At 61.4% G+C, this 81,145-nt stretch carries 72 protein-coding genes and 3 pseudogenes; 45 read left to right on the forward strand and 30 right to left on the reverse strand.

The features are described 5' to 3' along the window. The first annotated feature begins 435 nt into the window (after window positions 1-435). Entirely contained in the window at window positions 436-1,158 is a 723-nt protein-coding gene (locus JQ611_RS31145; RefSeq protein WP_212467590.1) for a DNA-3-methyladenine glycosylase I, read from the forward strand. An 88-nt stretch (window positions 1,159-1,246) separates the two neighbouring features. Continuing rightward, entirely contained in the window at window positions 1,247-1,504 is a 258-nt protein-coding gene (locus tag JQ611_RS31150) for a DUF3551 domain-containing protein (protein WP_212467591.1), read from the forward strand. Window positions 1,505-1,523: 19 nt separating this feature from the next. Here JQ611_RS31150 and JQ611_RS31155 read toward each other — a convergent pair whose 3' ends face one another. From JQ611_RS31155 to JQ611_RS31180, 6 genes and pseudogenes are all read right to left on the reverse strand, one after another. After that, window positions 1,524-3,875: a mechanosensitive ion channel domain-containing protein gene (locus JQ611_RS31155; protein WP_212467592.1), complete on the reverse strand. Its 2,352-nt coding sequence runs from the start codon at window positions 3,873-3,875 to the stop codon at window positions 1,524-1,526. Between the two features lie 190 nt (window positions 3,876-4,065). Continuing rightward, window positions 4,066-4,257: a hypothetical protein gene (locus tag JQ611_RS31160; protein ID WP_212390252.1), complete on the reverse strand. Its 192-nt coding sequence runs from the start codon at window positions 4,255-4,257 to the stop codon at window positions 4,066-4,068. Window positions 4,258-4,261: 4 nt separating this feature from the next. Continuing rightward, entirely contained in the window at window positions 4,262-5,431 is a 1,170-nt protein-coding gene (locus tag JQ611_RS31165; protein WP_212467593.1) for a PepSY domain-containing protein, read from the reverse strand. Window positions 5,432-5,437: 6 nt separating this feature from the next. Beyond that, window positions 5,438-7,753: a TonB-dependent siderophore receptor gene (locus JQ611_RS31170; RefSeq protein ID WP_249133598.1), complete on the reverse strand. Its 2,316-nt coding sequence runs from the start codon at window positions 7,751-7,753 to the stop codon at window positions 5,438-5,440. Between the two features lie 207 nt (window positions 7,754-7,960). Beyond that, on the reverse strand, window positions 7,961-8,893 hold the full coding sequence (locus JQ611_RS31175; RefSeq protein WP_212267944.1) for a helix-turn-helix transcriptional regulator: 933 nt from the start codon (window positions 8,891-8,893) through the stop codon (window positions 7,961-7,963). A 150-nt stretch (window positions 8,894-9,043) separates the two neighbouring features. Beyond that, window positions 9,044-9,283 (reverse strand): annotated as a pseudogene (locus tag JQ611_RS31180) (ABC transporter substrate-binding protein); the annotation flags it as partial. A 72-nt stretch (window positions 9,284-9,355) separates the two neighbouring features. Here JQ611_RS31180 and JQ611_RS31185 point away from each other — a divergent pair. The 3 genes from JQ611_RS31185 to JQ611_RS31195 are packed head-to-tail and all read left to right on the forward strand — an operon-like array spanning window position 9,356 to window position 13,347. Then, window positions 9,356-10,024, forward strand: coding sequence for a TetR/AcrR family transcriptional regulator (locus JQ611_RS31185; RefSeq protein WP_212390254.1), 669 nt, complete (start codon window positions 9,356-9,358; stop codon window positions 10,022-10,024). 15 nt (window positions 10,025-10,039) lie between these two features. Continuing rightward, the gene (locus JQ611_RS31190) at window positions 10,040-11,914 is read left to right on the forward strand and encodes an adenine deaminase (RefSeq protein ID WP_212467594.1); all 1,875 of its coding nucleotides are present in this window, start codon (window positions 10,040-10,042) and stop codon (window positions 11,912-11,914) included. 23 nt (window positions 11,915-11,937) lie between these two features. Next, a complete protein-coding gene (locus tag JQ611_RS31195) occupies window positions 11,938-13,347 on the forward strand; it encodes an NCS2 family permease (protein WP_212267936.1) in 1,410 nt (469 codons plus the stop codon). Window positions 13,348-13,386: 39 nt separating this feature from the next. Here the strand turns inward: JQ611_RS31195 and JQ611_RS31200 are convergent, their stop codons facing one another. Then, the gene (locus JQ611_RS31200; RefSeq protein WP_212390256.1) at window positions 13,387-14,025 is read right to left on the reverse strand and encodes a GntR family transcriptional regulator; all 639 of its coding nucleotides are present in this window, start codon (window positions 14,023-14,025) and stop codon (window positions 13,387-13,389) included. Between the two features lie 161 nt (window positions 14,026-14,186). On the opposite strand from JQ611_RS31200, the gene JQ611_RS31205 reads away from it, so the two are divergent. The 6 genes from JQ611_RS31205 to JQ611_RS31230 all read left to right on the forward strand — a co-directional run bounded on the left by JQ611_RS31205 (window position 14,187) and on the right by JQ611_RS31230 (window position 20,349). Continuing rightward, window positions 14,187-14,978 (forward strand): enoyl-CoA hydratase/isomerase family protein, encoded by a 792-nt coding sequence (locus JQ611_RS31205; protein ID WP_212467595.1) that lies wholly within the window; start codon window positions 14,187-14,189, stop codon window positions 14,976-14,978. Between the two features lie 32 nt (window positions 14,979-15,010). Beyond that, window positions 15,011-16,231: a CaiB/BaiF CoA-transferase family protein gene (locus JQ611_RS31210; RefSeq protein WP_212390258.1), complete on the forward strand. Its 1,221-nt coding sequence runs from the start codon at window positions 15,011-15,013 to the stop codon at window positions 16,229-16,231. A gap of 64 nt (window positions 16,232-16,295) precedes the next feature. Further along, window positions 16,296-17,300, forward strand: a complete 1,005-nt coding sequence (locus JQ611_RS31215; RefSeq protein ID WP_212467596.1) for a tripartite tricarboxylate transporter substrate binding protein — start codon at window positions 16,296-16,298, stop codon at window positions 17,298-17,300. Between the two features lie 10 nt (window positions 17,301-17,310). Further along, window positions 17,311-17,778 carry a tripartite tricarboxylate transporter TctB family protein gene (locus JQ611_RS31220; RefSeq protein ID WP_212467597.1) on the forward strand — a complete coding sequence of 156 codons (468 nt, stop codon included), beginning with the start codon at window positions 17,311-17,313 and terminating at the stop codon, window positions 17,776-17,778. A gap of 12 nt (window positions 17,779-17,790) precedes the next feature. Then, window positions 17,791-19,299, forward strand: a complete 1,509-nt coding sequence (locus JQ611_RS31225) for a tripartite tricarboxylate transporter permease (protein ID WP_212267924.1) — start codon at window positions 17,791-17,793, stop codon at window positions 19,297-19,299. A gap of 48 nt (window positions 19,300-19,347) precedes the next feature. Further along, entirely contained in the window at window positions 19,348-20,349 is a 1,002-nt protein-coding gene (locus JQ611_RS31230; RefSeq protein ID WP_212467598.1) for a 4-hydroxythreonine-4-phosphate dehydrogenase PdxA, read from the forward strand. A gap of 45 nt (window positions 20,350-20,394) precedes the next feature. On the opposite strand, the gene JQ611_RS31235 is transcribed toward JQ611_RS31230, so the two are convergent. Next, window positions 20,395-21,099 (reverse strand): GntR family transcriptional regulator, encoded by a 705-nt coding sequence (locus tag JQ611_RS31235; protein ID WP_249133607.1) that lies wholly within the window; start codon window positions 21,097-21,099, stop codon window positions 20,395-20,397. Between the two features lie 234 nt (window positions 21,100-21,333). On the opposite strand from JQ611_RS31235, the gene JQ611_RS31240 reads away from it, so the two are divergent. From JQ611_RS31240 to JQ611_RS31255, 4 genes are all read left to right on the forward strand, one after another. Continuing rightward, the gene (locus JQ611_RS31240) at window positions 21,334-22,230 is read left to right on the forward strand and encodes a VOC family protein (RefSeq protein WP_212467599.1); all 897 of its coding nucleotides are present in this window, start codon (window positions 21,334-21,336) and stop codon (window positions 22,228-22,230) included. A gap of 43 nt (window positions 22,231-22,273) precedes the next feature. Beyond that, window positions 22,274-23,860 carry a bifunctional 3-(3-hydroxy-phenyl)propionate/3-hydroxycinnamic acid hydroxylase gene (locus tag JQ611_RS31245; protein ID WP_212467600.1) on the forward strand — a complete coding sequence of 529 codons (1,587 nt, stop codon included), beginning with the start codon at window positions 22,274-22,276 and terminating at the stop codon, window positions 23,858-23,860. Between the two features lie 73 nt (window positions 23,861-23,933). Continuing rightward, on the forward strand, window positions 23,934-24,782 hold the full coding sequence (locus JQ611_RS31250) for a fumarylacetoacetate hydrolase family protein (protein WP_212467601.1): 849 nt from the start codon (window positions 23,934-23,936) through the stop codon (window positions 24,780-24,782). 91 nt (window positions 24,783-24,873) lie between these two features. Then, window positions 24,874-25,851 (forward strand): tripartite tricarboxylate transporter substrate binding protein, encoded by a 978-nt coding sequence (locus JQ611_RS31255; RefSeq protein ID WP_212267914.1) that lies wholly within the window; start codon window positions 24,874-24,876, stop codon window positions 25,849-25,851. Window positions 25,852-25,858: 7 nt separating this feature from the next. Here JQ611_RS31255 and JQ611_RS42020 read toward each other — a convergent pair. Next, window positions 25,859-26,088: pseudogene (locus tag JQ611_RS42020) on the reverse strand (IS5/IS1182 family transposase); the annotation flags it as partial. A 172-nt stretch (window positions 26,089-26,260) separates the two neighbouring features. Here JQ611_RS42020 and JQ611_RS31265 point away from each other — a divergent pair. Further along, entirely contained in the window at window positions 26,261-28,045 is a 1,785-nt protein-coding gene (locus JQ611_RS31265; RefSeq protein ID WP_249133599.1) for an adenylate/guanylate cyclase domain-containing protein, read from the forward strand. A gap of 148 nt (window positions 28,046-28,193) precedes the next feature. Here JQ611_RS31265 and JQ611_RS31270 read toward each other — a convergent pair whose 3' ends face one another. Further along, window positions 28,194-28,436 carry a hypothetical protein gene (locus tag JQ611_RS31270; RefSeq protein ID WP_212467604.1) on the reverse strand — a complete coding sequence of 81 codons (243 nt, stop codon included), beginning with the start codon at window positions 28,434-28,436 and terminating at the stop codon, window positions 28,194-28,196. Between the two features lie 149 nt (window positions 28,437-28,585). Between JQ611_RS31270 and JQ611_RS31275 the strand changes: the two genes are divergently transcribed. The 6 genes from JQ611_RS31275 to JQ611_RS31300 all read left to right on the forward strand — a co-directional run bounded on the left by JQ611_RS31275 (window position 28,586) and on the right by JQ611_RS31300 (window position 35,529). Further along, window positions 28,586-29,548, forward strand: a complete 963-nt coding sequence (locus JQ611_RS31275; RefSeq protein WP_249133600.1) for a hypothetical protein — start codon at window positions 28,586-28,588, stop codon at window positions 29,546-29,548. A gap of 269 nt (window positions 29,549-29,817) precedes the next feature. After that, entirely contained in the window at window positions 29,818-31,608 is a 1,791-nt protein-coding gene (locus JQ611_RS31280) for a peptide ABC transporter substrate-binding protein (protein WP_212467605.1), read from the forward strand. A 49-nt stretch (window positions 31,609-31,657) separates the two neighbouring features. Beyond that, window positions 31,658-32,617, forward strand: coding sequence for an ABC transporter permease (locus tag JQ611_RS31285; protein WP_212267904.1), 960 nt, complete (start codon window positions 31,658-31,660; stop codon window positions 32,615-32,617). Next, entirely contained in the window at window positions 32,583-33,524 is a 942-nt protein-coding gene (locus tag JQ611_RS31290) for an ABC transporter permease (protein ID WP_212467606.1), read from the forward strand. The genes JQ611_RS31285 and JQ611_RS31290 overlap by 35 nt, the downstream gene beginning before the upstream one ends. Then, a complete protein-coding gene (locus JQ611_RS31295; protein WP_212267900.1) occupies window positions 33,524-34,561 on the forward strand; it encodes an ABC transporter ATP-binding protein in 1,038 nt (345 codons plus the stop codon). The genes JQ611_RS31290 and JQ611_RS31295 overlap by 1 nt, the downstream gene beginning before the upstream one ends. Continuing rightward, on the forward strand, window positions 34,558-35,529 hold the full coding sequence (locus tag JQ611_RS31300) for an ABC transporter ATP-binding protein (protein WP_212267898.1): 972 nt from the start codon (window positions 34,558-34,560) through the stop codon (window positions 35,527-35,529). Before JQ611_RS31295 ends, JQ611_RS31300 begins: the two co-directional genes overlap by 4 nt. A gap of 81 nt (window positions 35,530-35,610) precedes the next feature. On the opposite strand, the gene JQ611_RS31305 is transcribed toward JQ611_RS31300, so the two are convergent. Then, window positions 35,611-36,870, reverse strand: coding sequence for an adenylate/guanylate cyclase domain-containing protein (locus JQ611_RS31305; RefSeq protein ID WP_212467607.1), 1,260 nt, complete (start codon window positions 36,868-36,870; stop codon window positions 35,611-35,613). Window positions 36,871-37,239: 369 nt separating this feature from the next. On the opposite strand from JQ611_RS31305, the gene JQ611_RS31310 reads away from it, so the two are divergent. Further along, entirely contained in the window at window positions 37,240-38,418 is a 1,179-nt protein-coding gene (locus JQ611_RS31310) for a cupin domain-containing protein (RefSeq protein ID WP_212467608.1), read from the forward strand. A gap of 18 nt (window positions 38,419-38,436) precedes the next feature. On the opposite strand, the gene JQ611_RS31315 is transcribed toward JQ611_RS31310, so the two are convergent. Genes JQ611_RS31315 through nirB form a run of 3 tightly spaced genes read right to left on the reverse strand, consistent with a single transcriptional unit; the run spans window position 38,437 to window position 43,916 of the window. Beyond that, window positions 38,437-41,097, reverse strand: coding sequence for a nitrate reductase (locus JQ611_RS31315; RefSeq protein ID WP_212467609.1), 2,661 nt, complete (start codon window positions 41,095-41,097; stop codon window positions 38,437-38,439). A gap of 12 nt (window positions 41,098-41,109) precedes the next feature. Continuing rightward, window positions 41,110-41,445 (reverse strand): nitrite reductase small subunit NirD, encoded by a 336-nt coding sequence (gene nirD, locus JQ611_RS31320; protein ID WP_212267890.1) that lies wholly within the window; start codon window positions 41,443-41,445, stop codon window positions 41,110-41,112. Window positions 41,446-41,456: 11 nt separating this feature from the next. After that, complete coding sequence (gene nirB, locus JQ611_RS31325; RefSeq protein WP_212467610.1) at window positions 41,457-43,916, reverse strand: nitrite reductase large subunit NirB; 2,460 nt, start codon at window positions 43,914-43,916, stop codon at window positions 41,457-41,459. Between the two features lie 511 nt (window positions 43,917-44,427). Here nirB and JQ611_RS31330 point away from each other — a divergent pair. Next, entirely contained in the window at window positions 44,428-45,687 is a 1,260-nt protein-coding gene (locus tag JQ611_RS31330; RefSeq protein WP_212267886.1) for a NarK/NasA family nitrate transporter, read from the forward strand. A gap of 36 nt (window positions 45,688-45,723) precedes the next feature. Beyond that, entirely contained in the window at window positions 45,724-47,427 is a 1,704-nt protein-coding gene (locus JQ611_RS42810; protein WP_312012295.1) for a protein kinase domain-containing protein, read from the forward strand. Window positions 47,428-47,442: 15 nt separating this feature from the next. Here the strand turns inward: JQ611_RS42810 and JQ611_RS31340 are convergent, their stop codons facing one another. The 4 genes from JQ611_RS31340 to JQ611_RS31355 form a co-directional block, all read right to left on the reverse strand. Further along, window positions 47,443-48,243 (reverse strand): AMP nucleosidase, encoded by an 801-nt coding sequence (locus JQ611_RS31340; RefSeq protein ID WP_212209344.1) that lies wholly within the window; start codon window positions 48,241-48,243, stop codon window positions 47,443-47,445. Window positions 48,244-48,342: 99 nt separating this feature from the next. Then, window positions 48,343-49,575: a rhodanese-like domain-containing protein gene (locus tag JQ611_RS31345; RefSeq protein WP_212467611.1), complete on the reverse strand. Its 1,233-nt coding sequence runs from the start codon at window positions 49,573-49,575 to the stop codon at window positions 48,343-48,345. Window positions 49,576-49,715: 140 nt separating this feature from the next. After that, entirely contained in the window at window positions 49,716-50,960 is a 1,245-nt protein-coding gene (locus tag JQ611_RS31350) for an FAD-binding oxidoreductase (RefSeq protein ID WP_212467612.1), read from the reverse strand. A 92-nt stretch (window positions 50,961-51,052) separates the two neighbouring features. Next, the gene (locus tag JQ611_RS31355; protein WP_212267877.1) at window positions 51,053-51,655 is read right to left on the reverse strand and encodes an isochorismatase family protein; all 603 of its coding nucleotides are present in this window, start codon (window positions 51,653-51,655) and stop codon (window positions 51,053-51,055) included. Between the two features lie 83 nt (window positions 51,656-51,738). Here JQ611_RS31355 and JQ611_RS31360 point away from each other — a divergent pair, with 83 nt between their 5' ends. Both JQ611_RS31360 and JQ611_RS31365 read left to right on the forward strand, forming a co-directional pair. Next, window positions 51,739-51,999 carry a hypothetical protein gene (locus JQ611_RS31360; RefSeq protein ID WP_212467613.1) on the forward strand — a complete coding sequence of 87 codons (261 nt, stop codon included), beginning with the start codon at window positions 51,739-51,741 and terminating at the stop codon, window positions 51,997-51,999. Beyond that, the gene (locus tag JQ611_RS31365) at window positions 51,996-53,162 is read left to right on the forward strand and encodes a S9 family peptidase (RefSeq protein ID WP_212467614.1); all 1,167 of its coding nucleotides are present in this window, start codon (window positions 51,996-51,998) and stop codon (window positions 53,160-53,162) included. Before JQ611_RS31360 ends, JQ611_RS31365 begins: the two co-directional genes overlap by 4 nt. A gap of 109 nt (window positions 53,163-53,271) precedes the next feature. On the opposite strand, the gene JQ611_RS31370 is transcribed toward JQ611_RS31365, so the two are convergent. Beyond that, window positions 53,272-54,276 (reverse strand): YafY family protein, encoded by a 1,005-nt coding sequence (locus JQ611_RS31370; RefSeq protein ID WP_212467615.1) that lies wholly within the window; start codon window positions 54,274-54,276, stop codon window positions 53,272-53,274. Between the two features lie 168 nt (window positions 54,277-54,444). Here JQ611_RS31370 and JQ611_RS31375 point away from each other — a divergent pair, with 168 nt between their 5' ends. Then, on the forward strand, window positions 54,445-54,780 hold the full coding sequence (locus tag JQ611_RS31375) for a DUF1127 domain-containing protein (protein ID WP_212267869.1): 336 nt from the start codon (window positions 54,445-54,447) through the stop codon (window positions 54,778-54,780). A gap of 183 nt (window positions 54,781-54,963) precedes the next feature. Beyond that, window positions 54,964-55,722: an SDR family oxidoreductase gene (locus JQ611_RS31380; protein ID WP_212267867.1), complete on the forward strand. Its 759-nt coding sequence runs from the start codon at window positions 54,964-54,966 to the stop codon at window positions 55,720-55,722. Between the two features lie 110 nt (window positions 55,723-55,832). On the opposite strand, the gene JQ611_RS31385 is transcribed toward JQ611_RS31380, so the two are convergent. Further along, window positions 55,833-56,186 (reverse strand): DUF2200 domain-containing protein, encoded by a 354-nt coding sequence (locus JQ611_RS31385; RefSeq protein ID WP_212267866.1) that lies wholly within the window; start codon window positions 56,184-56,186, stop codon window positions 55,833-55,835. 234 nt (window positions 56,187-56,420) lie between these two features. Here JQ611_RS31385 and JQ611_RS31390 point away from each other — a divergent pair, with 234 nt between their 5' ends. The 9 genes from JQ611_RS31390 (at window position 56,421) to JQ611_RS31430 (ending at window position 63,978) form a co-directional block, all read left to right on the forward strand. Beyond that, complete coding sequence (locus JQ611_RS31390) at window positions 56,421-56,810, forward strand: hypothetical protein (protein WP_212467616.1); 390 nt, start codon at window positions 56,421-56,423, stop codon at window positions 56,808-56,810. A 301-nt stretch (window positions 56,811-57,111) separates the two neighbouring features. After that, on the forward strand, window positions 57,112-58,395 hold the full coding sequence (locus JQ611_RS31395) for an integrase family protein (RefSeq protein ID WP_212467617.1): 1,284 nt from the start codon (window positions 57,112-57,114) through the stop codon (window positions 58,393-58,395). 14 nt (window positions 58,396-58,409) lie between these two features. Beyond that, complete coding sequence (locus JQ611_RS31400; RefSeq protein WP_212467618.1) at window positions 58,410-58,994, forward strand: hypothetical protein; 585 nt, start codon at window positions 58,410-58,412, stop codon at window positions 58,992-58,994. Between the two features lie 291 nt (window positions 58,995-59,285). Next, window positions 59,286-59,591 (forward strand): helix-turn-helix domain-containing protein, encoded by a 306-nt coding sequence (locus tag JQ611_RS31405; protein ID WP_212467619.1) that lies wholly within the window; start codon window positions 59,286-59,288, stop codon window positions 59,589-59,591. Between the two features lie 13 nt (window positions 59,592-59,604). Continuing rightward, window positions 59,605-60,015 (forward strand): hypothetical protein, encoded by a 411-nt coding sequence (locus tag JQ611_RS31410; RefSeq protein WP_212467620.1) that lies wholly within the window; start codon window positions 59,605-59,607, stop codon window positions 60,013-60,015. Beyond that, complete coding sequence (locus JQ611_RS31415) at window positions 59,981-60,673, forward strand: DUF3102 domain-containing protein (protein ID WP_212467621.1); 693 nt, start codon at window positions 59,981-59,983, stop codon at window positions 60,671-60,673. The genes JQ611_RS31410 and JQ611_RS31415 overlap by 35 nt, the downstream gene beginning before the upstream one ends. A 14-nt stretch (window positions 60,674-60,687) precedes the next feature. After that, window positions 60,688-60,990, forward strand: coding sequence for a hypothetical protein (locus tag JQ611_RS31420; protein ID WP_212467622.1), 303 nt, complete (start codon window positions 60,688-60,690; stop codon window positions 60,988-60,990). 80 nt (window positions 60,991-61,070) lie between these two features. Next, window positions 61,071-61,424 (forward strand): hypothetical protein, encoded by a 354-nt coding sequence (locus tag JQ611_RS31425; protein ID WP_212467623.1) that lies wholly within the window; start codon window positions 61,071-61,073, stop codon window positions 61,422-61,424. A gap of 226 nt (window positions 61,425-61,650) precedes the next feature. Continuing rightward, window positions 61,651-63,978: a PriCT-2 domain-containing protein gene (locus tag JQ611_RS31430; protein ID WP_212467624.1), complete on the forward strand. Its 2,328-nt coding sequence runs from the start codon at window positions 61,651-61,653 to the stop codon at window positions 63,976-63,978. 840 nt (window positions 63,979-64,818) lie between these two features. On the opposite strand, the gene JQ611_RS42040 is transcribed toward JQ611_RS31430, so the two are convergent. Continuing rightward, on the reverse strand, window positions 64,819-65,091 hold the full coding sequence (locus tag JQ611_RS42040) for a hypothetical protein (RefSeq protein ID WP_249133602.1): 273 nt from the start codon (window positions 65,089-65,091) through the stop codon (window positions 64,819-64,821). 160 nt (window positions 65,092-65,251) lie between these two features. After that, a complete protein-coding gene (locus tag JQ611_RS31440) occupies window positions 65,252-66,130 on the reverse strand; it encodes a transglutaminase family protein (protein ID WP_212467625.1) in 879 nt (292 codons plus the stop codon). A gap of 171 nt (window positions 66,131-66,301) precedes the next feature. On the opposite strand from JQ611_RS31440, the gene JQ611_RS31445 reads away from it, so the two are divergent. After that, window positions 66,302-67,135, forward strand: a complete 834-nt coding sequence (locus JQ611_RS31445) for a transglutaminase family protein (protein WP_212467636.1) — start codon at window positions 66,302-66,304, stop codon at window positions 67,133-67,135. A gap of 343 nt (window positions 67,136-67,478) precedes the next feature. Here JQ611_RS31445 and JQ611_RS31450 read toward each other — a convergent pair whose 3' ends face one another. The 3 genes from JQ611_RS31450 to JQ611_RS31455 all read right to left on the reverse strand — a co-directional run bounded on the left by JQ611_RS31450 (window position 67,479) and on the right by JQ611_RS31455 (window position 69,408). After that, window positions 67,479-68,171 carry an HAD family hydrolase gene (locus tag JQ611_RS31450; protein ID WP_249133603.1) on the reverse strand — a complete coding sequence of 231 codons (693 nt, stop codon included), beginning with the start codon at window positions 68,169-68,171 and terminating at the stop codon, window positions 67,479-67,481. Continuing rightward, window positions 68,143-68,418 carry a hypothetical protein gene (locus JQ611_RS42045; RefSeq protein WP_249133604.1) on the reverse strand — a complete coding sequence of 92 codons (276 nt, stop codon included), beginning with the start codon at window positions 68,416-68,418 and terminating at the stop codon, window positions 68,143-68,145. Before JQ611_RS42045 ends, JQ611_RS31450 begins: the two co-directional genes overlap by 29 nt. A 66-nt stretch (window positions 68,419-68,484) precedes the next feature. Next, a complete protein-coding gene (locus tag JQ611_RS31455) occupies window positions 68,485-69,408 on the reverse strand; it encodes a Ku protein (RefSeq protein WP_212467626.1) in 924 nt (307 codons plus the stop codon). 148 nt (window positions 69,409-69,556) lie between these two features. Here JQ611_RS31455 and JQ611_RS31460 point away from each other — a divergent pair, with 148 nt between their 5' ends. From JQ611_RS31460 to JQ611_RS31470, 3 genes and pseudogenes are all read left to right on the forward strand, one after another. Further along, window positions 69,557-69,952, forward strand: coding sequence for a hypothetical protein (locus JQ611_RS31460; RefSeq protein WP_212467627.1), 396 nt, complete (start codon window positions 69,557-69,559; stop codon window positions 69,950-69,952). Between the two features lie 37 nt (window positions 69,953-69,989). Next, window positions 69,990-70,439 carry a hypothetical protein gene (locus tag JQ611_RS31465; protein ID WP_212467628.1) on the forward strand — a complete coding sequence of 150 codons (450 nt, stop codon included), beginning with the start codon at window positions 69,990-69,992 and terminating at the stop codon, window positions 70,437-70,439. 2 nt (window positions 70,440-70,441) lie between these two features. Continuing rightward, window positions 70,442-71,163, forward strand: a pseudogene (locus JQ611_RS31470) (SOS response-associated peptidase). Window positions 71,164-71,175: 12 nt separating this feature from the next. On the opposite strand, the gene JQ611_RS31475 reads toward JQ611_RS31470, so the two are convergent. After that, entirely contained in the window at window positions 71,176-72,300 is a 1,125-nt protein-coding gene (locus JQ611_RS31475) for a metallophosphoesterase (RefSeq protein WP_212467638.1), read from the reverse strand. A gap of 87 nt (window positions 72,301-72,387) precedes the next feature. Then, on the reverse strand, window positions 72,388-74,454 hold the full coding sequence (locus tag JQ611_RS31480) for an exonuclease domain-containing protein (protein WP_249133606.1): 2,067 nt from the start codon (window positions 74,452-74,454) through the stop codon (window positions 72,388-72,390). Window positions 74,455-74,743: 289 nt separating this feature from the next. Here JQ611_RS31480 and dinB point away from each other — a divergent pair, with 289 nt between their 5' ends. Beyond that, window positions 74,744-75,820, forward strand: a complete 1,077-nt coding sequence (gene dinB, locus JQ611_RS31485; protein WP_212467629.1) for a DNA polymerase IV — start codon at window positions 74,744-74,746, stop codon at window positions 75,818-75,820. Window positions 75,821-75,922: 102 nt separating this feature from the next. Here the strand turns inward: dinB and JQ611_RS31490 are convergent, their stop codons facing one another. The 3 genes from JQ611_RS31490 to JQ611_RS31500 are packed head-to-tail and all read right to left on the reverse strand — an operon-like array spanning window position 75,923 to window position 79,386. Further along, entirely contained in the window at window positions 75,923-76,645 is a 723-nt protein-coding gene (locus tag JQ611_RS31490; protein WP_212467630.1) for a GntR family transcriptional regulator, read from the reverse strand. 1 nt (window position 76,646) lies between these two features. Beyond that, window positions 76,647-78,257 (reverse strand): GMC family oxidoreductase, encoded by a 1,611-nt coding sequence (locus JQ611_RS31495; protein WP_212467631.1) that lies wholly within the window; start codon window positions 78,255-78,257, stop codon window positions 76,647-76,649. Between the two features lies 1 nt (window position 78,258). Continuing rightward, window positions 78,259-79,386 (reverse strand): mandelate racemase/muconate lactonizing enzyme family protein, encoded by a 1,128-nt coding sequence (locus JQ611_RS31500; protein WP_212467632.1) that lies wholly within the window; start codon window positions 79,384-79,386, stop codon window positions 78,259-78,261. A gap of 107 nt (window positions 79,387-79,493) precedes the next feature. Between JQ611_RS31500 and JQ611_RS31505 the strand changes: the two genes are divergently transcribed. Both JQ611_RS31505 and JQ611_RS31510 read left to right on the forward strand, forming a co-directional pair. Next, complete coding sequence (locus tag JQ611_RS31505) at window positions 79,494-80,264, forward strand: ABC transporter permease (protein WP_212467633.1); 771 nt, start codon at window positions 79,494-79,496, stop codon at window positions 80,262-80,264. Continuing rightward, on the forward strand, window positions 80,261-81,085 hold the full coding sequence (locus JQ611_RS31510) for an ABC transporter ATP-binding protein (protein WP_212467634.1): 825 nt from the start codon (window positions 80,261-80,263) through the stop codon (window positions 81,083-81,085). The genes JQ611_RS31505 and JQ611_RS31510 overlap by 4 nt, the downstream gene beginning before the upstream one ends. Window positions 81,086-81,145 lie beyond the last annotated feature (60 nt).

Here is an 81,145-nt window from a genome sequence, read left to right on the forward strand (position 1 = left end):
ACACCTGCAACGGGTGCCAGGACCACACGGTTTTGCCGTACGCTTATCCACGCCGTCGTCGAGGCGTAAACCAGCGTACACCGCAACCCGTCCAACGTCCGTGACGACGGCCGACGCCCTCTGAGTGGGACGGGATGGGCAAAGATATGCACCTGATTTGCCATTCTGTAAAACAGAAATATTTTTTATTCTGGGGCTTGACACGATTTCTGTAAATACGAACTGATTTGCCCGACGGGTTGTTTTGTCGCAGTCCAACGTCATTGCCTGCGACAAACGCAAACGCGTTTGCGCAAGAGAGCGTAAGCGACGAAGCAATCCACAGTCGCTATGCCGTGCCATGGATTGCTTCGCTTCGCTCGCAATGACAGAACTTGGCTGAGTTGACCCGTCGGACGGGTGGAGCGTTGGCTCGTTCCACGATAGGATTTTCACATGACCATTCCGTTCAAGACCATCCGCGCGCGCGCCGAGAAGCGCAAGGGTGGGCCGAAGGCGCTGCAGAAGCTGTTGCCGCCGAAGCCCGAGGCGAAGGCGCTCGCCAAACTTGGCGACGATCGCATTCTCGCCGAGATGACCAAGCGGGTGTTTTCGGCCGGCTTTGCCTGGAGCGTGATCGAGAACAAATGGCCGGGCTTCGAGAAGGCGTTTCTCGGCTTCAAGCCCGGGCCGCTGACGCTGCAGGCGGATGAGTTCTGGGACGCGCTGATGAAGGACACCCGCATCGTGCGCAACGGCGCCAAGATCATGTCGGTGCGATCAAATGCGACCTTCGTGCGCGAGATCGCCAAGGAACATGGCAGCTTCGGCAAGTTTCTCGCGAACTGGCCCTCCTCCGACCAGATCGGACTACTCGACCTGCTGGCCAAGCGCGGTAGCCGGCTCGGCGGCAACACCGGCCAGATGATGCTGCGCTTTCTCGGCTTCGACGGCTTCGTCACGTCAAAGGACATGGTGGCGTGCCTGCGCGAGGCCGGCCTCGATATCGCGGAGACGGTGACGTCGAAGCGCGATCTTGCCAAGGTACAGGCGCAGTTCAACGAATGGGCCGAGAAAACCGGACTGCCTTACGTACAGCTCTCACGCATCTGTGCAATGTCGGTCGGAGAGAATTACAGTAACGAGACGCTGGTGCGGTTTCTGGGTGGCGAGGAATGAATATCTGAGGTCGGGGTTTCCCTTATCAGGACACAGGCCCTCGCACACGTGCTCGAGGTGCCGATGCGTGCAGGAAGGAACCTCTCCCATGCGCATTCCGGCTTTGACCGTCACGGCCGTCGCGGCACTTTTGACCGCAGCGCCGGCTCTCGCGCAGACCTATCATCCGGCCTACCCGATCTGCATCCAGACCTACAGCCACAATGGCAGCGCCATCATATGCCGTTTTACCTCGATGGCGCAGTGCGCCGCGACGGCATCGGGGCGCGCAGCCCAATGCATCACCAATCCATACTATGGCGTGACGCAGGCGCCTGCGGGACGGCGACCGCGCGGGGCGTATTAGGACGGCCTGATAGCCGCGATCAGCCGGCCGCGCGTCGCGGCATCGCTTCCGGCTTCGCTTCGGAAGGCTGCGGGATCTGCATCAGGATGGTTTGCCCCGTGGACGCGATTTCGATGCCGGCGTCCTGGAATTTTTGCTTCATGCGCCGGTTGAACTCACGCTGCACCGGCCAGCGGCCGCTGTCGGTGCAACGGATCTGACCGACGATCGAGACCATCGAACCGTCGACCTTGTCGACGCCCCACAATTCGAGATCGCCGCGGATCGCGTGGCGGTATTCGTCCTCGCGCCGCATTTGGGCGACGATGTCTTTCAGGATCTGACCGGCCCGGTCGGTGTCTTCCTTGTAGGACACATTGACACTGACGGACGCATTGCCGGCGCCGCGGCTCGAATTGGTGAGCGTCGTCACCGCGCTGAAGGGAACGATGTGCACCGAACCGTCGCCGGCCCGCAGCCGGATGGTGCGGATCGAGACATTCTCGACCGTCCCGGACAGGCCGGACACCGTGACGTTGTCGCCGACCTGGACGGTGTTTTCCAACAACAGAAACAGCCCGGTGATGAGGTCCTGCACCAGCTTCTGCGAACCGAAGCCGATGGCGATGCCGACGATGCCGGCGCCGGCCAAGAGCGGCGCGACGTTGACGCCGATTTCGCTGAGCGTGGTCAGGCCGACCACCGTCACGATCAGGCACAATAGCGCGGTCCGCAACATCGGCTGGAACGTGCGCAGCCGCGCCGCGCGCGCGTAATGCCCCTCGCGCGACAGCGCATTGACCTGACGATCCATCAGCGCGTTGGCGATCTCCCAGATCGCGGCGGCCGCGAGCGCCGCGATGCCGATCGTCACCACCGCGGACAGCAGACGGCTGCCGATTTGCCCGCCGTAGAACCAGACGATGGCGTCGATGCCCCATACTTCGAGCAATGCGAGGAAGCCCATGAAGCCGATGACCGAAGCGACGATCTTGCGCAGCAGCGGCAGATAGCGATTGGCGCGGGTCTCCAGACCCGGAAAGCGCTGCGACATCTCGGGGCGAATGCGGAAGCCGCGGTCGATCAGGCTCAGCACCACGATGATCGCCAATCGCGCAATCAGGATGACGGCGATGCCGCCGACGAAATACTGCAACAACAGCGAATAGCCGTTGCGGATGTGCAGCGCCCACACCGTCCAGAGCGCGAGATCGAGCGCGATTGCGGGATAGTGCCACACACCGGCAATGCGGTTGCGTATCTGGGCGGCGGCGCCCGTGCGACCGTGCGGCGCGCGAATGGCGTCGGCGATCGGGCGGCGGCATTGCAGGATGATGACGACGATAAAGAGATGCACGACCAGCATCACGAGGCGCAGCAGCGCGGCATAGCCGCCGCGGCTCAGCCCGAGCAGCAGCGCCACGTTTGCAAAGGCGATGCCGGACACGCCGACCGCGACGATGCGCCGGACCCAGATCTCGACATAGGCCGCGGTCTCGGCGCGGACCCGAAACAGGCCGTACGGCCCGGCCAGCGCCCGCGCAGCACAGATCAGCGCGCGCGACAGCGCATAGCCATTGACGACCGCCTGGATCGCAAGCCGGACCGTCGGACGATCGCCGATCTCGGTGCTCAGCAGCATGGTGGAAACGCCGACGAAGACCAATACCGGCAGCAGTTCGAGCGCGAGCCGTCCGAGCACGAACGGCAACCGGATCAGCGACTGCCAGGCCCGCGCCAGGCTGAGACGCCGCCGGTGCAACGCCGGCTCCACGGTGACGTCAGCCGCGGAGGATGGCGGATCGACCATTGCCAGCGTCTGCGCCGGCGCGCGCGCGGTTTGCGGCAGCCGCGCTTCCAACAGCGCCACCGGCCGCTTGATCAGGCGGAACACCAGCCATTCGGCGGCGAAAGCGCAGCCGAACACCAGCGCCAGTTTCCACGCGATGTCGAATATCTGGCCGTAAGCCGCGGGATCGTTGACGGTTCGCAGGAACCAATAATAGAACGCCGGAAAATGCGTCACCGACCGCACCAGATAGGTGACTTCGCGCGATATCTCGCCGACCTGTTCGGAGACCGTCAACAGCAATTGCGCGCCAAGACTATCAGCGGTGAGCGGGATGGCCGGCTTCGCTTCGGGCGCGGGCTCGGCGGCCTGCGGCGATGAAGACGCCCCCGCAATCGCACGCAGCGTGTCGATCATCTGTGCGCGCTTCTTGTCGTCCTGCAACGTCTCCAGCGCCCGCTTCGCCTGATCAGGCGTCAGCGCGCTGGCGTTGTTGGTTGCCGGGGCGGTGGCGGTCGGCGCGGTATTGGATTGGGCAAGCGCCGCGGGGCAAGCAAACAGCGCACAAGCGAGCAGGAGCGAGGGCAGAAATTTGTGCGACATCGAGGCCCCTTCTAAAATGCGCACGACGGCAAAACCGGAACCGGGTTTGCCGCCGCGCCAGCGTCATGTCGGAGAGCCCCTTTTCGCCGCCATCATGTGTCGGAAGTTTGCCATGGAGACGACTTTCTCTTGGCAATTTGTCTTAGGCAGATTTCCTGGCAGGTGCGGCGTCACACAAATGTCGCAGCAATTAATCGCGCGACGTCGCCTGTCTGCGGATGGTAAAGAAAAAATACAGCAACACCGGCAGGGACAGCGAGCTCCAGGACAGGCCGTCCCACCAGCCGTCACCGACGAGGGCCGCGACGAGGCCCACGGTGGAGAGGATGCCGATCAGGATCGGCAGCGCAAAGATTTGCCGCAGGTTGCGATGATTTCTCAAGCGATCACCGGGACAGCAAGGGCGTATCGATGGCGGACCCCTGCGCGATGGCGCGATCGACGCTGACGCCGGTCTTGCGCCGGCGCAGCCAGAGATAGACTCCGGTTCCCAACACCATGATCGTCAGCACGTCGAGCAGCGCCCAGAGAATCTTCAGCGGCATGCCGCCATAGTCGCCAAAATGCAGCGGCTGCGAAATGAACAGGGTCGTGACATACCAGGGCATGTCGCGGCTGTCGGTCAGCTTGCCGGTTTCCGCATCGATCAAGGCCGGCTTGAGCAGGCGCGAGGTCACCGGCGTGTCGCCCTTCAGGAAGACGGCATAGTGGCTCTTGCTGCTGAGAATCGTTCCGGGGAAAGACACAAAACTCGGCGTCATGCCCGGCACCGTGTCCGTCGCGACGGTGACGGCGGATTGCAGCGAGGTCAGCCTGGTGGGCGGCGCGCGATCGCGGTATTGCGATGTCATCTCGGCGAGCTGGCCGTATTGCCACATCTTCAGGACAAGGTCGGCCCAGGTGTTGATCACGCCGGTGAAGCCGACCACCAGCGTCCACATCACAAGCAGAATGCCCGCCAGATTATGGATGTCGAGCCAGCGCACGATGCGCGGACGCTGGCTGCGGTAGGTGCCGAAGTCCAGCTTCCGCATCGACGGCGCGTAGACCACGACGCCCGATATGATCGCGACGCAGAACAGGATCCCCATCAGGCCAAGGAACAGCTTGCCCGGCAGACCCGCAAACATGTCGGTGTGCAGCTTCAGCATGATGTAGGTGAAGCGCCCGGTGACATCGGGCGAATCGAGATAGGCGCCGGTATGCGAATCCATCCGGACGAAGCGGTTGTTGGTCGGGTCTGACGTGAGGGACTCGCCGACGCTGACGAACATCGCGTTGGGATCGTCGCGGTCCCAGATCAGGAAATGCGGCACCGGCATATTCTTCGGCGCATTCGCCAATGCGTTGGCCAACAGCTTGTCCAGATCGGCGAAAGGCGTGCCGGGAGTCACATCCGCCGCCTTCACCTGGCTGTGCAGGAGCTCGTCGATTTCCTCGTGAAAGATCAGCGGCAGGCCGGTGATGCACAGCAGCAGCATGAAAATCGTGCAGATGAGGCTCGTCCATTTATGGACGGCGCCCCATCTGCGAAGAGATCGTGTCGCTGGCGTCATGATCAGCTAGTTCCAGGCGTATTTCAACGTACCCAGCACCGTACGCGCCGCACCGAGGCCGCAATAGGGCATCGCCGTCAGGCAGGATGAGACATAATATTTGTTGGTGAGATTGGTCGCGTTGACCTGCGCGCTCCATCCCTTCAGGTCGCGCCGCAGATACTGGAAGTCGTAGCTGATGGCGGCGTCGTACAGGGTGTAGTCCGGGATAAAGAGCGTGTTGGCGGCATCGCCATAGCTTGCGCCGACATAGCGGGCACCACCGCCGATGCCGAGCCCGGCCAGCGGGCCGTCGTACCAGGTATATTTCGCCCACAGCGACGCCTGCCGGAGCGCGGTATTGACGAGATAATAGCCGACAAAGCCGTCGTTGCTCTTGGTCACCCGCGGATCGTAGATGTTGTAGCCTCCGACGAGCTCCAGTTCCCTCGTCACGTTGCCGCGCACCTCGAATTCAATGCCGCGCACGCGGGCTTCGCCGGTCTGGACACTGAAGTTGATATTGCCCGGATCCCTCGTCAGCACATTCTGCTGGGTCACCTCGAATACCGCGGCCGTGAGCATCAGGTTGGAGCCGACCGGCTTGAACTTGACGCCGATCTCGGCGCCCTCGCCGGTCGTCGGCTTGAACGGGCTGCCGAACTGGTCGGTGCCCGAGATCGGCACGAACGAGGTCGAATAATTGGCGTAGGGCGACAGGCCGATGTCGAACAGATAGTTCAGGCCGACGCGCCCGGTCGAGGCCCGGTCATTTTGAAGATAGGTGCCCGGCGCCGGGAAGAAACCCGTGCTGACGGTTTCCGCCTGCGCCCAGTCCTGCCGTCCCGTCATCGTCAACGTCCAGCGGTCGAGCTTGACCTGATCCTGCAGGTACAGGCCGGCCTGGTTCAACGTCGTCGCGGATTTGATGAAGGACGGCAGAGTATTCGCCGCCGGAATCGGCGCGCCATAGACCGGCGCGAATACGTCGATCGAGTTGATCATCGCGAACTTGTAGTCCGAGGTCGAGGCCTGGCGGTTATAGTCGAACCCGACGAGCACCTTGTGAAGCAGCGGACCGGTGGCGAAATCGGCCTGGACGTGATTGTCCAGCGCCACGTTCTGCGCGGCGGAGTTCAAGTAGTTGAACGAGCGCAGCACGGTTCTGGAATCGGGAAGCAGGCCTTCGGAACGGACGCCGGCCAGATCCTGCGACACGTCGAAGTAGCGAAAATTCGAGCGGAATTGCAGATTGTTGTCGAAGCGATGCTCGAAGGCGTAGCCAACCGAAAACTGTTCCAGCGTGAAACGGTCGGCGCTGGGCTCGCCGATGTAGCGGCTATAGGGAATGCGGCCAAACGGATTGGGCGCCAGCCCCGCCGCGTCGCCCGGCACATATTGCTGCCATCCCTTGTTCTGGATGTTCGAATAGTGCGAGAGGAATGTGAACGACGTGTCGTTGGTCGGCCGCCAGGTCAGGCTGGGCGCGATGAACGCCTTGTTCTCGTGCACGAAGTCTTGCTGATTGCCGGTGCTTCGCCCCAGACCGACGAGGCGGTAGAGAAATTCGCCGTTCTTGTCGATCGGCCCCGAGGTGTCGAACGCGCCCTGGAACTGATCGAACGAACCGAAGGTGCCGACGATCTCATGCTGCGGCGTCGCGGTCGGGCGCTTGCTGATCATGTTGATCAGACCACCGGGATCAGTCTGGCCGTAAAGGCCCGACGACGGCCCGCGCAGCACTTCCAGCCGCTCGAGGCCGTATGTCTCGATCTTCGGGTTGGCGAACTGCGTTCCCTGATCGATCGGCAGCCGCAGACCATCAAGATAGCGTGGCACGTCAAAACCACGGAGCTTCATGGCGTCGAAGAAGGTCGTGGCGCCATACGTATCGAGCGAGACACCTGGCGTGTAACGCAGCGCCTGGACAATGTTCTGGGCGCCTTGTGCCGCGATTTGATCCTTGGTGACGACCGAAATCGACTGCGGCGTGGTCAGAATAGGCGTGTCGGTCTTGGTGCCGCTGGCGCTTTGATTGGCGAGATAGCCGACCACGGGTCCGGTGGCGCGTTCGCCGGCGCCGCCGCGAGCACCCTGTTGCACCGGTTGCTGCTGGGCGGGAACCGCAACGCGCCGCGTCGCCGTCTGCGACCGCGCCGCGCGGCGGGAAGGCTGTGCCGGACGCGCCGCTTGCGGCTTCGGGGCATCGACGGTGACGGGTGGCAAGGTTTGGCCGGACTGCGCGTGAACCTCCCCGATCTGCATGCTCAACCCGAATACGGTTACGCAGAAGAACGCCTTCGACGCCGCGCCCCACGCCGACGGCTGTACAGAATCACGCATCAGTCTCACCCCGTTCACTATTCCCCGTTCACGAGAGACCAGATTTGATTCTTGGATGCCTTTGCGTATGCGCAAAAAACCTTTGATCGTGCGTCGACACTCTCCAAGTTCGACGTTGGAATACTCCGCCGGTCACGCATCGGTGCGGCACGGTGGCGCCGGCCGCCACGCAGGCGGCCCGGTTCCCCCTTGGGAATGTCGATGAGGTCAGGACAGTCCGTCGCGCTGGCAGCTGCTCGGCACGTAGCCAAAATGCCGCCGGAACGCCGTGGAAAAATTCGCCGGGTTGGCGTAGCCCACGGCATAGGCCGCCTCGGTGACCGACAATCCCTGATGCAGCAAGGCTTCGCGCGCCGATTTCAGCCGGCTGGTTCGAAGATATTCCGATGCGCTGACGCCATAGACCCGATGAAATTGCGCGGTGAACGAGCGGCGGCTGACACCGGCGTGCCTTGCCAGCTCGGCAATCGTCCAGGGATGCCGCAGATCGGATTCGATCAGCTCCCTGACCGCCTGCAGGCGCAAACGCTTATGGTCGGATACCAGACTGACGCCCTCGTTGCCGCGCAGGGCCAGCATGGCCCGGGCCAACATCTCGGTCGCTTGCGCCGACAGCAGCAGCTCGGCGTTCCGGCCGTCGGCCACCGGGGAAAGCATCTCCATGGCTATGGCCTTGATCCGGGGCGACGCCTTCAGCGAAGCGACGAAGACGTTTTGGTCCCTGGTGTCGAACAGTCCGATGAACTCATCCATCATTCCGAGCCGCTCCAGGGACGAGATCGGAAAGGCGACGCCGGCCGCCTGCATGTGCGCGCCGCGGGGCGCATCGCCGTCCCACAACGTCGGCTCTCTGAGCGCCATGACCACGATTGAAGCATCCGAATAGTTGATCCGGGTGGCGCCCTTGCGCGCCCGGCCGCTCCCTGCCCCCTTGAGTATCACGGAGACAAAAAGCCCTGCCTTGATGACACCTTCAGTGCGAATCCGGCTGCCCAGCACGATATTGTTGCGTTGGAAAAGGCAGCCCGGCGTCTCCAGCCATTGCGTGCGGCTGGCAAAATCTTCCACGATCGACCTGTCATTGTCATCGGGATCGACGATGCGGAACTGCTCGAAAATGTGGTCGTAGATATGCGGCATCAACGCGGTTCAGAAACGATCATGCCGACACTATGCAATCCGCGCAGAACGCCCTCAAGGCCGATAGCGCGCGTCCAGTTTAGAAGCGTTTGAAAATGGAATCGTTTTAGTCAGCTTGCGATGATCGCGCGCACAGCCGGCGCGCGTCCGTCACTCCGACTTGTCGACATTCCAGAACACCGGCGTCGCCGGGCCGTCGAGGACGCCGGACAGCGATTTGCGCCACGCAGCCGTCACGAGATACTGCCCGAGCGGGATATCGATCACCTGATCATAGACTTCGGTCTGGATCTCGGCCGCGATCTTCTTCAGCTCCTCGGGCGAGGACGTGCGCGCGAAGGCATCGCCCATCGCCTCCACCTTGTTGTTTTCCGGCCAGCCGAACCAGCCGCACACTTACGCGGCGTCAATGCCTAAAATCTGACCTTGCCGCGCCAAATCCGCTGATGTCATAGTTATGACATGAGTACAGTAAAGCGACAGAGCTCCGAATTGCGCGACGAATACGCCGCCCTGACGCGCGGGCGCATCGTTGCCGCCTTTGTCGAGTCCCTTGCGGACGGAGCCGGCGACGACGTTTCCATGGCTGATGTCGCCAAGCGCGCCAAGGTCGCCGAGCGCACCATCTACCGGCATTTCAAGACCCGCGCGGAGCTTCTCGCCGCCGCCGGCGAATGGATCGAGAACAATGTATTCGGCTACGTTCCCTTCACCTCGCCGGACGAACTGCCCGGCATCTTTCGCAAACTGTGTCGGAGTTTCGATCGGCATCCGCATCTGGCACGCGCCATCGCCCTGACCCGGGCCGGCCGCACCATGCGGGCCGACTTCCGACGCCGTCTGATCGAACATCACCGCAAGGCGATGGCGCCTTTGACGCGGCACCTGAAGCCGAAGGAGGCTCGTCAAGCCGAGGCGCTCGCGACCTATCTCAACAACGTGCTGGCGTGGAGCGCGCTGCGCGAGGACTTCGGCATGTCCAGCGCCGAGATCGCCGATGCGATCGAGTGGGCACTGACCACGCTGCTGAAGGACGTTCGCCGGCGGGACGCGGCCGCCGCACGACTGTCTTCCGACAAGGACAGTCAATCAAAGCGAAAACGGACGGCGGCCGCAAAACCACCGGCGTAGGAACAGGACAGAGCCATGGCACCCCTGAACGCGATCCCGGACGATCTGCTGATCAATGCAAGCGACGAGATTCGCATCCGTCAGGACCTGGTGCTGACGGCCCTCGGCCGCCGCCCGGCCGATCGTGCCTTGCGGGTCGGGCGCCTGCTCGACGTGCACAGCCGGAGCTGGAGCGAGGACCAGGAGATCGTCTTCAAGGGCCGCCGCATCGCCTGGGTCGGACCGGCGGGCAGCTATCCCGGTGAGGTCCGCGAACGTGTGCATCGGCCAAATCTGGCGGCCGTTCCGGGCTTCGGCGAGGTCCACAAGCACATCGAAAGCTCGCATCTGACGCCGGAATGGGAGGCAGCGCTGGTGCTGCCGCGCGGCAATACCTGGACCTGCGAAGCCAGCCACGAGTTTTCCAACGTCAACGGTGAGCGCAATCTCGAATTCTGGTTCGAGGCGCGCCGGCGCGGGTCGCCGCTGAAGATCTTTCCCCAGCCCGGATCGGCGGTGCCGCCCACCGCCTATGAGTGGGGCGGCGGCTGGTACGGCGGCAAGGAGCAGGCGCATTTCATGGGCCAGAGCCTGATGGTCACCGGGCTCGATGAAGTGATGGACTGGCCCGCGGTATGGAATCCGGACAATCCGTCCTACGCGCGGATCTGGGGCATGATCGAGGCGACCTTCGCGGCGCGCGGCGTCGTCGAAGGACATGCGGCAGGCTTGCGGGACCTACCGTCCATCAACGCCTTTGCCGCGGCCGGGCTCGCCTCCGACCATGAAGTGCAGACACCGGAGGAAACCTGGGACAAGCTGACGCGCGGCCTGTTCATCGAATTGCGCGTCTACGCGATGGCCGAGATCGTCGCGTGGCTGCTCGCGCGGGGCCTGCAGGATTGGTCGCAGATCGCGTTCACGACGGACGACCGCAGCGCCAGCCACACGCTCGAAACCGGCGCCAGCGATCACAATGCACGTCTCGCCATCGAGGCCGGCCTAGCGCCGGAAATTGCGATCCAATGCCTCACCATTAATCCGGCGCGCCACATGCGCCTCACCCCGTATGTCGGCAGCCTGTCGCCCGGCCGCTTCGGCGACGTCGTGCTGTTGTCGGATGTCGGCAAGCTCGATATCGCCGAAGTATGGGCCGACGGCGCCCAGGTGTCGGACGGCAAGCGTTACATCGGCCCGGTTCCGGAGATCAATTGGCCGGAATGGGCGACCAGGACGGTCAATATCAATCGCACGATCGAGCCGCAGGATTTCGCGCTCGCCGCCGAGCCCGGCCGCGCCACCATGAAGGCCGCCGTTATCCGGCCGTTCCACTGGCATCCTGATTTCTACACCCTCGAACTGCCGGTGCAGGGCGGCGCCGTACAGCGGGACGAGAGTCAGGCGATCACCAAATTCGCGATCGTCGACCGCTTTTCCGGCGATGGCCGCGTCTCAAAAATGTTCTGGCGCGGTTGCGGACCGCGCACGCCGGACACGGCGGTTGCCTGCTCGGTGGCGCACGACAAGCACAACATTTGGGTCGTGGGCTCCTCGGACGCCGCGATGGCCAAGGCGGTCAACGCGCTGGTCGAACTGCAGGGCGGCTGGGCTCTGGTGCGCGAGGGGGAACTCGCGGCCACCGTCCGGTTCGAGGTCGGCGGTTTGATGAGTTGCCGTCCCGCCGAAGCGCTCGATGCCGACATGCAGGCGCTCTACGCCGAGGGCCGCAAGGTGGACTGGATGTTCGAGCCGACCTACCGGCCGCGCTGGTATCCGGGATTTCCGGAGCGGCTGATGTTCGCGACCCTGACCTGCGCGCCGTGGAGTTGGGTGCTGGTCGCGCCATGCGAGCAGGCCCCGCTCGGTTTCATCAACGTGCAGACGGGCCAGCCGCATCCAGTGGTCTGGTGACGGCAACGATCGGAGGGGACACCATGAACGAGATGACACCGCCGCAACTGGCCTCCGGTCCGACCGCAGCAAATGCCGCCACTTCATCGGCTCCCGCTGCACGCTCGATCGACGGTTTCTTCCGCCTGACCGAACGCGGCACCAGCGTCGGGCGCGAGGTGATCGCCGGCGCGACCACCTTCGCGGCGATGGCCTATATCATCGCAGTGAACCCGGCTATCATGTCGGGCGCCGGAATGGACCGCGCCGATCTCGTCAGCGCCACAGCAATCGCGGCGATCTTCGGCTGCGTCATGATGGGGCTCACCGCCAATCTGCCGCTCGCGGTCGCGCCGGCGATGGGCTCGAACGTCATCTTTACCTATGTGATCGTGAAGCAGATGGGCATGCCCTGGCAGGGGGCGCTGGCCATGGTCGCGTTCACCGGCGTGCTGTTTCTGATCCTCAGCCTCTCCAAGCTTCGCGAGCGGGTCGCTAGGGACGTTCCTGAGGTGATGAAGATCGGCATCCAGGCCGCGGTCGGTACGCTGATCGTGTTCATTGCACTGCGTGGCGCCGGCTTCATCGTGCAAAATCCTTCGACCTTCATCGCCATGGGATCGTTGCGCAGCCCGGCGATGCTGCTGACGCTGGCCGGCCTGCTGTTGACCCCGGTTCTGGTGGCAAAGCGCGTTCCCGGCGCCCTCATCCTGTCGATCGCAGCCCTGACCTTGATCGGCCTTTTCGTTCCCGGCGCGAACGGCAAGATGGTGACTTCCGTGCCCTCGGCGATCCTGTCCTGGCCGCGCTGGCCGACCAGCACCTTCATGGCGCTCGATGTCGGCTATCTCTTCACCCATTTCCTGGTGGCCTTGCCGCTGCTGTTCTATTTCCTCTGCGCCGAATTCTTCTCGACGTTGGGCACATTGATCGGTGTGACGGGCGCCGCAAATCTGCGCCGGGCCGATGGGTCGATCCCCAATGCCACGGCCGCCTTCGCCACCGATGCGACGGCCACGATCGTGGGACCGCTGCTCGGCACCTCGGTGGTCACCGCCTACATCGAATCCATCACCGGCGTGCAGGCCGGCGGGCGCACCGGTCTGACATCGCTGACGGTCGCCGCTTTCTTCTGCCTCGCGCTGTTCTTCTGGCCGGTCTTCGTGATCATTCCGCCGCAGGCGACCGCGCCGGCGCTGGTGCTGGTCGGCATCCTGATGATGCAGGGTCTCGCGCGCATCGACATGATGGACCTCGGCAATGCGGCGCCGATCGTACTGACGCTGCTGGTGACGGTATTGACCAACAACCTCATCAACGGAATGGCGCTGGGAACGCTGAGCTATCTGGCGCTGGAAGTCACCATGGGCCGCAGGTTGCAGATTCCCGCGATGGTCTGGGGCCTCGGCGTGGTGTTCATTCTCTATGGGATCGTGACGGCGCAGATCATGTAAGAGAGCAGTGGTGCGGCTGCACCAGTTGGACGACAGCGATCATTCACCCTCGGCGAAGCCGGCCCGGACGACTTCCTCGCGCTTGCGCCGCAGATGGTTACGCAGAATATGGGCGAGCCCGCCGGCGTCGCGCCGCTGCAGCGCGTTCAGGATTCCTTCGTGCTCCTGGATGGCGAGCGCCCAATGCTCAGGGGACATCGGCGTGATGAACCGTGCCCGCCGTATCCTTGCGGCGATCGACTCGTAGAAGCCGGCAAGCACTGCGTTGTCGGCCGCGCGAACGATGGCCTCATGGATCAACCGGTTGCAGCGATAGTACGACAGCAGATCCTGCGCGCGATAATGCTCGACCATGTTGGCCTGCAGCTCGGCAATTTCGCGCAGTTGCGCATCGGAAATGCGCGGACATGCCAGCTCACCGGCCGCGGCCTCGAGCGCCTCGCAGACTTCAAACAGCTCCTTGACGTCCTTTCGGGTGAGCTTGGCGGCGCGAGAGCCGCGATTGGGCAGCAGCACGACAAGCCCTTCGGCCGCGAGCACCTTGAGCGCCTCGCGTAGCGGGGTCCGCGATATCGCGAACGACGCGCACAGCTCGCGCTCCGGAATGCGCGCACCCGGCGGGATTTCGCCCTCCGTCAAGACGTGCCTGAGGCGGGAAACCACCTCGTCATGCATCATATCGAGGTTCTCCTCGTCGACTCGATGGAACCATTTTGAATGCAAAAATGATCCGCACCAAGCAAATTCGACCAGAATCCTGTTGCATTTGATAGTTTTTGCATTCAAAAATGCCCTCTACAGCCAAACTGAGGTTCCATCCTGAGGGGTCTGTCAAGAATATGAATGAAAACGTCACCCCAGACACAGACCTGCTTTACGAGGTCCGCGACGGCATCGGCCGGATCATCTTCAACCGGCCGCAGGCGAGAAACTCGCTGACCTTCGGCATGTATGAGCGGCTGGCCGCGATCTGCGACGCCGCCGCCGGCGATCGCAGCCTCAAGGTGCTGATCCTGAGCGGCGCAGGCGACAAGGCTTTTGCGGCCGGCACCGACATCAACCAGTTTCGCGCGTTCAAGACTCCGCAAGACGCCATCGGCTACGAAGCCAGGATCGACCGCGTGCTGACCACGCTCGAACAATGCCGGGTGCCGACCATTGCGGCGATCAACGGCGCTTGCACCGGCGGCGGCGCCGCGATCGCCGCATGCTGCGATCTGCGCATCGGCACCGGGACCGCGAAATTCGGGTTTCCGATCGCGCGCACGCTCGGCAATTGCCTGTCGGCATCCAGTATCGGCCGGCTCTCGGGCCTGATCGGGGCAACGCGGCTCAAGGAGATCATTTTTACCGCGCGCCTGATCGAAGCCGAAGAGGCCGCCGGCATCGCCCTGCTGCATGAAGTCGTTGAGGATCTTTCCGCCCTCGAACGGCGGGCCGATGAACTGGCGCGGCTTGTCGCAGGTCACGCCCCGCTGACGCTGCGCGCAACCAAGCAGGCGCTGCTTCGCGCGCAGCCGAAGCCGGCCGAAGACGAGGACCTGATCCTGATGTGTTACCAAAGCCGGGATTTCCGCGAAGGCATGGATGCCTTCCTCAACAAGCGCCAGCCGCAATGGACTGGTGACTAAGCAACAAGAACAACAACATTGCGGGAGAAACCATGGGCCCCCTGAGTGGATTGAAGGTTGTCGATCTGACGCACGTCATGGCGGGCCCGACCTGCACGCTGATGCTCGCAGACATGGGCGCCGAGGTCATTAAAATCGAAAAGATTCCGGCCGGCGACGACACCCGCTACATGGTCCCTCCCAGGATCGGCGACGTGGCGGCCTCATTCCTTATGATGAACCGCAACAAGAAGGGCATTGCGCTCGATCTGAAGACACCGGGCGGCGCAAAGGTGCTGCGGCGCCTGATCGGATCGGCAGACGTGCTGGTTGAGAATTTCGGCCCCGGGGTGATGGATAAGCTCGGCTTCGGTTACGCCGATATCAAAAAGGCGCACCCTGCCCTGATCTACTGCTCGCTGTCCGGCTTTGGCCGCACCGGCCCGTACAAGCATCGCCGCGGCTTCGATCTGGTGGCGCAGGCGATGAGCGGCATCATGAGCTTCACCGGCGAGCGGCCCGACGGACCACCGGTCAAATGCGGCGCGCCGCTGTCCGACATCACGGCTGGAATTCTCGCGGCCATGGGCATCCTCGCCGCCTATGCCCACCGGCTCAAAACCGGCGAGGGGCAATGGGTCGAAACCTCCCTGTTCGAGGCCGCCCTCGTTCAGACCTACTGGCAGGCCGCCATCGCGATGGCCACCGGCGTGGCGCCGCAGGCGATGGGTTCGGCCCATCCGCTCAATGCGCCCTACCAGGCGTTCGAAACATCAGACAAATGGATCGTGGTCGGCGGCGCCAACCAGAAAAACTGGATGCGCACGCTCGAAGTGCTTGACGCGATCGAACTGGCGCGGGATCCGCGGTTTGCGACCGGCGCCGATCGAATGGGACATTTGAAGGAACTGGAAGCCGTGCTCACGGCGCGCTTCAAAACCAAATCCGCCGAGTATTGGCTGGCTGCGCTTGAGGAGGCCGGCGTCCCCTGCGGCCCCGTCAACGACATGCTGCAGGCCCTCGCCGACCCGCAGACGATCGCGCGCGAAATGGTGGTCGAGGTCGAGCACTCAACGCTCGGCAGCGTGAAGACGATTGGATTGCCGATCAAGTTCTCGCAGACGCCCGGCAAGGTGCGGTCGGGCGCGCCGCTCTACGGCGAGCATACCAATGCAGTCCTCGGCGCTTACGGCTTTGACGCCGACGAAATTGCAGCGCTTCACAAGGAAGGCGCGATTGCCGCGCCGGAGTTTGCAAGGGATGAAGCGGGCTGACGCAAAAGCCTGAGACGACACCAAGACCAAGAAAACAAAAATCAGAGCTACACGGGAGGACTAGATGTCTCAGAAGCCGACATTCGCTGCGATCGCCTTCGGTCTCGCCATTGGGCTCACGGGAGCGGCGAATGCCGCGTGGCAACCGGCCAAGCCGATCGAATTCATTGCAACGGCAGGCCCGGGCGGCGGCACGGACAATTTTGCGCGTGCGGTCCAGAACATCATCACCAAGTATAAGCTGGTCGAGCAGCCTATCGTCGTCGTCAACAAGGCCGGCGGCAGCGGCGCCGAGGGCTACACCTACACCAAGGCGATGGCGGGCGATCCCTACAAGGTCGTGTTCGGCACATCGAACGCGTGGAACCAGCCGATGGTCTCCAAGGTCGCCTATAACTACACCGACCTGACGCCGATTGCCGCGATGGTGCAGGACGAATTCCTGCTCTGGGTGAAGCAGGACGCGCCCTACCAGAACGTGCAGGATTTCCTCAAAGCCGTTGCCGCGAAGCCGCCGGGCGATGTCAAGATGGGCGGCGCGCAATCAAAGGACACCGACGAAACGCTCACCCGCATGATCGACAAGACGGCCAAGGTGAAATTCGTCTACATTCCCTTCAAGAGCGGCGCCGAAGCCGCGGTGCAACTGGCCGGCGGCCATATCGACGCCCACGTCAACAATCCCAGCGAAAGCATCGGACAGTGGAAGGGCAGCACGCAGCGCCCGCTATGCGCCTTCAGCCCGCAGCGCCTGCCCGACGGACCCAAGGTCACGGCAACGCAGAACTGGCACGACATCCCGACCTGCGTTGAATCCGGCCTTGCCATTCCCCAATTCCAGCAACCGCGTACAGTCTGGCTGCCGGGAAAGGTGACCGCCGATCAGGCCGCCTTCTATGTCGATCTGATGAAGAAGGTGCAGGCCACGCCGGAATGGAAGGAATATATCGAGCGGACGTCGCAAACCGACACTTTCCTGACCGGTGATGCCTTCAACAAGTTCATCAAGGAAGATATCGAACGCACCCGCAAGGTTGCCGCCGATGAAGGCTGGCTGATCTCCAACTAGAGTTCGGACGATGGTCTCTGGACGCAGTCTGGAAGCGGCGACGGCGCTCATCACCGGGGCGTTCGGCGCAGCCGTGATCGTCTCCAGCCTCGACAACGGCATCGGCTGGTCCGCCGCCGGTGTCGAGTCCGACACCTTTCCATTGATCGTCGGCCTCGTCATCCTGGCCGGCAGTTTGTTCAATCTCGTGCAGGGGTGGTTGCACGCGCGGGCCGTCATCCTCGGGCCAAGCGAGTTCAGGCGATTGGCGATCCTGTTCGTCCCGGCCGCGGTGTTTGTCGGGGTCATTCCGCTGATCGGGATGTATCCGGCCGCCGCGCTCTATGTGTTCGGAGTGCTGGCCTGGCACAGGCGCGGCTCGCTGTTGCTCGCGGCCGTCGCCGCGATCGGGGCGGCGTTGGCGCTCTATCTGATGTTCGAGCTGACGTTCCAGATCTCTTTGCCGCGCGGCGCGCTCGGCACCTTGTTCGGCTTCTAAGGGAGCGCTTCGTTGGAAAATCTCGAAGCTCTTATGCACGGCTTTGGCATCGCGCTGTCAGGCAATCATATTTTCCTGATGGTGATCGGCGTGCTGCTCGGCATTCTCGTTGGCGTGCTGCCCGGCCTCGGTGCGCCCAACGGTGTTTCGCTGCTGCTGCCGCTCACCTTCGGAATGCAGCCGGTTTCGGCCATCATCCTGCTCTCGTCGATGTACTGGGGCGCCTTGTTCGGCGGCTCGGTCACTTCAATCCTGTTCAACATTCCAGGCGAGCCATCCTCGGTCGCGACCACGTTCGACGGCTATCCCATGGCGCGCGACGGCAGGCCGACCACGGCGCTGGCGACGGCGTTCGGCTCGGCTGCCTTTGGCGCGCTCGCCGGTGTCGTTCTGATTACGCTTGCGGCGTCATGGGTCGCGCAAGTGGCGCTGGCCTTCGGGCCGCCGGAATATTTCGCGGTCTATTTTCTGGCGTTTGCGAGTTTCATCGGGATGGGCGGCTCGCCGCCGATCAAGACGCTGGTATCGCTCGCGATCGGCTTCGCCCTGGCGGCCGTCGGGATCGACACGGTCTCCGGCAGCGTGCGGCTCACCATGGGCATCGACGAGATGGTGAAGGGCGTCAGCTTCGTGGTCGCCGTCATGGGCCTGTTCGGGATCGGCGAGTTGATGATTGCCGTGGAAGAGGAATTTCACGTCAAGGCGATCTCCTCCAAGGTGGAATGGCGCGAAGTCTTCCGTACGCTCGTGGGTCTTCCGAAACATGGCTGGGCGCTGCTGCGCAGCGCGGCGATCGGCTGCTGGATGGGTATCACGCCGGGAGGCCCGACCGCCGCATCGTTCATGAGCTACGGCATCGCCAAGCGTCTTTCGCCCCGGCGCGCGAATTTCGGCAAGGGCGAGCCGGAAGGCATCGTCGCTCCGGAAGCCGCGGATCATGCCGCCGGCACCAGCGCCCTGCTTCCGATGCTGTCGCTGGGCATCCCGGGATCGGCGACCGCGGCCGTCATGATGGGCGGCCTGATGATCTGGGGACTCAATCCCGGACCGATGCTGTTCGTCGAGCAGAAGGACTTCGTCTGGGGACTGATCGCCTCGATGTATCTCGGCAACGTCGTCGCCGTGGTGCTGGTGCTGCTGACGGTACCGATCTTCGCGGCGCTGATGCGCGTGCCGTTCTTCATCATTGCGCCTGTGATCGTCATCATCTGCACCGTCGGAGCCTATTCGGTTTCCAATTCCTATCTCGACGTCATGTTGATGATGGGATTCGGTGTGCTCGGATATCTGTTCAAGAAGCTTCATTATCCGCTGGCGCCGCTGGTGCTCGCGATCGTGATTGGCGACAAGGCGGAAGACGCGTTTCGCCAATCCATGCTGATGTCGAAAGGCTCGCTCGGAATATTTTTTGCCAAACCGCTGGTGACAACGCTGATCCTGCTTGGCGCGGCCCTGCTGCTGATGCCGACAATCTGGCGAACGATCGGCCGGATGATGCCGCGGTCGGAGGTGAAGCCATGATCGTCGCACAGAACAATTTGACCCTAGATTAAGGCCCCGGAGATCCTGATGAGACCGATCATAGCGCTTGCGATGGGCGACCCCGCCGGCATCAGCCCGGAACTGACGGCCCGGCTCCTTGCTCTCGATAACGTCGTCGCCAAGGCCCGGATCGTCGTCATCGGTGACCGCCGCGTCCTCGATGATGGCGCGCGCGTTGCCGCGGTAAAGCTCGACCTGATATCCGCATCGCCCGACGCCGATCTCTCGAAGGAAGAGCGGGCCCCGGTTTTCATCGATCTCGGCCATCTCGATCCGGCATTGGTCGCGCGAAGCACCGCGACAGCCGAAGGCGGCCGGTTTGCGCTGGCGAATTATCGTCAAGCGCTGACGATGGCACGTGACGGCCGGGCCGACGCCGTTTGCTTTACGCCCTTCAACAAGAATGCCATGCGGCTTGCACATCCCGTCTATGACGACGAGATCAGCTTTTCGGCCGACGTGGTCGGATTAGACGGCCCGGCAAGCGAATTCAACGTACTGGACGGGCTTTGGAATGCCCGCGTCACGTCGCATATCCCGCTTGCGGAGGTCGCTTCGCACATCACCAGGGAACGCGTCCTGCGCGCGCTGCGGCTAACGGATGCCTCGATGCGGTCAGCCGGATTCAAGCGTCCGCGCATTGCGGTCGCCGGTCTCAACCCCCATGCCGGCGATGGCGGGAATTTCGGGCGGGAAGAGATCGACGCGATCGGTCCCGCGGTAGAAGAGGCGCGCGCTGACGGGATCGCGACCGAAGGCCCGTTTCCCGCAGATACCGTGTTCCTGCGCGCCAAAGGCGGCGCATTCGATGCGGTGCTGACGATGTATCATGACCAAGGCCAGATCGCGATGAAGCTGATGGGCTTCGATCGTGGCGTGACGCTGCTGGGCGGCTTTCCGTTTCCGATCTGTACGCCGGCCCACGGAACGGCCTATGACATCGCCGGGAAGGGAATCGCGGGGATCGGCGCCGCACATGCTGCGATCCTGCTTGCGGCGGAAATGGCGCAGAGAAAGCTGCAGGCTTGAGCTTTCAAGCACGCCAGCGGCTGGCGTCTGATCACGACGCGCGGCCTATGCGAGTTCGCCGTCGTTCTGCAATTCCGGGAATATCTTCTGATCCCTCAGGATGACTTCGGCCGTTTGATTGTAATGCGCCGTCAGCAAGGCCACGGCATCGTCCGCCTGCTTGCTCAATACGGCCGCCATGATCGCCTGATGTTCGTCGCTCACGTGCCTCGATGGAAAGGCCCTTTGGATCGACAGACGCCGATATCGGTACAGCTGGTCGGCAAGTTGTCCGCAAAATGCGATCAGTGATTGAGATCCACAATTTCCGATCAGGGTTCTGTGAAAGACGCGATGCAGTCTTTCCCACTCCGGATTGTCTTCGAAGCGTTCGGTGTTGAGCGAACGAGGCGTCCTGGCCAGACGATGCTCCGCGAGCAGCAGCAGCTCTTCCCATTGCGGCGTCGAGGCCGCCATGGATTCCCGCAGCGCAAGGCTTTCGACCCAGCACCGGGTCTTGGTCAGTTCAATCAATTCGTTCCGGCTGATGTCCGCGACGTAAAACCCGCGCTGTTCGCGGCATTCGACCAGGCCATCGGCCGCCAGGCGATTGAGCGCCTCGCGCAAAGGCGTCTGGCTGGTCTGATACGTCTCGGTCAGGAAACGCATCTGCAACTTCCGGCCTGGCTCAAGCCTCCCCGAAAGCAGGTCTTCCCTCAGCCGATCATAGACCGTGCTCGCTTGCGTGGAGGATGGCGTAACGGACGCCAAGCGAAGCGCTGATGTGGTGACCACGCCCAAACTCTCCTTTCGGTCCCCAACCCGGTGTCCGATTTCATTGTATACACTTTCTCGTATTCGTACGTAATATATAAATTACTGTTGCTAAGCGCATTTTATATAGGTTAGGAGTCTCCAAGAACCGAGGAAACGACCAGCGGGACCGAAAGCCACGCTGTTTGCGACAACGCTCAACGTTTCCCGGATTTGGGAGCACGCTACGGAATGACCCATTTTCCCGTCACGGCATTGCGCAGCGTCGAGCTCGAAACGCCTGAGATCGGCCGGTCGGAGCATTTCTACACGTCCGTCTGGGGGCTTGATCTGGTGACGCGTCACGACCGCGTCACGTATCTGCGGGCCAGCGGCACCGATCATCATGTGGTTGCCCTGCGGCAGGGCGATCGCCCTGCGCTCAGGGCTGTCACCTTCCGACTGGATTCCGATGGGGAGTTCGACTCTATCGCTGCGGCGTCACAGCAGCAGGGCGCGACGCTGCTCGATGGCCCTGTCCAAAATTCCGGTCCCGATGGCGGGACGGTCATGGCCATTCGGGCACCCGGCGGCGGCGTGCTGCGCTTTGTTTACGGAGACATGCGGCACGCCGCATCTCTTCCGTCCGCGAACCGGCCGACGAGACTGGCTCACGTCAATCTGAACGCTGGGGATGTCGACGGCTTGGCCGCGTTCTATCAGCGGGCGCTTGGCTTTCGCCTGACGGATCGCACCAAGGCCATGGCGTTCGTCCGCTGCAATGACGACCACCATGCGATCGTCATCGCCGACGCCGCCGTGAACGGACTCAATCACGTCGCCTTCATGATGCCGAACCTGGAAGCTGTGATGCGCGGCTCGGGCCGCATGATCGACGCCGGATTTCCAATCGCCTGGGGCGTCGGCCGCCACGGCCCGGGCGACAACGTCTTCGCCTATTTCATCGATCCGGTCGGGATCGTCATCGAATACACCGCCGAAGTTCTGCAGGTCGACGACAATTATGTGGTGCGCGGGCCGTCGGAATGGGTCTGGCCGTCAGGCAGGACAGATCACTGGGGCATCGCCCCTCCCAAGGCCGATCACGTCAAGGCGGCCCAGACGGCCGTGCTCTACGCCGATGCTTAACCGCCCGATCCGCTTCGCTTTAGAATCTCGACTGGAGTCCTGAGTGACGCTTTCATCAGAGCAGCACCGGAGCGATTTCCAAGTGGTCGTGGTTGGTCACGGCCCGTCGGGCGCCATCGCGGCCAGCCTGCTCGGGGACAGGAACATCCGTACCCTGGCGATCGACCGTCAGCGCGACGTCTACGACAAGCCGCGCGCGATTGCGATCGACCACGAGATCCTGCGCCTGCTGGACAATCTCGGCGCCGCGGAGCGCGTGCTGCCTTTCATCGCACCGTTTCCTGCCTCGCAGCATTTCGGCGCCAAGGGCCAGCTGATACGCCGGATCGATATGGTTCCCGAACCCTATCCGCTTGGATACACCCCCAGCATGGTGTTCACGCAGCCGCCGGTCGAGGCGGCGCTGCGCGCGCACGCGGCGGCCTATGACAGCGTCGACGTCGAACTCGGAACTGAGCTCATCGGCTTCGACCAATCGCCGGAGCGCGTGTCGCTGCAACTGCGCGACGACAAGGGAGCGACGCGTTCGGTCACCGCCGACTATATGATCGCTTGCGACGGCGCCTCGAGCGGAACACGGCAAGCGCTTGGCATCACCTTCGAAGACCTCGTATTCGATGAGCCCTGGCTTGTCGTCGATCTCCGGGTCAACGATGCCGCACTCGGCAAGCTGCCGGAGACGGCGGCGCAATTCTGCGATCCGTCGCGCCCGACGTCGTTCATCGTCGGCCCCGGCAATCATCGCCGCTTCGAGATCATGCTGCTGCCGGGTGAAGATCCCCGTGAGATGGAAGCGCCGGCACAAGTCTGGCGGCTGCTCAGCCGATGGATCGGGCCTGATGACGCCACGCTGTGGCGTGCGGCGAGCTACCGGTTTCATGCGCTCGTTGCGGAGGAGTGGCGGCGGGGCCGCATATTCCTCGCCGGCGATGCCGCGCATCAGCAGCCGCCGTTTATCGGCCAGGGCATGTGCCAGGGCATTCGCGACGTCGGAAATCTGGTCTGGAAGCTCGATCGCGTCCTGAAAGGACGATCCGGCGCCGCGCTGCTCGACACCTATGGCGAGGAGCGAAGCGAGCATGTTCGCCAACTCACCACCCGGATCAAGGCGATCGGGCATGTGATCTGCGAGCGCGATCCCGTCGCGGCCGCGGCGCGCGATATCAGCATCCTTGCCGAAGGCGGCGGGCTTCCCCGCACCTTCACCCGCCAGGAGATTGTGCCGCCGCTTCAGAAAGGACTGCTGGCGTTCCCGCTGCATCCGGCGCACGGCACGCTGTTTCCGCAGCCCTGGATCAGAACGGCAGAAGGGCGGCGTCTGCTCGACATCACTGCGGGCGCTGGATGGCGGCTTGTGCTGGACCAGCGCAACGCGCCGGATCTGACCGCTGATGTGCGGGCGCACCTGACCGGGCTTGGCATGCGACTGATCCGCGTCCGTCCTGCTGACGCGGCAGATCAGGCCGGGCACGACGCCGTCACTGAAGAAGATGGCGTTCTCGCAGCCTGGTTCGACCGCCATGGCTGCCGGGCCGCGATCATCCGGCCGGACCACTACGTCTTCGGCGTCGCCAACGACGAACGCGCACTCGGCAAGATGCTGTCAGAGCTTGCGGGACGGCTTCAATGATCCATCAGGGATTGCAGCTTGAAGGCACCAACACTCATCACCGTTACGCGGTTTCCAGAGCGAGGACATCACAATGAAATTGGCGAGTTTTACGATCGGCAACAGCCGCACCTGGGGCGTGATCGAGGGCGAGGAAGCGATTGACGTCGGCGCGCTGCTCAGGGATCGCTATCCCGATCTCAAATCGGCGATCGCCGCCGACGCATTGCCCGCGGTGCGCGACGCCATCCGCACGGCAAAGCGTTACCCCACGGCTGAGATCATTTGGCTGCCGGTCATTCCCAATCCCGACAAGATTCTCTGCATCGGCCTGAATTACGAGATGCACCGCAAGGAAACCGGACGCGCGGAAGTCGAGAACCCCACCGTGTTCGGCCGGTTTGCCAACAGCCAGACCGGGCATCTCGCCAACATCATCCGGCCAAAACTCTCGCACGATCTCGACTTCGAAGGCGAGCTCGCGATCATCATCGGAAAGCCCGGACGCCATATCGCGCGTTCTGACGCATGGAACCACATCGCCGGCTATGCCTGCTACAACGAAGGCAGCGTGCGCGATTTTCAACGCCACACGCATCAGTTTACGCCGGGCAAGAATTTTCCGGAGACCGGCGCTTTCGGCCCCTGGATGATGACGCCGGACGAACTCGGCGATGTTGCGCCGCTGCGGCTGCAGACCCGCGTCAATGGTCAGATCGTCCAGGACGCGACGATCGATCAGATGATTTTCGATATTCCGCGGCAGATCGAATACTGCTCGTCCTTTACGCGCCTCGAGCCGGGCGATGTGATCGTAACGGGGACGCCCGGCGGCGTGGGCGCCAAGCGAACCCCGCCGCTCTGGCTGAAGCCGGGCGACATTGTCGAGGTCGAAATCGATCGCCTTGGCGTGCTGCGCAATGGCGTCGCCGACGAAACCTGATCGAAGCGGGCAGCCCGCGCCGACATTTATCCGAGAGGACGCCGCCTCAAGCGATCAGAAATCGCAGGCGAATATTTCAGGGAGGATCACCATGCCAAAACTATCCCGCCGCGTGCTGTTGACCGGCATTGCGCTCTGCCTCTCGGGTCCGGCGTACGCACAATCATGGCCGCAAAGACCCGTGTCGGTCGTGGTGCCGCAGGCGGCGGGCAACAGCCCGGATGTGCTGTGTCGCATTATCGCTGACAAACTCTCGCGGGCGCTCGGACAGCAGTTCGTCGTCGAGAACCGTCCAGGCGCCGCGAACCTCGTTGGCACGCAGGCCGTCGCCCGCGCCGCCCCCGATGGATACACCTTCCTGTTTGCCACTTCGGCAGCGCTTGTCACCAACCCCTATACGTTCAAGAAGCTTCCCTACGATCCGATGAAGGATTTTGTGCCGGTCGCCATGGTGGCCCGAAGCAACCACGTCCTTCTCGTCAACCCCGAGGTGAAGGCGAAGACGCTTGCGGAATTGATCGCGCTGGAAAAGTCAGCGCCGGGATCCCTGAGCATGGCGGTCGACGGTCCGCGCAACCTCTCGGGCCTGATCGCACAATCGATCAACAAGCAGGCCGGGACCGGCTTCGTTCTGGTCCCCTACAATACGACCACGAACGCGGTGCAGGACAGCATGACGGGACGGGTCCAGGTGACTATACAAGCCGCATCGATTGCAGAATCCTTCATCGCGGCGGGCACGCTTCGACCTGTTGCCGTTGCGGGCAGCAAGCGCATCGGCTCGTTGCCGGACGTGCCGGCGATCGCGGAAACGTTGAAGAGCGTCGACCTGCAAGGCTGGTTCATGTTGATGGCGCCGGCCGGCACGCCCACCGACATCATCCAGAAGCTCAGCTCCGAGATTGCGGGCGCATTAAAGTCCCCGGAGGTGCAGGAGCGCGCCCCCGCCCTCGGCTTTGATGTCGGCATTGGTGACGCGGTGACGCCTGCAGGCGCGAAGCGGTTTCTCGATGCCGAGCATGCGTCCGCAGGCAAGGTCATCCAGGAACTCGGTATCCAACCTGAATAGCAAGTAATTAGGGCGCGGACTCATTAACGCGCAGCCAATTGCGGATTGATGCGAGCTTCATGAACGCTAAGTTGTTGGCCGCGAGTTTGTCGTATCGGGTCGCGACGCACCGACATTGCTTGATCTTGTTGAAGAACCGATCGATCAAGTTTCGTGCGCGAGGAACGGGCTGAAGCAGATCGCGTCTTTGCGATTTCGTTTCGGCGGGATGTTTGCCCAGGCTTCTTGCTGGCGGGCAGGTCGCGCCAGGGAGCACCTGAGCGCACTTCCAGGACTAACCGCCAACCGGACATGCCCGACATGCAAAAATCGACGCGATTGACCCGTTTCGGACATGGGCATAGCCGGACGCCGGCCCACAATTCTGCTATATACCCATTCAATCTTCCCCGAGCTTTGGGGGTGCGTCTTGAGCAGCGAGCACGTAGAGCGGCGGCTGGCAGCTATTCTGGCGGCGGATGTCGCGGGCTCTTGCCGCTTGATAGGGATAGACGAAGAGGGCACGCTGGCGCGACTGAAAGCGCTTAGAAGAACGATTTTCGATCCCAAAATCGCTGAGCATCACGGACGCGTCGTCAAGAATACCGGGGACGGCGCTATTGCCGAGTTCGCCAGCGTGGTCGACGCCGTCCGATGTGCCGACGAAATTCAACGCGGCATGGCCGAACAAAATATCGACGTGCCGCACGACAAGCAGATCGAACTCCGCATCGGCATTCACGTCGGCGATATTATTATCGAAGAAAACGATATCTTTGGTGACGGGGTCAATATTGCAGTGCGTCTCGAAGGGACGGCAGAGCCGGGCGGCATCAGCATCTCGGACGACGCTCGTCGGCAAATTCGTGGCAAGGTAGATGTAAGTTTTGAGGATTTGGGTTCGCAATCCTTGAAGAATATCGCCGAGCCGATGCGGGTTTGGCGCGTCCCATACGGTCGCACCGTGCCAGCCGTGCCGAACCGCTGGCCTGTTGATGAAACCCTTGCTCTACCCAATAAACCCTCGATCGCCGTTCTCCCCTTCACCAACCTGAGCTCCGATCCGGAACAGGAATATTTCGCGGACGGGATGGTAGATGACATCATCACAGCGCTATCTCATTTCAAGGCGCTGTTCGTCATCGCTCGCAACTCGAGCTTCACATACAAGGGGCGCGCCGTCGACGTGAAGCAGATCGGGCGCGAACTTGGGGTGCGCTACGTGTTGGAAGGCAGCGTTCGGAAGGCCGCAAACCGGGTGCGCATCACGGGACAGCTCGTCGATGCCGCCACTGGGGCACATCTTTGGGCAGAACGTTTTGATGGTGGTCTCGGCGACATCTTCAATCTGCAGGATCAGGTGACCGAGAGCGTTGTGGGGGCGATCGCGCCGGCGGTGGAAAAAGCCGAGATCGAGCGTGCCAAGCGCAAGCCGACCGAGAGTCTCGACGCCTATGCCCTCTATTTACGCGGGTTGCCCAGGTTTTATCAGGTTGCAAGCAGGCAAGCGAACGAAGAGGCATTACGCCTGTTCAACAGCGCGATCGAGCTCGACCCGGATTTTGCATCTGCCTACGGTCGTGCCGCCCATTGCTACGCCATAGCTAGGGCCAATGGCTGGATTTCAGTCACACGGAACGAGATTGCTGAGGTGACAAGGCTCGCTCAGCGGGCGGTTGAGTTGGGCAAGGATGACCCGATCGCGCTCGCCTCCGGCGGGTGGGCGCTAGCGTTTGTCGTTCGCGATCTCGAGGTGGGCGCTGGCTTGATCGATCGCGCGCTTGTGCTCAATTCCAATTGGGCCGAGGCATGGAGTTTCGGCGGCTGGGTGAAAATCTGGCTCGGCGAGCCGGAAGCGGCGATCGAGCGCTTCGCGCGTGCCATGCGCCTGAGCCCACTTGATCCGTCGCTGCTAAGAATGCCAAGCGGGACCGCGAATGCACATTTCTTCCTGGGCCGCTATGACGAAGCGGCATCGTGGGCGGCAATGGCATTGCAGGACAATCCGGACTATCAACCTGGATTACGGATCGCCGCCGCAAGCAATGCAATGGCCGGGCGGCCGGAGCAAGCACATAAGGCAGTGGCTCGGCTGCGGCGACTGAACCCCACGCTACGTGTTTCCACTCTCAAAGACGTGTTGGGCCCTTTTAGGCGAGCCGAAGACCTTTTGCGATACGAAGAAGGATTGCGGCAAGCCGGGCTGCCCGAATGACCAAAAGCAGCCAGGGACCGGTTGCAACGAAGTAATCGAATGAATGCGACTTCCGTTGTTGGCACTTCTCGGAAGTGCCGTGATGTCCGACTTGAGTCCGAAACGCGCAACAAAGCGGACGTCCGCCGACCACTCAAAATTGATGGGTTCACGTCCCAGTGCGATCGGGCGGTCGGCTGCGTGAGAGCCTGCAAGGGCTTCCCTCCCGGCCGATCCAGCCACTTGCAGCATGATCAACCTGCAAAATTGCTCCCTTGATCTCTGCAAATTCATTATTGGCAAGAACGCGACTGCCGTATTCGGCTTGACGAATACAGGCGGCAATACATTTGATCGCGACCTGAACTTTTGATGACAGTTTTATGACAGCGGCGTCCATCAGCGCCGACAAGACCGATTCCTCAAGTGCAGATCGCCGACGCGCTCGCCGTCACTCCCGCAAGACTCCGACCCACGTATTATATTTTTGTCGTGATTCGCAGCGATTCATGACAGAAGTAAAACAATCAGATGTCAGTTCGATTAAATGCGGAGCGGTAAATGAGCTTGGAATGGCGTGCGCAACCAGCCTCCCTGGCCTGGTCGAATCCGGTGATCCGGTGGTGGGGCATGCTGACGTTGGTCAGCGGCGCCAATATCGCGGTTTGGTTCGTGCTGTACCGCCAGCTCCACGGACAGCCGATTGGAAGTCCAGCCAGCACGTCCGGCGTGGAGCTGATGCTCGCGCTCAGCGCGGCCTATGTGTTCGGTTGCGCCTTCCGCTCGATCCTGCCGCGCGCCGACGTGCAACGGATCTGCCTGTTCGACACCTGGCTGTCGAGCGTGTTCGTCGGCCGCTCGGTTGCGACCGTGGCGGAGATCGCCTTCGCGGCACAATGGGCTGTCATCCTGCACCAGCTCGGCACCATCACGGGCGCGGACACCACCGTGAACGCCGCCTGGGTGATCGTGCCGCTGATCGTGATCGCGGAGTGCTTCTCCTGGCACGCGGTGCTGACCACCAAATATCTAAACAACGCCATCGAGAATTCGATCTGGGCCGTCGTCTTCTTCATCATCGGCGTCGGTCTCTGCCGCCTGCTGCCGGAGTTCGACGGTGCGGTACGCGCGATCCTGATCGTCACGATCGTCGGGATCGCGTTTTATCTGGCGTTCCTGATGACCGTCGACGTCCCGATGTATTTGAACCGATGGCGGGCCGATGTCGCCGACGGCAATCCGCTGCTGCACCCGCTCGAGGGTCTGCGCGACGTGCGCACGCGCTGGATCGTGACGCACGACATTGCCGAGTGGAAGGAAGAGATTGCCTGGATGTCGCTCTATTTCAGCCTGGCGGTCTGGTCGAGCCTGGCGCTGTGCGTGTTCTATTCGCTCGGGGATCAACTGCCGCGCTATCGCACCCCGGCGCCCGTCGCGAGCTTGCCGTCGACCGCGAGCATTTCGTCGCAGGCGCCGGCGGTCGTTGCCGGGCTTGAGCCGGTCATGGTGCGCCACCGCAATTAGGCGCGGACGCCGCTTTTCCCAACGAACGAGCGTGGCTGCAGTCCGGATAACCGGTCTCGTGGCGAACCGGTCGCTTGGTCCGCCGGGTCAAGCCGGACTTTTGGTCAAGACGGTTTTGGCGAAGCGTGGCCCGGTTCCTGCTTTGACAGGCTGGTACTAACCTGATCCATTTCCTTGGTGGTCCGATCATTTGGTCCACGCCCCCTGCGGCGGCAGGGGCGCCAGGGGGCGTGAGTCAGACATTTTGCACCAGCCGAGGAGCCAATCCGATGCAAGAACGGGAACTTCGAGATCTCATTGCAGACGTCAAGACCGGACGCTTGTCGCGGCGGTCTTTTGTCCAGCAGATGATCGCCGTCGGCCTGACGGCACCGATGGCCGGCATGATGCTGGCCCAATCCGGGGTGGCGATGGCCCAGACCGCGATCCCCTACAAGCCGACCAAGGCCGGCGGCGGCGGGCTTTTGAAAATCCTGTACTGGCAGGCAGTCACCCTGCTCAACCCGCATTTCGCCGTCGGCACCAAGGACCAGGACGGCTCCCGCGTCTTTTACGAGCCGCTGGCCGGATGGGACCAGGAGGGCAATCTGGTCCCGGTGCTGGCCGCCGAAATTCCAAGCAAGGAAAACAACGGCCTCACCGAGGACGGCCTCTCGGTGGTCTGGAAGCTGAAAAAGGGCGTCAAATGGCATGACGGCATGCCGTTCACGGCTGACGACGTCGTGTTCAACTGGGAATATGCGCGCAATCCCGAGACCGCCGCGGTCTCGATCGCCAGCTACAAGGACGCCAAGGTCGAAAAGGTCGACGATTTCACCGTTCGCGTGACGTTTTCAAAGCCGACGCCGTTCTGGGCCGACGCCTTTGTCGGCACCTATGGCATGATCATCCCGAAACATCTGTTTGCCGATTACATCGGCGGCAAGTCGCGCGACGCGCCGGCCAACCTCAAGCCGGTGGGTACCGGTCCTTACGTTTTCGTCGATTTCAAGCCGGGCGACATCGTCCGCGGCAAGCTCAATCCGAACTACCACATGCCCAACCGTCCGTATTTCGACAACATCGAAATCAAGGGCGGCGGCGATGCGGTGTCGGCCGCGCGCGCAGTGCTGCAGACCGGGGAATATGACTATGCCTGGAACATGCAGGTCGAAGATGAAATCCTGACCAAGCTGGAAGGCGCCGGCAAGGGCAAGGTCAGCATCGTCGAGACCGGCAATATCGAATTCATCATGCTCAACTCGACCGATCCGGCGGCGGAGGTCGACGGCGAACGCGCCAGCGTCAAGACCAAGCATCCGCTGTTCAGCGACCCGGCGGTGCGCCAGGCCATCAATCTCCTGATCGATCGCGCCTCGATCGAGAAGTTCATCTATGGCCGAACGGCGAGCGCCACCGCAAACTTCCTCAACGCCCCGGAGAAGGTTCGCTCGAAAAACACCAAATTCGAGTTCAACATAGAGAAGGCCAACGCGATCCTGGAAGCCGCCGGCTGGAAAAAGGGCGGCGACGGCATTCGCGCCAAGGACGGCAAGCCGCTGCGGTTCGTCTACCAGACCTCGATCAACGCGCCCCGCCAGAAAACGCAGGCCATCATCAAGCAGGCGTGCCAGAAGGCAGGCATCGACGTCGAGCTGAAGTCGGTGGTGGCATCGGTGTTTTTCTCCTCCGACGCCGCCAATCCCGACACCTACACGCATTTCTATTGCGATGCGCAGATGTACAACACCACCATGACGCAGCCCGACCCCGGGTTCTTCATGAACCAGTATCTGTCGTGGCGCGCCGCGAACAAGGAAAACAAGTGGCAGGGCCGCAACGTCTCGCGCTGGCAGAACAAGGAATATGACGAGATTTACAAGCAGGCCGAGCAGGAACTCGATGCCGTGAAGCGGGCCGCGATGTTCATCAAGCTCAACGACCTCGTCGTGACGGACAACTACATCCAGCCCCTGCTCCGCCGGCCGAAAGTCTCGGCCGTCGCCGGCAATCTGGCGGTGCCTCTCAGCGGCTGGGACAACGATCTATGGCAGATCGCGAACTGGTACCGTGAGACCTGAGGTGAGCTTTGCGATGCGCAAGATCTGAACGGGCGGTGGCAGGACGACCATGGGAAAATACATCCTCCGGCGCCTGATCATCGCCCTGCCCAGCCTGCTCGGCATCAGCCTCATTCTCTTTGTGCTGCTGGCGCTGGCGCCGGGCGATCCGTTCGGCGAACTTGCCACCAACTCCAATGTGCCGCCCGAAGTCCGGGAGGCGCTGCGGGTGAAGTTCGGCATCGACGATCCGATTTTCATCCGCTATTTGCGCTGGCTCGCCGCGATGCTGCAGGGCGACTGGGGCTTTTCGTTCGCCAGCCGCATCGACGTCGACCAGTTGATCCTGCAGCGGGTTCCAACCACGCTGTTCGTGGTCGGCTCGTCGCAGATCCTTGCACTGGCGGTGGCGCTGCCGGTCGGCGTCTATGCGGCGATGCGGCCCTATTCGATCTTCGACCAGATCGCCAACACTTTTGCCTTCATCGGCTTCTCGCTGCCGACCTTCTTCACCGGACTGCTGCTGATCCTGATCTTCAGCATCAATCTCGGCTGGCTGCCGTTCGTCTACCGGGTCGATATCCCGGCCACCGGCTGGGCCTGGGCTTTCGAATATTTCAAGCAGGCGATCATGCCGATTTCGGTGCTCGGGCTGTTTCAGGCCGCCTCCTATACCCGCTACGTCCGCTCGGCGGTGCTCGACGTCATCCGCCTCGATTATGTCACCACGGCACGCTCGAAGGGTCTCAATGAAGGCAAGGTCGTCATCAAGCACGTGGTGCGCAACGCCTTGATCCCCGTGGTGACGCTGGTCGCGCTGCAAATGCCGGCCGTGTTCGGCGGCGCCATCGTCACCGAACAGATCTTCCGCATCCCCGGCATTGGTTCACTGCTGATCAGCGCCATCCTCGCCAACGACACACCGGTCATCATGGCGGTGACCTTCGTGTTCGCCTGTCTCGTCGTCGTCTTCAACCTATTGGCCGATATCATCTATGGCTGGCTCGACCCACGCATCTCCTATCGCTGACGTCGTCGTTCCGCTCGAGGGACGCCCGCGTCACATTTCGCCCGGCTATGAGGTGTGGCGAAAATTTCGCCGCCATCGCATGGCGGTGGCGAGCATCGGCATTTTGACAATGCTGACCGCGGCCGTTCTGTTCGGACCGCTGATCTGGCGGATACCGATCAACGAAATCGATTTCACCGCGCGGCTCGCTCACCCGTCGTGGGACCACCCGTTCGGCACCGACGATCTCGGCCAGGACCTGCTGGCGCGCATGCTGTATGGCGGACGCATTTCGCTGGCGGTCGGCTTCGCGGCGATGGCGGTCGCCATCATCGTCGGCGTCCTGATCGGGGCGATCTCGGGCATCTCCCGCGGCAGCGTCGACGCCGCGCTGATGTGGATCACCGACCTGTTCCTGGCGTTGCCGCAACTGCCGCTGCTGCTATTGGTGATCTATCTGTTCCGGGATTTTCTCAAGAACTGGGTCGGCCCCGAGGGCGGCGTCTTCATCCTGATCGTGCTCGTGATCGGTGCGTTTCGCTGGATGCCGGTGGCGCGGCTGGTGCGCGCGCAGTTCCTGTCGCTGCGCGAAAAGGAATTCGTCGAAGCGGCGCGCGCGCTCGGCGCCACCACGCCGCGGCTGGTGATCAGGCACATCCTGCCGAACTCGCTCGGGCCTGTCATCGTGGCCGGCACCATCGACGTCGCGGCGGCGATCATCGCGGAATCGACGCTGTCGTTTCTCGGCCTCGGTTTTCCGCCTGACATCCCGACCTGGGGGCGGCTGTTGTTCGACGCCAAGGATTATCTCGACATCGCACCGCATTGGGCGCTGTTCGCGGGCGCCGCGATTTTCCTGACCGTGCTCACCATCAATTTCATTGGCGACGGATTGCGCGACGCGCTCGACCCCCGGAGAGTCATGTAATGTTGCGTCCGGAGGATACCGCGAGCGTGGGTGCGAAACCGACTGACGAAGCGCCCATGCTCGACATCAGGGGCTTGAAGACGCATTTCGCGACCGATGACGGCGTCGTGCAGGCGGTCGACGGCGTCGATATTGCCGTCCGGCGCGGGGAGACGGTCTGCGTGGTCGGCGAGTCCGGTTGCGGCAAGACGGTCACGGCGCTTTCCGTGCTCAAGCTGATCGCAATGCCCCCCGGGCGGATCGCCGGCGGGCAGATCCTGTGGCAGGGCCGCGACCTGGTGCCGATGGCGGCGGACGAGATGAACCGGATTCGCGCCAAGGAAATCGCCATCGTGTTCCAGGAGCCGATGACCTCGCTCAATCCGGTCTACACCATCGGCGACCAGATCGGCGAAGTAATCGCCCTGCATGAAGGCCTCGGACGCCGCGCCGTGCTGGAGCGGACCATCGACATGCTGGCGCTGGTCCAGATCCCGAACCCGGCGCGCCGCGTCAACGACTACCCGCACCAGTTTTCCGGCGGCATGCGGCAACGCGTGATGATCGCGATGGCGCTATCCTGCCATCCGAAGCTCCTGATCGCGGACGAGCCGACCACGGCGCTCGATGTCACGATCCAGGCGCAGATCCTCGATCTGCTGCAGGACATGAAATCGCGCCTCGGCATGTCGATCATGCTGATCACCCACGCCATGGGCGTCGTCGCCGAAGTCGCCCAGCGCGTGGTGGTGATGTATGCGGGCAAGGTGGTGGAGGAAGCCGCGGTCGAGCAGCTGTTTGCCAACCCGCGCCATCCCTATACGCAGGGCCTGATCCGCTCGATCCCGCGCGTCGACAGGGGCGGCGGGCGCAAGGCCCGGCTGCAGACCATCGCCGGCACGGTGCCGAAGCTGATCAACCCGCCCGAGGGCTGCCGCTTCGCGCCGCGCTGCGGTTTTGCGACCGATGAATGTGTGCGCGCGCAGCCTGCCTTGCGTGAGCTCGAACCCGGCCACAAGGTGGCCTGCATCCACGCCGAAACGACGGTGGTTCAATGAGCGAGCCGCTGCTCAAAGTCGCAAAACTGACCAAGGAATTTCCGCTCAAGGGCGGGCTGTTCAGCGGTCAAACCGCCAGCGTTCATGCGGTCGACGGCGTCGATTTTCACGTCGACCGCGGCGAAACGCTGGGCCTGGTCGGGGAATCCGGCTGCGGCAAATCGACCACCGGCCGCTGCGTGCTTCGCCTGATCGAACCGAGTTCGGGCGAAATCCATTTCGACGGCAAGGATGTCCGGTCGCTCAAGGCCGACGACCTTCGCATCCTGCGCCGCGACATCCAGATCATCTTTCAGGACCCTTACGCGTCGCTCAATCCGCGCATGAATGTGGGCGCGATCGTCGGCGAAGCGCTGATCATCCACCAACTGACCAAGACCAAACAGCAGTTCGAAGAGCGCGTGGTGGATTTGCTGGAAACCGTCGGCCTGCGCGCGGACCATATGAGCCGCTATCCGAATGAATTCTCCGGCGGCCAGCGCCAGCGCATCGGCATCGCGCGGGCGCTTGCGGTCGAGCCCAAGCTGATCATCTGCGACGAGCCGGTGTCGGCGCTGGATGTCTCGATCCAGGCCCAGGTCATCAACCTGCTGGAAGATCTGCAGGAAAAGTTCGGGCTCGCCTATCTCTTCATCGCCCACGATCTTGCGGTGGTCGAGCATATCTCCAAGCGTATCGCGGTGATGTATCTCGGGCGCATTGTCGAGATGGCGTCAGCCCACGAACTCTATGCCTCGCCGCGGCATCCCTACACCGAAGCGCTGCTGTCGGCGGTGCCGATACCGGATCCAAAGGTGAAGCGGCAGCGCGTCCGGCTGTCGGGCGAAGTGCCGAACCCGATTTCTCCGCCGACCGGCTGTCACTTTCACACCAGATGCCCGATCGCGCAGTTTCCGTTATGCAAAAGCGAGGCCCCGCCGCTCAAGCAAAGCGCCGACGGGCACTGGGTCGCCTGCCATTTCCGCTGAAGGCAAGTCTGCACGGCGCGCCGTTCCATCGAGATGATCCGGCGATGGCGCCCTTCCCGGGCGGTGGCGCAAAGCGCACGCTCATTCCTGTTTCCAGAACCGGTCGTTTGGCGTTATCCCGGCCGGATCAGAGGAAAATTCGGGCCGGATGCGGTTGAGGTAATACATATTCACCAAACCCTGATGCTTCACTTCGACGGCGCCACGAGCGTCGGTCTCGAATCGCGTTTTGATGTGCTGCCAGGTTGATTCGGCGATGCTGATGCGTCCGGGAGCGCCGGCGGCTTCGACGCGCTGGGTTATATTCACGGTATTTCCCCAGATATCGTAGGTGAATTTGTGTTTCCCGACGACGCCGGCGATGACCGGTCCGGTATTGATTCCAATTCTTACCTGCCACGCCGGAAGGTGCAGCTTCTCGCGTTGCCGATTGAGTCTGGCCAGGTGATCGATGACCTGCAGCGCCGCCAACGCGGCATCGATGGCGTGCGAGCGATTAGGCTCCGGTACGCCGCCGACAGCGAGATAGGCGTCTCCGATCGTCTTGAGTTTTTCGAGGCGCTGCTTGGCCATGATGTCGTCGAACCTGGTGAAGTGCTGGTCGAGCTGGTCAATGACGCTCGCCGGCTCCATGGTTTCGACCAGTCGGGTGAAGCCGGTGAAATCGATCAGCATCACCGTCGCAGAATCGAAGAAGCGCGGCTGAACGCGGTCATTTGCCTTGAGCTCGGCTGCGATGGATGACGGCAGGATGTTCAGCAGCAGCTTGTCCGATTCGGCTTTCCCGGCGACGGCCTGGTCGCGTGCACGCTCCAACTCACGCAGCATCTCGTTGCGCACGCGCAATTGCCGGCGCAATTCGAGGTGAACCATCGTCTGGTGTGCCAGTCGTCTGAGCGCCTCCTGCTGCTCGAAGGTAAGTTCCCGCGGCTCGAAAGCGATCACGCACAAGGTGCCCAGGGCATAGCCGTCCTGCGTGATGAGGGGAACGCCGCAATAGAAGCGAATGTGCATATCGCCCGTCACCAGCGGGCTGGTATTGAATCGTTGATCCTTTATCAGGTCGGGAATGTAGAGGATGTCGTTGTTGCAGATCGTGGCCGTGCAAATCGAAATTTCCCGCGGGCATTCGGAAAGCTCTACTGGAAGTGGACCATACTTCGCCTTGATCCACTGCCGCGAGGCGTCGACGAAGCTGACCAGGGCGGCGGGGCAGCCGCAGATCTGCGCCGCCAGTTCGGTGATTTCGTCGAAACCGGCTTCTGGAAGCGTGTCGAGGATTGCGTAGTTTGTCAGCGCGACAAGGCGTCCGGGCTCATTGACTGGAATCGTCTGGTTCATGACAAGCCCTTCGCGTTAGCCGCGTCATCAAGTCTGGTCGCGAGACAAGAGCCGTCACATAGCCATCATCGCATCTCTCTGTCGCCAAAGACGAACATGCGGCTACCGGTCAGAAAGCTCCTGGAGCTATTCCTGTTGGCTCAAATTAGCACAGTGACGACTGGAAGACGAGCGATGGGAAGAGCGCAGCAGGACTATGCGTGGCCGACATCGCCATTGGCCAGGTCCGGGTTGCGCCGCGAGCGGACCTGCACAGGCTGGACGTGAAGCCTGGCCGCCAGCATGATCCCGTGAGATCGCTAGCCCGTGCCGGCACGAGAGGCGACACGGCCGCCCGCCGGAGGATTTTCGCTCACCAGGGAGACCAACATGTCCGATCCGCAACGCCGGGAGTTTCTCGCTGCCGCCGCCGCCATCGCCTCGCTGGCGACGCTGGCCGGATCGCAAGTGGCGGTCGCCGGCGATCCCAGCTTCATGAACAACGTCCCCGATCCCTCGGTGTCGGGAAAGGACCTGCCGACCTTCAAGTTCGCGCTGGAGAAATCCGCCGGCAAGGTGATCGGCAACAGCTACGGCAAGGAAGCCACCGTCACGCAGCTGCCGATCTCCAAGGGAATTGCCGGGGTTTCGATGCGGCTCGAGCCCGGCGCGATGCGCGAGATGCACTGGCACGCCACCGCGGCCGAATGGGCGTTCGTGTTCGAGGGGCGCGTTCGCACCACCGTCGTCGATCCCAACGGCTTTGCCGAGACCAACGATTTCGATCCGGGCGACGTCTGGTACTTCCCCCGCGGTCACGGTCACATGCTGCAATGTCTTGGCGACAAGCCCTGCCGTTTCATTCTGATCTTCGACAACGGTTATTTTTCCGAGTTCGGTACCTTCAGCATCACCGACTGGATCGGGCACATCCCGAAAGCGCTGCTGGCAAAGAACTTTGGCGTGCCGGAATCGGCGTTCGACAATTTCCCCAAAGACGAAGTGTATTTTGCCCGCGGCAAGCCGCCACCCGCGGAGCCGTCGGTGCCGCTGCAGGGCTGGAAGCTGCCGCCGCAAACGCACAAATACCGCCTGCTGGCGCAGCCGCCGCACGGCATCTTTCAGGGCGGCCGGGAATGGCGCGTCGATTCAAGCCGCTTTCCGATTGCGAAAACCATCACCGGCGTCGTGCTCGATCTCGATCCCGGTGCGCTGCGAACACTGCACTGGCATCCGAATGCCGACGAGTGGCAGTACGTGCTGGACGGCACCGTCAGCGTCACGCTGTTCGGCTCGCACGGGCGCACAAGGATAGAGCAGTTGCAGCAGGGCGACGTCGGCTATATCCCGCAAGGCTACGGGCACTCGATCGAAAATGTCGGCGACAAGCCTGCGCGCGTCCTGATCGGCTTCAATTCCGGTATCTACGAGACCATCGACCTGTCGCAATGGATCGCGGCCAACCCGGCCGACGTGCTCGCCACCAATTTCAGCCAGCCGCCGGAATTATTCGGAAAGTTTCCCCATCGCGACGTGTTCGTCACGGGCAAGGATGGACCCGGCAAATAGGCCGGGAATCGGAAAAACTCACGCCGGCAGGGGTTTTGGTACGGGCGCGCCATTGAGCAGCTTGCCGATCTCCGGCTTGCACGCGCCGCAATTGGTGCCGGCTTTCAGGCGCTGGCCGATAGCTTCGACATTTCTCGCGCCTTTGCTGATTTCGGCGGAGATTTGCCGTTGCCCGATACCGAAGCACGAGCAGACGATCGGCCCGATATCTTCGCCGGCTTCCAGCGGCTGCCCTGTGAGCAGCGACATCCGCGCCTTGGGCGAGAGCGTGTTTTCCGCGAACAAATTGGTCAGCCATGAACGCGACACCAGTTTGTGGTCCGAGGCGATGAAGATGCATCCCTCCAACCGCCCGTCGCGAATGCTCGCGTAACGATACCGGCCGATGCTCGGATCGCGATAGGCGATCCATTCGATGTCCGCCTGCTCGGCGCGGAGCTGCGCGCGCGCCCAATCGCGCCAGCTCGCCGGCCGTTCCTCGATCGCCAGCTCCATGCGCCAGCACATGCCCGACCGTCCGGAAACCCAGTACCCCTTCTCCGGGCGCTCGATCTCGTAACGGCTTAGAATGAAGGCATGCCATTTCGGCAGATAGGGCTCGGCCTTCACGGGCGTATGCTTGGATTCCGGCTGTCCGGATATCGGATCGGTCGCGGGATTGACCAGCGCGTTGATCAGTCCGTCGCCGGCATACTCGCCATTCCAGTGCATCGGCACGAACACGCAGCCGCGCCGCTGTTCGGCGGTGACGGTCACGCGCGCCACCATCTGGCCCCAGGGACTGGAGAGCCGGGCGAGCGCGCCGTCGTCGAGCTCCGCCTTGCGCGCATCCTCGGGGTGGAATTCGGCGCAGGGTTCGAACATGTGCATCATCAGTCGCGGCGATTTCCCGGTCCGCGTCATGGTGTGCCACTGGTCGCGAATCCGGCCGGTGTTGAGAATCAGGGGATGCTCGCGGCTGGTCGGGTTCTTGGGCGGGCGCGGCACAACCGGAATAAAGCGCGCCTTGCGATCGGGGGTGAAGAATCCGCCGGTCTCGAACAGCCGCTGCGTGCCGGTCGGATAATCCCGCGTCACCGGCCATTGTACCGGGGCCAGCGTCTCGTAAGCGCGATCATCGAGCGTGCTCAAGGCGGAGAGATCGAAATCCCGCACGCCATTATTCTCAAAGCCGGAGAGGCTGGCGTGCTCCCGAAATATCCCGGCCACGCTCGTATAGTCGAAGCCTGAAAATCCCATGCGGCGGGCGACATCGCAGATGATCCGCCAATCCGGACGCGCGGAGCCGGGTGCCGGCAAGAACGGCCGTTGCCGGGAGATGCGGCGCTCGGAATTGGTGACGGTGCCGTCCTTTTCGCCCCACGCCGTCGCAGGCAGCAGCACATGGCCGTGACGCGTCGTGTCGGTATGCCGCATGCAATCCGACACCACGACGAGGTCGCAGGCATCCAGCGCGGCGCGCGCGCGCGTGGCATCCGGCAGGCTGACCAGCGGATTGGTGGACATGATCCAGACCGCCTTGATGCGGCCGTCGGCCATCGCGTCGAACATCTCGACCGCCTTGAGCCCGGACTTGTCTGCGATGACGGGCGAGCGCCAGAAGCGCTGCACGAGTTCGCGATGGCGCGGGTTCTCGATCTCCATATGGGCGGCGAGCTGATTGGCGAGGCCACCGACTTCGCGTCCGCCCATCGCATTGGGCTGGCCGGTGAGCGAGAACGGCCCCATGCCGGGCTTTCCGATCCGGCCGGTCAGCAGATGGCAGTTGATGATCGCATTGACCTTGTCGACGCCGCTGCTCGACTGATTGATGCCCTGGGAATAGAGCGTGACGACGCGCTCGGTCCTGGCGAACCAGCTGAAAAACTGCTCGACTGCACTGCCCGTCAGCCCGCAGACGTCAGCCGTGTGCGCCACGGTCTGGCCAGCTACTTGCGCCAGCGCCGCCTCGGCGCCGGTGGTGAAATCGCCGACGAACGCGCCATCGGCCGCCTTGTTCTTCGCAAGATACGCCAGCAATCCGTTGAACAAAACGGAGTCGCTGCCCGAACGAACCGGCAGATGCAGGTCGGCGCCCTCGCAGGTCGCCGTCCGGCGCGGGTCGATGACGACGATGCGGCAAGCGGGATTTTTGGCTTTCGCCGCCAGCATGCGCTGGTGAAGAATCGGATGGCACCAGGCCGCATTGGATCCGACCAGGACCAGCAGGTCGGCCAGTTCCAGATCTTCATAACAACCCGGAACGGTGTCGCTGCCGAAGGCACGCTTGTGACCCACCACGCTGGAGGCCATGCACAGCCGCGAATTGGTATCGATATTGGCGGTGCCGACAAAGCCCTTCGCGAGCTTGTTGACGACGTAGTAGTCCTCGGTGAGAAGCTGGCCCGAGACGTAGAACGCCACCGCGTCAGGCCCGTGCTCCCGGATCGCCTTGCTGAATCCATCGGCGACATGGCCGAGCGCGGCGTCCCAGGTCGCAGCGCGGCCGTTGACCATGGGCTCGAGCAGGCGTCCTTCCAGATCGACGGTTTCAGCCAGCGCCGATCCTTTCGCGCACAGCCGCCCGAAATTTGCCGGATGCAGCTGATCACCCCGGACCGTGACCGCCCCCGCCGGATCCCTGTCGGCCACGACGCCGCAGCCGACGCCGCAATAGGGACATGTCGTCTTGACTGGCACGCGTCGTTACCCTCAATCGGCGGAAGCGGCGACTACCTCACGAACGGACAGCCACACGGTGCCGTTCTCCACCTTGGCCGGATACGAGTGCGCGCATCCCTCGTCAGGAGCGACCGCCTCGCCGTTCGCAAGCTCGATGACGAAATTGTGCAGCGGACAGGTGACGCGCTTGTTGTGCACGATGCCTTGCGACAACGGTCCGCCTTTGTGCGGGCAACGGTCGTCGAGCGCGAATACCTCGTCGTCTTCGGTCCGGAATACCGCGATGTTTCCCGACGCCGTGCGCACCACGCGGGCGCCGAGGCGCGGAATCTGGTCCAGGGCTCCGATTTCAATCCACCGTGTCATGCGAACTCCGGTCATGCGAGTTCAAGCTCCGCCATCGGCGCGAACTCGTTGCGATCGACACCGCGCTGGGCGCGTTCCGCCCACGGATCGCTTTGCGAGAACTGCTGCGAATACACGAAGCGGTCGTACAGCGCTTTGCGGTTGGTGAGATCATCGACCACCTGCTTGCGGATGGCATCGAGCCCGACACGATCGCACCACTTGTACATCCGCTCCAGATACCAGCCCTGCTCGCGATAGAGCTGCGTCAGCGCCGCGATCAACTCCAGCGTCTCCTCCTCGGTCGCCACCTTGGCAAGGAATTCGGTTCCCTTGATGTGAAGGCCGGCAGCGCCCGCGAAATGGATCTCGTATCCTGAATCGACGCAGATCACGCCGACATCCTTGCAGGTCGATTCGGCGCAGTTGCGCGGACAACCCGACACCGCCATCTTCACCTTGGCCGGAGCCCAGGACCCCCACATGAATCTTTCGATCTTGATGCCGAGCCCGGTCGAGTCCTGGGTGCCGAAGCGGCACCATTCCGAGCCGACGCAGGTCTTTACCGTGCGCAGCCCCTTGGCATACGCATGCCCGGACACCATGCCGGCGTCGTTGAGGTCGGCCCAGACCGCCGGCAGATCCTCCTTCTTGACGCCGAGCAGATCGATGCGCTGGCCGCCGGTGACCTTGACGGTCGGAATCTTGAACTTGTCGGCGACGTCGGCAATGGCCCGCAATTCGTTCGGCGTGGTCACGCCGCCCCACATCCGCGGCACCACCGAATAGGTGCCGTCCTTCTGGATGTTGGCATGGACGCGTTCGTTGATGTAACGCGACTGCTGGTCGTCGCGATACTCGCCGGGCCAGGTGGCGAGCAAATAGTAGTTCAGCGCCGGCCGGCAGGAATGGCAGCCGTTGGCGGTCTTCCAATCCATGAACTTCATGACGTCGGGAATGGTCTTCAGCTGCTGCTCGACGATAACGCGGCGCGCGTCGTCATGGCTGTGATCGGTGCATTTGCACATCGGCTTGACCTTCGGCGCCGTCGAATAATCGCCACCGAGCGTGAACGCGAGCACTTGCTCGACGAGGCCGGTACATGAGCCGCATGACGATGACGCCTTGGTGTGGGCGCGCACGTCATCGATCGTGAACAGCTTCTTTTCGGCGATCGCCTTGACGATGGTGCCCTTGCAGACGCCGTTGCAGCCGCAGATCTCGGCCTCGTCGCCCATCGCGGCAACCGAATTCTGGCCGGCGTGACCGCCGTCGCCGAGATTGGCCGCGCCGAATACCAGGCGCTCGCGCATCTGCGAGATATCGGTGCCGTCGCGCAGATGCTGGAAATACCAGGGCCCGTCGACCGTATCGCCGTAAAGCACGGCGCCGACGATCTTCTTGTCGCGCAGGACGATCCGCTTGTAGACGCCACGCGCGGCGTCCTGCATCACGACTTCTTCCTTGTCGGGGCCGGGCGCAAAATCGCCGGCGGAGAACAGGTCGATGCCCGTCACCTTCAGCTTGGTCGAGACCACCGATCCCGAATAGCTGGCAAAGCCCTTCATGGCGAGCTGATTGGCGCAGACCTTGGCCTGATCGAACAGCGGCGCGACCAGACCGTAGGTCTGGCGACGGTGCTGCACGCATTCTCCGACCGCGTAGATGCGCCCGTCATAGGTCTGCATGGTGTCGGAGACGACAATGCCACGCTCGCAATGGATGCCCGCCTTCTGCGCGAGCTCGATGTTCGGGCGGATACCGACGGCCATCACGACCAGGTCGGCCGGCAGCTCCACGCCATCGGCAAAGCGCACGCCCGTGACGCGGTCCTCGCCCAGGATCGCCTGCGTCTGCGCCGGCATCTTGAACACCATGCCGCGCTCTTCCAGCGACTTGCGCAACATTCCGCTTGCAACCGGATCGAGCTGGCGTTCCATCAGGCAGTCGAGCAGATGCACGACGGTGACGTTCATGCCGCGCTTCATCAACCCGTTGGCGGCCTCGAGGCCGAGCAAGCCTCCACCGATCACGACGGCGTTCGGATGGCTCGTCGAGGCTTCAACCATGCGCTCGACGTCCTGGATATCCCGAAAGCCAATGACGCCGGGAAGATCCTTGCCGGGGAGCGGCAACATGATCGGGTTGGAGCCGGTCGCGATCAGCAGCCGATCATAAGCAACGCGCGCGCCCGTGGCGGTGACGACTTCGCAGGTGCGCCGGTCGATCATCACGATCGTCTCGCCCTTGCGCAGCGTGATGCCGTTGTCGTCATACCATTGCTCGGTGTTGAGCATGATGTCGTCGACGGACTTCTCGCCGGAGAGAACCGGCGACAGCAGGATACGATTGTAATTGCCGTAAGGCTCGGAACCGAACACCGTGATGTCGTAGAGATCAGGCGCACGCTCCAGCAGCGTTTCCACTGTGCGGATGCCGGCCATGCCGTTGCCGATCACCACCAGCTTCTGCCTGCTAACTTTCTCGAGCATGATCTGCCTTTCGCATTCCGACGACACCGCGCGTCGACGCGCCATGCGTCGTCGATCGGTGGAATAGAGATTGGGAGTTTTGAGGAGCCCATCCGCGGGCAGCTGACCATCATCAATGACGATCGATATTTCCTTGAATACAAAACGCGTGCCAACTCGGCAGCAGCGATTCCGCGAGCGATATCAATAGGTTTATCGGCTGCCGCGAATTCGGGCGCTTGTGCGCACCGCACAAAAAAGCACCACCCTGCGCGTTTGAGTGGCGCGGTTTGCTGCCCGCTGCAGCAGATCGGGTTTTCTTCCCTGGCGGCGGAATAGCGGTCAACGCGTTGCGATTAAAGGCAAAGTGCCGCTCGCAATCGAATGGCACAGATATTGCTGCCTTTAGCGCCAATCGAGACCGTCTCAATGACGAGAACGGCTCTCGCTTTCACCCATATTCCATCTGTCGTGCCGAGACCTGCCGCACCTGCGCGCACGCCATCGGCCGCATGATCGCGAGGCTGTCGCAATGAAGTTTGCTGAGTTTAAGAAGGCTGGCCATTGGCCGACGCTGCTGGCCGCGTTTCTTTACTTCGACATCAGTTTCATGGCCTGGGTCGCGCTCGGCCCGCTGATGGTCTACATCGCGCACGACATGAACCTCGCGGTCAGCGAGAAGTTTACCCTCGTGGCCATCCCGGTTCTGGCCGGCGCGCTGCTGCGCGTCCCGATGGGCATCCTGGCCGATATCATCGGCGCCAAGCGAACCGGAATTATCGCGCAGCTCATCGTCACCGCGGCGACGGCGTGGGTATGGCGGTACGGGCTCGACAGCAAGCTCGCGATCATCATCTTCGGCCTGGTGCTCGGCATTGGCGGCGCGTCCTTCGCCGTCGCTTTGCCACAGGCGAGCCGCTGGTACCCGCCGCAATATCAGGGCGTGGTGATGGGCATCGCAGGCGCCGGCAATATGGGCGTCGTCATCGATACGATGCTCGCACCGACGATCGCCGAGCATTTCGGCTGGCAGGCCGTGTTCGGTTTCCTGCTGATTCCGATGGTGCTGGTGCTCGCATATTACGTCTTCGCGGCCAAGGATGCGCCGGGCGAGCGCAAACCGATCTCGCTGAAGGCCTATGCCACGCTGCTGCGCGATCCTGACAGCCGCTGGTTCATGTTCTTCTACTTCATCACTTTCGGCGGCTTCGTTGGCCTCGCCAACGCGCTGCCGCTGTATTTCACCGTGCAGTATCACGTCTCCGGCGTCGCGGCAGGTCTGCTGGTCTCGCTGATCGTCGCCTTTGGCTCCGGCTTCCGCCCGGTCGGCGGGCTGATTGCCGACCGCATCGGCGGCATCCGCTCGCTGTCGGTGCTGTTCGCGGTTGTGGTTGCCGCTTATCTCGTCATCGCCTTCATGCCGGAAGGACCGGCGGCGCCGACCGCGGCGGGCTGGTCGCTGCTGCAGATGCCGCGCATCGCGTGGATGTCGGTGCTGCTGTTCTCGGTCGGCGTGCTGGCGCTCGGCATGGGCAACGGCGCGGTGTTTCAACTCATCCCGCTCCGCTTCCGTCAGGACATCGGCCTGATGACCGGTCTGGTCGGGTGCGCCGGAGGCGTCGGCGGCTTTTTCCTGGCCCAGGCGCTCGGCACCGCCAAGGCCGCAACCGGCGGCTTCGGGGCCGGCTTCCTGTTTTTCGGGGTGCTGGCATTGCTTGGCTTTATCGGACTTGCCATGGTCAAGGTCCGATGGCGCACGACATGGGGCGCTGCATCGGGAGCGCGGGTCTGACGACGCGCGCTTCCAAGGGCTCGGCGGGTCTCTGACGTGACGATCGGTTCGCAGAGAAATCTTCAGGTGCGCGTCGGTTTCGTCAGCGAGACCGGCAAGCGGGCGACCAACGAAGACTACGTCGCGGCCTGCCTCGGTCAGACCGGCGCATTCAACCGCGACATCGTTGCCGCGGTGGCGGATGGCGTCGGAGGCCACAAGGGCGGACGGGAAGCCGCCGAACTGACCGTGCGTTGTTTTCTCGACGCCTACTATTCGCTTCCCGAAACGCTGGGCGTTCGGCGCATCGCCTCGCGGGCGCTGGAGGCCGCCAACAGCTGGATCTATGCGCAGGGCCGCGTCGATTCCCGGCTCAGCGGCATGAGCTGCGCGTTCTCGTCAATGATCCTGTCGCGCCGCACCTGTCACATTGTTCACATCGGCGACACACGCGCCTACCGCTTGAGCGAAGGCCGTCTGGAGCGGCTGACCAAGGACCACGTCGCAGGACGCGGCGACCTCGCCCATTTGCTCAACCGCGCCATCGGCTTCGAGGATTTCGCGCGCGTCGACTATACCGCGGTCGGCCTGCGGCAACATGATCGACTGCTGATCTGCAGCGACGGCATTCACGGCGCCCTCGACGACGGCCGCCTGCAGGTACTGCTCGACGAGCGCGCTTCGCCTGAGGAAACCGCGCGCAAGCTGGTGGACACGGCGCTGGCCGCCGGCAGCAGCGACAACATGACCGCGCTGGTGCTCGACGTCATCGACCTGCCGCCGGCCGACCGCAACGAACTCACCCACGCAATCGAAACCCTTCCCATCCTGGAGCTGCCGTCGTCCGGCGAGACCATCGACGATTTCGTGCTCCAGGAGGTGCTTTCCGACGGCCGCTATAGCCGGCTGTTCGTCGCCATCGACAAGCGGCAGAACCGCAAACTGGTGCTGAAATTTCCTCACCCCCGCGTTGCCAGCGAAGGTTCATATCGTCTTGCCTTCGTACGCGAAGCATGGGTGGCGGCCCGAGTCAGAAGCCTGTGGATCGGCGAGATCATCGAGGTTCCCGCCGGACGCCAGACGCGGCTCTATTCGGTGATGCCGCTGTACGAGGGCGAAACGCTCGAGCAGCGCCTGAACCGCTCGCCGCAGCTCTCGCTCACCGAAGGTATCGGGATTGCGACCAAGCTGGCACGTGCGGTGGCCACCTTGCATCGCGCCGGCATCATCCATCGCGACATCAAGCCTGACAACGTCATACTGCTGGCGGCCGGCGGATTGCGGCTGGTCGATCTTGGCGTCGCCCGGGTGCCGCTGCTCGAGGATTTCCCGGCGCAGGATATTCCGGGCACCGCGAGTTACATGGCGCCCGAGCTCTTCAGCGGCCGCGCGGGAGACGAATTTTCCGATCTCTATGCGCTTGGCGTGACCGTCTACCGCATGTTCAGCATCGCCTACCCCTATGGCGAGATCGAACCATTTTCGCGGCCACGCTTCGGCAAACCGGTTTCGCTGTCGCGCTACCGTCCCGATCTGCCGGCCTGGCTCGATGCCGTGATCGGCAAGGCGCTCGCCGTCGACCCCACCCAACGCTTCGGCGACGTCATCGAATTCGCCCACGAACTGGAAAATGGCGCCATGTGGGCAAAGCCCGCCGCCGTGAAGCGGCGAGCGCTCTATGAGCGCAATCCGCTGGTGTTCTGGAAAGTATTGTCGGCGAGCCTCGTCATCCTGGTCGCGATACTACTGGCGTGGCGCTGACATCAGGGGAATCCCTTACGTCTCGATGCCCCGGTCGAAATCGTCTTCGAAACGCAAATGCTTGACGCTGCGACCTCGGCGGCGCACCAGCTTCAGGGCTTCGATCCCGATCCTGATGTGGATCTCGACATAGTTCTCGGTCACCGTCCGGTCCGACGCTTCGGTCTTCACACCCTCGGGTATCATCGGCTGATCGGACACCAGTAGCAGCGCGCCGGTCGAAATATGGTTGGCGAATCCTGCCGCAAAAATCGTTGCCGTCTCCATATCGATCGCCATGCTTCGCGTGCGGCGCAAGATTTCCTTGAAGCGATCATCATGTTCCCAGACGCGGCGATTGGTGGTGTACACGGTGCCGGTCCAATAGTCGCGACCGAGATCGCGGATCATCGTCGACACCGCGCGCTGCAACTCGAACGCGGGCAGCGCGGGGACCTCCGGCGGCAAATAATCATTCGACGTCCCCTCGCCCCGGATGGCCGCGATCGGCAGGATCAAATCGCCAATCTGGTTTTTACGCTTCAATCCGCCGCACTTGCCGAGAAACAACACGGCCTTCGGCGCGATGGCGCTGAGCAGATCCATCACGGTCGCGGCGTTCGGGCTTCCCATGCCGAAATTGATCAGCGTGATGCCGTCGGCCGTGGCGTTGGGCATCGGCCGATCGATGCCGTTGACCAGAACGCCGTTCCCGGCGGCGAACCATTCGACGTAATTGTCGAAATTGGTCAGGAGAACATAATCTCCGAATTCAGAAAGCTGTGTGCCGGTGTAACGCGGCAGCCAGTTTTCCACGATGTCCTTTTTGTCTCTCATTGCCTTTCGACTCACCTCGCGGCGCCCAGCAAGGCCAAGACTATCACGCCGACAAGGACCCTGCCGCCGCCTTTCGGCATCAAATTACGAGGTAGCCATTCAAATCACGAAGAAACCATGGCTGGCGTCGCGCCGGAGCTGCTCGACCAGGCCATACTCCCAGTCGAGATAGGCCTGCATTGCAGCGGTCGAGACATCGGTGCCCTCATAGGGACGCCGGTAGCGGTGCGAGGGATCGGGCTTTGGCAGGACCACGGGCGGGCCGACTTCCAGCGCACCGTCATAGCCGCCATCGAGCACATAGGTTTCCCATCCCATCTGCGCGAGCCAGGACGCGGTCATGTCGGCGCGGACGCCGAGATTATCTGACAGAAGAATCCGCGCGCCGCGCACCGGGGCTGCCATGTCGATCTCCTGCACCAGCTGTCCGCCGGCGTAATGGCGGAACCCCTGGAGGTGACCGGCGGCATATTCCTCGCCGTCGCGGACGTCGAAACGATAGAGCGTGCGGCTGGTCTGCGCCGCCAGCGCCCGCGCCTCTTCCCGGCCGACACGGCGGACGCCGGCGCGATAGGCGACATCGCGCGCATTGGCTTTTGCATTCTCGGAAGCGCCGATCGCGCCGCGCCTGCCGGCGCCGTGTTCGAGATCCTGCTTTGCCAACGTCCAGCCGATGGTGCCGTTGCGCAGCGCCACGACCTTATTGGCGACGCCGGCATTGATCAGCGACTGGGTGCCGATGATCGAGCGGGTGCGGCCGGCGCAATTGACGACGATGGTGGTTTCGGGATCCGGCGCCGCCTCGCCGGCGCGCAGCACCAGTTCGCCCCCGGGCACGCTGATCGACCCCGGGATGTTCATGGTCGCGTATTCGTCGAAGCGGCGAACGTCGAGAATCCGGATATTGGCCTTGCGCACAATCAGGCTTGCGACCTCTTCCGCCGCCAGCGACGGCGTGTGGCGCCGATGCTCCACCAGTTCGCCAAACGCCTTGGCGTAGGAATTGACGTCCTGGAACAGCTCAAAGCCCGCCGCCTGCCAGCCCTGCAGCCCGCCGTCGAGCGCGCGGACATTGGCGTATCCCAGCGTTTTGAATCGATCGATCGCCTGCGGGACGAAGCCTTCGCCCGCGTCGTAAACCACGATCGGCACGTCCTTGCGCGGCAGCCGCGTCTCCGCTTCGAGCGCGATGCGGTCGGCCGCCATGTTGGCGGCAAACAGCGGATGGCCGGTGGCGAAAGCCGCCTCGTGCCGCAGATCGAGCAACGCGATTTCATCGCGCAGCAGAAGCGCGGTGCGTACTTGCGAGGATGTGACGGTGGGTGAGGTCATGGCAGGCTTCTGGATTGCGGCGATGTTGGCTGGGGAATTGTTGGATAGCGTTGGGTAACGCAGGAATGACAACCCGGCAAGACATGCACCATCGGAAAAAGCGGCGACAGGCAACTGCTACCATGCATCATGCCACGAACTCAGATGTAGCGACTCGGCGCGAACGGAGTGACGTCGTACGATGGTGGCGTTCCCCTGATCATGGCGGCGATCGCGGCGCCGGTCGCAGGCCCCGTGGTGAAGCCGATGTGCTGGTTGCCGAACGCCAGCCACAGGCCGGCATGCCGCGGCGCCGGGCCGATCATCGGCAGGCTGTCGGGCAGCGTCGGCCGCGCGCCGCGCCAGGTGTCGCCGACCTGCTCGCCAAATTCGACCACCTCGCGCGCCAGCGGTTCCACCGCATCGATCTGGGCGTAGGACGAAGGCGCATCATGGTCGGTGAGTTCGACGCCGGAGGTGACGCGAATGCCCTGCTCCATCGGCGTCATCAGGAAACTGCCATCGGCGTCATGGATTGGACGCCGCAACGCGCGCGCCGGGTTCGGCTTGAACTCGCGATGGTAGCCGCGTTCGAACGCCAGCGGCACGCGATAGCCGAGCGGCCGCAGGATTTCCGCCGACCACGGTCCGAGCGCGACCACGACATGGCGCGCGGAAAGCGCGCCATCGGCGAGCACCACGCGCCACCCCTCGCCGTCAGGCATGATCGCCCTAATCTCCGACTGCCGGATCTCGCCGCCTGCGCCCGCGAACATGCGCGCATAGGCTTTCACCACCGCGCCCGGCGAATCGACCGAGGCCGTCTGCGAATGCAGTAGCCCCACTTTATAGACCGGTACGATGCCTGGCTCGAGCGCGGAAATCGCCTGGCGGTCGAGCAACTGGCTTTCGATACCAAATTCGGTCAGCAAGGCCTGTTCCCGCTTCGCCACATCGATCGCGTCGCCGCGCCACGCCTTCAGCCAGCCGGTCTCGCGGATGCGGTGTCCTGCGCCCGCTTTCACGATCCAGTCCCGATGCAGTTTCAGCGATGCGCCGATGAGCCCGTGCAAAACCGCGGCCCGCGGTCTGGTTCGAGACGGGATCGCGTTGGCCAGAAACTGGAGCACCCATTCCGCGTTGCGAATCGACCAGCCGATGTTCCAGCGCAGCGCCGCGTGCCGGTTGGTCAGGTATTTCGGCAGCGCGCTCCACAGCGACGGATTGTTCAGCGGCGATATCGAGCCGCTGGAGAGAATGCCGGCATTGCCGTAGGAGGTCTCGCTGCCGGGCTCACGCCGATCGACGAGCACGACCGACAACCCCTGCTGCCGCGCGGCATAGGCCGCGGACACACCGACGATGCCCGCGCCGAGCACGACGACATCCACTTTCTTGTCCGACATCTATTTCACCACCAGGGAATTTCGCATTTCGCACCATCAGCGTCAGCCCGCCGTCGAGCGGCAACAGCGCGCCAGGCGGGGACGCCTCCACCTCAAGACACAGCTTCTTCCGGGAGATCGGAAGGAAATTCGCCGAATGCCGCGACCATCTTTTCGGCATGCGGCGCACCTGCCACGGCCTCGACCAGCTCGAAGAACAGCGTCTTGTAGGACAGGATGATCACTCCCTCGGACCTCAGCCTCACCAACGCCGCATCGACATTGCGCGCCGACGAAAACAGCAGCTCCTCGACCGCGAAAACCTCAAAACCCATTTCGAGAAGACCAAGGCAGGATTGCAGGACACACACATCGGTCTCGCAACCAGCAACGACGATTTGCGTCTTCTTCAGTCGTTTCAGATGGGCCCGGATCGGCTTCTCCTTGGTGAGGTCGAAGAAATCCTTCTCGAAAACCTTTGCGGCGCTGCCGAGCGGCGCCTTGATATCCTGCGGCACCGCGCCTTTTCGGTGGACCGGCCGCTCGAGTGTGACGACCGTCGGAATACGCATATACGCAAGAAGGCGCGCGAAGTTGCGCATGTTTTTACGCAGGCGAGAGCGGTTGCGCGGCTCGAGCTGCGCCAAAAAGAAATCCTGATAGTCGATGATCGCGCCGCAACACCGATCGGCATGGACGCGCTTTGGGACTGACATGAAGCGACGATAGTTTGTCCGCCGCCGTTTGACCAGAGACGGGGCTGCGAACCGGGCAATCTCGGCAACGACTGGTGCGCCACATGCCGGTGCGGTATCTCGCGATTACCATGCCGTACGATCCGGTCGAACGGATCGTGTCGCATCTCATCCGTGGACACGGTTTAATGCCTGGCCAGGTGAGCCAGATCACGGTTCTATGCCACCCGAGTGAGGTTGATGATTGGACCACACGATTGGCGCGGGCCAAGCGTGTGGCGGTGATGATCGTGCGACATGATGGCTGTGATGCGCTGCATGTTCAGGCCACGCCGCGCAATGCGCCTGCGGAGGTTCGACGATGAGGTCCATTTCTGCGATCGCGGCGGCCGTGGCAATGATCATGTCCATGGCAGTCTCCACGCCCGGCCTGACGCAAGCCGGGCCTGCCTCGCCACCGGACCACCCGGCCCTGCTCGAAGAAATCACCTTCCTCGATATTCGCGCGCCGGGTGGAAACTACCGGCTGGAAGCCTTGATCGTACGGCTGGCTGCCGCGAAGGGACGGTTGCCGGTCGCTTTGCTCACGCATGGCAAGCCTCGGCTGCCGTCCGAACTCATGAACATGCGCGCCCCGTTGATGGCGCCGCAGGCCCGCGACCTTGCCTATCGCGGCTATCTCGCTGTCGCCGTGGTGCGGCGCGGTTACGGGGTGTCGGGCGGGACAACGGGCCAACCCACCAATGCGGCCTATGCCAAATGCAATGATGCCGACCTGCGCCGCTACTTCTCGGTGGAGGCCGATGATCTCGAGCGCGCGTTGCGCGTCGTGGCCGGGCGCGCCGATGCCGACGCCTCGCAGGTGATCGCGATCGGCGGCTCCGTGGGAGGCGGCGCCGCGCTCGCGCTTGCGGCGCGCAATACCCCGGGGCTGAAAGCGGTCGTGAATCTCGCCGGCGCCATGCGGATTACCGACGCCCAAGGGCAACTCGCCTGCCCGCAGGATATGCCGATCGCGGCGCTGGCGTCTTTCGGCAGCCAGACAAAGACGCCGACGCTGTGGGTCTATTCGGAGAACGACGGCAATTTCGGGCCCGACGCCGCACGCAAGGTGCATGCGGCCTATGTCGCACAAGGCGGCGTCGCCACCTTGAAAATCGCTCCGTCGCTGCAACCGGCCGACGGTCACAACATCTTCGAACTTCCGGCAGGGCGGCAGCATTGGCTGGCGGCGCTCGACCCCTTCCTGCGCGCGCAGAACCTGCCGACCTGGAGTGCGCAACAGCTCGACGCGTTGATGCGGAAGTACAATATGCCGGCGACCCGCCGGCCGTGGCTCGAGGGATATTTCTCGCTCTACACCCCAAAAGTGCTGGTCCGCGCGCCGAACGGCGTCCCGAGCTATTCAGCGAGTACCGGCGGGCTTGAACCCGCGCAGAGATCCGCTTTGGAAAGCTGCGAGAAGGCGGCCAAGATGGCCTGCAATCCGGCCATGAAAAATTTCGATATCGTGGCAACGCCGAACTGAAGGGCGTCGCCGTCGCGGCATCAACACCGTCGCAACTTTGGCGTCGATAAAAGTTGACTCACAAGCAATTTTTATTGCAAGCGGTGGTCCGTCGGGCGCGGTACGGCCTTCAGCGCTTGCGCTGTCGCGGACGGCGCTCCGCCAGCTGCATGGGCGCGTAGAGGCGGACCAGATCCTGCACCGTCTTGGCGAGCCGCTCGCGCAGTTCGGGGGGGTCGACGACCTCGGCGTCGGCGCCGAGCGCGATCAGACCGGACGCGGCCCGCTCGACCGACTCGATCGGGATCGTAATGCGGATCCAGCCGTCGGCATCCATCGGCGTTGCCGTCGCGGCGGCCGCCTGAGCGACGAGTGAGCCGAGGACTTCGAGCTTGGCGAGGCCACGCGCCGTCACGCGCAGCGTGGCGTTGGAATGGTAGACGCTGGTTTCGAACGCGCGCGATGAGGTGACCCAGAAGCGCGACAAGTCGAAATCCTTCCGCCGTTCGAACGACTCCTCGGTCACTGTAAGATCGATGAAGTTGGAGACGCGATAGGTGCGCGGCTGATCGCCGACCTGCGCGACGAGATACCAGATGCCCGCCTTGAGCACGAGGCCGAGCGGCTGCAGCCGGCGCTCGACCGCGCCCTCGGCGCGCCGGTAGTGCACGTCGATGCACTTCTCGTTCCACACCGCGTTGGCGATCGCCGGCAGCAGCCTGGCGTCACCGGCACTTCGAAACCAGCCAACGGGATCGAGGTGGAACCGTGCGGCGACACGGCCTGCATTCGCACGCGCCCGTTCGGGCAATGCCGCGCTCAATTTCAGTTGGGCCGCCGTGAGCACGTCGGCGAGCCCGAGTTGCGCAGCGGGTCCCGGCAGGCCCGCGAGCGACAACGTCTCGGCCTCGGCGGGCGAGAGGCCCGTGAGCTTGGTGCGGTAGCCGTCGAGCAACTGAAATCCGCCGCTCGGGCCGCGATCCGCATAGATCGGAACGTCTGCGGCGCTGAGCTGATCGACGTCGCGATAGATGGTGCGAACCGAAACCTCGAACTCGCTCGCCAGCTCTTCGGCCGTCATCCGGCCGCGGGCTTGCAGAAGCAACAGGATCGACAACAGCCGGCTCGCGCGCATTTCCGCAGCCTAGCAGAAAATACCTGACACATCCTGTCAGGTATGGCGGCGCATAATCAGAACAGCAATCGCCGACACCGTCACGGGTCGGCAAAATACGACATAACACACTGAAATTACTACGATATTTCTTTCGAATGGCCGCAACACAGAGAAGAGGAGACGATCATGTCGACATTGGTGTCAGAACGCCGTCAGCCGATCATCGCGCCCAAACTTCTGGACCGGATACCGGCGCAACGCTCGACCCCGCGGACACCGGCCACGCACGAGCCGGCAGCCGCTGTCCCTGCTCACGCGGTGGTGACGCCGCGCGCGACCTGGAGCCTGATCCTGGACCTGATCGTCGCGACGCTGCGCGAGTGGCGCCACCGCCGCGTGGCGCGCCGCGAACTCGCCAGCCTCGACGAGCGGATGCTCCGCGACGTCGGCCTCGATCCCGGCACTGTCTACTACGAGGCAAGCCAGTCGTTCTGGCGGACCCCTCGCGATTGGCGAAACTGAGAGGCGTAACCTTTGCTCATCCGTGATGGGCTGGCTTCATCGGCAGGTTGGCACGATCCATTTCTCTTGCGATGTCTCTCTTGCGATGTCGCCGACACCAGTTGTTTGAGGTCGGGAAACGGGTGGCTGCGCTGCGTACGCAACTGTTAGAGCGCCCTGACACAACCTTCTGGAGCGCTCGTTATGGAACTGAAAAACAAGTCGATCATCGTCACTGGCGCAAGCAGTGGGATAGGCGCAGCGGCGGCGTTGCTGTTCGCAGCCGAGGGCGCCAATGTGGTCCTTGGCGCGCGCCGATCGGCGGAGCTGGAAACGCTTGCCGGGCAAATCAATCAAGGCAATGGCAAGGCTGTATTCCTTTCGGGCGATGTAAGGGATGAAAACTACGCCAATGCTCTCGTCGATCTCGCCATAAGGGAGTTCGGTGGGTTGGATGGCGCATTCAACAATGCCGGCATCGTGGGAGAGATGGGGCCGGTCGCCGATATGGGAATCGCCAATTGGAACGATGTCATGTTGGTCAATCTGACAAGCGCGTTCCTGGCCGCGAAGGCGCAGATACCGGTCATGAAGAAGCGAGGGCAAGGTTCGATTGTCTTCACGTCTTCCTTTGTGGGCTTCAGCAACGGGGGAATGCCGGGAATGGGGGCCTATGCGGCGTCCAAAGCCGGGTTGATCGGCCTGGTGCGGTCATTGGCATCCGACCACGCCGCAGATGGCGTCCGGGTCAATTCACTGTTGCCGGGCGGCACGATTACGCCAAGCGGCGGAGAGGGAAATCCTGCCGCTTTGGATTTCATCGCAAATCTGCATCCAATGAAGCGCATGGCGAATGCAAAGGAGGTGGCGCAGGCGGCTCTTTTCCTGCTTTCCGACCGCTCGAGCTTCATGACGGGAAGCCCGATGATCGTGGATGGCGGCATCTCCGTTCGACTGACATAGGCCACACGTCGTCCGAATGGCTAGGACGGCCGAGACGCAGATTTCGGCCCGCCCCACGACAACGAATTGCTGCCGTCATCGTCTGAAGCGGCCGCTCGCGAGCAAATCGATTACGGCTTCCGCAAAATCTTCTCCATCGCTTTCCCCTTTGCGAGTTCATCGATGAGTTTGTCCAGGTAGCGGATTTCACGCATCGTTGGTTCGGCAATTTCCTCGACGCGGACGCCGCAGACCGTGCCTGTGATCAAGGTTCGTGAAGGGTTCAGCCGAGGGGCCTTTGCAAAGAAGGTTTCAAAGTCCGTTTGCTTTTCCAGTTGCGCTTTCAGCTCTGCACCACCATAGCCGGTCAACCACGCTATGATCTGGTCGATCTCCGCTTTTGTACGTCCTTTTTTCTCTGCTTTGGCAATGTACAGCGGATAGACGCTTGCAAAGCTCGTTGTATAGATCCGGTGTTTCGCCATGTTGCCATTTCCGCCTGCCGAGTCGGCGCGCTCTCCTATGAGATTAGGTGCACTGTCACCATAATCCCATCGCCAATTCCTCCAGCGATTCGGAATTCCTGAATGATATGGCGAAGATTCCACTTGGTTGAGCGCTAACGCGTCAATATTCTGGGGAGAAGGTTCCGAACGACATGGCCGGGGCGGCGCGTCCGCCTGGCGAGTTCATGATCTCAACTGCCTCAGCACGGTACCATGAGCCTTTCAGCCGACGCTCTGTACAAAATGTCCGACGTGGAATTGCTGGCCGCCTATGTCGAAAGCCGGCGACAATTCGTCGAAAAGAAATTCACGCGCGATACACACCGGGCGCGGCTGGAGTGGATCAAGGCCAAAATGTTCACCGGCAGCTCGGGCGGGGTCACCGAGCGCAACATGGCTATCGACGTCTCGGAGGAAATTGCGCGCAAGGGTCAGGAATTGCGCGAGATGACGCGCGACCTCGACCTGCTCAAGGTCGAGGTCGACATCATCGCGATCGTCATTCGATCCCGCGGCGCGTCGGCGCCGGCGGGCGTGCAAGGCGAAGACCTGGGTGGAGGCGATCATCCCGAGCGCGAAGGCCGTTCGGGCTCGTCCGACTGACGGTGAGCACGCGACGGCAACTTGCAGTTCGGCCCGCTTCATGTCGGGAAAAATAAGCTGTCACTGAAACGGCAAATGGCGCGCCCGAAGAGATTCGAACTCCTGACCCCCAGATTCGTAGTTTTGGCCATGCGCCAAATCGTACTTAAGGGTCGTTAAGCAAGAATCTTCGGGGTGGAGATAAGCCTAGGATTTGACTGCGCAAATTAACCGCGCTTAGTCAAAACCGGCATACACCTCCAGATCATCATGCGCGGTGCTTGGCCTCTTCTTACGTGCAAAACCCGTGCAAGGAGAGATCATGTCGTCAACCCAGACCTCGCGCATCCTATTAACCGACAAGGCCGTCAAAGGCGTACCCTTCTCGACCGCCAAGCCGCAAATCGTTCGCGACAGCAAGATTGCGGGCTTCCATCTTTGGGTCGGAAAATCGACCAAGACGTTTCGCTTCCAGTACGAGACCCCACGGATCAACGGTCAGCGCGGCTCGACCATGGTCGAATGGCTCGGCGAGCACCCGCACGCCAGCGCTGATGAAGCCCGCGCCAAAGCCCTCGAAATTCAGGCTCTGCGCGCTCGCGGTGAGGCCATCCCGCGCGGCTTGGCTGTCGTTCCCGAAGCCGGCCCCGATGCTGCCGCTGCCCTCACCTTCAGGGCCGCCTGGGAGGCCTACAAGGGCGCCATCACCAAGGAGGGCAAGAGCATCCGTACCATCGCCGATTACCAGGACAAGTTCGATCGGCACCTAACTGCATGGCATGACCGGCCGCTTGCCAGCATCAAGCGCGAGGACGTGGTCCAGGAGCATGCCGCCGTCACGGAGCGCGCCCGCCAGGCCCGGGCCGGCCAGAAGTACGCCAGCGGCAAATATGCCGCCAACGGCACCATGCGATTCGGCCGGGCTGTCTGGAACCACGCCAAGGACGAATTGGAAACGCCCGGGCTTCCCGAGCGCAACCCATTTCGGTCGGGAAAACTGTTCCACAAGGAGAAGCCGCGCAACACGGGCATGGGCATGGCAGACCTACCGGCATGGTCGGCCCAGCTCCAGGCGCTTGCCAATCCGGTCCGGCGCGAGCTGCACCTATTCATGTTGCTAACAGGCCTGCGACGTACCGACGTCCTGACAGCTAGATGGGCCAATTTCGACCCCGCCCGTCCGTCCTTGAAGCTGCCCTCTCCTAAAGGCGGGGAGGACCGCGCCTTCGAGCTGCCGCTGTCGACCGCGCAGCTGGAATGTCTTGAGCGTGTCAGGGAGGCCGGTCGGACATATTATCCCGAAGAGAGCAAGACTTGGATCTTCCCAGCGCCGGGCGGGCACGTGGCAGAAGTCAAGGAGGAGGGTCGGCAAAAGCTCTCGCACACCGGGCACGCACTACGGCATTCGTTCCGGACGCTTGCCGCGGCGGCTGGCGTTGATCGGCTACGACTGAAGATCCTGATGAACCATTCAATCGATGACGATGTAACAGACGCCTATGCCAATGTCCCCGCACTGTTCAGTTCGCTTCTGCAAGCGCAGGAAACGGTGTCAGACTTTGTAATGTCAAATCTCACATCCGCAACCCTTACAATACAACGATAAAACGGTCCTAAAAGATGCGCTTCGAACACAGATGGATAAAACACCTCGATCGACTGAATGCAGAAATGGCTTGCCTTTCAGTCGATAGCGAGAGGCACAAGAAGCTCGCAAAGCACCGCGAGGACACGTGTCACAAATACGCAAAGGCGCTTTTATGCTTCGATGATTTTGAGCATAACTACGATCCAGATCCGCAAAACCAGTATGATGTTGGCGGAAGGCTTATGCGCCCGTTTTGGAAAGTTACCGGCTCTCCTTCCAAGGGAGAGCGCACTGCCGCGGAGGCCTGGATGCGAGAGGTATATCTCGACTGGGATGGCTCAATATCTGGCATGAGGCGGATCATTTCGCACATACTGACTCATACGACGGACAGTATACCGAGCACTTTTGGCTTCGGAATAAAGCTGACAGTGGACGTTCGCGTCTTCCAGGCAGATCCTTGGGTTGATCGGCAATACTTCACAATTAAAATCACGCCGATCGAAGGTCTTACGGAAACGAAAGTTGCTTTTGAAGATTTCGATGACACAGATCTCACTCATCGAATCCGTCCTCAAAACACAAGACATGCGCATCAAAGCCTTCGCCAAAATTAACCACAAGATGATACGGCGGTTGATTCTTCGCGAGCTCGGAGGCAAGGTGCGTATAACGTAGCACTCTGGTGCATACGTGCCGCTCAATATTACATGGCCTTTTGATCGGACATTTCGGTAGCGATTGCCCCCAACATGGGATCAGGCATTGGCCATTAAGCGATCCGGCAAATCCAACCCAATCGTCGATTGGGAAGGCATTGTCGTATGATCGCCTGACCACTGTGGTCTAACCTCACGCGAAAAACACGACAGCTCCTTTCCAATCGGCACCAGACCGATGGAATTACTATGTCGGATATTGATCGAGCGCATTTGCCCCAATTGGCTGATTGCTCTTTGCCGCAGTTCGAGGCGTTGATCGAACGCATCGTCGAATTGACAGTCACGAAGGTCGGCGCCTTCGAAAGCAATCCCTTCATCAACAGCAAGGCCTGCGCGGAGCTCCTGGGAGTTTCGTCCGAACACCTTTGCGCCATGCGCGCACGAGGACAAGGGCCACCCTGGTCAGGCGAAGGAAAGTGGATTCGCTACCGGCGATCCGAAGTCGTCCGCTGGCTGGACCAGTTGCCTACGACCCCCCAAAAAACACTGTGAAAAGGAACAACGCATGTCTGATCGTTTCCAAACTCGCGATCCCGCCCTTCCCATCATTTTGCTCGACATGGGTCGGCTTAGCATCATGCTCAGTTGCATCGATGCGCCGCACTTGAAGGAAAGCGGATCTTTACGGGACTTCATCGGCGACCTTCATGCAGCAACCGGTGGCAATCAAGCCGTCCTGCCGCTGCTCATTGATCGCTTCGACCAGTGGCCGGGCTTCGGCAGCAAAAAGCAAGACGCAGAGTTGACCACGCTGTGGACAGCGTTCGACGGTAAAGCGCCCGAGTCAGATGCCGCCATGAAGCTCAAGTCCTATTGCAGCACGCAGCCCTGGCCACTTCCGGAAACTATGGTGCACGCGCTTTTCGACGATCCGTCGTTTGATGCCATCGCCTACCTCGATTGGCACAACTCCTAAAACTGATCGGCACAACCAGCAGCGCGATGCGCTGCCGCTGTCGACATCTCAAGTAACAGAGAAAGCGGAAAAAATGACCCTCTCCACCGATTTCACAAACGTCGTTCCTTTCATCGTCCCGCCGACAAAGCTAGCGTCGGAATGCGAGTTAGATTGGCTTGCCGCGGAAGTGCGGAACCATTCTCGGTCTTCCTCGATCCTCGCTATCGGTAAGCTGCTCACCCGAGCCAAAGAGCATCTCGTACACGGCGAGTTTGCGCGTTGGGTCGACCAGGAATGTGGCTTCACGATCCGTTCGGCACAAAACTACTTACGTGCCTGGGACTTGGCCGACCGTGAAGGCGAAATCGTTTCGCATTTAAACCCCGCGGCACTTTACCGCTTGGCTGCTCGCGCAACTCCTAAACTCGTCGTCGATAACGTTGTTGAATTGCTCCAAGCCGGTCGCACTCCCTCCGAAGCCGAAATTGTTGCCCTGATCACGAACTGCGAGCCGCCCCAGCGGCAGGTCGAGAGTTGCGAGGATCAAGAAACCGACGAGCTTATGCAAGAGTTCGCTTCCTTGCTTTGCGAGCGCCTGGGCAGAGAGCTTGCCACGAAGCTGGTCGATAGCGATTGGGCATTGCTTCGCAAGCATCTTCTTCAATCTGTGAAATGACTCGGGAAACTCCTATGAGAACACTTACCATCGATCCGATCGCCGCCGCGCTTGCGCAGATCGTGTTCGAGCATACTGCCCATTTGGATAGACCAGGGATTAGCCGTCAGCAGTATGCCCAAAAGGTCTTCGCCGGGATCAACGAGCTTGGCTACACCGAGCATGTCGTTCAAGACTATCACGATTTGCTCATCAAGTCGTCGCCGCGCCTACTTGAGGAAGCAGAACCTTCCGGATTTGACCCGAAATACCTGAGTAACACGCTCAATCTTTCGGTCATCAAAGCGGCTTTTCCCGCAGCATCGAAGCGCAAGTGAATCATCGTGCGCGGGTACCGTTCTTCAACTCCATTCCAACTCGGTGGCTCGAACACCGCATCGTACTTCACGAGGTCATCATGTCTTATGTGTCAGAAGAATACTCAGCAGTCGTCGTCAATTTCCCATCAGATCGCAATGCAGATTTCGCTTCCCGCTGGCTGACGCGGATTGCCGAAGCCGACCGCATCCTTACTTTGCACCGGCAGGAGAATCCCGAATTTGAGAAAACAATCGAGCCGTTGGGTGTCGTAAGCCTCGTCGAATTCTCTTGGCCGGCTCTCGAGTTGGTTCGAAGATGGTTGCACGACAGCCGTGCGTTTCCTTTGAGCTCACGCGACTACGAATTGTTCGAAGCCGTCTCCTATCTAGCCGAGACAGGCTTTTTCGCGAGCGATGGTGCGCATTATCACGTGACATTGCCCCTGCACTAACGCGTGGGGTTGTTCACTCTGCCTTGCTCCGACTAGCTGCAACCGAAGAAGACGATTGTCTCTATCCTGAACGGCTGCTCACAACGACGACCGAGGCAAATGCCCGCCGCGAAGTTGCGGTGATGGAGCAACGCTACCGGTTAGAAGCGAACGAGCCTTCGCGATGGGACGTCAAGCACTGATCTAAGCGCAACGACACCACTTAGAGTTTGAAAGGAACTGCATAATGACTAATTCATCTTCATCCACCGTCCATCATTTTCCGACGCTCGATCCGCGCTTTGACTTTGAGGCAGCTAAGCGATTCATCGGACTCTTGCGGGGAGATGCCAACACAGCCATGCATTTTCGCACCCTCACCGAATCGGCGGAAGCGAAAGGCCGTCAAGAGCATTCAACGCCGGAAGAACTCGCCCAGCTTCGGCGTAACTACTCCGGCTCGTTGGCCCAGTTAGCGCCGCTTTTGCAGAAAAAGAACAAGGCTGGATGCGGCGTGTTCATTGCTCTGAACGAGTTTGATGGAAACGGGCGCAAGAAGGAAAATTTGATCGCGGCGCACGTCGTCCCGCTCGATCTCGATGGCACGCCGCTTCCCACCAAATGGGTGATCGAGCCGCACTGGATCCACGAGACGTCTCCGGGCCGTTTTCAATGCTTCTTCGTTATCGAACGCACGAACGACATTGCGGCCGTGGAAGATATTACGCGCCGGCTCGCAGCATTTTGCGGAGGCGATCTGAATGTGTGCGATGCCACGCACATTTTCCGCGTGCCCGGCTTCTATCACCAGAAGCGCGACAAATTTCAGGTTCATCCGGTCCATGAATTGGACTTCGATCCACCCTATCGGCTGTCGGACTTCGATTTCCTACCCGAGCTGGAAAAGCGTGGCGCGAACGAGGTATCGGGCATCGGCAATTTGAGCGCTGATCTCGCGGAGGAACTGCTTGACCAACTCGATGTCTCCCATTTCTCCAATAACGAGGCTTGGACCGGTCTCGCCATGGCCTTGCACGCGGCTTCAGGCGCCGATGGTGAGGTCCGCGAATTGTTCCTCGACTGGAGCGATCAGGCCTTCGAGAAGGATTACTCTCGCACAACGAACCTTGGACGCTGGAATTCCTTCAGCCTCAAAAAAGCATCGCTCAAGGGCTTTGGGACGCTCCTCAAGATTAGCCGTGAGCACGGCGTGCGGGATGACACGTTGCGCAAACTTTCCCTGGCCACCGACCTTGTCGATTTCTCCGCTGACGTGCGCGATTTGAGTACCATCGCCGCGCCGATGCTGTGGAACATGACTCACGCGATGGAGATGATCGGATATGCAGAAGACTGCATGCGGCGCGGTGGCGCTCCACTTTATCAAACCGGCGGGCGGATGGTTTATCCGGTACGCACCGAGCACGCCTCCTCCGAGGACGAGGGAATCCGTCGTCCATCGGGTGCGCTCACAGTCCATGACATAAAGCCGCCTCGCATGGAGCTCTTCATGATCGAGCACGCCCGTTTTGTGAAGCCTCTACGTGGCGATCCATCGAGACTGGTTCCGCAACCCGCAACCGAGAAGCTGGGTAAATTGTATCTCAACGCGCCTGATCTTTGGCGTCTTCCTACCTTGAATGGCATTATCGAAACGCCGACGCTCCGGGCCGACGGTACCTTGCTGACCGAGCCCGGTTACGACGCTCGTTCGGGTCTCCTGCTTGACATGGGTGATTTGAAGCTGCCCGAGATCCCCGAGTCACCGACGCGCGCCGAAGCGCTCACCGCCTTGGCTGAACTGAAGGAACCGTTTGCCGATTTTCCCTTCGTTCCAGACGGACATTGCGGAAAAAGCGCAAGCCGTTCCGTCATGCTTTCTGTAGTGTTGACCGGCCTGGTACGCCGTACGCTCCCTAGCGCACCGATGCATGGCATTAGCGCGCCAACGCCCGGAACGGGCAAATCTCTAGCCGTGCAGGCCGCCGCGATGATTATCATGGGACGTAGCGTCACTGCTATGTCGCAGGGCGCCAGCGAAGAGGAAGACGAAAAGCGTCTATTTACCGTCTTCATGCAGGGCGACCAAATGGTGTCGGTCGACAACGTCACCCGCGCTGTTGGAGGTGACGCGCTTTGCACTATCTTGACCGAGCCGACTTGGCAGAGTCGTGTTTTGGGTGAATCTCGCAACGTTTCGGTAAATACCAACGTTTTGCTCACTTCAACCGGGAACAATTTGGCGTTTGCAGGAGATATGACGCGGCGCGCCATTTTGTGCCGGATGGACGCCGAGATCGAAAACCCAGAAGGCCGCTCCTTCGAGAAAGACTTGCGCGTGTGGGTTCCGCACAACCGCGGGCGTCTTGTCGCTGCGGGCTTGACGGTCCTACGCGCTTACGTCGTAGCTAAACGCCCAGGACTTGACCGGCTGCAGCCTTTTGGCAGCTTCGAGGGTTGGAGCAATCTCGTGCGCGGCGCGCTCGTCTGGCTCGGAGAGTTAGATCCCTGCATCACACGGCAGCACATTCTGGCGGACGACGCGCGGACTCCTTGCAGCTATAAAATATTTTGAAAACGGGTAGCTGATACATAGGCCGTGCCAGTCGTGCACCTCGGCTCCTTAGTAACCCGAAGCCGCGATAATTCGAAATCCCTGCCGAGCATTGGTCGTACGGAACATTCTGCCGCTGGCCGGATTCCCATTGCATAGCCTCGGAGTGATTTTGATGTTGGAGAAGGTAGCAAGCCCTCCGAAGTTACGGACGCTCGCGGGATGGGCAAGATCGATTCTGCTCGAAGCCGGCGCCATTCTCGAGTGTGAAGAGCATGGCTGGATGAAAGACCGGACCGATCCTCATGCCCGGGAGCACGCCAGCCTCTTAGCAAGGACCGAGCCGCCTGCGGGTATTTCGCCCGATCAGGCGGTTGCTGCAGTTCTCGAGCAATTGGATGCGACCGGCGATACTTGCCCAGACTGCCCGCCAACCAATTGATCGATTGCCCTCTTGGCGAGCTTTGCCCACATGTGGATCGGCGCGCCACGAGATAAAGTCACTGTAAGATTTCCAACCACCTAACTCCGTGCGCGCTGCAACGCTGCCTTCAGGCGCTCCCTTACCTTATCCATCAGGCATCTTCGGCTCGAGCGCTTCTCCAATGCCTCTACTTCCGCTTTGATGGCCGCAGCCTTCTTCGCATGCTCGTGCTCGGCCGCCGCCAACGCTCCTTGCGCCTTTTCTATCGCTTGCTGCCGGCGCCCACGCTCCTTCGCTTGACTGCTTCTTCCCTCTCCCATTCACGCGCGCGCCGTTTCTGCTCTTTTTCGAAGGCGACCGCGGCCTTCCGGTCAGCCGCCTTGCGACCGGACTGGCGGAAATCTTTTTCGCCTTAACACTTTTCGACTTGGGGATGCCTATCGTCGGTCTTCGCTGTCACCCGGATTTGTGGGCAGATCGGCATGCTCTCCCAACTTGCCGTCGGAGCCGACGGGTCGCCTGAGCACGACGCCCGGCTTTGCCATGGTCGCCTCGATGACGTGTGCATCATCGCTTTCTTTCGCCGCGCCCTGGTGGAAGAGATTGCTGCCGGCGCCCCACGCCTCAAGAGCCGCCTTCATCGACGGTGCGGCAACCGCAAGATCGAAGAAGCCTAGCGAAGTCTGGTAGGTCTTTAGTTTTCTAGCCACGAAAAGTTTTCCCGCACCACTGGTCGAACGGTGACCGCCGGCCCCTTTGTTCGAAGCAATTAAAGTTCGATTGGTGATCGCGAGCCGTCGCTAGTTCGAACCTTCGATCCAGTGGCCCTTATCGGCGGCCAGTCGTGTTCGAGTCATGCACTGCCCTTCACTATTCGCATACAGCGCCCTCGGTCTTCACGTTTACGGCTACTTCCATCCCTAATTCCTCATCAACCTCGCCCCAATAACTCCCCGAGAGTGGGATCGCCTGTTGAGGCGTCCTGGCGACTCCAACTCTGATCAGGTCACGATTACCAACAATGCCATTCGTTGGGTCAAATTCCACCCACCCTGATCCTGGCACGTAAATTTGGCACCAGGCATGCGTCGAGCCGCCGCCAAGGCGTTGCGGCCCGTCGCGGTCCGGTACATAGACGTAGCCCGTGACAAACCGCGCAGCAAAGCCCAACGATCTTGCTGCCTCCATCATCAACAGCGCGAAGTCTCTGCACGTTCCCTGCTGACTTTTGATTGTCTCGTCCGGAGTCTGGGTCCCCCGGGAAGACCGCCGTCTATACAAAAACCCCTCCGCTATGGCTTCATTGAGGGTCATCAGGAGCTGCCCAGTCGGCCGGCTCTCGCCCGTTACAAACCGATCCAACCAATCTTGGACCGTTCTTCCAGGGTGATGACGCTGCATATAGGCCGCCAAGTCTGGCAGCTCGTCCCGCGCATAAGAAAATGGGTGCGATCGCGCGTAGTTTTCAAGCCGGAAGTCAGGCGCCTTTTCCGGAGTATGTTCCAAGCGAATGACCGAGTCGAACTTTAGTAATTGAGCACGCTGCGAAAAATCGAGCAGCGTTACGCAGTTTCCAAACACGTCGTGTATCCAGCGAACCTCGACGGGTTCGGGTGTTACCGTCAGGTGGGAGTCGAGCAGACGCTGGTCGAAGCTGTCGCGGGGTCGATACATCATTTGATGCCGCCCAAGCCTGACAGGGTTTCTATACCGATAGGTGGTCGAGTGATGCACCGTGAAAACGGTCATAGCCTGCCGATTCCTTCTTCCGCATCAATACTAACTTCTGAAATCCAATTCGCCAGAGCCTCTCTAGGTGCACGCGATCTGCCTCCTCTTTCGGCACTATTCGCGCTGGTCGCCGAGGAACCAAGAGCCGGCCTTAGGCTTGTGTCTCCATCGGACAAAGCGGAGGCGACCTTGAAGATACGGGCTGGTTATGACATTGCATTCAACTGCGCTCAGGAAGTTCCGATGCTCCTGCTGCTAAGTGTACACCCCTCCCGCCAGCACGACTTGTTGACAGAACACGTAATCCGCTTTTCGCCAGATGTAGAGGCGCGCGATTTTCGAGACGCATTTGGCAACATTTGCACACGCCTCGTTTCGCCGCCGGGAATTATCGAGGTAAGGAATGAGTTCCTGATCTCGGACACCGGACTACCCGACGAGGTCAATTTTCGGGCGGAGCAATGGCCGGTAGGCGACCTGCCAGATGAGGCACTGATATACCTTCTAGGCAGCCGGTACTGCGACACGCAAAAGCTATCGAACGACGCTTGGTCAATGTTCGGCGGCATCCAGGGCGGCTGGCAGCGAGTTCAAGCGATTTGCAACTACGTTCACGACCGCATTGAATTTGGATATCACCATGCCCGCGGCGACAGGACTGCATCAGAGGGACATGAGGAGCGGATCGGCGTTTGTCGCGACTTCGCTCATTTAGCCGTTACGCTTTGCCGCTGCATGAACATCCCTGCGAGATACTGCACCGGCTATCTTGGTGATATTGGCGTGCCCAGAGATCCAGCGCCGATGGACTTCAGCGCTTGGTTCGAAGTCTTTCTCGCGGGTCGTTGGTATACATTCGATGCTCGCCATAATCACCCTCGGATAGGACGGATTGTCATTGCACGAGGACGGGACGCAGCCGACGTGGCCATCTCAACGGCCTTCGGCTCGGCCGCTCTGACGCGGTTTAACGTTATAACAGAAGAAGTCGTTTATCAGGATCAACTCCAGGCAGCAGAGTAAACAGGGCTATTTGGCCGGAGCTCCCCCGGTTATCGCGCCTTGCTTTTCCGCTTCCTGTCGCTCTCCATTTGGTCGCGTTGCATCTTAAGGGATCGCCGTCTCGACGTCCTGGCTTCTGCGTCCGAGATTGCCTGTCCAGCCCTTCGAACGACCTTCAGTTTTGAAGGCGACTGCGCCATGAGCACGGGCACATTTCGAAAGCCCGCCAGCGGCTGAGTATCCATCTGTGTGAATGCGCGCTTCTTCGCCATTTTGCGTGAGCTATCTCGAAAAGGATTCACTCATTTCAAAGCCGAAAAACATAATTCGTTCCACTTCAATTCGTGCCGTGCCCTCGTTTCGTCTACCTTGCGAGCAAAGTTCCTGGGAAGCGAGTGAACAGTGCGGCTGGTCCGGGGTATATTTCGACGCATCCTGCTTGTCGTAGCGAGCCCTCAGGGAACCCGCCACAAAGCACGCCGATGGTCGCGACCTTCACCTTCTCTGCTGCTTCGGCATCATACGGCGTGTCGCCGATCGCGAGCGCATCTGCGCCGTCGATCTTGAGCTTATTAAGAACGATCTTGAAGATGTCCGGAGCCGGTTTCGACTCCTCCACATCGTCGGAAGAAATTTTCAGATCCACCAGGTCAGTGATGCGAGCGATGTCGAGATACTTGTCGACTTCATCCTTCTTGGCCGAGGAAGCAACGGCAATCTGAAGGCCGGCATCGCGCACACGTCGCAGCAGGTCGGGGACCGCCGAGAAAGGACGCACAAGCGGTAGGTACTCGGCTTTGAAACGTCGGCTGCGCCATTCCTCCAGTTCCTTGCCATGGTCCTGTTGTTCGTCAGCGGACAGGAAGACAGGAATGAGCTTGTCTCCCCCCTTGCCTATCTGGCTTCGAACCTGTTCGAAGCTCACATCGCGACCAAACTTCTGGAGGGCTTCCTGCCATGCGATCGCGTGGAGATCGACCGAATCAAGAAGCGTGCCGTCCAGGTCGAAAATAGCGGCTTTTGGCAATTCAAAGTCCTCCGGGGTCGGATTGAGCAACGTCGGCGTACCAATCTGCGTAGGCCGTGTTCTTCGCCATATGCCTGTTGAGATCCGGCGAGTCGTCGCCCCACCATGCGGGGCCGCGCTCGCCAAGCGCCCGCTTGACCTCGTCAACTGCCCGGTGCGCGGTCGCCTCCGCATCACGGTCAGCGTCCTTCTTGGCTTCGCGCACTGCCCGCCGTGCCGCCATCAGACGTCGCACTAGGCCTGCCCGCTCGGCCTCGTCGAGAGCGGGGTTCGCCATCCGCCAGAGCCTACCGCGGACGACGAAGTAACGACCGTCCGGCGTCACCGGATGCTTCACGATACGCTAGGCCGACTTCCGCTGCGGCTTGGCAGCCGACTTCTTTGCAGCAGCCTCCTTTGCCGGCTTCTTGCCCGCGATCGGCATCAGCATTTCCTTCTGACCGCTGGCGACTTTGCGTGACTTCTTGGCCGGCTTAGTGTCCTTTGCCGCCGCCGCGCCGCCGATGCTTTTGCGCAATGCGTCCATTAAATCGACGACGTTCTCGCCACGTGGACGCTCTTTCGCTGTAATAGGCTTACCCGCGCGCTTCTGGTTGATAAGATCGACGAGCGCGGTCTCGTACTGGTCCTCAAACTTATCCGGCTCAAAGTGACCTGCCTTCTGGTTCACGATGTGCTTGGCGAGGTCGAGCATGTCCTTGGTGACTTTGACGTCCTGGATATCGTCGAAGTATTCCGCTTCGGAGCGAACCTCATATGGGTACCGTAGCAGCGTACCCATCAACCCCTTGTCGAAGGCTTCAAGCGCGATGATGTGCTCCCGGTTGGTCAGTACCACCCGCCCGATCGCGACCTTATTCATCTCGCGGATGGTTTCGCGGATTACCGCATAGGCGTCGTGCCCGACCTTGCCATCCGGGCAAAGGTAGTAAGGACGTATGATGTACCGAGGGTCGATCTCACTGCGCTCCACGAACTCGTCGATCTCGATTGTCCGCGTCGATTCCAGCGCAACGTTTTCGAGTTCCTCCTTCGTAACCTCGATGAAGGTGTCGGTGTCGACCTTGTAGCCCTTGACGATGTCTTCATTGGCGACTTCCTCGCCAGTGTCGGCGTCCACTTTCGCGTACTTGATGCGGTGGCCGGTCTTCCGATTGAGCTGATTGAAGGAGACCTTTTCGGATTCCGATGTGGCCGGATAGAGCGCTACCGGACAGGTGACGAGGGAAAGACGAAGAAAGCCTTTCCAGTTAGCGCGAGGGGCCATTGTGGGGGAACTCCAATACTGATGCCGGATTCAAGACGATCCGGCCGGCTTGGTTCCGACACCTCCCATTCCTTAACAGGAAGATTTTTTGAGACTCGTTGGTGAGGGGGGGGACTCGACATTTGTTCTGGTTATGTTCTAATTCGAAATGACCGACTTATCCGCGAGCTGGCGCATGCCGACCCCGAAGCAAATGGAAAAACTGGCCACCGATGCCGCCATTAAACATGCGGCGTCGGCCGCCGCTCAAGATAGATCCCTCCCACCTGAATACTGGGAATCCGTTCTCAAAGACCCCCGCGCCAGCACGCCCGGCACCCAGCTACGGCAACGACGCCTGTCTGAGATTCAGCGTCACGTCCTGCGCGTTTCCTGCCGCCGCTGCGAGCGGACCGTCGAAATCCAGACCGCCGATGCGGTCCGATTGTATGGCGCCAATGCAGTCTGGAAAGACGTCGCGCAGAGGCTGCTCGACAACACCTGTCAACAACGTACCGGCAGCCACGAGGAAGACGGGTGCTGGCCGGCCTTCGAGGCACCGTAGTTCTGTTCGCCGATCCGATCTCTTGCCAGGATATTTGGTGGCCCCGAAATATCACCCCACTCCTCTGTCGGGCGGCGATCGAAAAGCTCTTGCGAAAGAGCTTGGCAAGGCACGCGCGATGGCCAATATCCTTGCCGCGCAATCAGCAGAAGTGCGGGCAAAGGCTGAAAAACTCGTTCAGCAAGCCGATAAGCTGCTCTGCGAAAGTTGGAACGAGCGGATGTGGTCAGATGGAGAGCCGATCGATCCGTCGCCTACGATCGACCAGGCCGTCAACGCTGGCTTTCCCTGGCTGGAGATTCGTTGTGCGCGCTGCCAGACGCCGAGCGACGTTGACCTCGCGGCAATGAAGCATCCGCCCACGACCTTTGTGCACGACCTCGCGAGCCGGCTGCGCTGCCGCAAATGCGCCAATGCGGGCCGCCGTCCATCCGCGACTCTGCTACAATTAGCTTGGCAGCCACGTCATCCCAAAACCGAAATCTGACCATGTGTAATCTCTATTCGATCACAACCAATCAAGCGGCCATCAGCGCGTTATTCCGGGTTGTGAACCGATACGTGGGCAATCTTGCGCCAATGCCTGGAGTTTTTCCCGACTACCAGGCGCCGATCGTGCGCAATGGAGCCCAAGGCCGCGAGCTCGCCACGGCGCGGTGGTGCCGTCCTCGCAGCATGCGCTGATGGAAGCCACTAAGAAGCGTGCTGCGAAGCTGGAAGCCAAAGGCAAGCCGGTCGACTTCAAGGAGTTGCTCAGGATGGAGCCGGACGGCGGTACGACCAACATCCGCAATGTGAAGAGCAAACGCTGGACCCGCTGGCTGGGAGTCGAGAACCGCTGCGTGGTGCCGTTCAACTCCTTCAGCGAGTTCAACAAGGCCGAGGGTGGCGACATCTGGTTTGCACTCGACGAGAGCCGTCCTCTTGCCTGCTTCGCCGGCATTTGGACGAACTGGACCTCCGTCCGAAAGGTCAAGGAAGGTGAGACGACCAAGGACATATTCGCCTTTCTGACGACTGAGCCGAACGTCGAAGTCGGCGCCATTCATCCCAAAGCGATGCCGGTGATCCTGACGACGCCGGACGAGGTCGAGACGTGGATGACAGCGCCTCCAGAGGAAGCCTTGAGGCTGCAGCGGCCGCTGCCGGACCGATCACTACGGATCGTCGCCCGGGGCGTCAAGGAAGACGCGGGCAGCACGGAGACTTGAAGCATGACGAAATCAGGTAATTACCGCCTGGCGTAGCGTGATCCGCGTCAATTCGGAAGGGCGGCCGAGTCGGAGCGCGAAGCCGGGCCAGAGTGCGGTACCGTTGTTCACGTAGAGGGTCATCCCGTCGACGTTGTACCGGCCCGAGACGTAGCCGGCATTGGCGCGGGCGGCCAACCGGTCGAGCCCCAGGATCAATCCGCCGTGGGTGTGTCCCGAGAGTTGGAGAGCCACTCCAAGCTTTGCGGCCTGCCGCGCGTCGCTCGGCTGGTGATCGAGCAGGATGACAGGGACGCCTTTGGGGGCGCCTTCGATGATTGCAGCAAGGTCGCGGACGGGATGTCCCCTGCCGCGCGATGCCCGGTCAGTGATGCCGGCGAGGACCAACTTGCTACCGTTGCGATCCAGAACAATGTGCCGGTTTTCGAGCGAGAGCAGCCCCAACGCGGCGAAGTGCGCCATCCACGTGCTGTACCCAAAGATATATTCGTGATTGCCGGAGATCACGTAGACGCCGTCAGTCGCCTTCAGGTCCCCCAGCGGCTCTATGTCGGCCCGCCGCGCATCAAGCGTGCCGTCAATCAGATCGCCCGTGATCGCGATCAGGTCCACGCCGAGTTTGTTAGCTTGCTCGACGACGGCGCGCGCCCATGAAGCAGGAAACAACCGGCTGATGTGGAGATCGGTCAGCTGCAGGATGGTGTAGCCATCGAATTGTCGCGCAAGTCCTTTGATACTGATTTCTATGTCCTTCAACGGTGGAACCCGCATAGCCTGATGGACGCCGATCGCGGCCGCGAGGGCAGCTAACGCGGCCAATCCGTAGCGGACGCCGTCAGGCGCACTTACGATGCCGCCATGGATCGAGCTTCCAAACAGAAGTCCGACATCGAGCGCCAGTTGCATCAGCGCAAGCAGGACGACCGCGCCGAACGCCCAGTTAAAGAGTGCGACCACTGGACGAGGAAACTCGGGAGAGAATACCGAGCCCGACGACAGCTTGCTCCAGCGGTGAAACTGCAGTGCGACCAACGCAAGCGCCCCCACGACGACCTTGATCAAGAGCGGCAGCTGAAGTGGCCAGATGAAGCGGGTCAGGATCAGCAGATAGATCAGGCCGAATATGAGTTGGGGAATCGGTTCGCTCCGGATTCGATCGGTCCGGCCTTCGTACACGAGGCTCAACACAATCTCGACCTTAATCGGCTTGAATCGGGCTGTTTGTCAGGCCGCTTCATCCGCACGGTCGGTCGCGCCACCTTCCCGCTTGAAATTCATGAGGCTCAGCAGGTGGCCGGTGGCCCGTGCATCGCACAGTGCACGGTGATGCGTCTCGAGTTCAATTCCGTAATGTTCGCACAGCCTTCCTAGGCCGTACGACTTGTGTCCGGGGTAGCGCCGACGCATTCCGGTAACCGTGCATAGCTTTGGAAACCGGAAGCGGCGCTCAAGCCGTCGATATTCGTAGCTGATGAATCCATAGTCAAAATTGACGTTGTGCGCGACGAAGATCCCGTCGCCCATAAACTGCATGAAGCTGTCCGCGATATCGGAAAATACGGGTGCATCGCGGACCATCTCGTTCGTGATGCCTGTGATCTGCGTTATTTTGGCTGGGATGGCACGCTGTGGATTTACCAGGGAGTGCCACTCGTCGACGACCTGGTAATTGCGGATCTTGACCGCGCCGATTTCGGTTATCCGGTCGCCGGACGCCCAACTGCCCGTCGTCTCGACGTCGACCACCACATAATCCTGCTCTGGATCGAAGCGATAGTCGACCCGGGCGATCTCCGCGCGGATCCCGGCGTTTCCGAGTTGTCGCAACCGGGTAAGTTGGTTGCGGCGGATTACATCGCCCTCGGCTTTGATCTCCATGAAGGAGACAATCCCGTCCTTCTCCAGCATAAGATCCGGGAACCCGTCACGCATGTCTCGGAAATTCTGACACAACGAGCGGACGATCGTCGCGATTCCATCGCCGCTGGTTCCAGACAGCAGTAACCGCAGCGCGTCGACATCGACGTGGTCCCAGGCGAAAATCCCGTTCGGACGGCCCCACTTTTCCGCAATCGGGCGCAGCAGTAAATTGAGAGCATGCCCGGACCGTACTGCATCCAGCTTGGCGTCGATCTGAGCTGCAAACCGACGCGCAAAGCTGCGATCCTTGAGACAATGTGGCACCCAATCGAAACTGCTATGAAGCAGATCGGACTCGAACAATTCATCCCAGAACAACAATCCGAAAAACGAATGCCAGAGAGTGTTTTCCGCAAAGAAGACCCTATAACCCCTGCGGCGCATCACTCCGGCGACGCCCGCTTCCGGATTGCCGCGATAGGTGTCGTCGACAGTCAACGTCACGCCAGCGCGGAGTAGCTCCGTACACAATCCCGCCCGGCGGCCTCCGAACTTCCGGGCGTAAAAGTCTGAAGCAAACATGAATTCGTCGTCGCTGGCGGGATCGTCGATCATCCGCCGCAACAAATCTTCTGCATCTGCCTTATTACCGGCGCCATAAAGCAGACGGACCAACCGTTCATGGCATTCCGGCGATGAACCGGCGCGATAAAGCTGCCTGGCGAGATCCTTGTCTCCCAGCTTCTCGAAAAACTGGCCAACCTGGCAGGCGGCGCGGCTGCGCAGATCAGCGGCATAATCGCTCGGACAATCGGGACCACTGAAGATGTCGGCGACCGCTTCCTGGTGGACGCTAGGCGATTTCAGTTCGATCCGATCGAGAAGCTGGCTGTAGTGGAAGCACGCCCTCGCCTCGTCTCCATCTGTGAAACGAGCCTTAAATGACGATACCTTGTTCGTCCTCATAATGCCCAGATCGCGCAGGGCAAAGTTCTTCAAGTCTTCTTCAGTCTTGCCGAAGTAAAGGTAGAGCAGGAATTCGAGGGGCCTGACGTCATCTAAAGCAATGAATTGGGCTGCCCCACAATGCTCTGCGGCGACCCTAAATGGAACCTGCGCCAGAAAGTAATCGATTAATTTCGATTTCGGCCAAGAGGCCCGGACGTCTGTCCGCTGCGCCGCCTTTGCACCTCTTACCAACACGTCCTTGGGCAGGCACGTAACAAACAAAGCATAGTCTTCTTCCTTGAGAAGCCTGGCCTGGCCACGCGCCAGTAGCTCGTCTGCTGCCCGCTCCAGCTCCAAGATCTCCGCGTACTTAAAGAGCGACCTATTGAAGATCGCTCCCCGCCGATTGACCATCCGTATCAACAGACACTGCGCATCCTTGGAAAGGTTTTTGGAACCGCGCCACGAACGCTTCGTGTTCATCCGTGAGGATCGAGCCATAAGTCGCTCTGACAAACGCCAGCATCTCGACGAAATGGTCGTGGTAGTAATAGACGGGTAAATCCGGCCGTTTCATCCGCAGAGCCTTTGAGCTTTCCCCTGAACCGAACGCAGAGCGCCAAGTCGCCACTCCGCCGTTGCTGTAACACCGAAATCGTTCTATCTTTGTTCCGGCATGCTCTGATTTGTCAAGCAACTCATCAGGGCTGCCGCAGGCAGAAAGCCGGCTTGAAATTTTGAAGCAACGGAAGCGGTTCCTCAGCAGAGTGCGATGACCGAAAGCCGCCAGCGAAAGATCATCCACGTCGATATGGACGCCTTCTATGCTTCGGTCGAGCAGCGGGACAATCCGAATCTCCGCGGCAAGCCGGTTGCGGTCGGTGGATCGCGAGAGCGAGGCGTCGTGGCGGCGGCGAGTTACGAAGCACGGAAGTTGGGCGTCCGATCGGCCATGCCCTCGGTTACCGCAAAGCGGCAATGCTCTGACCTGATTTTCGTGAAGCCGCGATTCGAGGTCTATAAGGCGGTCTCGCAGCAGATCCACGAGATCTTTGCCGAGTACACCCAGATCATTGAACCGCTGTCTTTGGACGAAGCTTATCTTGACGTCACTGAGAATTTGCAGAGCATTCCGCTCGCGCGCGACGCCGCACTCGCGATCCGCGGGAAGATCAAGCAGGTGACGGGACTCAACGCATCGGCCGGGATTTCGTACAACAAGTTTCTGGCTAAGCTCGCCTCCGACTATCGTAAGCCGAACGGCCAGTATGTCATCACGCCCGAAATGGGACCTGCGTTTGTCGAGGCCCTGCCGGTCGGCAAGTTTCATGGCATCGGCCCTGCGACCAGCGCAAAAATGAATTCGCTTGGCCTCCATACCGGTCTGGACATGCGCAATCAGTCGCTTGAGTTTATGCAAACCAATTTCGGTAAAGCCGGAAGCTATTATTATTGGATCTCGCGCGGCGTCGACAATCGCGAGGTCCGTCCCGATCGGATACGTAAGTCCGTTGGCTCGGAGAATACCTTCTCGACCGATCTTATCGATTTTGACGCCATGCTCTTAGAATTGCAGCCGCTGATCGATAAGGTCTGGCGGCATTGCGAAGACAAAGGCACGAGGGGTCGCACGGTGACGCTCAAAGTAAAATTTGCCGACTTCGAATTGATCTCACGGAGCAGGACTGCGACCGATGCCTTCGGAAGCCGGGATGCCTTGGCGACAGCGTCGGCCGACCTGTTAAGGGCTATCTTCCCGACTAAAAAAGCAATTAGGCTTTTAGGCGTCTCGATCTCCGGCTTTGTCGAGGCAAACGAAGAGACGTCAGTCCAGTTTCCTCTGCTTTGACGAGTTGCGTCGTTCAAAGTGCACTTGAGCAATCGGAGCTTGCACTTTCTGTAAGCGGTCTCTCAGCGAAAGTCCGGAACTGTTCTTCCGATGAAGGAGCCTTCACGGCCGCAAATCCATGTCGATGCGGATGAAATCGCCGCGATAGGTGACCTCACCCAAATAAATCACTGTTCGGTCCGCGGTCGTAAACACCCGCCGGACCTCGGCAACGGGCGAATTCAAGGGCACCTGCAGCAACTTCGCGACTTCGAGATCGGCGGTGCCAATCGTCAGCGTCTGCCGGGCGCTGCTGATAGTCGGTTCGCGCATATCCTTCAGGATCGGAATCACCGTCTCCTTGCGAAATCGCCTTGGCGATTTCCTGAACACCTTCTCGTCGAGATAGATCGAGATCACGCAATAAGGCCGCTTATCTCGCGAATGCACGCGCCGCATGAAGACATAATTTGTCGCTGCCTTGCCGTCTTCGGGCAATAGCGGCGCATCGGTGCGGCTCTCCGAAATGTTGATGATTTCAGGCGAAGTGTCGCGGTAAACCTCCGCAAGGTCGGACAGAGTGGTTTCGACCTTGAGCCAGCGATCCTGTTTCAAGATGCCAGTGATAAACGTGCCACGGCCCTGCCGGGCCTCTATAATGCCGTCACGAACCAGCAGATCGACCGCCTGGCGAATGGTAACGCGGGAGACGCCGAACTCGGCCGCCAGGTTCTCGTTCGCGGGCAACCGCAAGCCCTGCGCCCATATTCCCCGAGCGATACGCTGCCGGAAGATATCGGCAATCTGTGCATATTTTGGGACGTGACTGTCGGAAATCAGTTCCATCTCACGCTCTCCGGCTTGCAGCTACGACATCACAAGCACCGCGCTCCCCGATCATCAGACTGGTGGCGTTGGTGTTGGCCGATGTGATCTGAGGCATCACGGATGCATCGATCACGCGCAGTCTCTCGACGCCGCGAACCCGCAATTGTGGATCGAGTACCGATGTCTCGTCGCTTCCCATCCGGCAGGTACCGACGCAATGAAAAACCGTGCCGCCGGTCTTGCGGGCAAAATCCCACAGGCCGGCATCGCCACCCGTAGCTTCGCCCGGCACCATCTCGATGTCCCAGAGATCGCGGAATGATTTCTGCCGGTAAATGCTGCGCAGAATGTTCAGGCCCGCGACGATCGTCTTGCGGTCGATCTCCTCGGCAAAGTAATTGGGCTCAATCCGCGGCTGCTCGAACGGATCGGTTGAACGGATCGAAAGCTTTCCTCGCGATTTGGCGTGACACTGCCAAACCGATGCCGTGAATCCGGAATAGCGGTGCAGAGGATCGCCGGGTTTGTCGACCGACAGCGGCATGACGTTGAACTGAACGTCAGGCCTCCCGCCAGCGGCGTATTCCGTGCAGGCAGCGCCGCCGACCTGCCCTGCGCCGACGGTCAGCGGGCCGCTGCCGGCGAACATCCATTGCAATCCCATCTTGGCAAACTCCACGGGATTGCGCACCTGATCGTTCAGCGAGATGCGCTGCTTTAGCCGCACGATCAACCGCGCCTGATAGTGATCTTGCAGATTACGCCCGACTTCCGGGGAATCAGCGATGACGGGAATGGCGAACGCGCGCAACAAACCGGGCGGACCAACGCCTGACAATTGCAGTATTTGCGGCGACTGCAACGCGCCGGCTGACAAGATGACCTCGCTATCCGCGCTGGCGCTCAACGTCCGGCCATTCGCGACCCACTCGACACCGGTGGCAACGCTTCCGCGAAAACTAACTTTGCTGACCTGCGCACCGGTGATGACCGTCAGATTTTTCCGATACACGACCGGCTTCAGGAAGGCCGATGCCGAACTCGTCCGCCAATGCTTGCCGATGCCAAGCTGGTAGCTGCCGACGCCGTAGGTCGTCTCACCGTTGAAGTCGGAATTGCGCGGCAGTCCAAACTCGACGCCGGCTTCGACCCAGGCCGCGGATGCAGCGTTGTTGTTGCGCAGGTTCGAAACCTCAAACTCGCCGAGGCCGCCATGGTACTGGCTTTCGCCGCCCGAATAACGTTCGTAGCGCCGAAAGTACGGCAGCAGTTCGCGGTAGCTCCATCCCGACGCGCCCAGCCGATCCCAGTCATCGAAGTCCTCGTGCTGACCTCGGATAAAGATCAGGCCATTGATGGACGACGAACCGCCGAGCACGCGGCCGCGGGGCCAGACAATCGAGCGGCCGCCAGTGGTCTCGTGCGGCTCGGTCTTGAACAGGCGGGAAAAACGTTCGTTGAAGATGGTCCGGTAGTAGCCGACCGGCAGTTTGAGCCAGAAGCTCCGGTCCGAACCGCCGGCTTCCAGCAGAAGTACGCGACAGGAGGGGTCGGCCGACAGCCGGTTGGCAACGACGCAGCCGGCCGACCCAGCGCCGACGATGATGTAGTCGTAGCCTTGCGCCGTCATGTCAGGCCGTCCGGTATTGTTCGATTGAAGCAAGGTCCGGCTCGACGCCGAGGCCGGGATCGTCGCTCAAGGTGACCGCTCCGTCGCGGACATCGACGACAGGACCACAAAATCGATCGCGCAACGGGTTGTCGTTGGAGTCGACCTCGAGCAGGCCGTCCCCGCCTACCCCTGCCAACAAATGCGCTGATGCCAGCAGGCCGATCCCACCGCCCAGATAATGCGGACAGAAAGTCTTGCCGGATTTGACAATATTGCGGGCGATGGCGCTGGACTCCGTCAGCCCGCCCCATTTGGCAATATCGGGCTGTACCACACACAACGTATCGTCACTGATAGCCTGCTTGAATCCGTCACGGCTCGCGATATTTTCGCCCGCGGCGAGCGGTACGCCCGCGCCCTTCCCTAAGGCCTGCCACTCCTGCCATGGCCGGTCGGCACGGATCGGCTCCTCCAGCCAGGCAAGATTGAATTCAGCCAATCCGGGCGCGATCTCCAGTGCCCGGTCGATCGACCAGCCCTGATTGGCATCGGCGGCCAGCATGCCGTTCCCGATGAGGTCGCGAAGCGATGCGAGGTTAGCGCGGTCGGCCGCCGCCTCGAAGCCGATCTTCAATTTCAGCGCGCGATGCCCGCGAGCCAGCGCTGCTTCCGCCATCTGCCGCGAACCGGTCGGATTGATGCCGCTGGCATAGACCTTGATCGTTTGACGGACGCCGCCGAGGAGCTTCCATAACGCTGTCTTGCGACGCCGTGCATGGAGATCCCATATGGCGATGTCGATGCCTGCGATCGCCTGTGCGAATGGTCCAGGCTCCCCGCATTGCAGGGCGAGCACGCTTGTACCCTGTGTGAGTTTCTCGAATACCTGCGACGGCTCCCCGACTGCAAATCCCGCGACCGCGGGAGCCAACACCTCATTCACAAGTCGCGTGCGATGTTCGGCGCCGGTGGATGGAAAGTTCGACCACACCTCTCCCCAACCCGCATTTCCGTCGGCGTCTTCCACACGGACAAATACCGCCGGCCGGTTCAGCATTCGGCCGAACGAGGTGACGACCGGCGTCGACAACGGATAGCGATAGCAAAAGGCCTGGACGCTACGGACTGTGAAGTTCGGCGATGTCATTTCAAGAACCCGGAGCGCGGCGCAACGTCGCCGCCTCTTGTATGGTCATCCTATTTATAATATGACTTTCCTCACATCAACCGCAATTGCAGCCGGAAGCCCCAAAAATGAACGGAAGTGTCGCAAGACGCTTTTTACTTGGACTTGCGCCGTGGGCCGGCGCGATCCTGTTGTGGTACGCCGTGCGCTGGAGCGGATTCGTCAATGTTTCCCTGATCCCGTCGCCGCATCAGGTTGCGGCGAAGTTCGTCGAATTGCTGCTGCACGAAGGCCTGCTGTACGACGTCTTTGCATCGACGCGGCGGGTGTTTCTCGGCGTCATGCTCGGCATCCTCGTCGCCGTTCCCGTCGGCTTCCTGCTTGGCTGGTACAGGCCGGCGCGGACCTTCGCCGATCCGATGATCAACTTCTTTCGCGCGCTGCCGCCGATCGCGCTGATCCCGCTGGTGATCGTCTATTTCGGGGTCGACGAAATCGCCAAGCTCGTCATTCTGTTCTATGCCTCGTTCTTCGCCGGCGTGATCGTGATGTATGAAGGCGTCTCGCAAATCACGCCCCTCTACATCCGCGTCGCCCAAACGCTCGGCGCCGGCGAGCTCGAGATTTTTCGCAAGGTCATCATCCCGCTGACGGTACCGCATATCCTGACCGCGCTCCGTGTCGCGTTGGGCGTGGCCTGGGCTACCCTAGTCGCTTCTGAACTGATCGCGGCCCAGCGCGGGCTCGGTGCCATGATCCAGAACGCCTCGACCTACTTCCTGCTCGACGTCATCTATGTCGGCATTATCTGCATCGGTTGCATTGCGCTGATCATGGATACGATCCTGCGGCGGATCAGCGCGCGGCTGCTGGTGTGGCAGGAAAGAGCTGTCGCATGAGCGGTCCAGCCAGCGCCAAACGCGCACAATTCGACCACGTCTCGCTGTCCTTCGATACGCCCAAGGGGAAACTGCGGGTGGTGGACGATGTCAGCTATGACATCCACGACGGCGACTTCATCGCCGTGATCGGACCGTCCGGCTGCGGCAAGACCACGATGATGAGCATGCTCGCGGGATTTCAGAAGCCGACCACCGGCGAGGTGTTGTTTGATGGAAATCCCGTGACGGGACCGGGCCCCGAACGCGGCGTGATCTTTCAAGAGTATGGCGTCTTCCCTTGGCTGACGGTCAAGGAAAACATCGCGTTTGGCCTCAAGCTCAAGGCCAATCATGTTCCGGCAAAGGAGCAGCACCAGATCTGCGAACACTATCTCGCGTTGATGGGTCTGTCGGATTTCGCTAATTCCTATCCGAAGCACCTGTCGGGTGGCATGCGGCAACGGCTCGCGATCGCGCGGGCCTACGCGGTCAAGCCGCAGTTTCTGCTGATGGACGAACCTTTCGGCGCCCTGGATGCCCAGACCCGTGGCAACATGCAGAACCTGCTGCTGAAGGTGCTCGCCGCCGAAGGCAAGACCGTCATGCTGATCACGCATTCGGTGGAGGAAGCGATCTACCTCGCCTCACGCATCGTGGTGGTGACGGCGCGGCCAGCCCGCATCAAGCAAATCATCGACGTTCCCTTCTCCTATCCGCGCAATGAATCGCTGCAGGAACGTGCGGAATTCGGCGAACTGCGAAGCCATATCAGGGAACTCGTCATGAACGAATACCAGGCGCAACAGGCGCAGATGCTGCCAGCCTCGTTTTCGGAATAAACCAGAAAAAGCACAGGGAGGAATGCCATGGATCGACGACAATTCCTGAACACCACCGCG

Source organism: Bradyrhizobium sp. AUGA SZCCT0182, assembly GCF_018130185.1.
In the GTDB taxonomy this organism is placed as follows: Bacteria; Pseudomonadota; Alphaproteobacteria; order Rhizobiales; family Xanthobacteraceae; genus Bradyrhizobium.

What these genes read in the sequence shown, in the direction of transcription:
- JQ611_RS31145 (WP_212467590.1), top strand. Translation starts at nt 436, where the DNA reads ATGACCATTCCGTTCAAGACCATCCGCGCGCGCGCCGAGAAGCGCAAG.
- JQ611_RS31150 (WP_212467591.1), top strand. Translation starts at nt 1,247, where the DNA reads ATGCGCATTCCGGCTTTGACCGTCACGGCCGTCGCGGCACTTTTGACC.
- JQ611_RS31155 (WP_212467592.1), bottom strand. Translation starts at nt 3,875, where the DNA reads ATGTCGCACAAATTTCTGCCCTCGCTCCTGCTCGCTTGTGCGCTGTTT.
- JQ611_RS31165 (WP_212467593.1), bottom strand. Translation starts at nt 5,431, where the DNA reads ATGACGCCAGCGACACGATCTCTTCGCAGATGGGGCGCCGTCCATAAA.
- JQ611_RS31170 (WP_249133598.1), bottom strand. Translation starts at nt 7,753, where the DNA reads ATGCGTGATTCTGTACAGCCGTCGGCGTGGGGCGCGGCGTCGAAGGCG.
- JQ611_RS31175 (WP_212267944.1), bottom strand. Translation starts at nt 8,893, where the DNA reads ATGCCGCATATCTACGACCACATTTTCGAGCAGTTCCGCATCGTCGAT.
- JQ611_RS31185 (WP_212390254.1), top strand. Translation starts at nt 9,356, where the DNA reads ATGAGTACAGTAAAGCGACAGAGCTCCGAATTGCGCGACGAATACGCC.
- JQ611_RS31190 (WP_212467594.1), top strand. Translation starts at nt 10,040, where the DNA reads ATGGCACCCCTGAACGCGATCCCGGACGATCTGCTGATCAATGCAAGC.
- JQ611_RS31195 (WP_212267936.1), top strand. Translation starts at nt 11,938, where the DNA reads ATGAACGAGATGACACCGCCGCAACTGGCCTCCGGTCCGACCGCAGCA.
- JQ611_RS31200 (WP_212390256.1), bottom strand. Translation starts at nt 14,025, where the DNA reads ATGATGCATGACGAGGTGGTTTCCCGCCTCAGGCACGTCTTGACGGAG.
- JQ611_RS31205 (WP_212467595.1), top strand. Translation starts at nt 14,187, where the DNA reads ATGAATGAAAACGTCACCCCAGACACAGACCTGCTTTACGAGGTCCGC.
- JQ611_RS31210 (WP_212390258.1), top strand. Translation starts at nt 15,011, where the DNA reads ATGGGCCCCCTGAGTGGATTGAAGGTTGTCGATCTGACGCACGTCATG.
- JQ611_RS31215 (WP_212467596.1), top strand. Translation starts at nt 16,296, where the DNA reads ATGTCTCAGAAGCCGACATTCGCTGCGATCGCCTTCGGTCTCGCCATT.
- JQ611_RS31220 (WP_212467597.1), top strand. Translation starts at nt 17,311, where the DNA reads ATGGTCTCTGGACGCAGTCTGGAAGCGGCGACGGCGCTCATCACCGGG.
- JQ611_RS31230 (WP_212467598.1), top strand. Translation starts at nt 19,348, where the DNA reads ATGAGACCGATCATAGCGCTTGCGATGGGCGACCCCGCCGGCATCAGC.
- JQ611_RS31240 (WP_212467599.1), top strand. Translation starts at nt 21,334, where the DNA reads ATGACCCATTTTCCCGTCACGGCATTGCGCAGCGTCGAGCTCGAAACG.
- JQ611_RS31250 (WP_212467601.1), top strand. Translation starts at nt 23,934, where the DNA reads ATGAAATTGGCGAGTTTTACGATCGGCAACAGCCGCACCTGGGGCGTG.
- JQ611_RS31255 (WP_212267914.1), top strand. Translation starts at nt 24,874, where the DNA reads ATGCCAAAACTATCCCGCCGCGTGCTGTTGACCGGCATTGCGCTCTGC.
- JQ611_RS31275 (WP_249133600.1), top strand. Translation starts at nt 28,586, where the DNA reads ATGAGCTTGGAATGGCGTGCGCAACCAGCCTCCCTGGCCTGGTCGAAT.
- JQ611_RS31280 (WP_212467605.1), top strand. Translation starts at nt 29,818, where the DNA reads ATGCAAGAACGGGAACTTCGAGATCTCATTGCAGACGTCAAGACCGGA.
- JQ611_RS31285 (WP_212267904.1), top strand. Translation starts at nt 31,658, where the DNA reads ATGGGAAAATACATCCTCCGGCGCCTGATCATCGCCCTGCCCAGCCTG.
- JQ611_RS31290 (WP_212467606.1), top strand. Translation starts at nt 32,583, where the DNA reads ATGGCTGGCTCGACCCACGCATCTCCTATCGCTGACGTCGTCGTTCCG.
- JQ611_RS31295 (WP_212267900.1), top strand. Translation starts at nt 33,524, where the DNA reads ATGTTGCGTCCGGAGGATACCGCGAGCGTGGGTGCGAAACCGACTGAC.
- JQ611_RS31300 (WP_212267898.1), top strand. Translation starts at nt 34,558, where the DNA reads ATGAGCGAGCCGCTGCTCAAAGTCGCAAAACTGACCAAGGAATTTCCG.
- JQ611_RS31305 (WP_212467607.1), bottom strand. Translation starts at nt 36,870, where the DNA reads ATGAACCAGACGATTCCAGTCAATGAGCCCGGACGCCTTGTCGCGCTG.
- JQ611_RS31310 (WP_212467608.1), top strand. Translation starts at nt 37,240, where the DNA reads ATGTCCGATCCGCAACGCCGGGAGTTTCTCGCTGCCGCCGCCGCCATC.
- nirD (WP_212267890.1), bottom strand. Translation starts at nt 41,445, where the DNA reads ATGACACGGTGGATTGAAATCGGAGCCCTGGACCAGATTCCGCGCCTC.
- nirB (WP_212467610.1), bottom strand. Translation starts at nt 43,916, where the DNA reads ATGCTCGAGAAAGTTAGCAGGCAGAAGCTGGTGGTGATCGGCAACGGC.
- JQ611_RS31330 (WP_212267886.1), top strand. Translation starts at nt 44,428, where the DNA reads ATGAAGTTTGCTGAGTTTAAGAAGGCTGGCCATTGGCCGACGCTGCTG.
- JQ611_RS31340 (WP_212209344.1), bottom strand. Translation starts at nt 48,243, where the DNA reads ATGAGAGACAAAAAGGACATCGTGGAAAACTGGCTGCCGCGTTACACC.
- JQ611_RS31345 (WP_212467611.1), bottom strand. Translation starts at nt 49,575, where the DNA reads ATGACCTCACCCACCGTCACATCCTCGCAAGTACGCACCGCGCTTCTG.
- JQ611_RS31350 (WP_212467612.1), bottom strand. Translation starts at nt 50,960, where the DNA reads ATGTCGGACAAGAAAGTGGATGTCGTCGTGCTCGGCGCGGGCATCGTC.
- JQ611_RS31355 (WP_212267877.1), bottom strand. Translation starts at nt 51,655, where the DNA reads ATGTCAGTCCCAAAGCGCGTCCATGCCGATCGGTGTTGCGGCGCGATC.
- JQ611_RS31360 (WP_212467613.1), top strand. Translation starts at nt 51,739, where the DNA reads ATGCCGGTGCGGTATCTCGCGATTACCATGCCGTACGATCCGGTCGAA.
- JQ611_RS31365 (WP_212467614.1), top strand. Translation starts at nt 51,996, where the DNA reads ATGAGGTCCATTTCTGCGATCGCGGCGGCCGTGGCAATGATCATGTCC.
- JQ611_RS31370 (WP_212467615.1), bottom strand. Translation starts at nt 54,276, where the DNA reads ATGCGCGCGAGCCGGCTGTTGTCGATCCTGTTGCTTCTGCAAGCCCGC.
- JQ611_RS31375 (WP_212267869.1), top strand. Translation starts at nt 54,445, where the DNA reads ATGTCGACATTGGTGTCAGAACGCCGTCAGCCGATCATCGCGCCCAAA.
- JQ611_RS31380 (WP_212267867.1), top strand. Translation starts at nt 54,964, where the DNA reads ATGGAACTGAAAAACAAGTCGATCATCGTCACTGGCGCAAGCAGTGGG.
- JQ611_RS31385 (WP_212267866.1), bottom strand. Translation starts at nt 56,186, where the DNA reads ATGGCGAAACACCGGATCTATACAACGAGCTTTGCAAGCGTCTATCCG.
- JQ611_RS31390 (WP_212467616.1), top strand. Translation starts at nt 56,421, where the DNA reads ATGAGCCTTTCAGCCGACGCTCTGTACAAAATGTCCGACGTGGAATTG.
- JQ611_RS31395 (WP_212467617.1), top strand. Translation starts at nt 57,112, where the DNA reads ATGTCGTCAACCCAGACCTCGCGCATCCTATTAACCGACAAGGCCGTC.
- JQ611_RS31400 (WP_212467618.1), top strand. Translation starts at nt 58,410, where the DNA reads ATGCGCTTCGAACACAGATGGATAAAACACCTCGATCGACTGAATGCA.
- JQ611_RS31405 (WP_212467619.1), top strand. Translation starts at nt 59,286, where the DNA reads ATGTCGGATATTGATCGAGCGCATTTGCCCCAATTGGCTGATTGCTCT.
- JQ611_RS31410 (WP_212467620.1), top strand. Translation starts at nt 59,605, where the DNA reads ATGTCTGATCGTTTCCAAACTCGCGATCCCGCCCTTCCCATCATTTTG.
- JQ611_RS31415 (WP_212467621.1), top strand. Translation starts at nt 59,981, where the DNA reads ATGCCATCGCCTACCTCGATTGGCACAACTCCTAAAACTGATCGGCAC.
- JQ611_RS31420 (WP_212467622.1), top strand. Translation starts at nt 60,688, where the DNA reads ATGAGAACACTTACCATCGATCCGATCGCCGCCGCGCTTGCGCAGATC.
- JQ611_RS31425 (WP_212467623.1), top strand. Translation starts at nt 61,071, where the DNA reads ATGTCTTATGTGTCAGAAGAATACTCAGCAGTCGTCGTCAATTTCCCA.
- JQ611_RS31430 (WP_212467624.1), top strand. Translation starts at nt 61,651, where the DNA reads ATGACTAATTCATCTTCATCCACCGTCCATCATTTTCCGACGCTCGAT.
- JQ611_RS31440 (WP_212467625.1), bottom strand. Translation starts at nt 66,130, where the DNA reads ATGACCGTTTTCACGGTGCATCACTCGACCACCTATCGGTATAGAAAC.
- JQ611_RS42045 (WP_249133604.1), bottom strand. Translation starts at nt 68,418, where the DNA reads ATGGCGAACCCCGCTCTCGACGAGGCCGAGCGGGCAGGCCTAGTGCGA.
- JQ611_RS31455 (WP_212467626.1), bottom strand. Translation starts at nt 69,408, where the DNA reads ATGGCCCCTCGCGCTAACTGGAAAGGCTTTCTTCGTCTTTCCCTCGTC.
- JQ611_RS31460 (WP_212467627.1), top strand. Translation starts at nt 69,557, where the DNA reads ATGACCGACTTATCCGCGAGCTGGCGCATGCCGACCCCGAAGCAAATG.
- JQ611_RS31480 (WP_249133606.1), bottom strand. Translation starts at nt 74,454, where the DNA reads ATGAACACGAAGCGTTCGTGGCGCGGTTCCAAAAACCTTTCCAAGGAT.
- dinB (WP_212467629.1), top strand. Translation starts at nt 74,744, where the DNA reads ATGACCGAAAGCCGCCAGCGAAAGATCATCCACGTCGATATGGACGCC.
- JQ611_RS31490 (WP_212467630.1), bottom strand. Translation starts at nt 76,645, where the DNA reads ATGGAACTGATTTCCGACAGTCACGTCCCAAAATATGCACAGATTGCC.
- JQ611_RS31495 (WP_212467631.1), bottom strand. Translation starts at nt 78,257, where the DNA reads ATGACGGCGCAAGGCTACGACTACATCATCGTCGGCGCTGGGTCGGCC.
- JQ611_RS31500 (WP_212467632.1), bottom strand. Translation starts at nt 79,386, where the DNA reads ATGACATCGCCGAACTTCACAGTCCGTAGCGTCCAGGCCTTTTGCTAT.
- JQ611_RS31505 (WP_212467633.1), top strand. Translation starts at nt 79,494, where the DNA reads ATGAACGGAAGTGTCGCAAGACGCTTTTTACTTGGACTTGCGCCGTGG.
- JQ611_RS31510 (WP_212467634.1), top strand. Translation starts at nt 80,261, where the DNA reads ATGAGCGGTCCAGCCAGCGCCAAACGCGCACAATTCGACCACGTCTCG.